General features: G+C 72.2%; 108 protein-coding genes, 3 tRNA genes, 2 pseudogenes and 1 riboswitch (2 of these 114 only partly in view). Of the genes and pseudogenes, 53 read left to right on the top strand and 60 right to left on the bottom strand.

Annotation, left to right across the window (positions count from 1 at the left end; all coding sequences use genetic code 11):
• Together eif1A and VEL82_06525 are read right to left on the bottom strand one after the other, a co-directional pair.
• Positions 1-294 carry the 5' portion of a translation initiation factor eIF-1A gene (gene eif1A, locus VEL82_06530; protein ID HXW67510.1) on the bottom strand. 135 nt of this gene lie to the left of the window's left edge, so 294 of the gene's 429 nt are visible here — the first part of the coding sequence; the start codon lies at positions 292-294; the stop codon falls past the left edge of the window.
• Positions 295-319: 25 nt separating this feature from the next.
• Positions 320-1,171, bottom strand: coding sequence for an amidohydrolase family protein (locus VEL82_06525; protein ID HXW67509.1), 852 nt, complete (start codon positions 1,169-1,171; stop codon positions 320-322).
• 107 nt (positions 1,172-1,278) lie between these two features.
• Between VEL82_06525 and VEL82_06520 the strand changes: the two genes are divergently transcribed.
• Positions 1,279-1,920: a PH domain-containing protein gene (locus tag VEL82_06520; GenBank protein ID HXW67508.1), complete on the top strand. Its 642-nt coding sequence runs from the start codon at positions 1,279-1,281 to the stop codon at positions 1,918-1,920.
• A 42-nt stretch (positions 1,921-1,962) separates the two neighbouring features.
• On the top strand, positions 1,963-3,264 hold the full coding sequence (locus tag VEL82_06515) for an FAD-dependent oxidoreductase (protein HXW67507.1): 1,302 nt from the start codon (positions 1,963-1,965) through the stop codon (positions 3,262-3,264).
• 3 nt (positions 3,265-3,267) lie between these two features.
• Here VEL82_06515 and VEL82_06510 read toward each other — a convergent pair whose 3' ends face one another.
• The 3 genes from VEL82_06510 to VEL82_06500 are packed head-to-tail and all read right to left on the bottom strand — an operon-like array spanning position 3,268 to position 6,189.
• Positions 3,268-4,248 carry an electron transfer flavoprotein subunit alpha/FixB family protein gene (locus tag VEL82_06510; GenBank protein ID HXW67506.1) on the bottom strand — a complete coding sequence of 327 codons (981 nt, stop codon included), beginning with the start codon at positions 4,246-4,248 and terminating at the stop codon, positions 3,268-3,270.
• Positions 4,245-5,027 (bottom strand): electron transfer flavoprotein subunit beta/FixA family protein, encoded by a 783-nt coding sequence (locus tag VEL82_06505; GenBank protein ID HXW67505.1) that lies wholly within the window; start codon positions 5,025-5,027, stop codon positions 4,245-4,247. The genes VEL82_06510 and VEL82_06505 overlap by 4 nt, the downstream gene beginning before the upstream one ends.
• Positions 5,028-5,040: 13 nt before the next feature.
• Positions 5,041-6,189 (bottom strand): acyl-CoA dehydrogenase family protein, encoded by a 1,149-nt coding sequence (locus tag VEL82_06500; protein HXW67504.1) that lies wholly within the window; start codon positions 6,187-6,189, stop codon positions 5,041-5,043.
• Between the two features lie 59 nt (positions 6,190-6,248).
• Between VEL82_06500 and larB the strand changes: the two genes are divergently transcribed.
• From larB to VEL82_06485, 3 genes are read left to right on the top strand one after another with little or no spacing between them, the layout of a single operon-like run.
• Complete coding sequence (larB, locus tag VEL82_06495) at positions 6,249-7,028, top strand: nickel pincer cofactor biosynthesis protein LarB (GenBank protein HXW67503.1); 780 nt, start codon at positions 6,249-6,251, stop codon at positions 7,026-7,028.
• Between the two features lie 2 nt (positions 7,029-7,030).
• The gene (locus VEL82_06490; GenBank protein HXW67502.1) at positions 7,031-7,666 is read left to right on the top strand and encodes a class I SAM-dependent methyltransferase; all 636 of its coding nucleotides are present in this window, start codon (positions 7,031-7,033) and stop codon (positions 7,664-7,666) included.
• 57 nt (positions 7,667-7,723) lie between these two features.
• The gene (locus tag VEL82_06485) at positions 7,724-8,623 is read left to right on the top strand and encodes a hypothetical protein (protein HXW67501.1); all 900 of its coding nucleotides are present in this window, start codon (positions 7,724-7,726) and stop codon (positions 8,621-8,623) included.
• A gap of 19 nt (positions 8,624-8,642) precedes the next feature.
• On the opposite strand, the gene VEL82_06480 is transcribed toward VEL82_06485, so the two are convergent.
• From VEL82_06480 to VEL82_06470, 3 genes are all read right to left on the bottom strand, one after another.
• Positions 8,643-9,572 carry a hypothetical protein gene (locus VEL82_06480; GenBank protein HXW67500.1) on the bottom strand — a complete coding sequence of 310 codons (930 nt, stop codon included), beginning with the start codon at positions 9,570-9,572 and terminating at the stop codon, positions 8,643-8,645.
• A gap of 127 nt (positions 9,573-9,699) precedes the next feature.
• The gene (locus VEL82_06475) at positions 9,700-10,620 is read right to left on the bottom strand and encodes a hypothetical protein (protein ID HXW67499.1); all 921 of its coding nucleotides are present in this window, start codon (positions 10,618-10,620) and stop codon (positions 9,700-9,702) included.
• Entirely contained in the window at positions 10,617-11,786 is a 1,170-nt protein-coding gene (locus VEL82_06470) for a hypothetical protein (GenBank protein ID HXW67498.1), read from the bottom strand. The genes VEL82_06475 and VEL82_06470 overlap by 4 nt, the downstream gene beginning before the upstream one ends.
• 115 nt (positions 11,787-11,901) lie before the next feature.
• Between VEL82_06470 and pyrF the strand changes: the two genes are divergently transcribed.
• Positions 11,902-12,744, top strand: coding sequence for an orotidine-5'-phosphate decarboxylase (gene pyrF / locus VEL82_06465; protein ID HXW67497.1), 843 nt, complete (start codon positions 11,902-11,904; stop codon positions 12,742-12,744).
• Here pyrF and VEL82_06460 read toward each other — a convergent pair.
• Together VEL82_06460 and pdxS are read right to left on the bottom strand one after the other, a co-directional pair.
• Entirely contained in the window at positions 12,710-13,843 is a 1,134-nt protein-coding gene (locus VEL82_06460) for a glycosyltransferase family 4 protein (GenBank protein ID HXW67496.1), read from the bottom strand. The two genes, pyrF and VEL82_06460, sit on opposite strands and share 35 nt — an antisense overlap.
• A gap of 67 nt (positions 13,844-13,910) precedes the next feature.
• The gene (gene pdxS, locus VEL82_06455) at positions 13,911-14,837 is read right to left on the bottom strand and encodes a pyridoxal 5'-phosphate synthase lyase subunit PdxS (GenBank protein ID HXW67495.1); all 927 of its coding nucleotides are present in this window, start codon (positions 14,835-14,837) and stop codon (positions 13,911-13,913) included.
• Between the two features lie 98 nt (positions 14,838-14,935).
• Positions 14,936-15,044: riboswitch (TPP riboswitch) on the top strand.
• Between the two features lie 98 nt (positions 15,045-15,142).
• On the opposite strand from pdxS, the gene VEL82_06450 reads away from it, so the two are divergent.
• The 3 genes from VEL82_06450 to VEL82_06440 are packed head-to-tail and all read left to right on the top strand — an operon-like array spanning position 15,143 to position 18,826.
• The gene (locus tag VEL82_06450) at positions 15,143-16,246 is read left to right on the top strand and encodes a thiamine ABC transporter substrate-binding protein (GenBank protein HXW67494.1); all 1,104 of its coding nucleotides are present in this window, start codon (positions 15,143-15,145) and stop codon (positions 16,244-16,246) included.
• Positions 16,243-17,862 carry a hypothetical protein gene (locus VEL82_06445; GenBank protein ID HXW67493.1) on the top strand — a complete coding sequence of 540 codons (1,620 nt, stop codon included), beginning with the start codon at positions 16,243-16,245 and terminating at the stop codon, positions 17,860-17,862. The genes VEL82_06450 and VEL82_06445 overlap by 4 nt, the downstream gene beginning before the upstream one ends.
• Entirely contained in the window at positions 17,849-18,826 is a 978-nt protein-coding gene (locus VEL82_06440; GenBank protein ID HXW67492.1) for an ABC transporter ATP-binding protein, read from the top strand. Before VEL82_06445 ends, VEL82_06440 begins: the two co-directional genes overlap by 14 nt.
• On the opposite strand, the gene VEL82_06435 is transcribed toward VEL82_06440, so the two are convergent.
• Positions 18,823-19,119, bottom strand: coding sequence for a hypothetical protein (locus VEL82_06435; GenBank protein ID HXW67491.1), 297 nt, complete (start codon positions 19,117-19,119; stop codon positions 18,823-18,825). The two genes, VEL82_06440 and VEL82_06435, sit on opposite strands and share 4 nt — an antisense overlap.
• 76 nt (positions 19,120-19,195) lie before the next feature.
• On the opposite strand from VEL82_06435, the gene VEL82_06430 reads away from it, so the two are divergent.
• Genes VEL82_06430 through acnA form a run of 3 tightly spaced genes read left to right on the top strand, consistent with a single transcriptional unit; the run spans position 19,196 to position 22,657 of the window.
• Positions 19,196-19,654 (top strand): winged helix-turn-helix domain-containing protein, encoded by a 459-nt coding sequence (locus VEL82_06430; protein HXW67490.1) that lies wholly within the window; start codon positions 19,196-19,198, stop codon positions 19,652-19,654.
• Positions 19,651-19,935 carry a hypothetical protein gene (locus tag VEL82_06425; GenBank protein HXW67489.1) on the top strand — a complete coding sequence of 95 codons (285 nt, stop codon included), beginning with the start codon at positions 19,651-19,653 and terminating at the stop codon, positions 19,933-19,935. The genes VEL82_06430 and VEL82_06425 overlap by 4 nt, the downstream gene beginning before the upstream one ends.
• A 46-nt stretch (positions 19,936-19,981) precedes the next feature.
• Positions 19,982-22,657: an aconitate hydratase AcnA gene (gene acnA / locus VEL82_06420; protein ID HXW67488.1), complete on the top strand. Its 2,676-nt coding sequence runs from the start codon at positions 19,982-19,984 to the stop codon at positions 22,655-22,657.
• A gap of 409 nt (positions 22,658-23,066) precedes the next feature.
• Here the strand turns inward: acnA and VEL82_06415 are convergent.
• Positions 23,067-23,465: pseudogene (locus VEL82_06415) on the bottom strand (class I SAM-dependent methyltransferase).
• A gap of 142 nt (positions 23,466-23,607) precedes the next feature.
• On the opposite strand from VEL82_06415, the gene VEL82_06410 reads away from it, so the two are divergent.
• Positions 23,608-24,990 carry a glycosyltransferase family 4 protein gene (locus tag VEL82_06410; GenBank protein ID HXW67487.1) on the top strand — a complete coding sequence of 461 codons (1,383 nt, stop codon included), beginning with the start codon at positions 23,608-23,610 and terminating at the stop codon, positions 24,988-24,990.
• Here the strand turns inward: VEL82_06410 and VEL82_06405 are convergent.
• From VEL82_06405 to VEL82_06390, 4 genes are all read right to left on the bottom strand, one after another.
• Complete coding sequence (locus tag VEL82_06405) at positions 24,969-25,316, bottom strand: dual specificity protein phosphatase (GenBank protein ID HXW67486.1); 348 nt, start codon at positions 25,314-25,316, stop codon at positions 24,969-24,971. The two genes, VEL82_06410 and VEL82_06405, sit on opposite strands and share 22 nt — an antisense overlap.
• Before the next feature lie 103 nt (positions 25,317-25,419).
• Positions 25,420-26,376, bottom strand: a complete 957-nt coding sequence (locus VEL82_06400) for a winged helix-turn-helix transcriptional regulator (GenBank protein ID HXW67485.1) — start codon at positions 26,374-26,376, stop codon at positions 25,420-25,422.
• A gap of 446 nt (positions 26,377-26,822) precedes the next feature.
• Positions 26,823-28,100: an alpha/beta hydrolase-fold protein gene (locus tag VEL82_06395; GenBank protein ID HXW67484.1), complete on the bottom strand. Its 1,278-nt coding sequence runs from the start codon at positions 28,098-28,100 to the stop codon at positions 26,823-26,825.
• Positions 28,101-28,425: 325 nt separating this feature from the next.
• Positions 28,426-28,531, bottom strand: a tRNA-Arg gene (locus VEL82_06390).
• A 134-nt stretch (positions 28,532-28,665) separates the two neighbouring features.
• Here VEL82_06390 and gatD point away from each other — a divergent pair.
• From gatD to VEL82_06370, 4 genes are all read left to right on the top strand, one after another.
• Positions 28,666-29,985 carry a Glu-tRNA(Gln) amidotransferase subunit GatD gene (gene gatD, locus VEL82_06385; GenBank protein ID HXW67483.1) on the top strand — a complete coding sequence of 440 codons (1,320 nt, stop codon included), beginning with the start codon at positions 28,666-28,668 and terminating at the stop codon, positions 29,983-29,985.
• A complete protein-coding gene (gene gatE / locus VEL82_06380) occupies positions 29,982-31,850 on the top strand; it encodes a Glu-tRNA(Gln) amidotransferase subunit GatE (protein HXW67482.1) in 1,869 nt (622 codons plus the stop codon). The genes gatD and gatE overlap by 4 nt, the downstream gene beginning before the upstream one ends.
• Positions 31,851-31,897: 47 nt before the next feature.
• Positions 31,898-32,575, top strand: coding sequence for a phosphoglycolate phosphatase (locus tag VEL82_06375; protein HXW67481.1), 678 nt, complete (start codon positions 31,898-31,900; stop codon positions 32,573-32,575).
• 78 nt (positions 32,576-32,653) lie between these two features.
• Positions 32,654-32,818, top strand: coding sequence for a hypothetical protein (locus VEL82_06370; protein HXW67480.1), 165 nt, complete (start codon positions 32,654-32,656; stop codon positions 32,816-32,818).
• Here the strand turns inward: VEL82_06370 and VEL82_06365 are convergent.
• A complete protein-coding gene (locus VEL82_06365) occupies positions 32,812-33,129 on the bottom strand; it encodes a hypothetical protein (protein HXW67479.1) in 318 nt (105 codons plus the stop codon). The two genes, VEL82_06370 and VEL82_06365, sit on opposite strands and share 7 nt — an antisense overlap.
• Before the next feature lie 292 nt (positions 33,130-33,421).
• Here VEL82_06365 and VEL82_06360 point away from each other — a divergent pair, with 292 nt between their 5' ends.
• Positions 33,422-33,862: a hypothetical protein gene (locus tag VEL82_06360; protein HXW67478.1), complete on the top strand. Its 441-nt coding sequence runs from the start codon at positions 33,422-33,424 to the stop codon at positions 33,860-33,862.
• Between the two features lie 13 nt (positions 33,863-33,875).
• On the opposite strand, the gene VEL82_06355 is transcribed toward VEL82_06360, so the two are convergent.
• Genes VEL82_06355 through ftsZ form a run of 5 tightly spaced genes read right to left on the bottom strand, consistent with a single transcriptional unit; the run spans position 33,876 to position 37,029 of the window.
• Positions 33,876-34,172 carry a hypothetical protein gene (locus VEL82_06355; protein ID HXW67477.1) on the bottom strand — a complete coding sequence of 99 codons (297 nt, stop codon included), beginning with the start codon at positions 34,170-34,172 and terminating at the stop codon, positions 33,876-33,878.
• A complete protein-coding gene (locus tag VEL82_06350) occupies positions 34,169-34,636 on the bottom strand; it encodes a 50S ribosomal protein L11 (GenBank protein HXW67476.1) in 468 nt (155 codons plus the stop codon). Before VEL82_06350 ends, VEL82_06355 begins: the two co-directional genes overlap by 4 nt.
• A complete protein-coding gene (locus VEL82_06345; protein HXW67475.1) occupies positions 34,626-35,624 on the bottom strand; it encodes a transcription elongation factor Spt5 in 999 nt (332 codons plus the stop codon). Before VEL82_06345 ends, VEL82_06350 begins: the two co-directional genes overlap by 11 nt.
• A 25-nt stretch (positions 35,625-35,649) precedes the next feature.
• The gene (locus VEL82_06340) at positions 35,650-35,895 is read right to left on the bottom strand and encodes a protein translocase SEC61 complex subunit gamma (GenBank protein HXW67474.1); all 246 of its coding nucleotides are present in this window, start codon (positions 35,893-35,895) and stop codon (positions 35,650-35,652) included.
• Positions 35,896-35,904: 9 nt separating this feature from the next.
• Positions 35,905-37,029: a cell division protein FtsZ gene (ftsZ, locus tag VEL82_06335; protein HXW67473.1), complete on the bottom strand. Its 1,125-nt coding sequence runs from the start codon at positions 37,027-37,029 to the stop codon at positions 35,905-35,907.
• Positions 37,030-37,100: 71 nt separating this feature from the next.
• On the opposite strand from ftsZ, the gene VEL82_06330 reads away from it, so the two are divergent.
• Positions 37,101-37,841 carry a 6-hydroxymethylpterin diphosphokinase MptE-like protein gene (locus tag VEL82_06330; protein HXW67472.1) on the top strand — a complete coding sequence of 247 codons (741 nt, stop codon included), beginning with the start codon at positions 37,101-37,103 and terminating at the stop codon, positions 37,839-37,841.
• Here VEL82_06330 and VEL82_06325 read toward each other — a convergent pair.
• Positions 37,808-39,634, bottom strand: coding sequence for a hypothetical protein (locus tag VEL82_06325; protein ID HXW67471.1), 1,827 nt, complete (start codon positions 39,632-39,634; stop codon positions 37,808-37,810). The two genes, VEL82_06330 and VEL82_06325, sit on opposite strands and share 34 nt — an antisense overlap.
• Positions 39,635-39,764: 130 nt before the next feature.
• On the opposite strand from VEL82_06325, the gene VEL82_06320 reads away from it, so the two are divergent.
• On the top strand, positions 39,765-40,106 hold the full coding sequence (locus VEL82_06320) for a hypothetical protein (GenBank protein HXW67470.1): 342 nt from the start codon (positions 39,765-39,767) through the stop codon (positions 40,104-40,106).
• A gap of 19 nt (positions 40,107-40,125) precedes the next feature.
• Here VEL82_06320 and VEL82_06315 read toward each other — a convergent pair whose 3' ends face one another.
• Positions 40,126-40,671: a hypothetical protein gene (locus VEL82_06315; GenBank protein ID HXW67469.1), complete on the bottom strand. Its 546-nt coding sequence runs from the start codon at positions 40,669-40,671 to the stop codon at positions 40,126-40,128.
• 62 nt (positions 40,672-40,733) lie between these two features.
• Between VEL82_06315 and VEL82_06310 the strand changes: the two genes are divergently transcribed.
• Positions 40,734-41,144 (top strand): secondary thiamine-phosphate synthase enzyme YjbQ, encoded by a 411-nt coding sequence (locus VEL82_06310; protein ID HXW67468.1) that lies wholly within the window; start codon positions 40,734-40,736, stop codon positions 41,142-41,144.
• Between the two features lie 4 nt (positions 41,145-41,148).
• Here the strand turns inward: VEL82_06310 and VEL82_06305 are convergent, their stop codons facing one another.
• The 4 genes from VEL82_06305 to VEL82_06290 all read right to left on the bottom strand — a co-directional run bounded on the left by VEL82_06305 (position 41,149) and on the right by VEL82_06290 (position 47,838).
• Positions 41,149-42,255 carry an isocitrate/isopropylmalate dehydrogenase family protein gene (locus tag VEL82_06305; protein HXW67467.1) on the bottom strand — a complete coding sequence of 369 codons (1,107 nt, stop codon included), beginning with the start codon at positions 42,253-42,255 and terminating at the stop codon, positions 41,149-41,151.
• Between the two features lie 49 nt (positions 42,256-42,304).
• The gene (locus VEL82_06300; protein HXW67466.1) at positions 42,305-43,216 is read right to left on the bottom strand and encodes a mechanosensitive ion channel family protein; all 912 of its coding nucleotides are present in this window, start codon (positions 43,214-43,216) and stop codon (positions 42,305-42,307) included.
• 1,173 nt (positions 43,217-44,389) lie between these two features.
• Positions 44,390-46,681: a DEAD/DEAH box helicase gene (locus VEL82_06295; protein ID HXW67465.1), complete on the bottom strand. Its 2,292-nt coding sequence runs from the start codon at positions 46,679-46,681 to the stop codon at positions 44,390-44,392.
• 20 nt (positions 46,682-46,701) lie between these two features.
• Positions 46,702-47,838 carry an acyl-CoA dehydrogenase family protein gene (locus tag VEL82_06290; protein ID HXW67464.1) on the bottom strand — a complete coding sequence of 379 codons (1,137 nt, stop codon included), beginning with the start codon at positions 47,836-47,838 and terminating at the stop codon, positions 46,702-46,704.
• Positions 47,839-47,907: 69 nt separating this feature from the next.
• Between VEL82_06290 and rqcH the strand changes: the two genes are divergently transcribed.
• Positions 47,908-49,806, top strand: a complete 1,899-nt coding sequence (rqcH, locus tag VEL82_06285; GenBank protein ID HXW67463.1) for a ribosome rescue protein RqcH — start codon at positions 47,908-47,910, stop codon at positions 49,804-49,806.
• A gap of 53 nt (positions 49,807-49,859) precedes the next feature.
• Here the strand turns inward: rqcH and VEL82_06280 are convergent.
• The 7 genes and pseudogenes from VEL82_06280 to VEL82_06250 all read right to left on the bottom strand — a co-directional run bounded on the left by VEL82_06280 (position 49,860) and on the right by VEL82_06250 (position 54,717).
• A pseudogene (locus VEL82_06280) lies at positions 49,860-50,366 on the bottom strand (HVO_0476 family zinc finger protein).
• A gap of 109 nt (positions 50,367-50,475) precedes the next feature.
• Entirely contained in the window at positions 50,476-51,339 is an 864-nt protein-coding gene (locus tag VEL82_06275) for a glycosyltransferase family A protein (protein ID HXW67462.1), read from the bottom strand.
• A gap of 44 nt (positions 51,340-51,383) precedes the next feature.
• Entirely contained in the window at positions 51,384-52,265 is an 882-nt protein-coding gene (locus VEL82_06270) for a glycosyltransferase (GenBank protein HXW67461.1), read from the bottom strand.
• Between the two features lie 95 nt (positions 52,266-52,360).
• A tRNA-Pro gene (locus VEL82_06265) sits at positions 52,361-52,469 on the bottom strand.
• A 10-nt stretch (positions 52,470-52,479) separates the two neighbouring features.
• Positions 52,480-52,908, bottom strand: coding sequence for a UPF0179 family protein (locus VEL82_06260; GenBank protein ID HXW67460.1), 429 nt, complete (start codon positions 52,906-52,908; stop codon positions 52,480-52,482).
• Positions 52,908-53,945 (bottom strand): NAD(P)-dependent glycerol-1-phosphate dehydrogenase, encoded by a 1,038-nt coding sequence (locus VEL82_06255; GenBank protein HXW67459.1) that lies wholly within the window; start codon positions 53,943-53,945, stop codon positions 52,908-52,910. Before VEL82_06255 ends, VEL82_06260 begins: the two co-directional genes overlap by 1 nt.
• Positions 53,946-54,087: 142 nt before the next feature.
• Complete coding sequence (locus tag VEL82_06250; GenBank protein HXW67458.1) at positions 54,088-54,717, bottom strand: radical SAM protein; 630 nt, start codon at positions 54,715-54,717, stop codon at positions 54,088-54,090.
• Between the two features lie 115 nt (positions 54,718-54,832).
• Here VEL82_06250 and VEL82_06245 point away from each other — a divergent pair, with 115 nt between their 5' ends.
• Positions 54,833-57,727, top strand: coding sequence for a class I tRNA ligase family protein (locus VEL82_06245; GenBank protein ID HXW67457.1), 2,895 nt, complete (start codon positions 54,833-54,835; stop codon positions 57,725-57,727).
• On the opposite strand, the gene dcd is transcribed toward VEL82_06245, so the two are convergent.
• Genes dcd through VEL82_06230 form a run of 3 tightly spaced genes read right to left on the bottom strand, consistent with a single transcriptional unit; the run spans position 57,724 to position 59,610 of the window.
• Positions 57,724-58,281, bottom strand: coding sequence for a dCTP deaminase (gene dcd / locus VEL82_06240; GenBank protein ID HXW67456.1), 558 nt, complete (start codon positions 58,279-58,281; stop codon positions 57,724-57,726). The two genes, VEL82_06245 and dcd, sit on opposite strands and share 4 nt — an antisense overlap.
• 33 nt (positions 58,282-58,314) lie before the next feature.
• On the bottom strand, positions 58,315-59,181 hold the full coding sequence (gene amrB, locus VEL82_06235) for an AmmeMemoRadiSam system protein B (GenBank protein ID HXW67455.1): 867 nt from the start codon (positions 59,179-59,181) through the stop codon (positions 58,315-58,317).
• 6 nt (positions 59,182-59,187) lie between these two features.
• Positions 59,188-59,610 carry an HIT domain-containing protein gene (locus VEL82_06230; protein ID HXW67454.1) on the bottom strand — a complete coding sequence of 141 codons (423 nt, stop codon included), beginning with the start codon at positions 59,608-59,610 and terminating at the stop codon, positions 59,188-59,190.
• Between the two features lie 89 nt (positions 59,611-59,699).
• Between VEL82_06230 and VEL82_06225 the strand changes: the two genes are divergently transcribed.
• Positions 59,700-62,018, top strand: coding sequence for a protease pro-enzyme activation domain-containing protein (locus VEL82_06225; GenBank protein ID HXW67453.1), 2,319 nt, complete (start codon positions 59,700-59,702; stop codon positions 62,016-62,018).
• Positions 62,019-62,058: 40 nt separating this feature from the next.
• Here VEL82_06225 and VEL82_06220 read toward each other — a convergent pair whose 3' ends face one another.
• Genes VEL82_06220 through smc form a run of 3 tightly spaced genes read right to left on the bottom strand, consistent with a single transcriptional unit; the run spans position 62,059 to position 67,289 of the window.
• Positions 62,059-62,712 carry an SMC-Scp complex subunit ScpB gene (locus VEL82_06220; GenBank protein HXW67452.1) on the bottom strand — a complete coding sequence of 218 codons (654 nt, stop codon included), beginning with the start codon at positions 62,710-62,712 and terminating at the stop codon, positions 62,059-62,061.
• A gap of 3 nt (positions 62,713-62,715) precedes the next feature.
• Entirely contained in the window at positions 62,716-63,666 is a 951-nt protein-coding gene (locus tag VEL82_06215) for a hypothetical protein (GenBank protein HXW67451.1), read from the bottom strand.
• Positions 63,663-67,289, bottom strand: coding sequence for a chromosome segregation protein SMC (gene smc / locus VEL82_06210; protein ID HXW67450.1), 3,627 nt, complete (start codon positions 67,287-67,289; stop codon positions 63,663-63,665). The genes VEL82_06215 and smc overlap by 4 nt, the downstream gene beginning before the upstream one ends.
• A 319-nt stretch (positions 67,290-67,608) precedes the next feature.
• On the opposite strand from smc, the gene VEL82_06205 reads away from it, so the two are divergent.
• The 6 genes from VEL82_06205 to VEL82_06180 all read left to right on the top strand — a co-directional run bounded on the left by VEL82_06205 (position 67,609) and on the right by VEL82_06180 (position 71,868).
• The gene (locus VEL82_06205) at positions 67,609-67,893 is read left to right on the top strand and encodes a hypothetical protein (protein HXW67449.1); all 285 of its coding nucleotides are present in this window, start codon (positions 67,609-67,611) and stop codon (positions 67,891-67,893) included.
• Between the two features lie 161 nt (positions 67,894-68,054).
• Positions 68,055-68,597 (top strand): nitroreductase family protein, encoded by a 543-nt coding sequence (locus tag VEL82_06200; protein HXW67448.1) that lies wholly within the window; start codon positions 68,055-68,057, stop codon positions 68,595-68,597.
• A gap of 6 nt (positions 68,598-68,603) precedes the next feature.
• Positions 68,604-69,176 (top strand): non-canonical purine NTP pyrophosphatase, encoded by a 573-nt coding sequence (locus tag VEL82_06195; GenBank protein HXW67447.1) that lies wholly within the window; start codon positions 68,604-68,606, stop codon positions 69,174-69,176.
• Positions 69,177-69,199: 23 nt separating this feature from the next.
• Positions 69,200-70,351: an aminotransferase class I/II-fold pyridoxal phosphate-dependent enzyme gene (locus VEL82_06190; GenBank protein HXW67446.1), complete on the top strand. Its 1,152-nt coding sequence runs from the start codon at positions 69,200-69,202 to the stop codon at positions 70,349-70,351.
• Positions 70,352-70,405: 54 nt separating this feature from the next.
• The gene (locus VEL82_06185) at positions 70,406-71,065 is read left to right on the top strand and encodes a cyclase family protein (protein HXW67445.1); all 660 of its coding nucleotides are present in this window, start codon (positions 70,406-70,408) and stop codon (positions 71,063-71,065) included.
• Entirely contained in the window at positions 71,062-71,868 is an 807-nt protein-coding gene (locus tag VEL82_06180) for an SDR family oxidoreductase (GenBank protein ID HXW67444.1), read from the top strand. The genes VEL82_06185 and VEL82_06180 overlap by 4 nt, the downstream gene beginning before the upstream one ends.
• 5 nt (positions 71,869-71,873) lie before the next feature.
• Here the strand turns inward: VEL82_06180 and VEL82_06175 are convergent, their stop codons facing one another.
• A complete protein-coding gene (locus tag VEL82_06175; protein HXW67443.1) occupies positions 71,874-72,230 on the bottom strand; it encodes a cupin domain-containing protein in 357 nt (118 codons plus the stop codon).
• A gap of 56 nt (positions 72,231-72,286) precedes the next feature.
• Positions 72,287-73,423, bottom strand: a complete 1,137-nt coding sequence (locus VEL82_06170) for a PLP-dependent aspartate aminotransferase family protein (protein HXW67442.1) — start codon at positions 73,421-73,423, stop codon at positions 72,287-72,289.
• Positions 73,424-73,602: 179 nt separating this feature from the next.
• Here VEL82_06170 and VEL82_06165 point away from each other — a divergent pair, with 179 nt between their 5' ends.
• The gene (locus VEL82_06165) at positions 73,603-75,273 is read left to right on the top strand and encodes an amino acid permease (GenBank protein ID HXW67441.1); all 1,671 of its coding nucleotides are present in this window, start codon (positions 73,603-73,605) and stop codon (positions 75,271-75,273) included.
• A gap of 48 nt (positions 75,274-75,321) precedes the next feature.
• On the top strand, positions 75,322-76,362 hold the full coding sequence (locus VEL82_06160; GenBank protein ID HXW67440.1) for a hypothetical protein: 1,041 nt from the start codon (positions 75,322-75,324) through the stop codon (positions 76,360-76,362).
• 1 nt (position 76,363) lies between these two features.
• Here VEL82_06160 and VEL82_06155 read toward each other — a convergent pair whose 3' ends face one another.
• Together VEL82_06155 and thsB are read right to left on the bottom strand one after the other, a co-directional pair.
• The gene (locus tag VEL82_06155) at positions 76,364-77,320 is read right to left on the bottom strand and encodes a metallophosphoesterase (GenBank protein HXW67439.1); all 957 of its coding nucleotides are present in this window, start codon (positions 77,318-77,320) and stop codon (positions 76,364-76,366) included.
• Between the two features lie 126 nt (positions 77,321-77,446).
• Complete coding sequence (thsB, locus tag VEL82_06150; GenBank protein ID HXW67438.1) at positions 77,447-79,114, bottom strand: thermosome subunit beta; 1,668 nt, start codon at positions 79,112-79,114, stop codon at positions 77,447-77,449.
• 205 nt (positions 79,115-79,319) lie between these two features.
• Here thsB and VEL82_06145 point away from each other — a divergent pair, with 205 nt between their 5' ends.
• Both VEL82_06145 and VEL82_06140 read left to right on the top strand, forming a co-directional pair.
• Positions 79,320-79,643: a hypothetical protein gene (locus VEL82_06145; protein ID HXW67437.1), complete on the top strand. Its 324-nt coding sequence runs from the start codon at positions 79,320-79,322 to the stop codon at positions 79,641-79,643.
• Between the two features lie 90 nt (positions 79,644-79,733).
• A complete protein-coding gene (locus VEL82_06140) occupies positions 79,734-81,035 on the top strand; it encodes an MFS transporter (protein ID HXW67436.1) in 1,302 nt (433 codons plus the stop codon).
• Here the strand turns inward: VEL82_06140 and uppS are convergent.
• Together uppS and VEL82_06130 are read right to left on the bottom strand one after the other, a co-directional pair.
• Positions 80,968-81,780, bottom strand: a complete 813-nt coding sequence (gene uppS, locus VEL82_06135; protein ID HXW67435.1) for a polyprenyl diphosphate synthase — start codon at positions 81,778-81,780, stop codon at positions 80,968-80,970. The genes VEL82_06140 and uppS overlap by 68 nt on opposite strands.
• 64 nt (positions 81,781-81,844) lie before the next feature.
• Positions 81,845-81,951, bottom strand: a tRNA-Asp gene (locus tag VEL82_06130).
• Positions 81,952-82,132: 181 nt separating this feature from the next.
• Here VEL82_06130 and VEL82_06125 point away from each other — a divergent pair.
• Complete coding sequence (locus tag VEL82_06125; protein ID HXW67434.1) at positions 82,133-82,285, top strand: hypothetical protein; 153 nt, start codon at positions 82,133-82,135, stop codon at positions 82,283-82,285.
• On the opposite strand, the gene mtnA is transcribed toward VEL82_06125, so the two are convergent.
• From mtnA to gcvPA, 5 genes are read right to left on the bottom strand one after another with little or no spacing between them, the layout of a single operon-like run.
• Positions 82,282-83,286, bottom strand: a complete 1,005-nt coding sequence (gene mtnA / locus VEL82_06120; GenBank protein ID HXW67433.1) for an S-methyl-5-thioribose-1-phosphate isomerase — start codon at positions 83,284-83,286, stop codon at positions 82,282-82,284. The two genes, VEL82_06125 and mtnA, sit on opposite strands and share 4 nt — an antisense overlap.
• A gap of 7 nt (positions 83,287-83,293) precedes the next feature.
• Positions 83,294-84,316, bottom strand: coding sequence for an ATP-dependent 6-phosphofructokinase (locus tag VEL82_06115; GenBank protein HXW67432.1), 1,023 nt, complete (start codon positions 84,314-84,316; stop codon positions 83,294-83,296).
• The gene (locus tag VEL82_06110; protein ID HXW67431.1) at positions 84,313-85,419 is read right to left on the bottom strand and encodes an aminopeptidase P family protein; all 1,107 of its coding nucleotides are present in this window, start codon (positions 85,417-85,419) and stop codon (positions 84,313-84,315) included. Before VEL82_06110 ends, VEL82_06115 begins: the two co-directional genes overlap by 4 nt.
• Positions 85,416-86,903, bottom strand: coding sequence for an aminomethyl-transferring glycine dehydrogenase subunit GcvPB (gcvPB, locus tag VEL82_06105; protein ID HXW67430.1), 1,488 nt, complete (start codon positions 86,901-86,903; stop codon positions 85,416-85,418). Before gcvPB ends, VEL82_06110 begins: the two co-directional genes overlap by 4 nt.
• Positions 86,900-88,279, bottom strand: coding sequence for an aminomethyl-transferring glycine dehydrogenase subunit GcvPA (gene gcvPA, locus VEL82_06100; protein HXW67429.1), 1,380 nt, complete (start codon positions 88,277-88,279; stop codon positions 86,900-86,902). Before gcvPA ends, gcvPB begins: the two co-directional genes overlap by 4 nt.
• A 113-nt stretch (positions 88,280-88,392) precedes the next feature.
• On the opposite strand from gcvPA, the gene VEL82_06095 reads away from it, so the two are divergent.
• Both VEL82_06095 and VEL82_06090 read left to right on the top strand, forming a co-directional pair.
• The gene (locus tag VEL82_06095; protein ID HXW67428.1) at positions 88,393-89,502 is read left to right on the top strand and encodes a GTPase; all 1,110 of its coding nucleotides are present in this window, start codon (positions 88,393-88,395) and stop codon (positions 89,500-89,502) included.
• Positions 89,503-89,586: 84 nt separating this feature from the next.
• Positions 89,587-90,108, top strand: a complete 522-nt coding sequence (locus VEL82_06090) for a hypothetical protein (protein HXW67427.1) — start codon at positions 89,587-89,589, stop codon at positions 90,106-90,108.
• Between the two features lie 15 nt (positions 90,109-90,123).
• On the opposite strand, the gene VEL82_06085 is transcribed toward VEL82_06090, so the two are convergent.
• Positions 90,124-91,356 carry an MBL fold metallo-hydrolase gene (locus VEL82_06085; GenBank protein ID HXW67426.1) on the bottom strand — a complete coding sequence of 411 codons (1,233 nt, stop codon included), beginning with the start codon at positions 91,354-91,356 and terminating at the stop codon, positions 90,124-90,126.
• 80 nt (positions 91,357-91,436) lie between these two features.
• Here VEL82_06085 and VEL82_06080 point away from each other — a divergent pair, with 80 nt between their 5' ends.
• The 3 genes from VEL82_06080 to VEL82_06070 are packed head-to-tail and all read left to right on the top strand — an operon-like array spanning position 91,437 to position 93,632.
• Positions 91,437-92,246, top strand: coding sequence for an inositol monophosphatase family protein (locus VEL82_06080; GenBank protein HXW67425.1), 810 nt, complete (start codon positions 91,437-91,439; stop codon positions 92,244-92,246).
• On the top strand, positions 92,243-93,121 hold the full coding sequence (locus tag VEL82_06075) for an NAD(+)/NADH kinase (GenBank protein HXW67424.1): 879 nt from the start codon (positions 92,243-92,245) through the stop codon (positions 93,119-93,121). Before VEL82_06080 ends, VEL82_06075 begins: the two co-directional genes overlap by 4 nt.
• The gene (locus tag VEL82_06070; GenBank protein ID HXW67423.1) at positions 93,096-93,632 is read left to right on the top strand and encodes a Mov34/MPN/PAD-1 family protein; all 537 of its coding nucleotides are present in this window, start codon (positions 93,096-93,098) and stop codon (positions 93,630-93,632) included. Before VEL82_06075 ends, VEL82_06070 begins: the two co-directional genes overlap by 26 nt.
• 3 nt (positions 93,633-93,635) lie before the next feature.
• Here VEL82_06070 and VEL82_06065 read toward each other — a convergent pair whose 3' ends face one another.
• Together VEL82_06065 and VEL82_06060 are read right to left on the bottom strand one after the other, a co-directional pair.
• The gene (locus VEL82_06065) at positions 93,636-95,228 is read right to left on the bottom strand and encodes a radical SAM protein (GenBank protein HXW67422.1); all 1,593 of its coding nucleotides are present in this window, start codon (positions 95,226-95,228) and stop codon (positions 93,636-93,638) included.
• Between the two features lie 91 nt (positions 95,229-95,319).
• A complete protein-coding gene (locus tag VEL82_06060; protein HXW67421.1) occupies positions 95,320-95,592 on the bottom strand; it encodes a hypothetical protein in 273 nt (90 codons plus the stop codon).
• Between the two features lie 160 nt (positions 95,593-95,752).
• On the opposite strand from VEL82_06060, the gene VEL82_06055 reads away from it, so the two are divergent.
• A complete protein-coding gene (locus tag VEL82_06055) occupies positions 95,753-96,331 on the top strand; it encodes a CBS domain-containing protein (protein ID HXW67420.1) in 579 nt (192 codons plus the stop codon).
• On the opposite strand, the gene VEL82_06050 is transcribed toward VEL82_06055, so the two are convergent.
• Complete coding sequence (locus VEL82_06050; protein HXW67419.1) at positions 96,328-97,290, bottom strand: P1 family peptidase; 963 nt, start codon at positions 97,288-97,290, stop codon at positions 96,328-96,330. The two genes, VEL82_06055 and VEL82_06050, sit on opposite strands and share 4 nt — an antisense overlap.
• 99 nt (positions 97,291-97,389) lie before the next feature.
• Here VEL82_06050 and VEL82_06045 point away from each other — a divergent pair, with 99 nt between their 5' ends.
• Both VEL82_06045 and VEL82_06040 read left to right on the top strand, forming a co-directional pair.
• Entirely contained in the window at positions 97,390-97,977 is a 588-nt protein-coding gene (locus VEL82_06045) for a hypothetical protein (GenBank protein HXW67418.1), read from the top strand.
• 123 nt (positions 97,978-98,100) lie between these two features.
• A complete protein-coding gene (locus tag VEL82_06040; GenBank protein ID HXW67417.1) occupies positions 98,101-99,534 on the top strand; it encodes an MFS transporter in 1,434 nt (477 codons plus the stop codon).
• Here VEL82_06040 and VEL82_06035 read toward each other — a convergent pair.
• Positions 99,509-99,988, bottom strand: coding sequence for a hypothetical protein (locus VEL82_06035; GenBank protein ID HXW67416.1), 480 nt, complete (start codon positions 99,986-99,988; stop codon positions 99,509-99,511). The two genes, VEL82_06040 and VEL82_06035, sit on opposite strands and share 26 nt — an antisense overlap.
• A gap of 43 nt (positions 99,989-100,031) precedes the next feature.
• On the opposite strand from VEL82_06035, the gene truD reads away from it, so the two are divergent.
• From truD to infB, 6 genes are read left to right on the top strand one after another with little or no spacing between them, the layout of a single operon-like run.
• The gene (gene truD / locus VEL82_06030; GenBank protein HXW67415.1) at positions 100,032-101,384 is read left to right on the top strand and encodes a tRNA pseudouridine(13) synthase TruD; all 1,353 of its coding nucleotides are present in this window, start codon (positions 100,032-100,034) and stop codon (positions 101,382-101,384) included.
• Positions 101,385-101,432: 48 nt separating this feature from the next.
• Positions 101,433-102,350, top strand: a complete 918-nt coding sequence (locus tag VEL82_06025; GenBank protein ID HXW67414.1) for a hypothetical protein — start codon at positions 101,433-101,435, stop codon at positions 102,348-102,350.
• Positions 102,337-103,062, top strand: coding sequence for an ATPase domain-containing protein (locus VEL82_06020; protein HXW67413.1), 726 nt, complete (start codon positions 102,337-102,339; stop codon positions 103,060-103,062). The genes VEL82_06025 and VEL82_06020 overlap by 14 nt, the downstream gene beginning before the upstream one ends.
• Before the next feature lie 54 nt (positions 103,063-103,116).
• Entirely contained in the window at positions 103,117-104,247 is a 1,131-nt protein-coding gene (locus tag VEL82_06015; GenBank protein HXW67412.1) for a DNA polymerase IV, read from the top strand.
• Positions 104,248-104,272: 25 nt separating this feature from the next.
• Positions 104,273-105,298 carry a DUF4931 domain-containing protein gene (locus VEL82_06010; GenBank protein ID HXW67411.1) on the top strand — a complete coding sequence of 342 codons (1,026 nt, stop codon included), beginning with the start codon at positions 104,273-104,275 and terminating at the stop codon, positions 105,296-105,298.
• Positions 105,299-105,322: 24 nt separating this feature from the next.
• Complete coding sequence (gene infB / locus VEL82_06005; protein ID HXW67410.1) at positions 105,323-107,083, top strand: translation initiation factor IF-2; 1,761 nt, start codon at positions 105,323-105,325, stop codon at positions 107,081-107,083.
• Between the two features lie 13 nt (positions 107,084-107,096).
• On the opposite strand, the gene VEL82_06000 is transcribed toward infB, so the two are convergent.
• Positions 107,097-107,753: a hypothetical protein gene (locus tag VEL82_06000; GenBank protein ID HXW67409.1), complete on the bottom strand. Its 657-nt coding sequence runs from the start codon at positions 107,751-107,753 to the stop codon at positions 107,097-107,099.
• 194 nt (positions 107,754-107,947) lie between these two features.
• On the opposite strand from VEL82_06000, the gene VEL82_05995 reads away from it, so the two are divergent.
• A complete protein-coding gene (locus VEL82_05995; GenBank protein HXW67408.1) occupies positions 107,948-108,862 on the top strand; it encodes a transcription initiation factor IIB family protein in 915 nt (304 codons plus the stop codon).
• On the opposite strand, the gene VEL82_05990 is transcribed toward VEL82_05995, so the two are convergent.
• A complete protein-coding gene (locus VEL82_05990; GenBank protein HXW67407.1) occupies positions 108,852-109,076 on the bottom strand; it encodes a transcriptional regulator in 225 nt (74 codons plus the stop codon). The two genes, VEL82_05995 and VEL82_05990, sit on opposite strands and share 11 nt — an antisense overlap.
• Positions 109,077-109,277: 201 nt before the next feature.
• On the opposite strand from VEL82_05990, the gene VEL82_05985 reads away from it, so the two are divergent.
• Positions 109,278-110,414: an acetoin utilization protein AcuC gene (locus VEL82_05985; GenBank protein ID HXW67406.1), complete on the top strand. Its 1,137-nt coding sequence runs from the start codon at positions 109,278-109,280 to the stop codon at positions 110,412-110,414.
• A 14-nt stretch (positions 110,415-110,428) separates the two neighbouring features.
• On the opposite strand, the gene VEL82_05980 is transcribed toward VEL82_05985, so the two are convergent.
• Positions 110,429-111,571, bottom strand: a complete 1,143-nt coding sequence (locus VEL82_05980; protein ID HXW67405.1) for a YkgJ family cysteine cluster protein — start codon at positions 111,569-111,571, stop codon at positions 110,429-110,431.
• Between VEL82_05980 and VEL82_05975 the strand changes: the two genes are divergently transcribed.
• Together VEL82_05975 and VEL82_05970 are read left to right on the top strand one after the other, a co-directional pair.
• Positions 111,546-111,983: a CBS domain-containing protein gene (locus tag VEL82_05975; GenBank protein ID HXW67404.1), complete on the top strand. Its 438-nt coding sequence runs from the start codon at positions 111,546-111,548 to the stop codon at positions 111,981-111,983. The two genes, VEL82_05980 and VEL82_05975, sit on opposite strands and share 26 nt — an antisense overlap.
• 76 nt (positions 111,984-112,059) lie before the next feature.
• A protein-coding gene (locus VEL82_05970) for an MFS transporter (GenBank protein ID HXW67403.1) crosses the window boundary here: on the top strand, positions 112,060-112,180 show its 5' portion. It continues 1,331 nt past the right edge of the window; only the first 121 of its 1,452 coding nucleotides appear in the window; its start codon is at positions 112,060-112,062; its stop codon lies off the right edge, out of view.

Raw genomic sequence — 112,180 nt, 5'->3', positions numbered from 1 at the left:
GAAGCCCCAGGGCCGCACGACCAACAGGTCGCCCTCGCGGATCCACATCTTCTTCTTCATCTTCCCGGTGATGCGCCCCATCCGCGAGACCGAGTCCTCGCACATCACGCGGATGCGCGCCGCGCCCAGGAGCTGGCTCGCGATCCCGAAGCACTCGCCGCGGTTGCGCCGGGGCAGCGGGAGCCGGCCGACCTCCTCCCCGCCCTCCACGACCTCGACGGTCGTGGGGACCTCCTCGGTCGGGGTCGCCGGGGCCGGCTCGGCCCCGGACTCCTCCTTCGGCTCGTCGGGCACGACGGCACCATCGAGGCGCAGTATTTCAGTTGGCAGGCGCACGAGGAAAGACGCGTCGCGGATTCTCCTCGAGGATCCGCTGCTTCGCGTCCTGCGGAAGCGGCAGCGCGCGGAACGCGGCGAGGTTCGCCCCGATGTCCCGCACCCCGGGCCCCGGCCAGTCCGTGCCGAACAGGACCTTCTCGGAGAGCTGGGCCAGCCGCGGGAAGTAGTCGAGCAGGCGGGCGGGTGGGATTCCCGACACCTCGAGCCAGACGTTCGGGAAGCGACGGGCGAGGAAGGCGGCGGTCTCCATCCAGATCGGCCGTCCGCCGTGCGCGAGGACGATCGTGAGGTCGGGAAAGTCGATCGCGACGTCCTCGACGAGGAGCGGGTCGCCGTACCGGTTGCGGGCCCGGGGGAAGACGCTGGTGCCGGTGTGGACGATGATCGGCAGCCGGGCGCGCTCGCACGCCGCGTAGAGCGCCCGCAGGCCCGGCCGCTCGCCGTCGGTGTACGCGTTCGGCCGGAACAGCTGGTGGGGCGGGTGCAGCTTGATCCCCCGGAGGCCGAGGGTCCCGGCGAGACGGGCGATCTCTCGCTCCGGATCCGGATGGTCCGGGCGGATCCCGCCTACCGCGATCAGGCGCCCGGGATCCGCCCGACAGTACTCCGCGACGAAGTCGTTCGTCTTCTCGGTGTACCCGATCACCTCCGGCGCCACGTAGTTCACGAGGACCGCGCGCTCGACGCCCGATCGATCGAGGTACTCGAGGAACGCGGACGGTTCGCGCAGCAGGCGCTGGGTGGCCTCGTCCGAATGCGCGAGCAGGCGCACCGCGTCCGCCCGCATCTCCCAGAGCGGGTTGACGTGGACGTGGCAGTCGGTCACGCCCATCGCGACCTCCTCACCGTCCGTCCCGTATAAGGCTCGAGGCGGAACGCGGGAGGGCCCCGCGGGCGCGGACGAGGGTTTATCATTCGGTGGAGCCCCCTCCACGGGCGATGGCGGCCGCCTCCAATCGCGCCGTGCCGAAGCTGCTCAAGGCAACGTACCTCGCGAACCAGGAGTACCTGCTCGCGGAAACGCGGGCGACCAAGCTGTTCTACTTCCCCGGCCCGATCCTCTGGATCCTGATCACCGGCGTCCTCACGATCCTGACCGCCGCCGACCGTTTCGGATGGGGCCTCCAGCTCTCGGTCTGGAACACGGCGATCTCCACCCTTGCCACGTGGACCCACCAGAGCCTGTCGTCCTTCCAGCTCTACGCGATGATCTTCTTCGCCTTCCTCGTCCTGATCGGACTATTGTTCATCGCGGTCCGCTACCTGCGCTGGGTCCGCACGGTCTATGCCGTCACCAGCCGGCGGGTGATCGTGCAGCGGGGGATCCTCGCGAAGGACTTCGACGAGATCCCCGTGACCCAGGTCCGCGGAGTCGATGTCCACCAGACCTTCGGGGAGCGGGTGCTCGGCTACGGCAGCGTCCGGGTGAGCAGCGAGGGCGGTCAGCGCCTCGGCAACGAGGATTGGAAGGGTATCCCGAAGCCGTTCCGATTCCAGAAGCTGATCGAGAACGCGACGGTCGGCGCGAGCGCCCCGACACCGACCGCGCCCGGTCCCTGGACGGGCGGCGCAGGCCGGTAGTCGCGCGCAGCGTTAAATCGGCCCCCGCACGTCGGGCCGAGGATGCCCGACGACTTCGACGCGATCGTCGTCGGCGCCGGCATGGCCGGCAGCGCGGCCGCGATCCGGCTCGCGCAGGGGGGGGCCAACGTCCTGTTGCTCGAGCGGGGCGCGGACCCGGGTTCAAAGAACCTGTCCGGTGGGGTCCTCTGGGGGCACGACCTCGATCGCATCCTGCCGAACTGGTGGCACGAGATGCCGGTCGAGCGCCACATCGTGCGCAAGCGCTTCGGCTTCCTCACCCCGGAGAGCGCGGTCTCCTTCGATTTCGAGGATGCCGCCTGGCGGCGCGAGCCGTTCGTCGCCCACAGCGTGCTGCGTGCGCGCACGGACGCCTGGCTGGTGTCGCGGGCCGAGGCCGCCGGTGCGACCGTCGTCCCGTCGGTCCCGGTCGAGCGCCTCCACTGGGAGGGTGCCCGGGTCCACGGCATCGTGCAGGGCGGCGAGACGATGACCGCCCCGGTGACGATCGTCGCCGACGGCGCGAACTCCCGGGTTTCGCTCGGCACGCCGATCCGGCCGCAGCCGCGGCTGAGCGGGGAGGCCACGGAGCTCGGCATCAAGGAGGTCTACCGCCTCGATCCCGCGACGATCGAGGAGAGGTTCGGCGTCGGCCCGGGCGAGGGTCACGCCGAAGAGTGGGTGACCGGAATCTTCCCTCCGGGGGTGATGGGCGGCGGCTTTGTCTACACCAACGCCGACACGCTCTCGGTCGGCCTGATCCTGAACCTCCAGTCGCTGTTCGGCAAGGGCGTGTACTCGCACGACCTGATGGAGCAGTTCAAGCTCCACCCGACGATCGCCGCGCGGCTGAAGGGGGCGGAGCTCGTCGAGTACGGGGCGAAGCTGATCAGCTCGGGCTGGGCGAGCCGTCCGGCCGCCTTCCACGGCGACGGCTGGATGATCGCGGGCGACGCTGCCGGGTTCGTCTTCTCGAACGGGATCGTGATCCAGGGCATGAACTACGCCGTGCGAACCGGCCTGGAGGCCGCGGAGACGGCGCTCGCGGCGAAGCGGGCCGGCACCTCGGACGCGAGCGCGCTGGCCGAGTACGACCGGCGCCTGGAGGCGGCGGGGATCCTCGGCGACTTCCGCGATTTCGCGGGCCTCGACCGGGTCAAGTGGAATCCGCGCTTCTACACGGCGTACCCGCGGTTCGCCGCCGAGCTCTTCCGTGCGATGATGACCGAGACCGGCGGACCGAAGCGCCACGCCCGCGAGCTGCTGGGCCGCGCGCGCCGGGCCGCGGGTCTCGGCCGAACGACCGTGGCCCGCGACGCGCTCGATCTCGTCCGGGAGCTGTAGGCGCTATCCGAGGCCCCGCACCCGCCGGACCTCGGCCGTGAGGGCCGGCACGATCTGGAACAGGTCGCCCGCGATCCCGTAGTCGGCGACGCGGAAGATCGGCGCCGAGGCGTCGTTGTTGATCGCGACGATGACGCGGGAGCTCACCATCCCGACCAGATGCTGGATCGCGCCCGAGATGCCGACCGCGATGTACAGCTGCGGCGAGACCGAGCGTCCGGTCTGGCCGACCTGGAAGGAGCTCGGGCGCCAGCCCGCGTCGGTCACGGCGCGGGACGCGCCGACCGCGGCTCCGAGCGCGGCGGCGAGCTCCTCGACCAGCCGGAAGCTCTGCGGATCCTTCAACCCCCGACCCCCCGAGACGACGATCGCGGCGTCGGTGAGGCTCGGCCCGGCTCCGGCGGCGACCGCGTCGATTCCGGTCCGCTGGCCCGAGGACGGCAGGGCCCTTCCGTCCGCCGCCAGCACCTCGACCGTGCCGGCTACCGGGGCGTCGGCCGGTAGCGGAAATGCGTGCGGTCGCAGCGCGACCACCTGCCGCGCGCCTTCGAGCCGGCGGGTCTCCGTGGCTCGACCGCCGAAGACCGGGCGGCGGACCCGGAGGCCCCCGTCGACCGCAGCGACCTCGGTGACGCCGGTCGCGGCCGCGGCGTCCCAGGCCGCCGCCAGGCGCCCGGCGAGGTCGCGGCCGAACGTCGTGCCCCCGAGCACGACCACCGAGGCGCCGGCCTGCTCGGCCCCGAGCTTCGCCGCACGCGCCACGACCGCGGGCGCGGCCGCCTCCAAGGCTCCGTCGTCGCGCAGGAGCGTGCGCCCGATCCCGAGGCGCGCGAACTCTTCGGCCGCGGGCCGGCTCGCGGCCCCGCCGAGGAATCCGACCGCGCTACCTCCGCCGAGCGCGCGGGCGACGCCGACCGCTTCCCGGCTCGCTCCCACGAGGTGACCGGACTGGACCTCGCCGACGACCAGCACGTGCCGGCTCACGGGAAGACCTTCGCCTCCTCCCGCAGGATCTTCACCAGACGCTGCGCGGCCTCCTCGGGGGTCGCGTACTCGATCATCCGCGCCCCGGTGCGCGGCGCCGGCAGCTCGAACGTCTCGGCCACGCTCCGCGGCGCGTCCCCGGTCGGGGACCCCGCCGCCACCCGGGCGATCGGTGCCTTGCGCGAGCGCAGGATCGCCGGCAGCTTCGCCGTCCGGGGGTCGTTCCAGGCCTGCTGGAGCGCGATCACGCAGGGGGGAGGGCACTCCCAGCGCTCGAGGCCCGCCTCGCTCGCGCGCTGGAACCGGAATCGGGCGCTTGCGGCGTCCCAGCGCAGGTCGATCACGTAGCCGAAGTCCGGCTCCCCGAGCCACTCCCCGAGCGCGCCCGAGAACAGGCCGCTCTCGTCATCACCCGCCTGCTTCCCGCAGAGGACGAGAGCATGGGGAATGGTTCGCAGCGCCGGGGCGATCGCCCGCGCCGCGGCGATCGGTTCCGAGCCGACCTCGGCCGGCGCCTCCACCCAGGTGGCGAGATCGCAACCGAGCGCGATCGCCGCCCGCAGGACCTCCTCGGCCCGCGGGGCCGGTCCGACCGAGACCGCGTGGACCTTCGAGCCCGGGAGGGACTCCTTCAGCAGCAGGGCCTGCTCGACCGCCGACTCGTCGTAGCCGGCCAGGACGAACTTCACGCCCTCGGGATCGAGGCCCGTCCCGTTCGCGCTGGCCCGCAGCCGGGTGTCCGGCTCCGGGACCGGCTTGACGCAGACGACGATCTCCACGCGCGCCCCCGTCTCAGGCGTACTGCCGCAGGAGTTCTCGGGCGATCACGGTGCGCTGGATCTCGTTGGCGCCCTCGTAGATCTGGGTGAGCTTGGCGTCGCGCAGGAGCTTCTCGACCGGGTACTCCTTCATGTAGCCGTAGCCCCCGAAGGTCTGGATCGCCTCGTCCGCCACGTCGAGGGCGGCGTCGGAGGCGAAGCACTTCGCGATCGAGGACTCGAGGGTCCCCTTGCCGCCGCGGTCGATCGTCCAGGCCGCGTGCCAGGTGAGGAGTCGCGCGGCATGCACGGCCTGGGCCATGTTCGCGAGCTTGATCTGGATCGCCTGGTGCTCGGCGATCGGCTTGCCGAAGGTCTGGCGCTTGAGCGAGTAACCGGCGGCGTGGTCGAGGGCGGCCTGCGCGATCCCGGTAGCGAGCGCGCCGATCGGCGTGCGCGTCTGGTCGAGCGTGCGCATCGCGAGGGAAAACCCCTCGCCCTCCGCCCCCAGCCGGTTCGCGGCCGGCACCCGGGCATCCTCGAAGCGGACGGTGCTCGTCGACGATGCGCGGTGCCCCATCTTCTCCTCGTCCTTGCCGGGCAGGACGCCGGCCGTCGCGCGCGGGACCACGAACGCGGTGATTCCGCGGTGCTGGCGCTCGGGGTCGACCGTGGCGAACACCGTGTAGAGCGAGGCGTGCGGGGCGTTCGTGATGAAGCACTTCTCGCCCGAGAGAACGTAGTCCTCGCCGTCGCGACGCGCCCGGGTCTTGAGGCCGCCCGCGTCGCTCCCGCCGCTCGGCTCGGTCAGGCAGAACGACGCGAGCTGGTATTGGGCACAGAACGGGCGAAGGAAGCGCTCCTTCTGCTCCGCCGTGCCGCCGAGCAGGATCGGCTCGAGGGCGAGGCAGTTCGCGATGATCGAGGTCGTCATGCCGCCGCAGGCGTAGGCGAGCTCTTCGACGATCAGGCACTGGTCGAGCACCCCGAGGCCGCTGCCGCCGAAATCGGCCGGGACGTTGAGGTTCATCAGGCCGAGGTCGAACGCCTTGCGGTAGATCTCCTCGGGGAAGCGCCCGGCCCGGTCGCACTCCGCCGCGTGCGGCGCCATCTCGGTGCGCGCGAACTTGCGGGCGGCGTCGCGCAAGCTCTCCTGCTCCGGTGTCAGGGAGAAATCCGGCATCGACGCGGGGCGCGCGTGCCACGGGGACGCGCTATATCACGGCTTGGGTCGTCCGAGCCGTGACGACGTCCCACCGGCGAGGGCGCGAGCGCTTGCGCGCGCCGGAGCTGCGCGTGGCCCACTACGCCCGTCTCGACCGGCATCGCGGCCGGCGGATCGGCGTCCCCGAGGTGATCCTCGCCGAGGGCAAGGCGGTACCGCACCTGATCGGGATCGTGCGGGCCCTCCACGCGGACGGCCACGGCGCCCTCATCTCCCGACCGTCCGCGCGGCAGCGGACCGCCCTCGCGGCCGAACGCCGACGCGGACTGCCGCTGCGGCTCGTCGCGGACGGTCGGCTCGCGATCCTCGACGGCCCGCTCGGCGTGGAGTACGAACCGGGCACCGTGGCCGTGGTGACGGCCGGCACGAGCGACGTCGCGCTCGCCGAGGAGTCCCGCGCGCTGCTCGAGGCGCTCGGGCTGCGGGTCGTGCACGCCTACGACGTCGGGGTCGCGGGGGTGCACCGGCTGATCCGGGCGCTCCGGGAGCTCGAGCGCTCGCGCCCGGGCATCTACCTCGTCTTCGCCGGCCGGGAGGGCGCGCTTCCGACCGTGCTCGCCGGCCTCGTCCGGGCCCCGGTCGTCGGGGTTCCGACCTCCTCGGGGTACGGCCGGGGGGGCCGCGGGGAGGCCGCGCTCGGGGCGATGCTCCAGTCCTGCGCCCCCATCGCGGTGGTCAACATCGACGCCGCGGTCCCGGCCGCGCTGTTCGCGGCCCAGGGTTTCGCCCGGTCGCCCCGTTCCGCCGGGCCAGTTCGCCGATCCGGGGGACGAGCGTGGACGCGCCGGACCGGCTAGGCGTGCCGTCGCGCGCCCGTCGGCGCGAGATCTCGGAGCGGTACTACCGGGACGACCCCGGGCGATTTCTGGGGCCCCCGAGCGCGTTCGCGGCGTGGTCGCGAGCGTTCCTCGATCCCCTCCCCCGCCCGGTCCGCCTCCTCGAGCTCGGATGCGGGCCCGGCCGGGATGCCCGGGCGCTCGCGGGCCCGAGGGTGTTCGTCCGCGCGATCGACCACGCGCCGACCGCGATCGCCCGCGCCCGCGCGCAGCCGGACCCGCCGCCGACGCTTGTCCTCGAGGAGGCCGAGGCGCTCGACGTCCTTCGTTCGTCTCCCGCCGGGTCGCTCGATGCGGTCTACGCCCACGCCCTCTACATGTTCCTGGGCGACGAGGAGGTCGAGGCGATGGTGCGCGAGATCGCCCGCTCCCTGCGCGTCGGCGGCGTGCACCTGTTCTCGGTGCGCTCCACGGCCAGCCCGCTCGCCCGGCAGGGGATCGAGCTCGCCCCCGACGTGCGGCTGCGGGCCGACCGGGAGGAGGCCGTCCGCTTCTACCGGGCATCGACGCTGGGGCGGATCACCGACGGACTCGAGCGCGTACGCGCCGAGGAGCGCACGGACGAGTGCGCCTGGTACGTCTGCGACCGACGGCCCTAGACCGCGGTCCCGGAGGGACCGAAAGCATTTTTCGGGCCATCGCGCCCTGCTGAGACCGTGCCCCCCCGCCCCGTGCTCTCCGACTCGGACGAACAGACCGAGCGCGACTCGCGCGCGCAGCTGCGAGCGATCGACCGGCGGCTGACGGGCCTCGACGAGCAGCGTCGCACGCTGATCGCCGAGATGCGCAAGCTCTCCGGGGAGCAGAAGGCGCTCTACGACCAGCGCCAGGCACCGGCCGCCGAGGTCGAGCGCCTCTACCAGGAGCACGGAACGCTCGGGGGGCGGATCGCCGAGCTGCGGGCCGAGCGGGAGCGCGCACGCAAGGCCGTCGAGGCGGCGGTCGTCGCGCTCCGAGAGCTCCGTCTCACCTTCGCCCCGGGCGAGCGGGTGCGGCCCGAGCAGATCCGACGCGAGATCGCCCAGCTCGAGCTTCGCCAGCAGACGCAGGCCCTCTCGGTCGAGGACGAGAACGCGCTCATCGCGCACGTGCGCCAGCGCGCCCAGGAGCTCAAGGCCGCCGAGGCCCGAACGAAGCTCGTCGCGGAGCACGAGCGCCAGCGACAGGAGGCCGAGGCCCGCGTGGCCGCGGCGCGCGCCGAGGTCGAGCGGATCACGCTCGCCGGCACGAAGGCCCGCGCGGAGCGCGACGCGAAGATGGCCGAGATCCGCGCGAAGCTGGTCGACGCCGGGGCGCTGGTCGCCCGCCTGCGCGCGAAGGGCAAGGAGCGCTCGGAGGTCATGGGAAAGGTCGACGCGATCTCGCGGGAGATGATCGGCCTCGAGCGGGACGGTCGTCGCCTGCTCGGCGAGATTCGCGCCCGCCGCGAGGAGGCCCGCAAGACGGTGCGCGCCTACGCGCCCCGCCGTGCCAGCGCGTCCAGTCTCGCGGAGTCCGCGGCCGAGGCCCACCTGCAGGAGCTGCTCAAGCGCGGCAAGGTGACGCTCGGCGGCTAGGCGCCGGACCGCCGCCCGGTCACGACGGCGGGAGGATGTCGACCACCGTCACGATGAAGATCAGCGTCTGGCCGGCGACTTCGCTGTTGTAGTCCTCGGTGTAGGTGCCCGTCGCCGTGCTGACCTGGCTGACGATGAAGCCGGTCGAGCCGCAGACGCCCGCGCCCGAGACATGACCGGCGACCAGGCCGGCCTGGCTCGGCGAGAGCTGGTTCGTCAGCGAGATCGTGGAGGTCGAGATGTTCGTGACGAGCACCGGCCAACCCTGCGGCCGCGTCGTCATCCCGAGCGACGGGAGGTTCTCGTAGACGATCGAGGTCGCATTGGTGCTCAGGATCAGGTCGGTCCAGCCGTACGTCGGGTCCGGGAACTCGATGCCGCTCTCGGGCGAGACGTTCGGCACCTGGGCCGAGAACTCGCTGTCCGTCAGGCTGACGACGACCGGGATCGTGTAGGAGATCGGCCGCGGGACGAAGCAGGAGGCGTTCACGTAGCTGTAGCCGAGCGACGGAGGGACCGTCACGTAGTGCGTTCGGTTGCCGGGCAACCCGAGCAGACCCATCCAGAAGCCCGGTACGACGGAGCCGAACGTCAGGTTCCCGACGGTGTAACCGCCCGACGGCGTGGAGGCGCCGACGTAGACGCCGAGCGGAGTGAAGTTCGTGGGCAGGGGGCCCCGCGGGTGGAACAGCAGCGACTTCGGCCAGCTCGCGTTGTTGGTCGCCACGGAGTAGAGCGACGTGTCGAAGACCCGGCCGACCTGGGCCCCGGATCCGAAGACGCCGATGTAGTTCACGGTCACATTGTCGCCCTCCTGCACGGTCAGGGCCGACGCCGGCGCGCCGACGTGGGTACGGTAGTAGACGTATCCGGCGCCCGCGGCCCCCGCGACGATCGTGATCACCACGAGCGCGATGACCAGGGCCCGGTTCGGGTGCGGTTCCGCCATCGTCCTAGGAACGTTCGGCGAGGGGGGTCAGCTCGTCGCTGGTCTCGTCACGGAATCGGAGAGACAGGTGTTCCTCATTCCCCCGGGTCTCCGAGCCGGGGCAGTATATATAGGCTAGTCGCGGGGGCTAGGCGCGGCGCAGCTTTCCGACGATCGGCTCCTCGACGGCGCCCTCCTCTTCGAGGCGGTTGAGCACGCTCTCGGCCCGCGTGCCGACGACGCCCTGGGACTCGAGGCGGCTCAGCACCTCTTTGAGGTCCGCGTAGCCGTCGATCGAGACGTCGGCGACCTCGTCGAGCAGGGTCAGGAACACCGCCTCCTCGGCGCGCTCGGCCGCCGTCGGCGGGGCGGACGGAGCGGCCGGTGGTGGCGCCCGCGTCACGCGCACGCCGCTCGCCTCCTCCGCCGCGGCCGAGATCGGGCCGGTCGCGCCGGCGACCCGGCGCACCGCGGCCACGAGCTCGCGACGGAACGCGGCACGATCGACGCTCGGGTAGCGGTGGAGCGCTTCGCGTCCCGCGCGGATCCAGGCGCCGGGAACGCCCGGGGTCCGCAGGGCGTCGTCGGCTTCGAGCGGCTGATGCTCGAGCCGCTCGATCAGATCGAGGCGATCGAGCGTCTGGCGAACGACATCGGCGAGCAGGGCGCGCTCGTCGGCCTCGGCGACCGATCGGATCCCTTCCGCCCGCACCGACACGTACGCGACGCCATCGCGGCCCCGGAAGAGGTGCACCTTTCCGACGACGATCGCGAGGCGGCGCTCCCGGGCCGCCCGGAGCTGGGCCATCGCCCGCGGCTGGAAGGCGCCCGCGGTCACCGCGACGGCGCCGGTCGGGTCCATGAGCCGGGCCCTCCAGAACGTCGGCGGGTCGTCGCGCCCGACCGGCTCGGCAGGCGTGAGCTCACCGGCGAGGATCACCCGATTCATCCGCGCGCCGAACGGGCTGAGCACGTAGCCGGTCGCTCGGTCGCCCGTGCCCCGTTCCTCCTCGAGCGAGCTCTCGAGCTCGCGGGCGGTCACCCGCCAGGCGGGCTCGCGCAGCGTCATCGGGCTCCCGTACCGAGGCGGGCCGACAGCTCGTTCGCGGCCGCGTCCAGGTCGATATCGACCGGTTCGATCGTCTCGGGGTCGAGTGTGATGCCGAAATCGTCCTTGCGGCCGGCGCCCCGCACCCTCAAGCGCCGGCCGAGGAGCGTCTCGAGCAGCTGTTCTTCGAGCACGCTCGGGTCGGGGAGCTCGCGCAGTCGCGCGCGCGCCTCGGCAAGGCTGACGCCCCACAGCGCTTCGGTCTCCGCGCGTCCCGCGTTCACGGTCAGGGCCCCCGTGCCGTCGTCCAGCACGATCCGCGCCCGCAGGTCGGCCTGACCGTCGACCTGGCCGTGCACCCGGCAGATTCCGCCCGTGACGCTGCGCCGGCAGGTCGGGCAGCGGTAGACGAGCCCGCTCGGGGGAAGCAGCCCGACGACGATCCCTTCCGCGGTGACCGACGGTCCCCCGCCGTCGTCCTCGATCGATGCGATCGCCTGCGGGGCCGCACGGAGGATCTCCGCCGGCGGCGGGAGGTCGCCGGCCGGGATGCGCGTGACGCTGGCCCGCTCGTCCAGGACCAGCCGCGGCTGGCCCCGGAACGTGCCAACGTAGCCGCCGAGGACCCTGACGGTCTCCCCATCGGCGAGTCCGAAGTCGCTCCAGGAGGAGAAGGCGAGCGCGCCGGAGCGGTCCGCGAGCAGCCCCTCATGGACGACCCGTCGCTCCTCGCCGACGGAGACCGTGCGCGCGGTGACCCGCACGACGCGCACCTCGACCCGGAAGCCTTCTTCGTTCGCCGAGAGCGCGCGCAACTTCCGAACGGGAAGCTCTTCGCCGGTCAGCCGGGGCAGCTCGGCCTCGCTCGCGGGTGCGATCCGGGTGCGCCAGCCGAACGTGAGCTCCGGTCGGCCGCGGAACGCGCGGACCTCGGCCCCCACGGCCCGCAGCACGGTACCGCGCTCGACGCCCTCGCGCGGCGGGTCCCACCAGGTGAAGCGAACGCTCGCGGTCCCGTCGCTCAGCAGGCCGGAGAGCAGCGGCCGGCGGCTCCCATCCGACCGTCGCGTGACCTCCCGCCGTTCGAGAGCGACCACGCGCGCGACGACCTCGACGCTGTCGGCCGGCGGCGTTAGGTCCCTCAGTCGGACCTCGACCGAGGGCGGGGTGGTCTCCGAAGGTGACATATGAACGGTCCGGGGGCTCGCCAACCGTTCGCGCGATAAAAGCGCCGTTGCGAGTCCGGGCGCTGAAGCGTGCCGACGGGAACTTATTTGGGCCTCGGTCCCTGACCCGGGCCCGGTGGCGGAGAAGTTCCTCCAGCGGATGGACCGCGTGTTGCGCGCGCGCGACTCGCTCGTCTGCGTCGGCCTGGACCCCGATCCCGCGCAGATGCCGAAGCCCTTGCGTCGGCTTACCGCCGTGCGCCAGCTCGACCGGTTCCTTGACGGGATCGTCGCGGCGACCTACCCGCACGCGGCCGCCTACAAGATGCAGATGGGTTTCTACCTGCGCTACGGGCCGAAGGGGTTCGCCTCGCTGGATCGGATCGCGAGGAAGATCGGGGCGAGCCGCCTGCGGATCCTCGACCTGAAGGCGAACGACATCCCGAACGTCATGGGCCAGATCCGGACCGGGGCGTTCGAGCAGTTCCGGTTCGACGCGGTCACGGTGACGCCGTGGCTCGGATGGGACTCGATCCAGCCGTTCCTCGAGGACCCGGTCCACGGGGTCTTCCTCGTCGCGCACTCCTCGAACGCCGGCGCCCCGGACTTCCAGGAGATCCCGACGCCGCGGGGGCCGCTCTGGCTCGCGGTGATCGGCGAGGTACGGCGGCTGGCGCATGCGCACGGCAACGTCGGGGCGGTGCTCGGCGCGACATTTTCGGACGGCTTCCGCGCGGCCCGCTCCGTGCTCGGGAACTCTATCCCGATTCTGGTGCCGGGCGTCGGGACGCAGGGCGGCTCGCTGGCGACCGCCGTGCGCGATGGTGTCGACGCCCACGGGCGAGGGCTGCTGGTCAGCGCCTCGCGGAGCATCATCTACGCATCGTCCGGCTCGGACTGGAAGCGCGCCGCCGGCGCCGAGGCGGAACGATTGAAGGTCCAGATCAACCAGCTGCGCGCAGGCTTGCGTACAGGCTGAGCAGGCGGCCGGCGACGGTCGGTAGACCGTAGCGCTCCTCCGCCCGGCGCCGGCCGGCGGCCCCCATCGCGCGCGCGAGCGCGGGATCGTCCAGGAGGACGCGGATCTTGCTCGCGAGGTCGTCGGAGAGCAGCGGCTCGGCGAGCAGGCCCTCGCGGCCGGGCTCGATCACCTCCCGCACGCCGGGCATGTCGGTGGTGACGACGGGGAGGCCGGCGGCCATCGCCTCGGCGACCGCGAGGCCGAAGCCCTCGAGCCGGTTCTGGGAGGGGAAGACGAAGACGTCGGCGAGAGCGAGGTAGCGCGGGAGGTCGTCGTCCGTCACGGCCGCGCAGAATCGGACCCGGTCGGCGACGCGTAGGCGCTCGGCGAGCCCGACGAGGCCGGCAAGGCGAGGGCCGGTGCCGATCACGAGGAGCACGACGTCGTCCGGCAAGCGGGTGAGCGCCTGCAGGATGACGTCGACCCCCTTGTGGGGCACCAGGCGTCCCGTGAAGGCGAGGACGCGCTTTCCCTCCAGGTTAAGGTCCCTGCGCAGCGCGCTCGCATCGATGCCGGGCCGGAACCACTCGAGGTCCACGACCGATGGGATCACCTCGAGGGGTCGGCCCCGCAGGACCGCCGAGGTGACCCCGTAGCTGCGGGTGTGGACGATGATCCGGTCCACCGCCCGCAGGGTCGGCGGCAGGAACACGCGCTCGTACAGGCTCGAGAGCAGGCGGCCGGGGATGCCGGCGAGGAAGAGGTCACAGTGGTAGGTGAGGCAGACCGGCACCTTGCGCCGCGCGAGCGGCCGCGTCGCGAAGAACGAGGTCAACGGCGGCGGATAGTGCAGGTGCACGACGTCCGCGGGTGCGTCGCGCAGGGCGCCGATTTCCCCGACATCGAACGGCGTGTTCAGTGCCACGCCAAGCGTGCGCGTGCGCACGACCCGGTAGCCCTCCATCGTCTCCTCGGCCGCCAGCGAGGGCCGGTAGCGCGACGTTACGATCGTCACGTCGTGGCCCTCCCGGGCGAACTCGCGCGCGAGACTGCGCACGTGCGACTCCACGCCGCCGGCGTGCGGATGGAAGAATGGGGAGACCTGGACGATCCGCACTAACGTCCTCCCTCCGGCCGCTCGGCGATCCTCGCGGGCGCCCGGACGGGCGGCCTCGGGCGCGGGCTCACGCCTCGGTCGCCGGTCGGCGACGGAGGGTGACCTCCGACTCGCGCGTCTGGAGGAGATCGGACGGCGAGATCGTCGCGATCTCGATGCCCTTCATCGGCTCGCCGAGGCCGCTCGAGACCCGCGCGACGACGTCGGGGCGGTCGTACTGCATCGACGCCTCTACGATCGCTCGCGCGACCTTCATCGGGTGCTGCGCCTTGAAGATCCCGCTCCCGACGAAGATCCCATCGACGCCCAGGAGGCGGCACAGTGCCGCATCGGCCGGGGTCGCGATGCCGCCGGCCGCGAAGTTGACGACGGGCACACGCCCGAGGCTCCGGACCTCGCCGAGGACCTTCTCGCTGACGCGCTCGCGCCGGGCCCAGGCGCCGAGCTCCTTCTTCGGCAGCTTGACCACCTCGGCGACCTCCCCGGAGATCTGGCGGATGTGGCGCACGGCCTCCACGACGTTGCCGGTGCCCGCCTCGCCCTTCGTGCGGATCATCGCGGCCCCCTCGTCGATCCGGCGCAGGGCCTCGCCGAGGTTGCGAGCGCCGCAGACGAACGGGACGCGGAACGCGCGCTTGTCCACGTGGTGGAACGGGTCCGCGGGCGTGAGGACCTCCGACTCGTCGATCATGTCGACGGCGAGCGCCTCGAGCACGCGGGCCTCCGCCGTGTGCCCGATCCGGCACTTCGCCATCACCGGGATCGAGACCCGCTCGCGGATCTCGCGGATCTTCACGGGGTCGGCCATGCGGGCGACCCCGCCGGCCGCGCGGATGTCGGCGGGCACCCGCTCGAGCGCCATCACCGCGACCGCCCCGGCCTCCTCCGCGATCGCCGCCTGGTCGGCGGTCGTGACGTCCATGATGACGCCCCCCTGCTGCATCCGCGCGAAACCGCGCTTGACGAGCTCGGTGCCGAAGCGGAGCTTCTCCATCGGGTCGGCCATGAGAACGGTACGCGCGGGGGAGCACCGTTGCGCCCTTAAGCGGAGCGGCCCGCGGGACAAACGTTATCGCGCCGGGCCCTCTTCGCGGTCGGGTAAGGGGGAGCTGGTCACCGGCTGAGAGGACGGGGTGCGCCCCGTCGACCCCAGGAACCTGATCGGGGTAATGCCCGCGAAGGGAACGCGATGCAGGGAGTAGAGCGTCTCAGCGCTGACCCGCGGAGGGCGTGAGCCGCGCGGAGGGCAGGGCGGGGGTCCGCCGGAGGCTGCGGAGACCCGGGCGACTCGGGCGCGCGGTGGTGGCGATCGCGATCGCCCTCCTCGTGGCCGTCACCGGCTTCGGGCTCGTCGAGTACGCGAGCCAGCTCGGCCCTGCCGGCGAGCCCACGCTCGTCGTCTACACCTATCCGAGCCTGTTCGGCGGCATCAACTGCGGCGCTCCCGCGTTCGCCACCGTTTTCGGCGCGTTCGAGGCGACCCACCACGTCCGCATCGAGGTCGAGTGCCCCGCGGGCACCCTGCTCGAGACGCTGCTAGCGCAGGCCGGGGCGCCGGGCGCCGATCTCGTCATCGGGCTCGACGAGCTGACGACCCCGGTCGCCGAGGCCGACCACCTCCTCGTGCCATACCGACCGCCGGCGCTCGCGGACGTGCCCGCACCGCTCGTTAGCGAGCTGAGCGCGGACGACGCGGCGGTCCCCTACGAGTACGGCTACCTCGCGATCGACTACAACGCTTCGTTCGCGGCGAGCACCCAGGGCGCGGTGGCGCACGCGACCTTCTCCGACTTCACCGCGAACGCGAGCTGGGCTCGCGGGCTCCTGACGGAGGACCCCGAGTACGACATCACCGGCGAGGAGTTCCTCGCCTGGCAGATCGAGTTCTACGAGGCGGTCCTCCACCAGAACTGGACGAGCTTCTGGCGGAGCGTCTGGGCGGAAGGACTGCCCGCCCCGGCGCCGAGCTGGGGGGCTGCCTTCGGCGAGTTCTCCGCGCCGAGCGGCAACCCGCCGATGGTGGTCAGCTACTCCACCGACCCGGCCTACGCCGCCGCCTCCGGTGAGTCGGGCGAGTTCAACTCGACGGTCTCCTGGTGGAACGGGACCGCCTACGGCTGGCGGACGATCTACGGCATCGGCATCGTGAACGGCAGCCGACAGATCGCGCTCGACGAATCGTTCGAGAACTGGTTCCTGGGCGGGGCCGTCCAGTCCGAGATCCCCGAGAACGAGTGGGAGTATCCCGCGAACGCAACGATCCCGCTGCCCGCGGTCTTCGACGCGGCGATCGACCCGGCGACGATCGATCCGCTGAACGCCGACGTCAGCTCCGCCGAGCTCGCCGCCGACCTGCCCGGCTGGATCGCGACGTGGCTCGGGCTCGCCCCGGGGACCGGATGAGACGCCTCGGGACCGAGTCGGCCCTGCTGGTACCCGTCCTCGCGTTCGTCGCCCTGTTCGCGCTCGTCCCGGTCGCCCTGCTGTTCGGGGAGGCGTTGGTGCGCACCGGGAGCGCGGGCGCGCTCGGGATCCTCGCGAACCCGGCGAACGTCCGGGCGGTCGACAACTCGGTCGAGCAGGGCGGGCTCTCCGCCGGGTTCGCGATCGCGCTCGGGTACCCGGCGGGCGTCTTCCTCGCCCGCTACCGTTGGCCCGGCCGATCGCTCGTCCGCTCCTTCCTGCTCGTGCCATTCCTCCTCCCCAGCCTCGTCGTCGTGCTCGGTGTCGAGGACCTGTTCGGTCGCTCGGGGATCCTCGCGGGCTGGCTCCCCGCTCTGGCGGTGCTGGGGAGCGGTCTGCCGGCGATCGTCGTCGCGAACCTGCTGTTCAACGTCCCGATCGTGGTGCTGCTCACCGCGGCCGCGACCGAGGGCAGCTCCGCCGATCTCGAGGAGACGGTCGCGACGCTGGGCGGCTCCCCCGGGCGCGCCTACCGCGACGTGTGGGCCGCCCCGTCCTGGGTCGGGGCGGCGGCCGGGGGCCTGCTCACCTTCTTGTTCTCGGCCCTCTCGTTCGCGCCTCCGCTCCTCCTGTGCGGTCCGGGGTGCTACACGGTGGAGGCGCAGGTCTGGTTCCTCGACACCTTCGGGCTCGCGCCCACGGCCGCCGGCGTGCTCTCCGTCGCGCTCGTCGCCCTGTTCGCGGTGCCGACCGCGGCCTACCTCATCGTCCTCGGGCGTCTGCGCGCGCCGCGGACGACCCGCACGGTGCGCGCGCGTCCGGTCGACTGGCGCCGGCCCGGCTCCATCGCCCTCGCGGCCGAGACCGCGCTGATGCTGGGCGCGTCGGTGGGCCTTCTAGGGGCCGTGCTGTTCCGAGCGATCGTGCCCGGCGGCCCGTCGGCGCCCGGGGCGGCGCTCGCCGAGCTCTTCGCGCCCGCCACCAGCGCGCGGCTCGGGATCTCGGCGACGGGCGCGATCCTCAACACGCTGTTCTTCGCGAGCGTCGCGGCCGGCATCGCGCTCGTCCTCGGAATCACGACCGGCTTCGCCATCGCCCGCCGCGCCGGGCGCGCGCGGGCGGTCGGGATGCTACTATTCCTGCCGCTGTTGATCTCGCCGATCGTACTCGCCTTCGCTCTCGCCGACTTCTGGCGGCCGCTCCTCGGCGGTGAGTCGACCGTCTGGGCGCTCGTGATCGTAAGCCAGGCGATCCTCGCTCTGCCGCTCGCGCTCCAGAGCCTGGAGATCCCGCTGTCGGGCCTCTCGTCCGAGCCGCGCGACGCCGCTCGCGTCCTCGGCGCGTCCCCGTGGGGCGCGTTCGTCGATGCCGATCTGCCGCGCGTGCGGGCCGGCCTCGTCACGGCGACCCTGTTCGCCTTCGCCCTCGGCCTAGGGGAGTTCACCGCGACCTACTTCCTCGTCACCCCGAGCTTCACGACGCTCCCGGTCGCGCTCTACGATCTCGCGAACACCCGGCTCGTCGCGCTGGCCGACGCGGCGGCCGGACTCCTGCTCCTGCTCAGCCTCGGGGTCTTCGCGCTCATCGCCTTCGGAGGCCGGCGTGTCGAGCTCTAGAGCGGGCCTCGAGGTGCGGGGGCTGTCGGCCGCCTGGGAGAGGACCCCCGTCCTTCGATCGATCTCGCTGACGGTAGCCCCCGGCGAGTACTTCGTGCTGCTCGGCCCGAACGGCAGCGGCAAGACGACCCTCCTACGGTGCCTCGCGGGCCTCGAGCGGCCCCGCGCCGGCTCCGTCATCCTCGATGGGGCCGATCTGACCGACCGCCCCGCTCACCGGCGCGGGATCGGGCTCATGTTCCAGGACCCCGCCCTCTTCGCCCACCGGAGCGTCCTCGAGAACATCGCCTATGCGCCGCTGCTCCAGCGGCGGACCCGCGCGGAGGTCGACGAGGAGGTGGCCCGCCTCGTCGCGCTATTGCGCCTCGACGGGCTGGAGGACCGAGACCCCACGACCCTCTCGGGCGGCGAGCGGCAGCGGGTCGCGCTCGCCCGCACGCTCGCCGCCCGCCCGCGTCTCGTGCTGCTGGACGAGCCGTTCGCATCGATCGACCCCGAGCTCAAGGCGGAGCTGCGGGGAGAGTTCCGCCGCGTGCTAGGCGGCCTGGGCACCGCCGCGATCCACGTGACGCACGACCGCGAGGAGGGGCTGTTCCTGGGCGACCGCGTTGGGCTGCTGTTCGCGGGGGAGCTCGAGGCGGTCGGGACGCCCTCCGAGGTCTACGACCGCCCCGCCACCCCCCGGGCCGCCCGGTTCCTCGGCTACAACCTATGGCCCGACGTCGCCGGCGAGGTCGCCGTCGACCCGCGCGACGTGCGCCTCGCGCCCGACGGGCCCGGCCCCGCGTTCACCGTGCTCGCGGTCGGCAGCGTCGGCCGCGAGAGCGTCGCGCTGCTCGCGGACGAAGCAGGTCATCGGCTCGAGGCCCGATGGACCGGGCCGATCGGCCGGATCGCGGTCGGCCAGCGCCAGCACGCCCGGTGGGATCGGTCGATGCCGCTCCCGCCCGGTCCGTCGGACTAGCGGCTCGGGCGCTCCGGCAGCAGGGTCCCGGGGAGGACCGTCGGGAACGGAGCGCGCGCCCAGAGCGCGGTCTCGAGGTCGGGCGGGAGCCGGAACGGAGAGACCGGCCGGCCGGGGCCGGCGGCGCCGGCCGGATGGAAAGGATAATGGCCGCGCTCCCCTCGCGCGGCGACGTAGAGGGGGAAGCGTTCGGCGCCCGCGCTAGGATCCGTGTCGACCGAGTCGGGCAGGGCGCCGCCACGTGGCCCGAGGTCCGGGGAGGGCGCCTCGGTCAGCGGCTCGAGTTCGTTCATCGTCCGTCGCCTCGGCAGCGCCACCGCCGCGGGGTCTCATCGACCTCCGCTCGATTCTCAGGGGTGATTCCCAGGCATGGGAAACGCGCGAGACCCTACGCCCGCGCCGCCCCCCTCGGGAATGCCGGAGGCGGGAGGTGTCGCGCCGGCCGGTGGCGAAGGGACGAGCCCGCCGCCGACGGATCGACGCGAGCGCATCCTTGAAGCGCTCGGCGACCGGTGGTCCCGGGAGATCCTGCTGATGCTGAACGACGCTCCGCACTCGGCCCTCGAGATCCAGGCGTCGAACCGGATCCCCCAGAGCACGCTCTACCGCAAGCTCCACGACCTCAGCGAGATCGGTCTCGTGGGCGTCCAGCGCAGCTCGATCTCCGCGGACGGTAAGCGCGTGGAGCTGTACCGCAGCCGCCTCGAGGAGCTCAAGGTCGAGATGCGCGGCGGCCGACTGCGGATCGAGGTGCGCTTCCGGGACCTCGCGGGGGAGCGGCTCAAAGAGATGTGGCACACGGTGCGCACGGAGGCGGGGCGGCCATGACCTACGGCGACGCGAGTCTCGCCTACGCGCTGTGGATCGTCATCATCGCGCTGGGCGCCGCCGTCGCCCTCTACGCGTTCCGGGCGGCCCGCTCGAGCCACTCGTCGAGCCTCCTGCTCCTCGGTGTCGGCTTCGTCCTGATCTCGGTCGCCGCGGGCGGGGTGTGGATGGGCGCCTACTCGATCGGGGACGATCCGATCCTGGCTGACGTCGGGGCCTGCGTCGCCATGGCGGCCGGCTTCGGCGCGGTGCTGGCGAGCCTCTGGATCCGCACCGCCTGACCGCCGAGCCCAAAGAGCCCAAGAACCCTCGCTCTCTGCGACCGGCATGAGCGTGCCGGATCCGCTCGGCCTCTACCAGGCGATGCCGCTCGCCGGCGAGACGCTGAGCGTCGTCCGACCCGAGCGACTGAAGGGGATCGATCCGTCCCGCTATGCGCGTATCCCTCGGACGGTCCGGGTGGTCCTCGAGAACGTCCTGCGCCACCACGATCCGTCGCGCAGCGACCTCGGCGCGGTGCTGGCCGTCGCGAACGGCGAGCGCCTCGGCGCCGATCGGGAGCTCGCGTACTACCCGGAGCGGATCCTGCTGCAGGACTTCACCGGGGTGCCGGTCCTGGTCGACCTGTCGGTCCTGCGCGACGCGGCCGTCGCGCGCGGGCTGCCGGCCGACCGAGTGAACCCGGTCGTGCCTGTGGACCTGATCGTCGACCACTCGGTCCAGGTCGACAGCTTCGGGAGCCCGGGCTCGCTGCGCATCAATCTCGACCGGGAGTACGATCGCAACGGCGAGCGCTACCGGTTCCTGCGCTGGGCCCGGGATGCCTACCGCAACGAGCGCATCGTGCCCCCGGGCAACGGGATCTGCCACCAGGTCAACCTCGAGTACCTTGCCAGCGTCATCTCGCGACGCGCGGTCGACGGCGGTGCGGTCGCCTTCCCGGACACCGTGATCGGCACCGATTCGCACACGACGATGGTCAACGGCGCCTCCGTGCTCGGCTGGGGCGTCGGGGGCATCGAGGCCGAGGCCGTGATGCTCGGCGAGCCATACTTCCTGCCCCGGCCGGCGACGGTCGGCGTCGAGCTCACCGGAGCGCTCCCGCGCGGCGCGACCGCGACCGACCTCGTGCTCACGGTGACCCGGCGCCTGCGCGAGCACGGCGTCGTCGACCGGTTCGTCGAGTTCTTCGGCCCGGGCGTGCCGCTGCTCTCGGTGCCGGACCGGGCCACGATCTCCAACATGTGCCCGGAGTACGGTGCGACGGCGGCCCTGTTCCCGATCGACGACGCGACGATCGCCTACCTGCGGGGTACCGGGCGCGATCCGGCGCTCGTGGCCCGCGTCGAGGCCTACGCCCGGGCGACCGGGCTCTGGGGCACACCGGCGCCCGGTTCGATCGACTACGACGAGGAGCTGCGCATCGATCTCGAGGACATCGTCCCGACGATCGCCGGTCCGCGCAACCCGGACGAGAGCGTGGCGCTGGCCGACGCCCCGGAGGCGTTCCGTCGCTCGCGGGACGCCTACCGACAGGGGCGGTCGCCGCCGGCGGCCCCACCCACGGTGAGCCCGACGATCGACGACGGCGCCGTGGTGATCGCGGCGATCACGAGCTGCACCAACACCTCCAACCCGGCCGTGATGGTCGGCGCGGGACTGATCGCGCAGCGGGCGCTCGCGCTCGGGCTCTCGGTCCCCCCGCACGTGAAAACCTCGCTCGCGCCGGGCTCCAAGGTCGTCACGGCCTACCTGGAGCGCGCGGGGCTGCTCGAGCCGCTCCAGCGCCTCGGCTTCGCGATCGTCGGCTACGGCTGCACCACGTGCATCGGCAACTCCGGGCCGCTGATCGCCGCCGTGTCGCAGCAGGTCCGCGAGCGCGACCTCTACGTCGCCGCAGTGCTCAGCGGCAACCGCAACTTCGACGCCCGGATCAACATCGACACGCGCGCGGCCTACCTCGCCTCGCCGATGCTCGTGGTCGCCTACGCGCTCGCCGGGCGGATGGAGGTGAACCTGACGAGCGAGCCGCTGGGTCGCGCGCGCGACGGCCGCGAGGTCTACTTGCGCGACCTCTGGCCCGCGCCCGAGGAGGTCCGCCGGCTCGTCGAGGCGAGCCTCGCGCCCGCGATGTTCACCGAGAAGTACCGCGCGATCGAGGTCGGGGACGCGCACTGGGAGGGGCTCGAGGTCCCGGCGGGCCTCGCCTACCCCTGGTCCGCGGACTCGACGTACCTCGCCCGCGCTCCCTACCTCGACCTATCGCCCCCCTGGCTCCCGCGCGACGGCGCGCTGGTGGCGGAGGCGCGCGCGCTGCTCGCCCTCGGCGACCGGGTCTCGACCGACCACATCTCGCCGGCCGGCGAGATCCCCGAGCGCACGCCGGCCGGCCAGTGGCTGATCGCCCATGGCGTGCCGGTGGCGGAGTTCAACACGTACGGCACGCGGCGCGGCCACCACGAGGTGATGATCCGGGGGACGTTCGCGAACGTCCGCCTGCGCAACGAGCTCGTCGCGCCGAAGGAGGGCGGGTTCACCGTCCACCTGCCCGACGCCGCCCTGCTCAGCGTGTTCGAGGCCGCCGAGCGCTACCGCGCCGAGGGCGTGCCGCTCATCGTGCTCGCGGGCAAGAGCTACGGCCAGGGCAGCTCGCGCGACTGGGCGGCGAAGGGTCCGCGGCTGCTCGGGATCGGAGCGGTGATCGCGGAGAGCTTCGAGCGGATCCACCGGTCCAACCTGATCGAGATGGGCGTCCTCCCGATCACCTTCGCGCCGGGCGCGGGATGGAAGGCGCTCGGTCTCACCGGCCGCGAGCGCTTCTCGCTGCGGCTGCCCGGCGGCGTCCTCGCCCCCGGGGCGCCGGTCGAGGTGACGGGCCGGGCCGACGGCGGCGCCCCGATCGTCTTCCGCGCCCGGGTCGAGCTGCACTCGGCGACCGAGGTCGACTACTACTCGGCCGGCGGGGTGCTGCCGTTCGTGATGGACCACCGGTTCGCGCGCTGAGCGGTGCCCGTGGGGCCGCCGTCGCCCGAGCGAGGGGGGCGGCGCGTGCCGTCCGGCGGTCCCAGCGCGCGAGCGCCTCGACCCGGTGGACGGTCACGGTCCGGTCGCCGACGCGCGAACGCGCCTCGGCGATCGCGCGGGCGAGGGCCCGGGGCGGGACGCTGCGGAGATGGCGCTGACCGCGCTTCGCGAGCCGGTCCAAGCGGGAGGCGAGGGTGGTCGTGACGTCCCGTTCGTCGACCACGTCGAGCGCGTCCGGTGGGAATCGCTCGAGGAACCGTCGCTCCCGCGCCGGCAGGTCGGCGCGGCCTGGGGCGGGATAGCCCTGGGCGGCCAGGAGCTCGCCAAGCAGCTTTCGGATCCCCGGCTCCGCGCGGCGAGGATCGCGCCGGCGGCGGGGAGCGACGATGGCGAACGTCCCGCGACGGCTGACCCGGGCCGCCTCCCGGAGCACGGCGCCCGGGCGCTCCAGCAGATGCAGGACGTGGACGAGCAGCGTCGCATCGAACGTTCGATCGGAAAACGGCAGGCGGTAGCCGCTCGCGCGCGCGATGCGCTCGAGGCCCTTCGCCCGCGCCCGGGCGAGCATCCCGCGCGAGAGGTCGACGCCGGTCACCGCGAAGCCGCGCGCGATCAGGGGGAGCGCGATCCGCCCCGTCCCCACGCCGATCTCGAGGAGGGAGTCGATCCCGGCCGCCCGCAGGCGCTCGCTCACCCGGTCGAGGGCGGCCGGCGGAAGCGGGTCGCGGGTCTCGTCGTACACCCCCGAGATCTCGTCGAACGAAGCGGCGACCTCGGAATCGTTCATGCGATCGCCAGGTCGGCCGGACTATTTTCGCCCCCGGTGCCGACCTCGCCCCGCCGGACGGACCAAAGTATATGGTGGGCCGCGCGCAGGGGGGGCGCGGCGGCCGACGGACCCAGGACCGCCGGCGCGGCCGGAGGGACCCGTGATCCGGCTCTGCATCAACACCCAGACGCCTCCGATCCATCCGCTCCCCGGCGCTCCCCATCGGCCCGGGGTGCGCTGGCGCGAGGGCCGGGACTACGCGCCGAACGTCGGGGGCGTGGTGCCGATGATGCGCGCCCTGCTCAAGGCGACCGTCGGCGATTTCGTCGCGCGTTCGCCGCGCTGGATCGCGCTCGGCGCTCCCGAGCTCCCCCGCGAGGTCGCGACGGACGAGGGCTACGTCGTCGAGACCTACCGGCTCGACGCCACGACGCTCGCGGCGTACGGCCGCTTCAAGGAGTCGGTCTGGCACTCGTTCCACAGCCCGTTCACCTACCGCTTCTCGATGGGCGACTACCGCGAGTTCGTCGAGTACAGCTACCGGACCGCGGACTGCCTGCTCCGCCACGCGACCGATTACGACCTGTTCTACATCCACGACTTCCAGCAGCTGCTCGTCGGCGGCCTGGTCGGTTCCGCAGCTCCCGCGCTCCTGCGCTGGCACATCCCGGTGGACCTGAAGGGCTACCCCGAACCGGTCCGCCGCTTCTTCATCAAGGCGATGGAGGGCTTCGACGGCATCGTCGTGAGCACCCGCTCCGGCCTCGAGGAGCTGATCCGGGCCGGCTTCCACGGCCGGGCCTTCCAGCAGTACCCCTACCTCGACCCCGCCACCCAGCGGCCCGCCTCCCACGCGGCCGTCCACGAGCTGCGCGAGCGCTTCTCGATCGGGCCGGACGCGCCGATCGTGCTCTCGGTATCGCGGCTCGATCCCGTGAAGCGACAGGACCTGCTCGTCGACGCCTTCGCCAGCGTGCGCCGCCGCCACCCGGACGCGGTCCTGCTCCTCGTCGGTGGCGGCAGCTTCTCGACCCGCACGCTCACCGGCTCGGGGGCGCGCTCGAAGGCCGACGACTGGGGCGAGCGACTGCGCGAGCGGGTCGCGGCGCGCCGCCTCTCCGACGCCGTCGTCTTCGCGGGCGGCCTCTCGGAGGCTGACGTCCAGACCGCCTACTCCGCGGCGTCGGTCTTCGTGCACCCCGCGCCCTGGGAGGGATTCGGCCTGGTGGTGGTCGAGGCCTGGTGCCACCGTCTGCCCGTCCTCGTCAGCACGGGCGCCGGCGTCGCCGAGCTCGTCGACGACGAGGTGAACGGCTTTGCGGTCCCGCCGGGCTCGGCGGCGTCGCTCGCGCGCCGCATCGTTCAACTGCTCGACCGGCCCGAGGCCGCGCGACGCATGGGGGAGATCGGGAGCCTGACGGCCCGACGCTGCTTCGTCGAGCGCGCGGTCCCTCGCCTGCGGGAGATCTTCGAGCGGACGATCCAGGTCTACGAGTACACGGGGCTGCGCTCGCGCGGTCGCTACGGCTCGGCGCTGCGCTGAGCATCGGGCGACGGCTCGCCGTCCGCGCCGTCCACCCGGAGGAGCTCCGGCGCGAAGCGGACCTGCGGCCGCGCTTGCCGGATCACCGCGTAGGCCTCGGAAAGGGCGAGGCCCTCGCATCGGAGGAGGTAGAGCGCGGCGACCGCGGGCGATCGCTCCACGCCCGAGGCGCAGTGGACCAGCACCGGCCGTCCCTCTCGCCGGCCGGCGGCGATCGCCTCGACCGCGGCCCCGGCCTCGATCGGGTTCGGCCGCCACTTCCCGACCAGGGAGGCGGTGAACGCCCGGAACTGTCGGCAACCGCCAGGGCAGGGGGACTCGAGCACGGAGATCCGAACCCCGTCGAAATCGAGGTCGCTTCCGAGCCCGCCGACCCAGAGCCCGGGCCAGACCTCGGTGCGATCGACGCCGGGATCCGCCGTCGTGGTCCTATCCCGATCGGGCCGCCCGTCCGCTGAGTCGCTCGTCGAACCAGCCCGGGTAGCTGCGAGAGCCCAGCGCGAAGGTGCGGCGCACTCCGGTGACGCCGGGCAGACCGAGCACGCGGCGCACGGAGCGTTCGAGCGACGCGGGCGCTTCCGCCGGCAACAGCCCGGCGAGCGGAGCCGGGCTCCCGGGCGGGACGCCGAGCCCGTCCGGGGCGACCGGCATCCAGGACGCTTCGGCCCGCGCGATCGCGGCCGCGACCGGCGCGCGGCTCGGCGCGTCGGCGATGCCGATCGACAGGAGCGCGAGCGGCAGCTCCTCGCTCGCACTGTTCGCGGTCCACCAGCAGGCCCGCGAGTCGAGGAGCTGACGGAAGCGCCGGGCGGTCGTCTTCAGACCGAGGCCGGCCGCCCGCGCGACCCCCGCGAGGGTCGCGTCGGGTCGCGCGCGGAGCGCTCCCAACAGCTTCCAATCGAGCGAGGTGAGCGCTCGATCGCACGGAGGCACCCAGTACGCGCTCGGACCCCGGATCGGCGCGCCGGCGGCGAGCCGACGCAGGAGGGCGACGCGACGGGCGCTCGACGCCTCGCTCTCCGTGACGAAGTAGGCCCGCAGCTTGCGGTCCTCCTCGTCGAGCAGGTCGCGCGCGAAGGTGACGGCGTCCACGAGCGCGAGCTCGTCGAAGAGCCGCGCGGCCTCCTCCGGGCCATGGATCGGGATCTCGACGTACGCGAGGGACCCTCCGAAGAGCGACGGATTAAGCCAGACCTCGCGGCCGCGCAAGTACCCCCGGTCCTTCAGCGCCTTGAGGCGAGCGCGCACCCCGGCTTCGCTGAGCCCGACCCGTTCCGCGATCTCGCGCGCGGAGACCCGTGGGTCGAGGACGCGCCGCGAACCCCAGAACCGCACGAGCCCGTCGCCCGAGAGGAACCGATAGATGCGAAGATCGATCTCGTCCACGTCGCGACCGCGTCCGGGACGCTTCGCGGGACGAAAATACCTGTCGATTGCCGACCCCAGCGCTCTCGCGATTCGCCCGCGCGCGGCCGCGAGCGGGCGCCGGTGGTGCGATGCGAACGGCTCGTGGCTCGAATCCGGTGAGATCGGGCGTCGGCGGGCCCCCCTCGCCGGGCCTCGAACGCCTCCGGGGTTGGAATACGCATCTTCTGGCGACGGGAACCTCGCCCGGCCCGGGAATGCCCGACGGCGGACCTTTGGGGAGGTGACGGTCGAGCAGGCCCCCGGCATCGATCCACGAGCCGACCCTGGGGCGGACTCGACGTGCCGGTGTCGGGTCCAGGTTCCGACCGTGGGATCTCCCCCGGCGTCGCCGGGTCATGTGGCTCGCAACCGGATCGGGCCCGTCACCGGGCCGCCCGAATGCGGAGAAGTCCAGCTGGGCGCCGTCAGCTCGCCGAGCGCTGGTCGGAGAGCACCCAACGCAGACCGTCCACCAGGGTCTGCCGGCAGCAATACAGATCGTGGGCGCCGCAGAATTCCTGGGAGAGCAGCGGGTACCCCCGCATCCTCAGAACGTCCCGCAAGTGTCGAATCGCGGCCAGGTGCCCGACCCGGTTCTCGACATCTGACTGGTATTCGCAGCGTCCCCCATCGAGATAGATTCTCAGCGGGAGTCGGGGGTGTCGCATGAGCTCCCTCACCAGCCACTCCGGTTCGTCAACGCCTTTGGGGCTCCACCCAAAGGCCCCGGTCTGGGCGAGAACTCGCTGGAACAGATTCGGCTTCTGGACGGTCCAGTACAACGCGGCCAGGCCTCCGTAGCTGAGCCCCGCGAGGACGGTGTTCCGGGGTCTCGGGGTGTAGCCGATGGTCGTCCGAATCCACGGCAGGAGCTCTCGGGCCAGAAAGCGACCGAACGGGGCGTAGCCGGGCAGCTCTCGATCCCGGACCGCGAGATCGATCGAGTCGACGAATACGGCCACGACCGGTGGAATCTGCCCCGTGGCGATGAGATTGTCCAGGATCGTGGGCGTGGGAGACGCCGAGGTGTACCCAAAGCCATCGAAGAAGACGACCAGGGGCGTGCGGGAGGAGAGCCGCCGTGCCGTCGCCGGGGTGTAGATCCAGACCCGGCGCGAGTTGCGAAGATTCCGACTCCGAAAGCGATGGAGTACGAGTCGACCCTTCGGCACGTTCGGCTGCTCTTCGAGCTCCCGATGACGGGGGGCCCCGGGCAGCTCCAGAACCGAGACGGTCACGCCGAACAGGGGGTTCGATGGACATTCCGGATCGATCGATCGTGTCCAGGTCGACGGATTCAGTGGGTCCAACTTGGCGCGCCGTCGCAATAGACGAAGCGTCTCCCGCATGTCGGTGGGAAGGGTCCTCGGGGGATTCACGACGAATCGGTACCCGCCGAAACACGCGTTCTTCGTCTTGAACGTCCGAAACCAGACATGAGTTCCGGGAAGACGTTCGAGGCCGCCCACGTTCCCGTACCCCAGCTGGGGACACACGAGCGCGACCGCCCGGGTGTTGGGAACTCCGTGCCAGACGTAGGTGACCCACGAGTGCGACCGATCTCGAGGGATCGCCTCGATCAGCGGCGTTCCCGAAGCGGCCCACCGGGTCCAGCAGCGTCGTTCCGCCGACGGCCCGGAGCGATGGACCGAACGAAGAAGGTCACGAAGAGCAGGACTGGAAGGGTCCGTGCTGGCAATCATCCGAGGGCGAGGTACGGGACGGGAACGGCCGCATGAATCTGTGGACGCGTCCGCCCGATCGAGCCGGAACTCGCGGGCCACGGATGCGAAGGCGTAGCGGGTAACTCCCTACCCGAGCGAGCGCCTCGATCGATCCCGGAACGGCCCTCGAGCAGACGAGCTTCCTCCGAGCTCGGCGGGACGCGATCGAAATGCCCGTGGTCGAGTCCTCCGCCGGCGGTTCTGGCAAGAGGCCTGCCCACAGCCCGTAGGGCGACTTCGGACACGTCCCGAGCCAGGGGACGCTCGGCTCCGGCAGACGGCCTGTCGGCTCAGGACGGAAACCCGCCCGTGCTGGGATTCGAACCCAGGTCTGAGGCTCCGCAGGCCTCTAGGATAATCCAGTGCAGCGAGCGGGAAGCGGTCCCAGCTCGTAGCTACCCCACACGGGCATCCAGGTCTCTTGCCCTGTCCGCGTGCCGCGAGCAGGGTCCGGTATAAAAGCGCGGAGCCGGTCGGCGTGCGCTCTCGAGCGCGACTTAATAGTGCACACGCCTCCCCGGCCCGCCGAGGACCCACGGGAGCCATGAGCGAGCGGGCGGACTCGGACCCGTGGGAAGAGCTGCGAGCGCTGCCGATGGGCGAGCGCATCGAGCTCACCGACGCCCGGGGAAAGCGCTGGATCGGAACGGTCGTTCCTCGCCACGAGATGTCGGGCGAGCGGATCCTGCCGCTCAAGCTCGCGTCCGGCTACAACGTCGGCGTTCGGGTCGAGCGGGGCTCGCGATTCCGCCGGCTGCGGGCGGCGGACGCGCCGGCGATGCGCGGACCGGCGCCGGTCGCTCCGACGGGCTCGACGGTCCGGGACGGCCCGAGCGTTTCGCTGCTGACCACCGGCGGCACGATCGCCTCGCGCATCGATTACGAGACCGGCGGGGTCCGCCCGGTGCGCGACGAGTCGGAGATCCTGTCGTTCTACCCGGAGTTGCGGCAGGGCGGGCGGGTCCGGATCGTTCCGGTCCTCGACCGATTGAGCGAGGACATCGTTCCGGCCGACTGGCTGCGGCTCGCCGAGCGGGTGGCGGCGGAGTTCCGGGACGGCGCGCGCGGTGTGGTGATCGCGCACGGCACCGACACGCTCTCGTTCACGGCCGCGGCGCTCGGGTTCCTGCTCGCCGACCTTCCCGGTCCCGTCGTGGTGGTGGGCGCGCAGCGGTCCCCCGACCGCCCTTCCTCGGACGGCCCGTCCAACCTGGCGGCCGCGGTGCGTGTGGCCCGCGACGGCGGCTTCGGCGAGGTCGTCGTGGTGATGCACGCGGGCTCGAGCGACGAGCGATTCGCGATCCACCGCGCGAGCGACGTACGCAAGATGCATTCGAGCCGGCGCGACGCGTTCGAGAGCCGCAACGCCACGCCCCTGGGCGCGCTCGACGCCCGCGGACTGCACTGGGACCGGGCGCCGAGGGCGGCCGCGACGGGCCCAGCTCGGGTCGACGGACCGCTGGACGATCGGGGGGGCCTTCTCTGGTCCTACCCGGGCCTATCGCCCGAGCGCGCGGCCGCGTTCGCCGCAGGGCTCCGCGGCGTGATCCTCTCCGGTACCGGCCTCGGTCACGTCGGCGCCGCCCACCTGCCCTGGATCCGCGAGGCGATCGGGCGCGGGAGCGTGGTGGCGATGACCACGCAGTGCCTCGCGGGCAACGTCGACCCGTTCGTCTACGCGACCGGCCGCGAGCTCCAGCGCGCCGGGGTGCTCTACCTCGGCGACCTCATGCCCGAGACCGCGTACGCGAAGCTCCTCTGGGCGCTCGGTCACGCGACGGACCCGCGGGCGGTCGAGGCGCTGATGCTCTCGGACGTCGCCGGCGAGTTCCGCTGGCGGCATCCGGCCGAGGCGCGACCGTGAGGGCCGGCCTCGAAGTTCACCAGCAGCTCGATGTCGGCAAGCTGTTCTGCTCGTGCCCGAGCGAGCTCTCCGAGGAGGTCCGCGGCGTGTTCGTGCGCCGGCTGCGTCCGGCCCGCGGGGAGGAGACCCGCGTGGACGCGGCGACCGAGTTCCAGGCGGCGCGGGGTCTCGCCTATCGCTACGAGGTCTCGCCGGCGAGCTGCCTGGTCGAGATGGACGAGGAGCCGCCCCATCCCCTGAACCCGGCCGCGCTCGACGTCGCCCTGACGCTCGCGCTCCTGCTCGACGCCCGTCCGGTGGACGAGATCGAGGTGATGCGCAAGATCGTGGTGGACGGCTCGAACACGAGCGGCTTCCAGCGGACCGCGCTCGTCGCCGTCGACGGGCGGCTCGAGGTCGGCGGCCGCTCGGTGTCGATCCTCTCGATCTGCCTCGAGGAGGACGCCGCCCGCAAGGTCAAGGAGTCGGCGACCGAGGTCACGTACCGACTCGATCGCCTCGGGATACCGCTCGTCGAGATCGCGACGGGACCCGAGATCGGGAGCGGTGCCCAGGCGCGAGAGGTCGCGGAAGAGCTGGGGGCGCTGCTGCGCTCGACCCGTCGTACGCGCCGCGGGATCGGATCGATCCGCGAGGACCTCAACGTCTCCGCGGAGGGAGGCCAGCGCATCGAGATCAAGGGGGTCCAGGAACTACGGAAGATCCAGGAGTACGTCGAGCGGGAGGTCGCCCGCCAGGAGACCCTGCTCGCGGTGCGGGACGAGCTGCGGCGACGCTCGGCTCGCGCCCCGGCCTCTGAGGTGGCTGACGTGAGCGAGCGGATCCGAGCGCCGACGACCGGCCCGCTATCGGCCCCCGCCCGCCGGGGCGGTCCCGTCCTCGCCCTGCGGCTCCCCGGCTTCGCGGGTCTCCTCGCGGCCCCCGGACGCAGCGAGGAACGGCTGGGCCGCGAGCTCGCCGACCAGGCCCGAGCGGCGGGTCTCAAAGGGCTGCTCCACTCGGACGAGCTGCCCGGCTACGGGCTCGACGAGGCGACCGTGGCGAGCCTGCGGGAGTCGCTCGGCCTCGGGCGCGACGACGCCTTCGTCCTGGTCGCGGATCCGCAGCGGTCCCGAGCGGAGGAGGCGCTCCGCCGCGTTGCCGCCCGAGCGGCGGCGGCGCTCGAGGGCATCCCCGGGGAGACCCGGGACCCGCTGCCCGACGGGCGGACCCGCTACTCGCGGCCGTTGCCCGGACGCGATCGGATGTACCCCGAGACCGACATCGCACCGATCGCGGTCACGGCCGAGCACCTCGCTCGCCTCGGCGAGGCGCTCCCCGAACGGCCCGGCGCGCTGCGCGAGCGGCTCGCGCGCGAGACACGGCTCGCCCCCGAGGTCGTCCGCCAGCTCGTGGCCGGGGACCACATAGCAGCCCTGGAGGAGCTGGTCGGAAAGGGACATACCCCGGCCCTGGTCGCGCGCTTGCTGATCCAGGACCTCCCCGCGGTCCCCCGCGAGGAGGGCGCGGCAGAGTTCGAGCCGGGCGTCCGCGTCCTCGGCGAGATCCTCGCGGGCGCGCGCGACGGTCGGTTCGCCAAGGAAGGGATCCCCCGGGTGCTCGCGGAGCTGGCGCGCGGGGCCCCGAGCGTTGAGGCGGCCGTCACGCGGGCCGGGCTCGCGGGCTTCAGCGCCGAGGACCTCGCGGCGCTGATCGACCGGGTGGTGGCGACGAACGCCTCCCTCGTGCACGACCGCGGGCGCGACGCGTTCTCCCCCCTCATGGGCGACGTGATGCGGGAGGTGCGCGGTCGCCGCGACGGCCAAGAGGTCGCCCAGGTGCTCCGGCTCGCGATCGATCGCGCCGTCGGGGAACCCGCTCCGTGAACCTCCCGCGCGAACGCGGGCGCCGCCCGAGCCGACTCCGTGCCGTGGTGACCGACGTCGACGGCACCCTGACCGACCCGGAGCGTCGCCTCGACCCCGGGGCGATCCGCTGGGTGCGTCGCCTGGAGCGAGCGGGGATCCCGGTCGTGCTCGCGACGGGAAACGTGCTGCCGATCGCGCTCGCGCTCCACCGCTCGCTCGGCCTCTCGGGTCCGATCGTGGCGGAGAACGGCGGGATCCTCTTCCGCCGGGAGGCCGGGCACGAGCGCGTGGAGCGCCTCGCCGACCGCCGGCCGGCGCTCGCCGCGTTCCGCGCCCTGCGGGCGGCCGGGCTGCCGGTCCGGCGCCTGTTCACGGATCGCTGGCGGGAGAGCGAAGTGGCGATCGAACCGACCGTGCCGGTCGCGCGCATCCGCCGGGCGCTCGGGCGCCGGGGGGTGCGCGTCGAGTCGACCGGCTACGCGATCCACCTGATGCAGCGGGGCACGGGGAAGCGGATCGCGCTCGAGCGGGCGCTCGCGCCGCTCGGCCTATCGCTCGCGGACTGCGTCGTACTCGGCGACGGGGACAACGACGTCGAGATGCTGCGGGCCGCGGGATTCGGAGTGAGCTTCGCTTCGGCGAGCGCGCGGGCGCGCCGGGCCGCCCGGTACGTGACGAAGGCGACGTTCGCGGACGGCTTCGTCGAAGGGCTTAAGGCCAGCACCGTGTTGGCACGGCCGTAGTTCCTCACCGGGAGGGAACTGAGCGTGCTCGTCGGCCAGTGTGCGCGATGCGGAGCCCCCGCCTCGCTGGGATGCACCGTGTGCGGACGCACGTTTTGCCGCGCGTGCCTCGACAGCGAGGAGCGGATGTGCTCGGACTGCCAGACGGGCCAGCGCAACGCGAAGAGCCCGGTGGCCGCCCGGGTGCCGCCGTCCCGGCGCCTGTCGGCCCGCGCGCACGCCCGCGTCGGCCGCGTTCAGTAGTCGGTGCCCGGCAGCACGAGGCGCCCCTTCGGGGTCGCTCGCGCGACGAACAGGAGGCCGACGCCGATCCCGCCTGTCAGGATCCCGAAGCCCACGGCCGCCCAGGCGTACGTCCCGAGGGTCGGGCCGAACCAGATGCCGGCGACGATCGTGCCGCTCGCGGCGGCCAACATGTGGAGGGTGACGTTGAGGAAGACGCCCAGGCCCCAGCCGAGGAAGATCAGGAGCCCGGAGGCGACGAAGCAGCCGGCGCGATCGTCTCCCCCATAGTCGGTCGGCGGCACCGCCGGAGTCTCCTGAAGGTCGACCACGGCGGGGTCTCTACCCGGGGGGTATAGGCTTTTCCCCGCATCCGTGAGACGCCGCGCCCGGGGACGGTCCGGCCGAGGAGCGGGCGGAGGGAAGCCCGACTCGAGCCCTTCGCCCAGAGCCCCCGTTGGTCCCCCGCCCCTCCCCGCGGCGCGGACCCCCGGCGCCGCCGGGCACCGGAGCGGCGCCTTATACCCGGTGAGGTTCGCGTTCTCGGCTGTGGGGTCAGCCTCCGCCCGCGCCACGCGAGCGGGAACCGCAGCACGCTGCCGATGACCCCTGGGAGGCAGGAACGTGGTCGAGCCTACCGCCGGTCGCACGAAGCGAACCGCCGACCGACCCCCCGATCTCTCGCTGCCGGAGGATCTGGGTCGCCGGCTCGCGCCGTGGATCGACGTGCGGGAGGTCGGCGCGGAAGGTCTCTGGATGTGGCTGGGCACCGTGCTCGCACTGTTGCCCGCGCCGGGCGATCCGACGCACCCGGGGTCGGATCGGGACGCGGACCGGTGGCGCTCGCTCGCCCGGGACCTCGTGGACTGCGCGCGCGAGCGGGCGCGTCTCACGGTCATGGCCGAGCGATACTTCAACGACAACCGGCTGCTCACGCTCCGCGTCAAGGCGCTGGAGGCGTCGCTGCGGACCGCCGCCCGGGCGGGCGCCGCCATCGCGCCTCCGTCCGACGAGGAGGCGGACGAGGCGGCCGCGCGCTACCTGCCGGCGCGCCGGGGGCGCTGAGGCGGGCGGCCGCCTAGCCGAAGCCCGCGATCGCCTTCGGGTCCTTCGCGCCCGGGCGGAGCGGCGGCTTGCGCAGCTCCTTGGGGCACTCGACCAGGCGCACCAGCGGAGCGGACTGGACCACGTAGGCGGGGAGACCGGTGTTGGGGTCGTTGCCGGCCCGCAGGATGTTCATGATCTCGAGACGGATCTCGACGATCGATCCGTCCTTGAGCTTCAGGCGCAGCTTGCCGTCCCCCCCGACGGTCTCGTAGTCGACGATCTCGGCGTTCGCGAGGTCCGGCGGCTGCCCCGGCGCGCCGGCCATCATCGGGCGCCCCGGGCGGCGACGCGGGTCTTCAGCAGCGTGCGCGGGTCCTCGCCCCCGACCGTGAGACCGAGCGAGACGCACGTGCCGATGACCTGGTTCATCCGCTCCTCGATCGACCGGCCGAACAGGTCGTCCCCCTTCGCGTCCGCGATCCGCTGCACCGCGGCGAGGCTGACGTCGCCGATCACCTCGCCCTTGGGCTTGCCCGAGCCCTTCTCCTTGCCGGCCTCCTTGAGCAGCAGCGCCGCGACCGGCGGCCGGCCGACGACGAGCGTGAAGGCGCGGGTCCCCGGGTCGACGCGGATGACCACCGGCACCCGCATGCCGGCGAACTGGCGGGTCTCCTCGTTGATCTTCGCGACGACCTGGCCCACGTTGACCCCGAGCGGCCCGAGGGCGCTGCCGAGCGTCGCGCCGGCCGCCGCCTTGCCGCCCTCGACCAGGACGCTCACCTCAACCGCCACTCTTGCCGCCTCCCTTTTCGAGCATCCGGACGTGGTCGCCGCGGACCGTGACGGGGATCGGCACGACGGCCTCGATCAGCTCCACCGTGATCTCCTCCTTGGTCTGGTCGATCTTCTTGACGCGGGCCTTCTCGCCCTTGAACGGCCCGCTAATGAGCTCGACGATGGCCCCCTCGACGAACCCTTCGACCGTGATCTTGGGCACGAGGAGCGGCTCGACCTCCTTCAGGGTCGTCTCGCCCTCGACGAGGCCGCGCGCCTTGCGGATCCCCTTGAGCATCTCCCGGACGCCCTCGAAGCTCATCCCCTCGGCGAAGACGTAGCCGCGCAGGGCGCTCGGCACGAGCAGCGCGAAGACGACGTCCGGCTTGTCGTCGTTCCGCGCGAAGAGCGTGTCGGCGACCTCGCGCTCGTACCCGCGGGAGGTCTTGATCGCGAGCACCGCCTGGCGGGCCACCGACGCGAGCGTGAGGCGGACGGGCGTGCCGCCGTCCGGGTCGGCGACGGAAAGGCGGACCTCGACCCGGTCCCCGTAACGCACGCCGACCGGCGCGGTGATCTCGAACGAGAGGGGGACGCCGGTGCCGGCCGCGATCGCGACGGGCGACGTCACCTTGCGGGCGAACAGCTCCACGCTCGTCTTCTTGCCGGGCGGCGTCCAGCGCACGGGCCACTCCGCGCCCTCGCCGGGGTAGGTGGAGGTGTACGCGACCTCGATCCCGAGCGGGACGGTGAGGGACTCGCCGGCACGGCTGGAGAGCACGGCCGAGAGCGTCGTCACGGTGCCGGCCGTGACCTCCCGCGCCGTGTCGTCCGCCGCCTTGAGGGAAAGGAAGCTCGTCACCTCGGGTTTCGGAGGGGTTGGGACGCTCGCCGCGGGCGGTGCCGGTGCGGGCGCGCTCACCGCGGGGACCGGCTTGGGCGGCGCGTCCGTCGGCCCACCGGAGAGTAGGCCGATGCCGTCGTCGTCGTCCGAAGGGTCGGTCATGGGGTCCGTGGGGCCGGCGGCGAACCTAGAGCCCCGAGAATACGTTTACCCACAGCCAGGGGCCGACCTGGGAGAAGAAGATGTAGAGCGCGAAGCCCGTGAGGCCGATCAGCACCGCGCCGAGCCAGGTCACCTCCAGGACCTTGACGTACTCCTCGGAGGTCGGCCGGCGGGCCATGCGCAGGATCCGCCCGTAGCGGCCGTGCCCGAAGGTGCGCAGTCGCCCGTCGAACGACTCCTGCGCGCGCCGCGCCCGATCGAGGAAGGCCATGGGGGTTCCCTACCGCACGACGTCGAGGTCCGGCCCGGAGGGCCTCACCGGTCCCTTCCCCGACGAGGTCGTGCCGAAAATCTGGGGGGATTTAACACCGGTCACCACCAGCATCACCCGGATCGTGCTCTGCATCGTGGGATCGACGGCCGCACCCCAGATAATCCGTGCGGTGGGGCTGATCGCCTTCTGGACGACCTCCGCGGCCTTCTGCGCCTCGCTCACGGTCATGTCGGGCCCGCCGGTGACGTTGATCAGCGCGCCGGTCGCGCCGGCGATGTCGACGTGGAGGAGCGGGGAGTTGATCGCCTCGAGCACCGCGTCCTCGGCGCGGTTGTCGCTCTCGGACTCGCCGATGCCGATCAGGGCGACCCCGCCGCCCTTCATGATCGTGCGCAGGTCGTTGAAGTCGAGGTTGACGAGCCCCGGCCGCGTGATGATCTCGGTGATCCCCCGGATCGCGCGCGCGAGGACGGAGTCGGCGACCTTGAACGCCGTCTGGATCGGGAGGCGCGGCACGAGCTCCAGGAGCCGGTCGTTCGGGATCGTGATCACGGTGTCGATCGTCGAGCGCAGGCGCTCGAGCCCCCACATCGCGTTCTCGGCGCGCACGAGGCCCTCCGAGGCGAACGGGAGCGTGCAGACCGCGATCGTCAGCGGGTTGCCGCCGTTCGCGTCCTTGGCGGCCTGCGCGACGACCGGGGCCGAGCCGGTCCCCGTACCGCCGCCGAGCCCGAGGGTGATGAACACCATGTCGGAGTTCTGCAGCGCCTTCTTGATCTCCTCCTCCGCCTCCCGCGCCGCCTGCTCGCCGACCTGCGGCAGCGCCCCGGCGCCGAGGCCGCGCGTGAGGCGCCGGCCGAGCAGGATCTTCTTCGGCGCGTGGATCGTGAGCAGGTGCTGGGCGTCGGTGTTGCAGGCGACCATGTCCGCGCCCGCGAGGCCCTCCTCGGCGAGCCGGTTGATCGTGTTGCAGCCGCCACCGCCGCACCCGACGACCTTGATGTTCGTCTTCAGCGACGCCAGCACCGCCTCGAGCTCGGCGTCGTCGCTCGACGGGGGCGGAGGGGCCTCGGAGGCGCGCCTCGAGTCTCCGGGCAGGTGGGACAGGATCTCCTGAGCGAGCGGTCGCATCACGGCGGTAACCCTATCGGCCGATGAGCAGGGGCTCCATTATAAAGCGTCCGCCGGACTTTCGGCGCAAAGTGGAGTACGCGCGCTGGGCGCCGCAGTACGAGCGCCTCCGGCAGGCGTTCGGCTTCCCGCTGGATGCCGAGGAGCGGGCGGCCGAGCGCCTCGTCGACCTGTTGCCGGCCGCGGCCCGCGCCGAGCCGCTCGAGCGCGTCGCCCGGCGCCTGCGCGGGCGGGAGGTCGTCGTCGTCGGCCTCGCCCCGGGTGCGGGGCCGCCGCCGCTGTGGCGGCTGCCCGCGGACGCGGCGGGGCCGGTGGTGGTGGCCGCCGACGGCGCCGCGGCGACCTGCCTCGATGCCGGGCTCGTGCCGTCCGTGATCGCGTCCGACCTGGACGGGCCGGTCGCCGCCGAGGTGGCGGCCAACCGGCGGGGCAGCCTCGTGGTCGTGCACGCGCACGGCGACAACCGGCCCGCCCTGGAGCAGTGGGTCCCCCAGTTCCCCGGCGAGCTCGCCGGCAGCTGGTCGGGGCCGCCGCGCGCCGGTCTGTTCGACGTCGGCGGATTCACGGACGGGGACCGGGCCGCCTACCTCGCCGAGCACGTGGGGGCCCGGCGAGTCCTGCTCTGGGGCTTCGACTTCGGCTCCGTCGAGGAGCCGGATCCGGCTGCGCGCCGGCGCAAGCTCGCGAAGCTCGATTGGGCCCGTCGGATCCTCGCGGACCTCGCGGCCGAGAGCCCCGTCCCGATCGACGCCTGGGCCCGGGACGGCTCGATCGCGCGCTACGCCGACAGCGCGCTCGCGTCGACGAGATAGACGTCGTTTGCTCCGCTCTCGTAGAGCGGGACGAACGGCATCCCGCCCAGCCAGGCGATCGCCGCGGCGCTCAGCGGAAGCGCCGCGGAGCTCGGATCGAGGGCGACGCCGCCGTACATGACCGAATCGACGGCGACCAGGTCGATCGGGTGGTGGACGTAGGGGGCCCCCGACGACAGCAGCTCGGCCCGCGCGTTCGACCAGTTCGATCCCGTGAAGAGCGCGGGCGTCGAGTCCCACGTGGCGGGGTTCCCGTCGAAGCCGAAGATCATCGAGCTGAGCCGGTGGTCGCTCGCGACGACGGAGGTCGGCGGCTCCGCGATCCCGATCCAGGACCAGATGCCGGCGTCCGCGTGGGTCAATCCCTCCTCGAACCCGCCGAGGTCGGACTGCGGTGGGTACACGATCGCGGCGTTGGCGCCCAGGATCGCGACCAGCCCGATCGCCCCGGCGACGAACGCCCGGCGGCCGGCGCGGTCGCCGAGCCGGGCGAGCAATCGGGCCGCCCCGACGGCGATGAGGAGCCCGAGGGGCAGGAAGAGGTACTCCGCATGGCGCGACGGAGGGATCGCGGCCGCCAGGCTGCTGCCCGCGGTCCCGAAGACCACGCCCGCGCCCAGCGTCGCGATCGCGCTGAGCGCGATCGTGCCGAGCCAGGTCAGGCCGAGGGGCCCCAGGCGGGCGGTCCGCGTCGCGCGCCGGGTCCCGGTCGTGAACACGACGAGCGCGAGGAGCGGGGAGAACCACAGGATCGCCGCGGCGCTCGTCGTCTGGGTGGTGCCCGGGATCGGGACCACGAGCAGGGCCGCGATCCCGCCGAAGACGCCGACCGCGATCAGCAGGGCGTCGCGCAGGACGCTAGGGTCGCTGGGCCGGCGGACCCAGGCCCGCGTCGGGCGGAAGCGCGCGCGGCGCCATCGCAGGAGCAGCCCGAGGAGGACGAGCGCGCTCAGCGCGCCCGCTTCGAGGAGCGCGAACACGACGGCGACCGCGGGCGGATGCGGAAAGATCGGATCGATCACCTTCGCGACGAACTCGACGGTGCCGAAGCACCAGAACGCGAACGTGGCGGTCGCGAGCGCGCCGAGGTAGACGAACTCGCGCGTTGGGAACCGGCGGCTCCACAGGGCCGGTCGCCACAGTTCCAGGAGGACGAGACCGCCGAGCGCCCCGACCGCGAAGAAATACGTCGACAGGTGGTGGGTGACGATGAGAGCGCCCGAGACCAGGGCGAGCGGCAGGTACCAGCGGACATCCCGACGCGTCTCGAGGAAGATCCACATCGCCGCGACGGCGAGGAAGTCGCCGAGCGCGAGCGGGGCCGGGTGCGCGATCGAGAACAGGCGCGGCATCGCGAGGGAAGCGACCGCCGCCGCCAGCAGCGCGACCCCGTCGTGCGGGTAGAGCCGGCGGAACAGCAGGAAGAGCGGGAGTACCGACAGCACCGCGACCACCGGCACGATCGTGGTCAGCGCCGTGAACGGGCTCAGGCCGAGGGCGCCGGACCCCGCGCCGCTGAGCACGAAGATGCCGGGGAAGTCGGGGTAGGCGGTCCCCCAGCCCCCGTAGGCGGCCCCGGTCGGCACGTGACCGCTCGCGACGAGCGCCGCGGTGAGCCCGTAGTACTCGCCGGTGTCGGAGCCGAACAGGGCATAGGACAGGAACGGCTCCAGCGCGAGAAAGACGAGGATCAGCGCGAGTCCGGCGAGCAGCAGAGCGGTCTCGGGGCGCAGCGCGGGTTCGGCGCGCGGGCCCTCGCCCGTCGCCTCCGCGCCCCGGCCGGCGCCGTTCATCGGCCCGTCCGGAGCGGCGGTCCGACCTATACCTGTCGCTCCAGCGTCGCCGGCGGCGACCGGCGACCGCTCTCGGCGACCATACTCATAAATAGGGGGGCTTGGTGCGCCCGCTTCGAGGCGCCGAGCGATGCCGTCGTCCCGCCGTCAGAAGACGAAGGCGAAGGCCCGGCCCGCCCGGCCCCAGCCGGCGGCGAAGCGACCGGCCCATCGGCCCGCCCCGGCGCGCGCCCCGGTGAGGCCCCGCCCGGCCCCGAAGGCCCCGAGCGCGCCCAAGGCGACCGCGGAGACCCCGACGCCCGCGCGCCCGCTCGGCCGCGTGCACGTCCTGTCCCTGTCGTTCGTCCGCGATGGCGACGAGTTCATGGCCCGGCTCGAGACCGACGGCGGCCAGATCACCGAGCTCAAGAACCGATCGCTGGACCAGCTGCTGACGCTGGTCGCGAGCGAGCTCGAAGACCTGCTCGAGTGAATCGCGTGGTCGGCGCGGCCTAGCGGCCGGTCGACAGGAGCCCCTCAGCGACCTGGTAGGTGAATTGGCGCCGGCCCACCGTGAGCTCGACCGCCTCGACCGGTTCGGAGGCGAGGAAGCTCGGCGGGAATCGTCGCCGCACGGCGACGCGCAGGTTCTCCAGCGGCGGGAACTCCCGGCGCCGCCCGGTCCACTCGACGACGGTCACGGCGGACGCCGAAACCTCGATCGTCCGCGGCGCCGGCGACAGCGTCACGTACAGGCCCGCGAGCGCGAGGCCCGCGGCGATCGCGCTGAAGTAGAGCAGCCCGGTCGCCGCGGTCGCGCTGGAGCCGCCCGGCGCGATCCGGTCGAGGCCCACGAAGAACAGGTACAGCGCGACGAGCGCGAGCAGGTAGATCGTCGCGATCCGGATCGCCCGCTGTCGACCCGCCCGGTTCCGCCGAATCTCCGCGCCCGGTGCCGGCACGGTGGCCTCGGAGGCCACGACCCCGGGACCGGGCGCGCCCGCTGCCTCGGCGACACCGCGGCTGCGGGGGATGCGGACGGCGCGGGGGCTCGCCACGATCGCCTCGGCCGTCGAGGGTCGTCCTGCGACCTTAAACCTGTCCTCGGAGTCTTCGGCGCGTGCCGAGCCGGACCGAGTACCTGGTCCTGCATACGCGGGCGCCCCGCGAGTTCGTCAACATCACCGAACGCGTTCGCGCGATCGTGCGCTCGAGCGGCATCGACGACGGCCTCGTGCTCGTTTCGTCGATGCACATCACCGCCGCCGTGTACGTGAACGACGCCGAGTCCGGCCTGCTGAAGGACATCGCAGCCTGGGCGGACCGGCTCGCGCCCCCCGGCGACTACGAGCACCACCGGACGGGCGAGTCGAACGGCAACGCGCACTTGGAGAACCTACTGCTCGGCCACCAGGTCGTTCTGCCGGTGACCCGTGGCGATCTCGATCTCGGGCCGTGGGAGCAGGTCTACTACGCCGAGTTCGACGGCGAGCGCCCCAAGCGCGTGATCGTGAAGGTCGTCGGCGACTAGGGCCTCAGGAGTCGAGCTGGCCGTCCGCGCCCGCCGCGACCGCCGCCGGGCGCGGGAGCGGCGCGTCGAGGTCGACCTCGGGGACCTTGCGGGCGATCTCGGCGGCCATCGCCGAGCACGACGACGGCGGGACCGGTCGTAGCGTGTAGCCGGGAAGCGCGAGGTCGTAGGTGACGACCTTCTTCTCGGCGATCGTCTCCCAGACCGCGCGGAAGACCCGGTCGGCGGCCTCGCTCTCGCCCACATGCCGCAGCAGCAGCTCGACGCACAGGATCTCCGCGACCGGGTCGGCCTTGTCGAGGCCCGCGTACTTCGGTGCCGAGCCGTGGACCGGCTCGAAGACCGCGAGCTCGTCGCCGTAGAGGGCGCCCGGCGCCACGCCGAGCCCGCCGGCGAGGCCGGCGGTCAGGTCGCTGAGGATGTCGCCGAAGAGGTTCGTCGTGACCAGCACGTCGTAGTCCTCGGGCTTCTTGGCGAGCTGCATGCACATGTTGTCGATCAGGCGCTCGTCGGACTGGATGTCCGGGTACTTCACCGCCAGCTCGCGGAACGCGGTCTGGAAGAGCGCCCCGGTCGTCTTCATGATGTTCGCCTTGTGGACCGCGGTCACGCGCTTGCGCCGTTGGCGACGCGCGAGCTCGAACGCGAACTTGATGATCCGGTCGGACGCCTTGCGCGTGATGATGTTGACCGTCTCGGCCGCGTTGTGGTCGCGGTCGACCCAGTGCTCGACGCCGGAGTACAGTCCCTCCGTCGCCTCGCGCACGACGATGAGATCGGTCTCGGGAAAGCGGGTGCCCTCACCCGCGATGGCGCGCGCGGGTCGGACCGACGCGAACAGGTCGAGCTGCTGGCGCAGCGCGACGTTCACCGAGCGGAACCCGCTGCCGATCGGTGTCGTGATCGGCCCCTTGAGCGCGAGGCGGTTCTTGCGGATCGAGTCGAGGACCGCGTCGGGCAACGGGTTGCCCGTCCGCTTGATCGCCTTCTCGCCCGCCTCGACGACCTCCCAGTCGAAGCCGACCCCGGTCGACTCCGCGACCTTCAGGGCGGCCGCCGTGACCTCGGGACCGATCCCGTCGCCCGGGATGAGCGTGACCCGGTAGGGCATGCTTTCGGGCGGCCCGAGCGGCGAACGAACTTAAAGCCGCGTCGGGCCGCTAGGCCGGCGGGCCGGCCGACGGCAGCCGGGCGAGCACGGCACGCATCACGCGGTCGCGCACGAGCCCATCGTCCTGGATGCGGGAGGCGACGAGGATCACCCCGTCCCAGCTGGCCACCGAGATGTCGGTCACCTCGAGCTTGGGCGGAAGGCGCCCCGCGTCGTCGGGGAAAGCAGCAAGCACGTCGGCGAGCGCGGCCTCGACGCGGTGGACGTCGACCGCGAGCGGGAACGTCATGCGGACCCGGTGCACGCGGGGCACATCCGGCCGGGGGAGGACGGTGAGCGCGCTCAGGACGACCGAGTTCGGCACCTTGGCGACGCCGCCGGTGTCGAGGCGCAGGACCGTGTAGATGAGCTCGATGTCCTCGACGGTCCCGGCGTAGGCGGGGTAGACGAGCTCGTGCGGGTAGCTCGGCGCGAACGCCCCGTAGCTCGAGGAGATGATCCCGACCCGGTCGCCCGGGCGGAACGGGCTCGCCACGACGAGCAGGAGGCCCGCGAAGACGTTGGACAGGACCGTCTGGGCCGCGAGGCCGAGGACGATCCCGGCGAAGGCGCTCCCGAGGAAGATCGACTCGATCGAGACCCCGGCGAGGTGGGCGAGCGCGAAGACTGCGGCGATGCCGATGAGGATGTTGAAGAAGAGTCGGACCGCCGCGCCGTGCGCGAGCTGGCCCTGTTGTCGCATGACCGCATTCGCGGCGCCCGTGAACGCTTTCGCGACCGCGTAGGCGAGCAGGACGATCGCTCCCGCCTCGAGCAGGAGGATCTGCAGCCCTGTCAGCCGGTGGAGCAGCGTCGCATTGAAGACGCTGAAGAGCAGGTAGATCCCCGTCGCGAGCAGGACGACGAGCAATAGGTTGCGGAAGAGGAGGCGGAGCGGCCGGCTCTCTTGCGGCGCGGCCATCGCTCGTGTCAGCGGGGGATTCGCATAGCGCTTTTGCGGCTGAACGGTGCGATTATTAGAATTCTTATATTCGTGAGTTATACAGCCACCGGATGCTGCCGGTCGCGCATGCCGAGGTACTCGCCCGGGACTGGCTGCCGCCCGTAGTGCTCGGCCGGGAGCGGGCGGTCGCCGAGCTGCTGCGCCGCCTCGATCCGCCGAGCCCGCGGGCCCCCCCGCCGTGGGTGGTGGCGGCGGTCGGCGAGCGCGGGTCGGGCACCAGCGCCTGCGCCCGGCGTGCGGCCCGGGAGCTCGCGGAACGCCTCCGGGCGTCCGGGGGACCGCGCGCCCCGCGCTATCTCGCGCTGCGGGTCGCGGGCGCCCGGGGCACGCACGGGGTCGCGAGCGCGCTCCTCACGGCCCTCGACGAGGGCTTCGACGGCCGCGGCTTTCCCGTGGCGGAGATCCTGGCCGGCTTCCTGCGACGGCTGCGGCGCGAGGGGCGGCCCACGGTCATCGTGCTCGACGACCTCTACTCCGGCGGGCCCGAGCTCGGGCCCATCCTGCGCGCCTTCGGCGAACCCGACCGCTTCCTCCCCGAGGGAGAATCCGGACTGCCGCCGCTGTGGACCGTCCTCGCGGGCAGTCCGTCCGCGCTCGCCCAGGCCGAGCGGGCGCTATCCGGTCGCTGGAGGATCGCCCCGTTCGTCGCGCTGTCACCGTATACGACGCAGGAGCTCCGGGCGATCGTCGACGACCGGGCCGAGCGGGCCCTCGGGCGAGAACCTCCGGTCGAGCTCGTGGGACGACTCGTCCACCGGGCGGTCGAGGAGGGAGGCGGCGCGGTCCGCGCGATCGATCTTCTGCGGCGGGCGCTTCTGGGACCGTCTCCTACCCTGCGTCCCCGCGCGCCGGCCGGTCGGCGGCGCCTGCTCTCGATCTCGATCGAATCGAGCGTCGTGCGGGCGATCGAGGACGCAGCTCGGGGGGCCGAGGCCGTCGTCGGCGACGTGCGCCGGCTCGAGGCGCGCTACGCGCGGGCGCTCGGGCTCTCGCCGCTGCCGCCCACGACGCTCTGGCGGCGTATCGTTCGGCTCGAGCAGGCCGGCTACGTCCGGCGGGAGGTCCGCACGGGGGGCCTGGGGGGGACCCGCTCGCTCGTGCGGGTGATGACCCCGATCGACGAGTGGGTCGTCAGCCCGAATCCTCGGGGAATTCCTCGAGCGGGCGCACCGTGGGACGTGCCGCCGGTGGGCGGCGCGCCGGCGCCGGGACCGCCGCTGGCGGCGCCGACGGCCCGGGACGCCGAAGCTGGCTGAGCACCATCTCCGCCAGATGGGCCGAGCGCAGCGCGTGCTCGATGCGGTCGAACGGGGCCCGGTGCAGTGCCTCGCGGTCGGGGTAGCCCGCGCGGAAGAGCTGGCGCGCGCGCACGCGGCCGACGCCCTTCAGCCGGACCAGGTCGAGCAGCTCCTCGGTCGCGCCGTAGCGGATCCGCAGCGACAGGTCGTCGATCGGCCGCGCGAGCCGGCGCTGGAAGCGGCTCGCGAGCCGCCCGAGGCCGAACGCCAGCCACTCGGCGTCCTCGACCTTCGAACGGAGGTCGCCGGCGCCGATGCCGAAGCGCTCGGTGATCTCGACGATCGGGACCTCGTTGACCCACGCCTCCAGTACGCTCGCGGTCTTCAGGGTCGCGAGGTAGCTCTCGAGGTCGAGCTCGAGCGGCGGCTCCTCCGGCTTGACGAGCAGTTCCTCCGCCTCGTCGGTGTAACGCCCGAGCAGCTCCGGCTCCTCGGCCGTCCGCAGGAAGAGCGGAGGGAGGTCGGGCGTGGCGGCGATCGCCGAGAGGAGCGCGAAGGCGCCGACCCCCAGCGGGGCGCGCTCGAGCACCTGGCGCAGGACGAGCGCGCTCAGCGGGTCGAGGTACAGCTCGCTCGTGAGCGCCCCGAACGGGGTGGCCCGGAGTTCGGACCCGCGCACGAGGAAGTCGTTCTCCTCCAAGAAGCGCCGCACGGTCGCGACGGTGCCCTCTAGCTCGTCCAGCGGCCGGCAGTAGCCGTAGAACGTCGAGGCGAAGAACGATTCGAGCTCGGCCTCGTCCCGGACGGCGCCGCTCGCGACGAGGGCGAGCACGTGCATCCGCAGTGCCGGCTCGGCGGCGAGTCGGCTCTCGACCGCCTCGGGGGGGGCGGAGAGGTAGCGGTCGAGGAGGCGGTCCTCGTCCTCGGGCGTCCGGGCGAGGAGCAGCGCCTCCCCGTACGCGTCGAAGCGGGGCCGCCCGGCGCGGCCGAGCATCTGGTGGACCTCGGTCGCGGGGATCGGGGCCTGCATGCCGAGGCGGTCGTCGTAGCGGGTCGTGTCGCGCACGATGACCCGGCGCGCTGGCAGGTTGATGCCGGCGGCGAGCGTCGGCGTCGCGGTGAGGACCTTCAGCACCCGGTCCCGGAACGCGCGCTCGACCGCGCGGCGCTCCGGATTCGTGAGCGAGGCGTTGTGGTAGGCGACCCCGTGGGGCATGAGCGCGGCGAGTCGGCGCATGCCCTCCGTCTCTTCGTCGCTCGACTCGCCGAGCTCCTCGACGGCCGCGCGGGCCCGCGCGCGCTCCTCGGGCGCGAGCCGGGAGCGGACGGTCGGAACGAGCGCCTCCGCCAGCTGCTCGCTCGCGCGACGGGTGCTGACGAAGACGAGCGCCTGCCCGCCCTCGGCCAGGATCGAGCCCACCAGCCGGGGGACCGCCTCGCCGCTCCCCGGTATCTCGCGCGTCGATAGGTCGGTGAAGGTGATCCGGCCGTCGTGGTAGACGCCGAGCTTCAGCGGCACCGGTCGGAAGTCGCTGCCGATGTGCCGCGCGCGCAGCCACGCCGCGACCTGCTCGGAGTTGCCGACGGTCGCCGACAGCGCCACGACCTGGAGGTCGGGGTACGCGCGCCGCAGCCGCGTCAGGCCGACCTCGAGCGTCGGGCCGCGCTCGGGGTCGCGCATCAGGTGCACCTCGTCGGCCACGACCACCCCGAGGCGATCGAGCCAGGGACTGCCGCGTCGCAGCAGTCCGTCCGCCTTCTCGCTGGTCGCGACGAGCACGTCGAGCCGTTCGAGCTTCTCCGCCGGCAGGTCGAAGTCGCCGATCGAGAGGCCCACCTTGAGCCCGAGCCGCTCGAAGCGGGCGAGCTCCTCGGCCTTCTCGTGGGCGAGCGCGCGCAGCGGGACGAGGTAGAGGCCGGTGCGCCCGGCACGGGCGGCCCGCAGGAGGGCGAGGTAGGCGACCAGCGACTTCCCGCTCGCGGTCGGGCAGGAAAGGAGCACGCTCTCGCCGGCGAGGACCGATGGCAGCGCCGCGGCCTGCGGCGGATAGAGCGCCCGGACGCCGTCCTCCTCCAGGACCGATCGCACGCCCTCGTCGAGCGCGGCCAGCTCGATCGGCGCCAGGGTCGACGCTCGTCCGCCGGTCTCCGGCGACGGGGCTTCGGGCCGGCGGCGGCGCGCCATGCGCCCAGGAGCCCGGCGCGTTAGTTATCGTTTGGTTCGTCGGGGGGACCGGCGAGCGCGCGCCCGAGGATGAGCTCCTGGATCTCGGTGGTCCCCTCGACGATCGGGAACACCCGCGCGTCGCGATACAGGCGGCCGGCCGGGGCATCGGCCCGGGCACCGCTCGGGCCGGCAATCTCGACGCCGGCCGACGCGATCGACACCGCGGCCCGGGAGGCGACGAGCTTCGCCACCGAGGCGTCGGGTACCGAGGAGGCCCCGGCGTCCGCGCGCTCGGCCGCGAGCGCGACGAGCGCCCGGGCGCCGGAGAGCTCGGCGAAGGCCCGCGCGAGCCGGATCCGCTTCCAGTCGACCGGATCGTCCCGGACCGCGTCGCGCAGCGTCTCGAAGGCGGCCTCGGCGACGCCGAGGGCGCAGCTTGCGATGCCCACGCGGCCGCCGGCGAGCGCGCCGAGGGCGATCCTCAGCCCGGAGCCCTCCGACCCGAGGAGGGCGTCCCCCGGCAGGCGGACCTCGTCGAGCACGAGCTCGGTCGTCTCGCTGCCCCGCAGGCCGAGCTTGTCCAGGCGCTGGGAGACCGAGAAGCCCGGGGTCCCGGGCGCGACGATGAAGGCGGAGATCCCGCGACCCTCGAGCGCGGGATCGTGCGTGGCGAACAGGAGGATCGTGCCGGCGCTCACCGCGTTCGAGGTGAACATCTTCGTGCCGCGCAGCACGAAGTCCCCATCGTCGCGCCGGTACCGGGTCGCGATGTGGGCCGCATCCGAGCCCGCGCCCGGCTCGGTGAGCGCGAATGCGCCGATGCGCTCCCCCCGGGCGAGCGGCCGCAGGTAGCGCTCGCGCTGCGCGTCGGAGCCGTGATCGAGGATCGGCCGCGCGCAGACCGCCAGGTGAACGGAGAGCGTCACCGCGACCGCGGCGCTCGCGCGGGCTAGCTCCTCCAGCACGGCCGCCGTCGCGCGCACGTCGCCCCCCGCGCCGTCCCATCGGCCCGGGATCCCGAGCCCGACGAAGCGCTCCCGGGCCAGGGCGGCGAGCATCCCGTCGGGGATCCGATCGTCCCGATCGATCGCGGCCGCGACCGGGCGGATCTCCCGGTCCGCGAACGCGCGAGCGCGGCTCCGCCAGGCCGTCGCGCCCGTCGCTGCTTCGGCCATCCGATCGGGGGACCCCGCCGAACCCTTAAGGAGTGACGCCGGGTCGGCGGCGCGCGGAGGGAACGGGCGATGGCCGGCGAGCCGACCCCGAAGGACCGGTTCACCTCGCTCGACACGCTCGCGCTCGTCCGCGAGCTCCGGGCGGTCCCGAGGGCCCGGGTCGACAAGGCGTTCGACCTTCCGAGCGGCGGGTGGTCGCTCGCCTTCCGGGTCCCCGGCGAGGGGCGACGGGAGCTCGAGCTCGTGCCCGGTCGCTTCGCGGCGCTCCTCGATGACGCGCCCGAGCACCGCGACGAGCTCTCGCCGCTGGCGCGCGAGATGCGTCGCCTCCTCTCGGGAGCGTCGCTCCGCTCGGTCGCGGATCCGGCCGGCGAGCGCTACCTCGAGGTCACCCTCGGCCGGACCGACGAGCCGGATCCGTACGTGCTCGCGCTCGAGATGTTCGGCAAGGGGAACCTGATCGTCGCGCGCGGCGGGCGGATCGCGGCCGTCGCCGAGACCCGACGCTGGGCCCACCGCCAGCTCCGGGTGGGCAGCGAGTACTCTCGCCCGCCGACGCGCCTCGACCCGTGGAAGCTCGCGGTCCGCGAGCTCGACGGTGAGCTCGCCCGATCGCGGACGGACCTCGCGAGCACGCTGGCCGCGCGCCTCTCCCTCGGAGGGCCGGTCGCCGAGGAGGTGATCGCGCGCGCCGGCGCGGTGGGCTCGGAGGCGGCGTCGGCCCGAGCCGCCGCGCTGGCGCCCGGGATCCACGCGGCCCTCGCCCGGCTCATCGACGAGGTCGGGGACCGGCCGCGTGGCTTCCTCTACACTCGGGACGGTAGCGCCGTGGACGCGACCCCGTACGCCTCGCAGCGCTGGTCCGGGACCCCGGGCATCGAGGTCGTCGAGCGGCCGACCTTCTCGGCCGCCGCGCACGAGTTCTTCTCGTCGCTCGTCGTCGCGCCACCCTCGCCGGCGGAAGCGGAGGCGGCGCGTCGGCGGCGCGAGCTCGACCGACTCCTCGAGCAGCAGTCGGCCGCGGTCACCACCCTGGGCGAAGGGGTCCGCGGTCTCCAGGAGATGGCCAACGCCGTCCTGGCGCACTATCCGCAGGCCGAGGCGGCGCTGGAGCGGGCTCGCCTCGACCGGCACGAGGGCCGGATCGTCGAAGCGATCCTCGGCGGGCGCGCCGTACCCCTCCGCGCGGATGCCACGCCCCGCGAGTCGGCGCGCGAGCTGTTCGAGGAGGCCAAGCGGCTCCAGGCGAAACTCGCCGGCGCGCAGGCCGCGCTCGCGGAGACGGAGGCGAGGCGCGCCGCGCCGCCGGGGGTGGCCCGGCCCCCGGCCCGCTCCACGGTGTCGCCCCGGGCCGGCCGCGCCCACTGGTTCGAGCGGTTCCGCTGGTTCCTGAGCTCGGAGGGGACGGTCGTCGTCGCGGGCCGGGACGCCGCCTCGAACGACGCGCTCGTCCGACGGCACCTCAAGGACGGCGACCGGTATGTGCATGCCGACCTCCACGGCGCCGCGAGCGTCGTCGTGAAGCACCCGGCGGCGGCCGGGGCGACGGTGGGGGAGGCGACGCTGCAGGAGGCCGGACAGTTCGCGGTCGTCTTTTCGAAGGCGTGGCGGGCGGGTCTCGCCTCGGCCTCGGCCTTCTGGGTCGAGCCCGACCAGGTGTCGAAGACCGCAGCGAGCGGCGAGTTCGTGGCGCGGGGCGCCTGGGTGATCTCGGGAACGAAGCACCCGTTGCGGGACCTGCCCCTCGAGATCGGGATCGGGACGATCGACTACGACGGCGAGGAGCTCTGGTCGGCCGCCCCGCCGGCGGCGCTGCGGGCCCGGGGACGCCTGCGTGTCGTGCTGGTTCCGGGCGAGGAGCGGGAGCGCGAGCCGACGGAGGTCGCGCTCGCGCGCGAGCTCGGACTGACGCGTCCCCGGCTCCAGGCGCTCCTACCGGCGGGGGGCCTGTCGGTCCGGCGCACGTAGGCCCGACCTACCTCCTCCGCCCGGAAGCGATCGCCGAGGCGCTTCCAGGTGTGGCCGTTTGCGCGCAGCGCCACGATGGCGTGCGGCCGGTCGTCCACGGAGAGGGCATCGCCGATCCCGAGGAGCGTCCCGTGAGGAAGGGCCAGCGACGCGGAGCGCGTGCGACGTCCCTCGACGATCGAGACGGCCACGACCGTACCGCGATCGCGCACCGCCCAGATCGTTCGCAGCTCGGCGGCGCGCGCCGAGCGGACGGAACGGCCATCGGGGCCGTCCAACCGCCGCACCGTCAGCGGGTCTCCCGCGACGGGCACGGTCGCGCCCACCGTCAGCCGAGCGAGTCGGGGCAGCGGCAGCCGGGACCGTTCGCTCACCGCGCCGTCCGACACGATCAGCTCCACGTCGGCGCGCTCGGCCGGGGCCGACGCGAACGGGTGGGTCAATCGGCAGTTCCGGCAACGCGCGATCCCTCGGACCCGGCCCCGTCGCGGTGCCGAGGTCCGGTCGACCCGGAGGATCCGGTGCGGGGTCGGACGGCCGCAGTTGGGGCACTCGAGCATCGCCGCCTCGACGCGCAGGTCCGACGCGCGCTCCTCGGAAGCGCTCGTCTCGGAGGGCGGCACGAACTCCCACGACGCCGGCGGGGCCTTGAGCGTTCCCGCCGCCGGGCTAGCGGGTGCGGGGCCAACCGGGCGTGGCCACGGCCCGCGCGACATCTGCCGAGGTCTCCCCGAGCCCATCGTCGAGGAATCGAGCGTCCCGGCCGGACGCGGCGAGCGAGACGTACCCCACCGCGCTGAGCGCGAGCCCGGCCAGGAATCGAGGCGTCGTCCGCCGGGTCATCGCCAGGTAGCGGACGAACTCGGCGTACCGGTAGCCGAGGAGACCGAACTTCTTGGCGGCTCGGATCGACACACGACCGCGCTGCCACCAGGGGCGCGTGGCGCCATGCCCAGCGTGGCGCTCCTTGAGGTCGACGGCAATGGCGTCCACGGGGAACCGCCGGAAGTGCAGGCCGGCGCGGTAGGCCTTCAGGATCAGCCCGAGCTCCTCGGCGACCTGGCTCGGCGGATAGCCGCCGAGCCGCTCGAGCGTCGCCCGGCGCCAAACAAAGAACCGGGTCGACGACGGGTTCGCGTCGGACAGCCCGATCGCGTTCAGGACCTCGGCCGTCGGGGTCCGCTCGAGCGCCGCGACCGCGCTGCGAAGGACCGACGGCGCGTAGCGGTTGTCGGCGTCGAGCTGCGAGACGATGATCGGCGCGCTCGTGAGCGCGACCGCTCGGTTCCGACCTTCCCCCCGATTGCACGGCTCGGACCGGACGTGGACGCGCGGATCGTTCCCGATCGCGCGTCGGATCTCGTCCAGCGTGCCGTCGGTGGAGGCGGCGTCCGCGATCGCGAGCTCGCCACCGGCGTCGAGCTCGGGCATGAGGCTCGCGAGGCTCGCCCCGATCGTCGGCGCGTTGTTGCGCACGGTGAGCGTGAGCGCGAAGCGGGGTCGCTCCCCCACCGGCGGGGTCGGCGCGGCCATCGCCCCCTCGGAGCGGGGGCCCGCTTTATTCCGTTGTCGGCCCGTCAGTGGAACCGATTGAAGCGGAAGAGCAGGTAGCGGGCGAGCCCCGGAGACAGGCGGGCGAGCCGCGCGAGGCGGCGCAACGGCGGCTGGCCCTCCCCCTCGGCGAGGAACGTCCGGGCCGCCGCCCGGGGCGCGCGGTCGTGCTCGAGGGCCGACAGGAAGCGGAACTCGGAGCGGCGCCGGAGGTGGAGCGCCGCGATCGGGGATCCGTCGGGAACGCCACGCTGGCGCGCGTAGGCCAGCATCGCCTCCTCCGCCTGGGCCCAGCGGTCGTACAGGGCGGAGTGCCGCGCCCGGAACTCCCGTTCGCTCGTCCGGTGCGAGCGCGAGATGTTCCCGGCGTGGTAGCGCCACCGGGTCAGCGAGCGGTCGAGGACCTCGATCCCGTTCGGCGCATCGACGTCGGCGAGGAGCAGCCAGACCTCGTCCGCCTGCCATCCCGCCGCCCGGAGGAGCGACGTCCGCGCAGTGGCCCAGGCGCGGCGCAGGGCGAGATTCGACGAGAGGGCCCAGCGGCCGCCCGACGGCGTGCCCGCTCGCAGGAACCGGTCGTGCTCGTCGACGATGTCGTAGCCGTGATTGAGCAGGACGAGGTCTCGGCGGGCCGCGAAGCGGTCGCGAACGACGCCGACCTTCTCCGGCTTCCAGGTGTCGTCGTCATCGAGCAGCGCCACCACGTCCCCCCGGGCCGCCTCGACGCCGTCCGCGTGCTTGCCGCCGGTGGAGCTCGCGGACGTGCGGACGTCGCGGTAGCGCCCCTCCCAGGGGCCGAGGGGGGCATCGTACGGGCGCACCACGACGATCTCGTCGGCGCCCGCCGCCGCCGCGGAGGCGACCGCGGCCTCCAGCAGCGGCCGCCGGGCCGGATCGTGCGCGATCACGACGGCGCTGACGGTCAGCGAGATACCTGCCTCCCCGGCGTCGCCCGAGCGCCCGACGGAGTTAACGGGCGCGCCGGCGCGCGGGTCCGGCCGCCTGGGGCTGCCCGAATTTGAATCGGGGTCCCGGGCTCCCAAAGCCCGAAGGATGGACCAGTAGAGCGGACGGAGGTTCGGGCCTCGCGTCCGTAGCTACCCCACAGCCCCACAGCGGGACCTAGACCGCTTCCACCCGTTTGAGGGTTCGGCCGATCCGGCACTCCGCTGGCTCGGGCTCGACGCGCTCGATGCGGAAGCGCTGCTTCGACGGCAGCGTCGGACCCGCGCAGTCCCACCAGTTCGGGCAGTCGAGGCGCCGGCACGGGTAGCGCGCCGCCTCGACGGAGCTCCCGACGACCGCGCTCCGGCTCTCGACGAGCAGCGCCCGCGGGACCGCTCGAACCTCGACCACGTGGGCCGGCGACTCCTGCAGCGCGCAGGGGTGGGTCACGGCCCGGACCTTCGACACCGCGTAGCGACGTCCGACGTCGAGCGTCAGGCACGCGTGCCGGTACGGGCAGGTGCGGCAGACCGGGCCGCCCCCCTGGTAGACGAACTCGAAGCCCTCGCGCGCTTCCCCGACCGCGAGCAGCGTGATGTCCGGCATCAACCGATCACCCCGGTCCGCGTCGCGAGCCGCTCGGCGGCCTCGCGGGTGAGGCCGTTGTCGCCCAGGATCGTGTAGCGCTCGGGGCGCAGCGTGTGCGCGAGGACGAGCGCTTTGACCACCTCGTCGGCCGACACGCCGAGCTGGTCCGCGGTGATCGGCGCGCCGACGCTTCGGAGCGCGGACTGCACGCGCTGCCAGTCGCCGCCGTGCAGGTACATCATCATGATCGCACCGACCCCGCACTGCTCGCCGTGCAGGCTCGGATGCTGGGCGACGCGGTCGAGCGCGTGGCTGAACAGGTGCTCGCTACCGGAGCAGGGGCGCGACGAGCCCGCGACGCTCATGGCGATCCCCGCGACGATCATCGGACGGATCGCGATCCAGACCGACTCCTCGAGCCCGGGCTTGATCGAACTCGCGTGGTCCATGATCTCGCGGGCCGCGTACTCGCTGAGCGTCGCCGCCGTGCTCGAGAACTCCTCGCCCTTGAGCCGCACCGCGAGATGCCAGTCGAGCACCGCGGTGACGTTCGAGATCACGTCCGCGCAGCCGGAAGCGAGCAGGCGGAACGGCGCCCGGACGATCACCTCGGTGTCAGCGATGATCCCGATCGGCACCGCCGCCTCGATGCTCGTCGTCCGCTCGCTGCCGTGGAGCGTCGCGCGCGGCGAGGAGATGCCGTCGTGCGCGGCCGACGTGGGGAGGCTCACGAACGGGATCCGGAGCCGGTAGGCCACGACCTTGGTGATGTCGATCTTGCTGCCGCCGCCCGCGGCGATCAGGAACCGGGCGCCTTTCGCGCGCACCTCGGCGGCAACCCGGTCGACCTCCGCCTCGGTCGCCTCACCCGCGAGGACCGCCTCGGCCCGGAAGCCGTCGGCGCGCAGGATCTCGACGGCCCGGTTCCCCGCGAGCAGCGCGGTGGTCGAGCCGGTCACGACGGCGCCCGTGTCCGCGAAGTCGAACTGGTGGCAGGCGGCCCCCAGCTCGTTGAGCACTCCGTGGCCCGCGAGCACGATCCGCGGGAAGACCATGCCGCGGGCCTTGCCGAACGGCGAGTCCGCGCCGACCGCCGCCGCTCGGGCCGCCGACGGTTCGACCGACATGGACCAAGACGCCGCACGGGGGGAGCGGCCTCATTAGCCTATGCGTGGGCGTGCCGGCGGGCCGACCGGACTACCGTCCCGGGACATCCCCCCAGAGCACCTTGTGCTCCTGGAGCATCACCCGCGCGTCGAGCCGGTCCGCGAGCACCCAGTCGGCGAGCCGGCCGGCATCCGTGCCCCACACCGGCTGGAAGACGACCTGCGCCGCGCACGGCCGGGATCGGAGGACGCGGCGCGCGTAGAGGTAGTCCCGGCGGTCCGCGACCACGAACTTCAGCACGTCGCCCGGGCGCAGGAGCGGGAGGTTCGCCCATCGGTTGTGGGCCTCCATCCGGGACGCGGGGCACTTCACGTCCACGCTGAGCACGACCCGAGGGATGGCGAGGTACGGTCGTACGTCCAGCGAGCCTCCGGTCTCGATCACGGTGGTGAGGCCCTGGCTCGAAAGGGCGCGCACGAGCTCGACCGACGCCGTCTGGAGCAGCGGCTCCCCGCCGGTCAGGCACACGTAGCGGGTGCGATGGCCCGCGATCTCGCGTAGCAGCGACGGGATCGAGCGCTCGTGGCCCGGCCCAAACGAGTAGGTGGTGTCGCACCAGCTGCAACGCAGGTTGCAGCGAGCGGTCCGCACGAACGAGGTGCGCACCCCGGTGAGCGGACCCTCGCCCTGGATCGAGTGGAAGACCTCGATGATTCGCACGTCGACCCTCGGCTCCACCGTTCCCGCGGCGGACGTTTACGCTTTCGCGTGCGAGGCCGACCGCCGCCCCGGCGCTCGGTCCTGCTCAAATAGAGAGGACGTGTCGAACCGCCGGATGGAGGGCCGCCGGCCCCAGCACTGGCAGCGCATCTGGGCCGACGCGGGCCTCGCGACCGGCCAGCGCGCCCCCAACCGGGAGAAGTTCTTCGCGCTCGTCGCCTACCCGGGTTCGAGCGGTTTCTTCCACCTCGGACACCTTCGGGGCTACGCGTACGTCGACGCGCTCCACCGCTACCATCGTGCACGCGGGCGCGCGGTGCTGCTCCCGTTCGGCGTCCACGCCTCGGGCCTCCCGGCGGTCACGTGGGCCCACCGAGTTCAGGACCGGGACCCGGCGACGATCGCGCAGCTTTCGGAGCGAGGACTCACCGATGGCGAGATCGCAGGCCTCGCCGATCCCGCGGCCGCGGTCCGCTTCCTCTCCGACGAGTACCGGCGCGTGCTCCGCCGGATGGGGGTGCTGTTCGACGAGGCCACGTTCGTCACGACGATCGACGAAGACTACGCGGCGTTCGTCCGCTGGCAGATGCGCCGGTTGCGCGAGCGCGGCGCGTTCGCGCAGGGCTCGTACTATGCCTCGGTGTGTCCGGTATGCGGGCCGGTGGCGGTCGATCCGTCCGAGACGGACCTCTCGAGCGGCGGCGACGCCGAGACCCTGCGTTTCGTCACCGTGCCGTTCCGGCTCGCCGACGGGCGCGAGCTGCTCGCCGCCACGCTCCGACCCGAGACGGTCTACGGCGTCACGAACCTATGGCTCGCGCCCGAGGAGGAGCTCGTCGTCTGGCACCGTGGCGACCACGAGTACGTGCTGGCTCGGCCCGGCGCCGAGCGGCTGGTCGAGCAGCACGGCGGGCACGTCGGACACACCGTCGCGGCCCGCGAGGTCCTCGGTCGTACGGTCCGAGTTCCGTTCGTGGAGCGCGATGTGCCGATCCTCGAGAGCCCGCTCGTAGATCCCGCGGTCGGGACCGGCGTCGTGATGAGCGTGCCGGCCCACTCGCCCGCGGACGCGGCCGCGCTAGTGTCGCTGGCGCCGAGCGCGCGCGCCGGGCTGCTCCCCCCACCGGTCCTCATCGCGGTCGCCGGCGACGCGGCCTTCACGGCCTCCGAACAGCGCCTGCTCGAGGGTCCGGGCACGCCGGCCGAGCGGGCGCTCCGCGCGACGGGCGCGACGGGCCTTTCGGATGCCGCCGCCCTCGCCGAGGCCACGGAGCGGCTCTACCGCCTCGAGCACGCGCGCGGACGGATGACGGTGGCCCCCCTCGCCGGGGTCCCCGTGCGCGACGCCCGCGATCGCGTCAGCCGGGAGCTCGCGGCGCTGGGCCGCTCCTTCGAGCTCCAGGAGTTCTCGAAGCCCGTGATCTGCCGCAACGGGCATGCGGTCATCATCCGACGGGTCTCGGACCAGTGGTTCCTCCGCTACAGCGACCCGGGCTGGAAGGCGGCGACGCGAGCGAGCCTCGAGCGGCTGACCACGGTGCCCACGGAGTACGCGCGCGAGCTGCCCGGGATCCTGGACTGGTTCCAGGACCGGCCGTGCGCTCGCAAGGGGCCGTGGCTCGGAACGCCGCTCCCCTTCGACCCCGCGTGGGTGGTCGAGCCGATCGCGGACTCGACCTTCTACATGGCCTACTTCGTGGTGCGCCGCTTCGTGAGCGCCGGCCGTCTCACGCCGGCCCAGCTCACCGACGCGTTCTTCGACGAGATCTTCCTCGGCCTCGGTACGGGCGAGCCGACGGTCCCGGCGGAGCTGCGCGCCGAGGTGCGCGCGGAGTTCGGCTACTGGTACCCGCTCGACATCAACCTCGGCGGCAAGGAGCACAAGAGCGTGCACTTCCCCGTCTTTTTGTTCACGCACGCCAAGCTGCTCCCCCCCGAGCTCGGACCCCGCGGCATCTTCGTCAACGGCTGGATCACCGGCGCCTCCGGGACCAAGCTGTCCAAGAAGGGAATGTCCGGGACGGGGACGCCGATCCCGCCGATCGACGACGCGCTCGAGCGTTGGGGCCCGGACGCCCTGCGCCTGTACTACATCACCGTCGCCGCCGGTCCCTCCGATGTCGAGTGGGACGCCGAGGACGTCGAGGCGGCCGCCGGCCGCCTGGCCGACGTGGAGCGCCTCGTGCGGGAGTCACGGGGCGACGGCCGGGGACCTCCCGATCTCGACGCGTGGCTCTCGTCGGTCCTCCACCGGATCGTGGCGCGCGTCCGCGTGTCGCTGGACGCGGCGGATCTGCGGACCGCCGCCGAGGAGGCGTTCGTGGCGCTGCCGGCCGCGCTCCGGCGGTACTACGCGCGGGGAGGGAGCGCGGGCGCGATGACCGACCGGGTCGGCAGGACCTGGATCGGGCTCCTCGCTCCGTTCGCCCCGCATCTCGCCGAGGAGCTCGGCGACGGCCGCTTCGGCGGCCTCGTGGCCGTCGAGCCGTTCCCCTCGGCGGACGATTTCGCGCCCTCTCCGACGGCCGAGGCCAGTGAGGCCCTCGTGGAGCGGACCGAGGACGACCTGCGCGCCGTGCTGCGCGCGGGCGGCGAGCGGGGCTCGGCGGCCCCCGGTGAGGTCGTCTTCTTCGTCGCCGCACCGTGGAAGTCGACCGTCGAGGCATGGATGCGGGAGGACCTGGCCCGCGGCGCCAGCCCGAGCGTGCGCTCGGTGATGGAGCGGGCGAAGGGACATCCCGAGCTCGCCGCCCGTCTCGCCCAGATCCCGCGTTATGTCGAGCGGGTCGCGCCCGGGCTTCGCTCCGAACCGGCGCCGGGGGCGTCGGTGGAGGAGCTCGAGGTGCTTCGCCGGGCCGAGGGATACCTCGCGCACCGCTTCGGCTTCCGCGCGGTGACGATCGTGGCGGAGGACGAGGGCGAGGCGCTCGACCCGCTCGGGCGGCGGGACCGAGCGCGACCGGCGCGGCCCGCCTTCTACCTCGTGGGACGCCCGCCGCGCGGGGACTAGGGCGACCGCCGCGCCCGGCGCGGGAAGTTGAGGTACATCCGCGACGGCGTCGGGTGCGCCGACACCGCCCGGTACTTCGCCGAACGCTTGCCGGAGTAGCTGTGCTGGACGCGTCCGGAGATCTCGAAGTAGATCAACTGGCCGATCGGCATGCCGGCGTAGATGCGGACGGGCACCTTCACGCTCATCTCGAGCGTCCAGTAGTTGCAGAACCCCTCGTCGCCCTTGCCCGCCGTGGAGTGGATGTCGAGCCCGAGGCGCCCCACGCTCGACTTTCCCTCGAGGAACGGCACGAAGCCGTGGGTCTCGGTGTACTCCTCGGTGACCCCGAGGTAGAGCTGGCCGGGAACGAGGACGACCCCGTCCTTCGGGATACGGAACTCGCGGACCGGGTTCGGTCGCCGCGCGTCCAGGGCCCCCGACTCGTAGACCGCGAGGTACGGCCCGAGGTGAACGTCGTAGGAGTTCGTCCCGAGCGAGCCGGCCCGGAACGGGCGGATCACGATGCGACCCCGGCGCATCTCCTCGCGGATCTTCACGTCGGAGAGGATCATGTGGGCCGGGCCGGCGGCCGCGAGTCGGACGCGCTATTTAACCGACGGCGACCGGGGGCGGGCGGACTCGAGGGCGACGGCGGCGTACCCGACCACCTCGCGCATCGGCTGCGCTTCGCCCGAATGCCCCCAGCGCAACAGGCGCGCCTCGAGCGGTTCGTCCGCGAGCGCGGCGAGCAGCACGGTCGTCGGTGCGATGCCGCACATGGAGATGTCGTTGCGCTCGACCGTGTCGTAGAGGAGCCGAGGGTCCCGCGCGAGGATCGCGTCGATCGCGAGGCGATCCAGGCGCTCGGCGGTCCGTGCCGGCACGTAGTGCGAGAGGTCCGTCGAGGCGAGGACGAGGACGTCCCGTCCGTCGATCGCGTCGCGGAGGACGCGGGCGGTCTCCAGGAGGTCGTCGAAGGGAGCGAAGCGCACCTGCAGCGCCACGAAGCGGGGTTGCGGCAGCACGTACTCGAGGAACGGGAGCTGGACCTCGATCGAGTGCTCGCGCGCGTGGGCGCGCTCGTCGATCCGCAGCGGCGGTCGATCGAGCGCCCGCACCAGATCGTGGTCGGACGCCGTCGGTCCGAGCGGCGTCAACCAGTCCCGATTCGAAAGGCACGGCCCGGCGCCGAGGCGGTAGTGGTCGACCCCGAGCACGAGCACCGTGGCCGGGGGCCGCTGCGCCGCGACGAGCGAGTAGGCGAGGGCCGCGATCGCTCCGGAGAACTCGTACCCCGCGTGGGGGACCACCGCCGCCCGCAGCGTGCGGCCCGGGGCCCGCTGACGGGGGGGGAGCGCTCCCGGTCCGCGGGGGTCGAGGAAGCAGGTCTCGACGGCGCGCGCGAGCTCGGCCCCGTCGGCTGGGTAGAACTGGCCGGCGACCGCCGGGGCCCGGACGGGGGAGGGACTCATGGGGGCTCAGGGGCGAGACAGCTCCGCGACGACTTGGCCCGCCTCGTCCTCGCGGATGCGATGACGCTGGGTGGGGTGGAAGGGATTCGCCTCCCCATAGCGCGGGATGACGTGGAAGTGGAGGTGGAACACGATCTGGCCGGCCCGGGCGCCGGCGTTCATCGCCACGTTGTAGTCGGCGGTGAGCCGCTCGGCCCGTCGGCACATGACCGAGAGCGTGCGCACGAGCGCCGCCTGGTCCTCCGGCGCGTAGTCGGTGAGCCGGGGGGCGTGGCGCTTCGGCACGACGAGCAGATGGCCCCGCGTGAACGGGAACAGGTCGAGGAAGGCGACGGTCGCCTCGTCCTCGTAGACCTTGTACGCCGGCGCGCGACCTTCGACGATCGCGCAGAACACGCAGTTCGGGTCGCGCCCGTCGGCCGGGACCATCTCGGTCGGGACCTCGAGGCGGGATAAAGGGGTTGGCGGAGTGCCGCGCGGCGGTCGGTATCATTAGGGGCACCGGGTGTAACGACATCGTGCGTCTGCCCCTCGCGCCCGTCGTGCTGGCGCTCGCGGTCGTCGTGGCACTTTCTCCCACCAGCTTGGCGTCGACCGTCGGGCGAGCGTCGTCACCGGACCCGACCGCGACGAACGGGTTCACCACCGACGCGGTCGCCGTTCCGCCGTCCGTCCAAGCCCGCAGCATGGCGGCCAGCGAGCCGCTCGAGATCACCGTCGCACTCGCCTACCCGGATCCCGCCGGCCTCGATGCCTTCCTGCGTTCCGTCGAGGATCCCGCGTCGAGCGCGTACCGACAGTTCCTGTCCCATGCGGAGTTCGAAGCGCGGTTCGCCCCGTCGCCGAGTGCCGCCGCGTCGGTGGCGGCCACGCTCGCCGGAGCCGGTGCCGCCCAGGTCCGCGTAGCGCCGGACGGTCTGTCCGTGAGCGCGACGTTGAGCGTCGCGGAGGTCGACGCGCTGTTCGGCGTCCGCATGGTCGAGTTCCCCTCCGAGGGCGGCCCGGTGTACACAGCGGTCGGCACCCCGCAGCTGCCGACCGGGCTGCGCGGGCTCGTCTCGGGGATCGATGGGCTCACCAACGCGCCCGACGCACGGACGACCGATAACCTCGCGATCCGGTCCGGGGGGCCGGTCGGACGGCTCGGCGACGGGCTGTTCGCCCACGACAACGACACGGGGTTCAACTTCTTCGTCGGCTCCGACTTCACCAACGCCTTCGGGGCGGACGAGCTGCTGCCCGGCAACGTTTCGAGCATCGCCAACGCCACGTTCCCGACGGGGCTCGCCATCGCCACGCTGCTCGCGAGCGGTTACAACCAGACCGACAATGTCAACACGCCGCCGTGGGACCCGAACGTCGTCGAGACGTACTTCAACGCGACCCTCGCTCCCGCCTGGCTGCCGGTCTCTCGGGCCGCGCCGCTCGTCGGGGTGCCCGTCACCGTCGGCGGGGTGACGCCGCCGCTACCCGGACCGTTCGGCACGATCAACGACACGACCGATGACTCGATCGAGAACGCGCTCGACCTCGAGATGGCCGGCAGCCTCGCGCCGGGGGCGGGGCTCTACAACTTCTATTTCGCCGGCAGCCTGCTGGCCTCGGCCGAGACCGACGCCGACGTCGCGTCGTTCTTCGACCAGGACCTTGCGAGCGCGCTCGCCTACGACTACGGCTCGCAGGTGCTCGGCGCGATCAGCTGCTCGTTCGGGATCGCGGACCTCAACGACACGCTCTGGGACCAGGAGCTCGAGGAGGCGGCAGCGATGGGGGTCACGGTGATCGCGGCCAGCGGCGATCAGGGCAACGCGCCGAACCAGCTGACGATGCGCAGCGCCGGACCCTGGCCGCTGTGGCCCGCCTCCGCGGCGTTCAACCTCTCGGGCTCGGTCGCGGTCGGCGGCGTCTCCCTCGACCTCGGCGGTGCCCCGGCGGGCTGGATCAACGAGACGTCGCTGACGATCGAGTACGACGCGAACGCCTCGGGCATCGTCGCCCTCGACACCTGGTGGGACACGACCGGGGGGCCCGGGACCTACGCCGGCACGGAGGGGGGGATCAGCACGGTCTACCCCGAGCCGGACTGGCAGTTCCACTCCGCGGCGCAGTGGCCGATCGCCAATGCGACCGTCAAGCAAGGCGTCGGCACCCTGAACCGGGCCGAGCCGGACATCGCGTTCCCGGGGAACTCGACGATCGCCTTCGTCTACGCCGATGCCGAAGGGAACGTCTACTACGAGGTGCTCGAAGGGACGAGCATCGCCGCCCCCGCGTTCGCGGGCCTGCTTACCGACGAGATCGCGGTCTCGCACCACGCCTTCGGCTTCCTCGACCCCGAGCTCTACCGCATCGGCAGCTACTTCTGGGCCCATCCGGGTCCCTCCGACCCGTACCTCGACGTCGAGAACGGCTCGAACTACTTTTTCTCGGCCGGCCCCGGCTGGGACCCCACGACCGGTTGGGGGGTCCCGCTCGGCCCGTCGCTCTACCGCGTCGACGCGAACGCGACGATCCGCGACTACGTCTACACGGGCCCGACGCCCGGACTTCCCGCGGCGGCCCCCAGCCCGCCGGTCCCGTGGACGGAGCTGTTCCTGATCTTCGGGATCGGGATCACGGTCGCGGTGATCCTCGTGATCGCCCTCGCCCGTCCCGGCCGTCGCGAGCGGTCACCCCCGCCGCCGCCGTTCGGGGCCGCGCCTCCCCCACCGGCGCCGGGAAGCTCGCTCGCGGCCGTGCCACCGCCGCCCGGCTCGTACGCGACGTTCCTGTGCCCGTACTGTGGCACGCCGCGACCGGCCGAGCCGGTGCGCTGTCCGCGGTGCGGCGCGTTCTAGTCCGCACGCCGCCGGGCCGGGGCCGGTGCTCCGCGGCCGATCAGAGCGATGGCTTGGCTTCCGGCGCCGCGAGGGGGGCCTCGGCCGCCGGCGCGCTCGGCGGCGCCGGCGCGAGCGGGGCCGCGTCGGGCGGGGGGGCGGCCGCCGCGCTCGCGTCGGGCGCGCTCGCCTCGGGGGCCGCGACCCCGAGCTTCTGCTCGAGGAATCGGCGGATCTCCTCGGGGCGGGTCGACGCGATGCCGAAGTACTCGGCGAAGCGGCGGGTCGTCGTGAGCTCGAGGGTCGATCCCTTCGGTTCGGTCCGGACGAGGCCGAGGCCCCGCAGGTGCTGGACCTCCTCGTAGGCGACGTCGCCGATCATGCGGACCAGCACGCTCTGGAGGATCGGTTGGTGGTAGGCGATCAGCGTGAGCGCCCGCAGGGTCCGCGGGGCCATCTCGACGGGCGTGACCGCGTGGACCGTCGGGACGAACCGCTCCTCGAGCTGCAGCGCGTAACGATCGCCGACCCGCCGCACCTCGAGCGCCGACTGGCGGTTCGCGTAGGTCTGCTCGAGCGTCCGGATCGCCTTGAGCACGGGCCGGTAGTCCTCGAGGTTCAGCGCGGTCGTGACCTCCTTCACGCTGAGCGGTCGGCCCGCCGCGAAGAGGACCGCCTCGACCTGCAGGACCAGCTCGTCGAGCTTGGAGGGCATGGCCTAGGCCTCCGCGACCGGCGCAGGACGCGCGTCGAGCGACCGCACGAGGAGCACGGGCGACTCGCCGAGCGTGGACTGTCGCAGCTCGATCGAACCCTCCCGGGCGAGGAACAGCGCGGCGAGGAACAGCGCCACGAGCTGCTCGCGGCCGCTGAGCGGGTTCCATAGCTCGAGGAGCGCGAACGCTTCGCCGATCGGGTGGCGCCGCGCGGCCTCCCAGGTGTCGACGAGATCGTGCTCGGGGAGGTCGCCGTGGACAAGGACCTCGGGCGGGGCCTGCTGCTCCTCGCGGAGCCGCTCCCGTAGCTCCTGGACCCGGATCGCATGTCGGGCGTCCGCCTCGGCCTCGCCGAATGCCCGGACGAGCTCGAGCAGGGAGACCGGTCGGGTCTCGGGGTGGCGGACCATCTCCAGCAGCGGCGGCGGCTCGGCGCCGTCGAGGACCGCGGTGGTGACGTCGACCGCCTCGGGCGTCTCGAGGAGCGGCAGATAGCCGTCGTCGGCGGGCCCCTCCGCGTCCGGCCCATCTCCCGGGGCGGGGACGTCCCGGGTCTTCAGCACGACCTCCGACTGCAGGTAGAGGATGCTCCACGCCATGTAGACGAGCCGGCCGGCGATCGCGAAGTTGACGGCCCCGTCCTCGCGCACGCGCTCGAGGTACGACTGGGTGAACTTCACGAGGTCGATCTCCCACGGGTCGAACTCCTCCTCCATGACGAGCTCGAAGAGAAGGGCCATCGCCTTCTGGAACGGGTCGGGGATGACGATGTGGACCCCTTCCTTGAGGTCCCGCACGAGCGTGAGGTAGCGCTCGAGAAGGACGCCCGTGTCCTCGGCCTCTCCGAGCAGGGAGCGGTGGAAGACGAGGTAGCGCAGCACCTTCTCGGCGGCGTCGCGTGGCACCGCGTTCGGCGCCGCGAGCTCGCTCGCCTCCGGTCCGCTGATCGTCATCGCGCCTCCAGCGCGGGGGGTGCGGCTTCGGCCCCCCGGGCGCCCTCGCGGCTCTCGACGTCGTGGATGTCGTCCAGGTGGATGCCGACGACCCGGGAACAGCCGTCCCCGTGCATCGTCACGCCGTAGAGGTGGCTCGCGAACTTGAGCGTGACCTTGCGCAGGGAGATGACGACGAACTGCGCGCGCTCGGCGTTGTGGCGCAGCAGCCGACCGACGTACTCGGCGTTGAGCCCGTCCAGCGACATGTCGACTTCGTCGAACACGTAGAGCGGGCTCGGATCGTAGCGCTGCAGCGAGAAGATGAAGGCGAGGCTCGCGAGCGACTTTTCACCACCGCTCAACTGCTCAAGGCGGGCGACGGTCTTGCCGACCGGGCGGGCCTTGATCAGCAGGCCGCCGGCGAGCGGGTCGTCCGGGTTTTCGAGCGCGATCTCGCCCTCGCCGCCGGCGCTCAGCTCCCCGTAGATCTCCCGGAAATTGCCGTTGACCTGGACGACGACCTGCTGGATTTTCTCCCGCTTCTTCTTCTCGATCTCGTTGACGAGCGCGACGAGCTCGTCCTTCTCGCTCGTGAGGCGGGTCGACTCGCCCGTGAACTCGTCGAGGCGGGTCTTCTCCCCGTCGTACTCCTCGACGGCCCTCAGATTGACGTCGCCCATCGTGCCCAGCTGCTGCTCGAGGGCCGTGATCTTCCGCTTGAGCTCCTCGATGCTTATCGGCTTCTCGTCGGGCTCGGGCTCGGGGAACTGGTGGAGGGCCTCCTCGAGCTCGTGGAACTTGGACTCGGCCACGGCGAGACGCGTCTCCTCCTGCGTGAGCAGCGCGCGCCGAGTGTCGAGGTTCGCCCCGGTCTCGCCGAGCTTGCGCGTGACCTCGAGGCGCTGCTCCTCCAGCCCGCGCTTCGTCTCGGTCTGCGCCTTCTGCGACTCGGTTTGCTTGGATTCCACCGACTTGAGGGCGTCGAGCGCGGCCTTGGCGTCGTGGACCGCTTTCTCGGTCTTGGTGATCTCCTTGCGCTTCGCCGCGATCGCGTCGAGGGCCGCCTTCCCCTCGGTGCGTCGTGCCGCGAGGCCGCTGACGAGCGCCGCAAGGGAGGCCCGCGCGGCCTCGAGCTCCCCGTTCACCCGGACCCGCTCTTCGCTGGTCTTCTGGGCCGCCTCCTGCAGGCCCCGCAGCCGGGCGCCGAGCGCTTCGGGCAGCTGGCCGAGGTAGGCTTCCTGAGCCTTGGCGATCGATTCCTTGAGCGTGGCGATCTCGGCGGCCAGGGAACGGACCGTCTCCTCCGCCGCCTCGAACGCGGCGCCGGCCCGCTTCTCCTCTCCCGTCGCCGAGGCGATCAGCTCCTGGGCGCTCTTCAGGCGCCCCCGGGCGGTGGCGATGTCCTTGTCGAGGATCTTCTGGGTCGACTCGCGCGACTGGTCGCGGATCGATCGCGTCGCGAGCTCCTCGCTGACCGTGCGGATCCGCTCGCTGACCTGGGTCAGCTGATCGCGGGCGGCGGTCTCCGCGCTGCCCTTCTCCCGCAACTCGTCGCCGAGTCGCTTCAGCTCGATCGCACTGTCCGCTCCACGACCCTGGGCGGTCGGATCCAGGTAGCCGCCGCTGATGGCGCCCGTCGCTTCGATCAGGTCTCCCTGGAGGGTGACGAGCCGGACCCCGCCCATCTCCGAGCGGGCGCTCGCCAGGTCGTTCATGACGACGGTCTCGCCGAAGACGTACCAGAACGCCGGGCGCAGCGCCTCGTCGAACTTCACGAGGTCGATGGCGAAACCGGCCGCGCCCGTGCTCCGCACGGTGACGAGGGACTTGCCGTGCGGCCGGCCGGCGAGCATCTTGTTGAGCGGTAGGAACGTCGCCCGGCCCCGCTTCTCTTCCCGCAGGAGCCGGATGCACTCCTCGGCGACCCGGTCCGTCTCGACGACCAGCGCCTGGAAGCGGCTGCCGCCGGCGACCTGCAGCGCGGTCTTGAGCTTCGGATCGAACGCGGCGAGCTCCTCGACCGTGCCGCGGATGCCCTCGATCTTGCCGAGGTTACGCTGCGATAGCAGGTAGTCGACCGCGGCGAGGGCGTTCGGTCGGGCACCGCCCTCCGTACGGGCCTTCAGCCGGGCGTCGAGGGCGAGGTAGCGGCGGTTGAGCTCGCCGACCTCGCGCGCGAGGCGTTCGGCCTCGGCAATGAGCTGCTTGTCCTGATTCTTGAGCGAGAACAGCTCCTTCTGGAGATCCCCGGTCGACGGCCCCGCCGCCTTCGGACCCCCGGCCTCGCGGAGGCGAAGCTCGAGGTCCTTGACCTCGACCCCGCGTTCGCGGCTGTCGTCCTCGGCCTGCGCGAGCGTTCGCTCCGCGGCCTCCCGCGACGCCTTCGCGGCCTCTCGGTCCTGGACCGCCTGTTGCCAGCCCTTCTGCTTGAGGTCGTGCTGGCGCTGGAGATCGAGCTGCTGGCGCCGGGCCGCCGCAAGACGATCGTTCGACTTCCCCGTGCCGCCCGTCGCGGTCCGGATCCCTTCGGTGTGGGCCTCCGCGTCCTTCGCGAGTGTTGCGAGCCGCTCGGCGAGCTCCCGTTGTCGCTCTTCGAGCGCGACGCGGTGGGTGTCGTCCTGGGCGAGCGAGCCGTCGAGCTCCTTCGACTGCTGACTCATCGCCCCGAGCTCCTCGCGCAGATGGGAGAGACTCTGGTCGAGCCGCGCGAACGCCATGCGCTTGTCGTCGAGCTCGGCCTTGAACTTCACCGCGGCCGCGCCGCCGGCCTCCGCGATCTCTCGGTCGACCGCCTCGACCTGGCGCGCGAGCTCCTCCTGGTGAGCCGAAAGCTCCGTACGCGCCGCGTCGAGCCGGCCGATCTCCGAGCGCACCGACTCCACCTGCTTGCGGCAGGTCGCGAGCTCCTGCTCCGCCATGCGGTGGCCGGCGCGGGCGAGACGCGCCTCGCTTCTCCGCTTCTCGTCCTGGAGCTGCTTGTACTGGATCGCCTGCAGGCGCTGGCTCTCGAGCGCGGCGAGATGGCTCTTGATCTCACCGAGCAGGGTCTGAATGCGGGCGAGGTTCTGGTCGAGGTTCGCGCGCTTCGTGGCGGCCCGATCGAGCTCCTCGTCGTACTGGCTGATGCCCGCCAGCCGTTCGAGCAGTCCGCGTCGGGGCACCGGACCCATCGTAACGATCTTGTTGACGTCGCCCTGCTGGACGAGGTTGTAGCCGTCGCCCGACAGGCGTGCGTGGGCGAGCAGGCCGTCGATCTCGGTCTGGGTCGTCCGCTTGCCGTTGACGTAGAAGTACGAGTAGTAGCCGTCCGGGTCGCTGGGGGCGAGCTTGACGTACCGGGTGATCTCGACCTCCGCGGCCTCGTTTGGCAGCAGCTTGTCCGAGTTGTCGAAGACGAGCGACACCTCGCACTCGGTGGCCGCCTTCTTCGACGATCCGCCATTGAAGAACAGGTGGGTCAGCCGCTCGGCGCGCAGCGCCTTGGAGCTCGTCGGCCCTAGGACGAACAGGATGGCGTCGGAGATGTTCGACTTGCCCATCCCGTTGGGCCCGGCTACCCCGGTGAACCCGGGCTGGAAGGGGATCTCGGTCGCGCCCGCGAACGACTTGAAGTTCCTAAGTTTCAGCCGCTTGAGATACATCGAGCGTTCCTCGTAGGATGGCCTCGATCCCCAGTCCCGTCGCCGATTCGTGCCCGTTTGTCAGACACTCGTCAGCAGCGCGTCCCGAGTCCTGTCCGCCGGTATTTAACCGCATGGTTCGACCGGCGGTCGTGGCCTCGGACTGTCCCGTCAGGCCCCGTCCCGGAGGGACTCGCCGGGCTACGAGCGAGTTCGCCTTCGACCCCACCGCCGGTGGGGGCCCAGAAGGCCTCGCGACTGCAAGCGGACCATCCACGAGCTTCTCCGCACAGCGAGTCCGGGCCCAACTCTCATGAAGTTCGTTCGCGGTCCGACTGCGGTGGCAGCGTCCGACGATCGGCAGCGGTCCGACCTCCAGCGCGTGGGGATCGTCGGCCTGTTCATCATAGGAGAGGGCGCGGTCGCCTTTCTGGTGCTGAACAGCGGGGGACCCGCGGATCTGGTCGAGTTCAAGCTCGGGGTCTACCTGAACGCCGCCCTCGTCGTGACGCTCGTGGGCGGCCTGTTGCTTCTCAGACGGGCCGAGCGTCACCGCGAACGGATTCGGGGGCGCTGGGCGGAGACGTCTAACCCGACGGGGAGCGGCTCGTCGCGCTCGTGGTAGGATCGAGTCTCGGAACGGGCGACGGGTCGACCTCGACCGTCTCGAGCCACAAACCCTTTTATCAAGGTCCGCACTCGGAAGTACGAATGCGCCACCTCATGACGGAGGGGTAGGCCCCCGCGGCTTTCCTCGCCCGACTGTTTCTCGCTCGATCGCTCCCCATGGACGTCATCGACGCGATCCGCTCCTACCGCCCATGCGTCCAGTTCCAGTCGCGGCCGGTCCCGCCCGAGAAGCTGAAGTCAGTGCTCGGCGCCGCCCGGCTGGCGCCGAGCCAACACAATCTGCAGCCCTGGCGCTTCGTGGTCGTCCAGGATGACGAGCGCAAGCGCCTCCTGGCCCAAGCATCGAACCGGGGCCGGTTGATCGCGGAGGCCCCGGCGGTCATCGTCGCGTTCGCGGTGGAAGAGGACATCCCCGTGACGATCGGGGGGTACATCTCGGCCTACCCGCTCGATGTCGCGGTCGCGATCGACCACCTGCAGCTTGCCGCGACCTCCGAGGGCCTGGGCACGCGCTGGCTGATCGAGTTCAACGAGGAGAAGGTGCGATCGGTGCTCGGCGTGCCCGAGGGGATCCATCCGATCGCGATCGTCCCGATCGGCTACCCCGCGGACGCGAACGGCTCGTCGGTCCCGGCGGACGACGACGGCCGAAAGAGCCCGGACGAGATCATCGCCTACGACGACTATCCGTGGCGCTAGCGCGGCGTGACCGACGTCAGCTTCGTCAGCACGAACCCGGGTAAGCTGCGCGAGGTCCGCGCGGTGCTGCGGCCCTACGGCGTCCGCGTCCGCTGGGAGCGGCGCGCGCTGCCCGAGCCTCAGGCCGACAGCCTGGCCGAGGTCGTGCGGGCCAAGCTCGAGGCGGTCGGTAATCTCCCGGGCTACGTTCTCGTGGAGGACTCCGGCCTTTTCGTACCCTCGCTCCATGGATTTCCGGGCGTTTACTCGGCGCACTTCCTGAAGGTCTGGAAGTTCGGACCCCTGCTCGAGCTGCTCGAGATCCGCCCCCGCGCCGCGTTCTTCCGGACGGTCGCCGGACTCCGGTACGGCCGGCAGCACTGGCTGTTCACCGGCGAGGTGCACGGCTCGATCGCCCACAAGGCTGCAGGCACCGGTGGGTTCGGCTACGACCCGATCTTCGTCCCCTCGGGATGGACCCGGACGTTCGCGCAGGCGCCTCCCGCCGAAAAGAACGCGATCTCGCACCGGGCCCGCGCCATGCGCGAGGTCGGCGAGCACCTGCGACGCCGCGGGGGCGGTCGACCCCGACGGGCTTAACCCGCACCGCCCCTGTGCGGGCCGTGCGGGTCGACGAGATCTCCGAGTCGCCGATCCTCGCCCTCATCGACCAGATCTTCCAGATGCGCCAGGCGGGCGCCACGATCCTCGGCCTGCACATCGGGGAGCCGGACTTCGACACTCCGGCGGGCATCCGTGACGCGGCGTATCGCGCGATGAACGAGGGCCTGACGCACTACACCTCGGCCCAGGGAATGCCGGACCTGCGTGCCGCCATCGCGGATCGGCTGTCGCGCCGGCACAGCCTTCGCGCCGGAGCGGACGACGTGGTCATCCTGCCAGCGAAGTTCGCGATCTTCGCGACGCTCCTCTCGTGCGTTGAACCCGGGGACGAGGTGCTCCTGCCCGATCCGACGTACCTGTTCGAGCAGCCGATTGAACTTGCGGGGGCCCGCCCCCGCTACGCGCCGCTGGGCGAGGACTTCTCGATCGATGCGCCGGGGCTGCGGCGGGCCGTCACTCCCCGGACCCGCCTGCTGGTCCTGGTCTCGCCGGCGAACCCGACGGGTCGCGTGCTCCGCCGCTCAGAGATCGATGCCGCGCTCGCGATCGCCCGGGAACACCGACTCACCGTCGTGAGCGACGAGACCTACGAGTCGCTCGTCTACGAGGGCACGCACGTCAGCCCCGCGTCGATCGCGCCGGACGACATACCCGTCGTGACGATCGGGAGCTTCTCGAAGGCGTTCGCCATGACCGGCTGGCGGGTCGGCTATGCCGTCGCCCCCCCAGAAATCCGCCGCCGGCTCGTCCGGGTGATCGAGCACGCGCTGACCTGCGTGCCGCCGTTCCTCCAGCGGGCGTGCCTCTGGGCGCTCGAAAATGCAGGTCCGGACGAGGCACGGTTCCGTGAGGAATTCCGCGCGCGACGCGACCACCTCGTGCGCCGGCTCGCGTCGGTCGAGGGACTGGCGACGGTCCGGCCGGAGGGGGCGTTCTATGTGTTCCCGCGCTACGACCTCGCCCGGCCGTCGGTCGAGTTCTGCGCGAGCCTGCTCGAGGAGGAGCGGCTCGCGGTCGTCCCCGGCATCGCCTTCGGCCCCTCCGGGGAGCGGCACGTTCGCATCTCCTATACCTCGCCGATCGCGGCGCTCGACGACGGGGTCGACCGACTCGACCGGTTCCTGCGGCGCCATCGAGGCCGCTCGGGATAGCGCCCCGTCGGGCGCCGACGACCCGTTTTGTACCCGGTGGCGCTCGCCCGCCCGATGTCGGCGCCCCGACGTGTGCACGACCTGACCGCGTTGCTCCAGACCCACATGCCGGTCTGGCCGTCCTCCCCGCTCCCGGTCTTCGAGCCCGTGGGGATCGTCGCCCGCGACGGCTACTCGATCGAGCGGGTGAGCTGCCTCACGCACACCGGAACGCATCTGGACGCCCCGTCGCATTTCCTCGAGAACGGCGCAACGGTCGATGCCATCCCCGCGGACCGCCTCGTCGGGACCGCGGTCGTGCTGGACGTCCGATCCGAGATCGAGGGATCTCTGATCCCGGCGAAGGCCTTGGCGCGGCACTGGCCGAGCGCCGGGCGGCCGGACATCGCGCTCCTACGGACCGACTGGAGCCGGGAGCGCGCCCCGACGCGGCGCTACCTCTACGAGTTCCCCGGCATCGACCCGGCGGGGGCCGAGTGGCTGGCCGGCCAGGGCCTCCGCGGCGTCGGCACGGACACACTGGGCATCGACCCGTACTCGAACTCCAAGTTCGAGGCGCACAAGGTGCTGCTCGGCCGCGGGATCTGGATCCTCGAAGCGCTCGACCATCTCGCCGAGCTACGGGAGGGGGCCCAGTACACGCTCGTCGCCGGCCCGCTCAAGATCGCCGGCGGCAGCGGCGCGATGGCCCGCGTCTTCGCGATCGAGGGGTGAGCCCGTTCGTGCCGTCGGGCTCGGGCCTCGCGGACGCGCGAGTGCTCGTCACCGCGTCGAGCCAGGGGATCGGCTACGCGGCGGCCGAGGCGTTTCTGCAGGAGGGGGCCCGGGTCGTCGTGAACTCGTCGAACGAGGAGCGCCTCGCCCGTGCCGTCGAGCGTCTGCGCGCCCACGGACCGGTCCACGGCGTCGCGGCCGACCTCGCGGCGCACGCGGGGATCGACCGGCTGGTCGACGAAGCGGTCGGTCATCTCGGCGGACTCGACACGCTCGTCTACGTGACCGGCTCGCCGCGCCCCGGCACGTTCCTCGAGCAGGGCTACGAGGACTGGGCCCGGGCCGCGAGCCTTCTGGTCGTCAGTCCGGCGTACCTCGCGCGTCGCGTCGCGCAGACGATGCTCGCCCAGCCGACCGGCGGGCGCATGGTGTTCCTGACCTCGTTCGCGATCCGCGAGCCGGTCGGAAACCTCGCGCTCTCGAGCGTCTGTCGGGTCGCCGTCGCCGGCCTCGTGCGCACCCTCGCCCGAGAGCTCGGGCCCCGCGGCATCCGGGTGAACGGCATCCTCCCGGGCTACATCCGCACCTCCCGCATCGACGAGGTCTTCGAGGACGCGGCGCGCCGGCGCGGGGTCGCGCCCGAGTCGGTCGCCCGGGAGATCGAGGCCGAGATCCCGATGCGGCGCATCGGGACTCCGGCGGAGCTCGCCCGGGTGATCGTCTTCCTCGGGAGCGAACGGTCGAGCTACGTCAACGGCGCGATGGTCCCCGTCGACGGGGGCATCCTGCGATCGATCGGCTGACCGGTTCACTCCCGCTGGGGGCGCTGCGCCTCGTGCAGGAGCTCCTCGCGCCGCGGCGTGAACACGTCGAGCACGACCGTGCGCCCGCCCGGCTCTGCCGTGAGCTCGTGCGGGACGTTCCCCGGTACGGTGTAGGACGAGCCCACCCGCAGCCGCCAGACCTCGTCCCCGACGCGGAACTCCCCGCCGCCCTCGAGCACGGTCCCGCTCTGGGTGTGGGGGTGCGTGTGGCTCGGGAAGTGGGCGCCCGGACTGATCCGGTACAGCACCATCATCACATCGGGGGCGTGCGCGAGGATCCGACGATGGACCCCGGGCAGCACCTCGTGCCAGGCATCGGGGGCATCTTCCCACAGCGGCATGCGCCGCCCGACGCGGGTGCCGTATTTGTGGCTGGCGCAGCGCGGCGCCCGTCCGGCTAGCCGAGCGCGCGCCGGAGATCGTCGACGAGGTCGTTCCCGTCCTCGATGCCGACGCTGAAGCGCAGGAGCCCCTCGCGGATCCCCTGTCGCTCCCGCAGCTCCTTCGGCACCGAGCGGTGGGTCATGAGCGCGGGCACGTTGACGAGCGACTCGACGCCGCCGAGGCTCTCGGCGAGAGTGAAGAGCCGGAACCGGCGCACGACCCGACGCACCTCGGGGAGGCCGCCGCGCAGCTCGGCCGAGACCATGCCGCCGTAGTCGTCCATCTGGCGCCGGGCGATCGCGTGTCCGGGGTGCTCGGGCAGGCCGGGATAGAGCGTGGTGCGGACACGCGGGTGGGAGGCGAGGAACCGGGCCACCCGACGCGCATTCGCGCAGTGGGCGCGGACCCGCAGGCCCATCGTGTGGATGCCCCGCAAGACCAGGAAGCAGTCGAGCGGGCTCGGGATGCCGCCCTGGGTGTTCTGGAACCATCGATACTTCTCGAGCCAGCGCCGCGAACGAAAGACGAGCGCGCCGCCGATGAGGTCACTGTGGCCGCCGAGATACTTGGTCGTGGAGTGGACGACGACGTCGGCTCCGAGGCCGAGCGGTCGCTGCAGCACGGGGGAGGCGAAGGTGTTGTCCACGGCGACCCGGGTCCGGGCCCGTCGGGCGAGACCGATCGCGCCGCGGAGATCGGTCACCTTGAGCAGCGGATTCGTGGGGGTCTCCAGGTACAACAGGTCCGTCGGCGCGGTCCCGAGCGCGCGCCGCACGTTGGCCAGATCCGTGGTATCGATGAGCTCGACGTCGACGCCGTGGGTCCGGGCGATCTGGAGCAGGCGCCAGGTGCCCGCGTACAGATCGTCGCCGGCGACGATCCGGCTCCCTTTCGGGTAGGCCATGAGGAGCGTCGAGGTCGCCGCCAACCCCGAGCCGAACGCGAGCGCCCCCGCGCCCCCCTCAAGCCGCCCGAGCACCCGCTCCAGCGCCGCGCGGGTCGGGTTGCCGGTGCGGGAGTAAACGTACCCCTTCGCCTCGCCGGGCGAGCGCTGGGCGAACGTCGATGTCAGGTAGACCGGGACGTTCACCGCCCCGGTCAGCGGATCGGGTCCCTGGCCGTCGTGGAGCAGTCGCGTGTCCCAGCGCATGTCCGGTGCGTCGGCGTAGGCGCCCTCCCCTTTCAAGCGTTCGATGCGACGCTCGTCAGCGGCCGGAATGGCGCCCCCTCGGCCGGCCCTGCGCTCGCAGATGAGGTTAATAGGTGCCGCGATTGGGCGTGCTAGGCCGTAGCGCGGAGCGCGCCGGGCCGGGACGGGGGTAAGGGGGCGTGTCGCCCAGCGTGGGAGCGGAGTCGGCGGGGACCGTAGTGAATCTGCCGGCGGCCGAGTCGGTCCGGCGCGACGTCAGCTCGAAGGACCTCTACGTGCGACAGTCCTCGGGCCTCGTCCGGACCGTCAGCGCGCGAACGGCTCTGCTCGCGAACCTCGTCGGCATGGGCATCATCGTCAACTTCTTCTGGATCACGGAGGCGTCCGCGTTCTACCCGAACGCGAACCTCATCACAACGGTGGCGATCGGCGTCGTGATCAACGTCGCCGTGGGCTACGTCTACTGGATGCTGGCGAGCGCGATGCCGCGCTCGGGTGGGGACTACATCTTCGTCGGTCGGATATTCCATCCGTCCGTGGGACTCGGCGTCAACCTGCTCTTCTCGGTGGTCTTCATCACGTGGGCCGGCCTGTTCGCCTACTTTACCGCCTTCTACGCCGTGCCGACCATGCTCGCGGCGTACACGCTCGCGGGCGGTGGCGCGGGAGCGCTGAACGCCGCCACGACCTTCCTCGGGACGGCGTCGAACGGGTGGCTGACGAACAACGTGTTCTGGGTGGGGCTGCTCGTGCTCCTTCTCGTGATCGCGGTGAGCTTCCTCCCGACCAAGTGGATCTTCCGGGTCTCGGTCGGCCTGTTCGTCGGGTCGGCAGCGGTCTTCGTCCTGATGATCGGCATCCTGCTCGCGACGCCCCAGTCGGTGTTCGCCGCCGATTACAACGCCAATCCGCTCTACGGGATGAGCTACCAGTCGCTGGTCCAGAACGTTCCGATCACGACCACGGGCACGTTCTTCGGGGTCGTCTACACGATGTTGAGTTTCATCGGCTACGCGAACAGCTCCTACTACGGAGGGGAGATCCGAGGCAACCCGACGCGGGCGCAGGGGCTGGCGATCTTCGGCGCGCCGCTCCTCTTCGCCGCGCTCATCGCGGGACTGTACGCCGCCAGCTACTACAGCATGGGCCGCGGCTTCCTCATCGGGCTCAGCTCGCAGTACTTCACGGTCGGCGGCACGGCCTGGCCGGGCCCGCTGTACCTCGCCGCGTACATCGTACACGACCCATTGCTCGCGGCGTTCCTGTCGTTCGGCCTCGTCCTGACGTTCTTCGGCTTCTCGCTGATCTACTTCGTGTTACCGACCCGCAACCTGTTCGCCTGGTCGTTCGACCGGGTCCTGCCGTCGTTCTTCACCCGGGTCACGCGCAACGGCGTGCCGTGGGTCGCCGTCCTCACGCTCGCGGTCGGCGCGTTCCTCGCGCTGGTGATCCAGACGTTCTACCCGACCTACTTCGACTACGCCACGCTCGGCTACTCGAACTTCGGGTTCTGGTTCGCCATCGGGATCGTCTGCCTCGCGGGCGCGCTCTTCCCGTTCATCCGCAAGAGCATGTACGCCCAGGCGCCGGCGATCGTGCGCGCGCGAGTCGGCCCGGTCCCCGTGCTGACGATCGTCGGCGTCGCCGCGTTCGCCTCGTCCTGGTTCGTCAGCTACGCGTCCTCGACCGGGAACTACCTCGGGATCACCAGCGGCTACAGTGTCAACGACCTGTTGTTCCTTCCGATCGTGTTCGTGATCGGGATCGTGCTCTACTTCGTCTCCTACGCCATCCAGCGGGCGCGGGGAGTGCCGGTCGACCTCATCAGCAAGGAGTTACCTCCGGACTGAGTCGGTCCACGGGCCCCGTTAAGGGGCCTCGCCGTCTCGGACGCGTTCGTGGGCGAGCTCGTCAGCCTGGTGATCGACCCGCTGCGCGGGGAACGCGTCTCGCTCGAGCTGCCCCTGACGAGCCGCACGTCGCCGGAAGCGGCGCGGGCCGAAGTGGGCCTGCCCGACTGGGTCGACGTCGCGGACCCGATCGTCGCCCGCGCCGTGATGCTCCTTGGCGCGGCCCGCCGCGCCGACCCCCCCGTGTCGCTCGCGGTGCTGGGCGGCGCCGCCCATCGGCTGCGGTGCCCGTCCAGCCAGCGCTCGGAGCTCGGGCTGCGACGAGCGCTCCATGACCTTGATCTCGCGTGTCTGCACAAGGAGCTGCGCGCCGTGCGTCGGCTCCTGGAGACGGCGCACGAGCGCGAGGGCAGCGCCCTGCGGATCTTCGAGACGTCGGGCGACCGGATCTTCAACTCGCTGAGCGAGGGCCGCCGACTGCGCTACCACATGGTCCTCGGCCAGGACGGGCCGAACGTGGCCGTGGGAAGCGTGGACCTCCTGGCCGACGAGTTCCGGTTCTGCCATCGGATCGACCTTCGGGACGACGTCCGGCGCGCGCCCGAGCAGCACGGGACCCTCACGCCCGCGCTGCTCCTGCTCGCCAAGTTGCAGTACATCCAGCGCGTCCCCGACACGGCGAGGGGTCCGGTCGCCGACCGCTTTTTAGAGCCGTTCGGGCGACACGAGATCCTCATCGGTCCCGAGGCGAAGGACGTGCGGGACGTGCTCGCCCTGCTGCTCGATCATCCGATCGACGAGTCGGCCGACGGGATCTCCCCGCGCCGGATCGACGAGCTCCTGCGCAAGGACTTCGGGTTCTGGAGGACCGTATCGCTGAACGCGGGGCTCCTCCTCCGCTCTCCGCTGCTCGCGGCATTGCCCGAGGTCGAGCGGGCAAAAGCCCGGGCCCAGGTGGACGACCTCGTCCGCCGGCTGGGGGGAATCGTGCCGAAGCGTCGGCTCGGGCTCCTCGGGGGGCCGTGGTGGGAGGAGGTCGACGCACTGCCGGCCGTCGACGGCACGGCGACCGTTTCGACGGGACCGTGAGCTAGCCGCTGGTCAGCACCGCCGAACGCACCCCACCCTCGCCGAGATCGACCACGGCGCCGAGCAGGGCCCCCTCCGTGTAGGCGCTCCCGCAGTTCATCGACAGCGTGCGCCCGAAGCGGGTCGTGCCGCGCGACTCGTGGATGTGACCGTGGAGGCCGAGCAGGGGCTGGTGCCGCTCGAGCGCGGCGCGCACGGCAGTGCTCCCGACGTGGACGAACTCGGGATCGCCGCCGGGGGACATCACCTTCGTGAGCGAGGCGTCCAGCTTCGGGGCGAGGTCGAGCGGGGCGCCGAACGGCGGCACGTGTGCGTTGAGGACCGCGTTGGCCGGGTCCTCGAGCTTCGCCCAGCCGTCGTCGAGCTGCCGGGCGATCGCCTCCTCGGGCAGCTCCCGGTGGGTCGCCCAGGGCGTGGGATTGCTGTAGGGGAGGGTCAGCATCTCGTGTCGCTCGTCCAGGCGGAGGATCTCGAGGTCCGTCAGCTCCGCGACCGGGTCGTCCTCGATCACGCGCTCCATCGGCGTGAGGTCGTCATTGCCGAGCCCGAGCAACAGACGGGCCCCGCTGCCCGCGAGTCGCGGCCGCGCCCAGTCGAGCCATCGTCCGAGTTCCTCGCAGGCCCGCCGGACGAACACCGCGTCCAGCGCGCCGGGCCGGGCCTCGAGCTCCGCCCACTCCGCGCGCGTCGTTCGGAACGGCACCGTCGCCGCGTCGCGGAGCCCGGCTTCCAGCCGCTCGAGCTCCGTGTCGTTCGCCGCGGAGCGGCGCACCCCCTCCACGCGCGCGGTCCACCCGTCCGGGCCCGAGAAGATCGGGGTCAGCGTCTTCGCGGCGATGTCGCCGCCGACCAGTAGGACGTCGGCGCGGTAGACCTTGGCCGCGTTGACGAACTTGCGCCAGCAGACGCCCGAGCCGTGCAGGTCGGCGACGAAGAACACCCGGGTCGGACGCGCCACCGCTCGGCTCCGCGGGCCCGGGAGGTCGGCCGGCGCAAAAGGTTAGCCGGAAAACGGACGCAGAACGCTCCCGGGGGAAACCCTCGGGAGCGGAGGAACGGGTTCGCGCGGTTCGCGGAAGCGGGCTCAGTCCTCGCCGAAGTCGCCGCCGCCCATGCCACCCATGCCGCCCATGCCGCCACCGCCGGGGCCGCCCGGGCCGCCGGAGGGAGGGGGCGAGGACTTGGACGCGATGACGTCGTCGATCCGCAGGATCATGACCGCCGCGTCGGTGGCGCTCTCGATCGCCTGGCGTCCGACCCGGATCGGCTCCAGGACGTGGAGCGCCGCCATGTCGTCGACCTTGCCGGACTGGACGTTGACGCCCGCGTTCGTGTGACCGCTCTTGTGGGCCTTGCGCAGCTCGATCACGATGTCGATCGGGTCGAGCCCGGCGTTCTCCGCGAGCGTGCGCGGGATGGTCTCGAGCGCCTCCGAGAAGCTCTCGAACGCGAGCTGCTCGCGGCCCCCGATCTTCGCCGCCTCGTCGCGCAGGTGGAGCGCGAGCTCCGCCGCCGTCGCGCCGCCGCCGATGACGTACCGCCCGTCCTCGACCGCGACCGCGACCACGTTGAGCGCGTCATCGAGCGAGCGCTCGATCTCGTCCAGCACGTGCTCCGTGCCGCCGCGGATGAGGATCGAGACGGCCTTGGCCTTCTTCGCTCCCGTGACGAACGTGAGCGAATCCTCGCCGATCTTGCGCTCCTCGACGAGCGCGGCGGCGCCGAGGTCCGAGGCGGTCAGCTCGCTGACCTTCGAGACGATGTTCGCCCCGGTCGCCTTGGCGAGCTTCTCCATGTCGGACTTCTTGACGCGGCGGACCGCGAAGATCCCCTCCTTCGCGAGGTAGTGCTGGGCGAGGTCGTCGATCCCCTTCTGGCAGAGCACGACGTTCGCTCCCGCCTTCTTCACGGTCTCGACCATGCGGTGCAGCATGTTCTCCTCCTCCTGGAGGAACGCGTTCAGCTGGCTCGGGTCGTTGATCTCGATCTTGGCGTCGATCTCGGTCTTCTTGATCTCGAGCGCGGCATCGAGCAGCGCGATCTTCGGGTTCTCGACGCGTGGGGGCATACCCGCGTGGACCTTCTCCTTGTCCACGATGACGCCCTCGATCAGGGACGTGTCGGAGATCTGGCCGCCCTGCTTCTTGATCAACTGGATGTTGTCGAGATCGACATAGTGGCCGTCGCCCTTCTTCTCGGCGACCGCGCTCACCGCCTTGACCGCGATCTCGCCGAGAGACTCGCGGTTGAACGAGACCGACTTCGAGGCCATCGAGGTGACCGCGATCCGCCGGAGCGTGTCGAGGTCGTTGGTGCCGACCGGCTGGCTGACCTGGTTGAGGATCTCGAGCGCCTTGCGCGAGGCGAGGCGGTAGCCTTGCGAGATGATCGTGGGGTGGATGTTCTGTTCGACGAGGGACTCGGCGCGCTTCAGCAGCTCACCGGCGAGAACGACGGCCGTGGTCGTCCCGTCCCCGGCCTCCTGGTCCTGGGTCTTGGCCACTTCGACCAGCATCTTCGCGGCGGGATGCTCGACGTCCATCTCCTTGAGGATCGTGACCCCGTCGTTCGTGACGACGACGTCGCCCATCGAGTCGACCAGCATCTTGTCCAGTCCGCGCGGGCCGAGCGTCGAGCGCACGGCATCGGCGATCGCCTTCGCGGCCTGGATGTTGTTCGTGAGCGCTCCGCGCCCCTTCTCCCGCTTCGTTCCCTCTCGCAGCACCAGAATCGGCGTGTTCCCTGCCATCATGTTCTCACCACCGAAGTTCCACTCGGTGGTCAGGTTCGGTAGAAAAGCCCTTCTATTTAATGAATTCGTAGGCCCCTATCGGCGGTGCGGGCGGTGGCTCCGCCGGGCCCTCGACGGCGCGCGGTCGGGCTAGGGCGCTCCTCCCTCGCTGCCGAGGCCCTCACGAAAGCATCATCTCACCGCTCGGGGCTGGGGGACGGGTCCGATGAGCGCCGAGCTGTCGGAAGAGTTCGACGCCGACGTCGCGCAGGACGAGATCCTCGCCGGCGGCGGCCACTATTCGCTGGGGACCGTGCCGGGCACGACCTGGAAGGCGCTCGTCCTCATCGGCGCCGTCGTCACCATCTTCGGACTGCTCTTCGAGCTCATGATCCACGGGTACGTCTATCCGCTGCCGGACTACCTACCGACGCCGCTCGGCATGACGCTGGTGCTCGCGGTCCCCGTGGCGGGACTGTTGACGCTCATCGCCGGACTCGCGCTTGCGGCCCGCGCTCGTCGCGAGCCACCGCTCGAGCCGATCGTCTAGCCGCGCCGGGCCGGCGCGGGTCCGCCTACCGGGAGCGCGGTCGCCGGGGTTATCCTCGGGGAGCCGTGGCCCTCCCCGGCACCGGGGACCATGGTGGGGTCGACCTACGCTCGGCTGTTGCGGAACGCGAACTTCCTCCGGATCTTCTCCGCGGGCATCGGATCGTACGCCGGCACCTCGATCGCCGCCGTCTGCCTGGTCTGGCTCGTCGCGGCCGATACCGGGTCCGCGCTGGACGTGGGATTCCTCGGGGTCGCCGCGCTGGTGCCGGCGATCCTGGTGAGCACGCTCGGAGGGACGCTCGTCGACCGCTTTGACCGACGCCGTCTGATGGTCATTTCCGACGTCGTGCGCGCGCTCGCGCTCGGCGCGGTCGCCGCCGTCCTCTGGACGCGTGGCTTCGACCTGGCCACCGTGCTGGCGGCGAGCGCGGTCGTGGGAGGCTTCACCGTGATCTTCAACCCGGCCGAGCAGGCGCTCGTGCCCGCGATCGTGTCCGAATCCGAGGTGGCCGACGCGAACGGGCTGGTGGGATCCAGTCGCTCCGCGTTCCAGTTCGTCGGCGCGGCCGTGGCCGGGGTGCTGATCGTCACGGTCGGACCGGTGACGGGCGTCGCCGTGAACGCGGCGACGTTCGCGATCTCGGCCGCGCTGATCTCGGGGATGCTAACGCCCCGATTCGTCCCGGACCCGGCCCGCCCCGGCTATCTCGCCGACCTGCGCGGCGGCTTCGCTTGGCTCTGGAAGGCCCAGGGCTTCTTCCAGCTGACGATGTCGGCGATGGTGTTCAATTTCTGCAGCACCGTGGTCGGGACCTTCCTCGTGTTCTACGTCACGGAGGTGCTGCACGCCTCCGCGCTCGTTTTCGCCGCGCTCCAGGCGGCCCAGGTGGCGGGTCTCTCCCTGGGATCGCTGCTGGTGGGCCGGCTCGGCGCGGTCCGCTACGCGGGCAAGGCGTGGGTCGTTCCGTACGGGATCGTCTCGGGAGTGCTCGCGCTCGCGCTGCCCCTGTGGCCGTTCGCGCCGGCGGCGATCGGCGTGATGTTCGTCCTCGGTGCGCTGGGCGGCTTCGCCGGGACCGCCTGGCTCACCGCGGCGCAGCTCCTCGTGCCGGCCGAGATGCAGGGTCGCTACTACGGCATCGACGGCCTGGGCAGCTACGCGATCCTGCCCGCCGCGGAAGTCGGCGGTGCCCTCCTCATCGGAGCGTTCGGCACGTCGCGGACGTACCTCATCGCCGCGATCGTCTGGGTGATCGCGGGCGCCGCGTTCCTGTTCGCGCGGGCGCTCTGGGATCTCGCCGTGCCGCCCGGTCGTCTCGGGCTCACTCCCCATAGCGACGGCGACGCAGCTGAAACGCCCGGATCGCGCGGAGGAACTCCAGGCGCGTGAGGCCGGGCCAGAGCACGTCCGAGAAGTACAGCTCGCTGTAGGCGGACTGCCAGAGCAGGAAGTTCGAGATCCTCTCCTCCCCGCTGGTCCGGAAGATGAGATCGGGGTCTGGCAGGTCTCGCGTGTAGAGGTGGCGGGAAACGGCCGTCGAGTCGATCCGCTCCGGGTCGAGCGCCCCGTCGCGAACCTCCCTCGCGATCGCCCGGATCGCCTCGACGATCTCGTCACGGCCGCCGTAGGCCAGCGCGACGTTGTACTGGTAGGCGTCGTAACGCTCGGTCGCCCGCTCCGCGATGCCGATCGCCTCCTGCACGCGTGCCGGGAGCGCCGCGCGGTCGCCGATCACCCGGACCCGGATCTGGTGGCGGTGCACGCGCTCGTCCACCGCAATGTCCCGCAGGGCCCGGTCGAACAGGTCCATCAGTCCCTCGACCTCCTCCGGCGACCGGGAGAGGTTCTCGGTGGAGAGGGCGTAGACGGTCAGGATCCGGATCTGGAGCTCGAGGCACCAGTTGAGCAGCTGCTCGAGGGTGTCGCGGCCCGCGGCGTGGCCGTCCTTGATGCCGAGGCCGTGGGCGCCCGCGAAGCGCCGGTTGCCGTCCATGATGATCGCGAGATGGTTCGGCACCGGCGCGGCCCGCACGAGCTCGAGCAGCCGGCGCTCCTGCAGGTCGCGCAGCGTGTCGCCCACGATGTGCGAGAGATACGGCGATGACGACCGGCGGGGCGTCGAGCCTTCGGCCACGACCGGCCTAGGCCCGAGCGGGCATAAGGGGTCCATGCCGCGGCGCGCCCCGCGCGCGGGGAGGCGCCCTGGTCGGGAGTTCCGGGTCCGGGGGCGCGCGACCCCCGGATCCTTCGAACCCGAGTCGCAGGCTCGACAGACCTACATCCTAGACCGCTAGACTACCAGGGCAGCCTCGCGGGCCTAACCGTTCGCTGCTATGAAACTTGCCGCCCGCGCGGGCGCACGCGCGCGCGCCGCGCGCGTGCGCAGCGCGAGGGCGCGAGCGCGGCGCCGACCCGTCCTGCGAGTGGAGGCCTCGGCTTATCTATCGAGGGCGCGAACGTCAACGCGAGGAAGCGAGGTCGGATCCATGACCGCGATGATGAGCTGGTTCCTGACGGTGCTCGGGGTGCTCGCGCTCGTCGTCGTCCTCAATCACCTGGGGGTCGACGTGAGCGCCGCGATCGGTTCCCTGGTCCGCAGCGGCGAGCATCTGCTGGGCCACCCGCTCGCCACGAGCTAGGCGCGCGACGCGCGGCGAGCCCGCGCGCGCAGCGCGCCGGCGAGACGGGCCGGACGCACGACCCCGTCCGGCGTGACGAACGCCGTGACGTAGCGCGCCGGCGTCACGTCGAAGGCGGGATTTCGGGCGTGGCTGCGGGCCGGTGCCGTCGCACGGCCGGTCAACGTCAGCACCTCGTGCTCGGCCCGCTCCTCCACCGGGATCGCCGCGCCGGTGGCCCGAGCGACGTCGAACGTGCTCCACGGCGCCGCGACGTAGAACGGCACCCGGTTCTCGTGGGCGACCACCGCCTTCTCGTACGTCCCGATCTTGTTCGCGAAGTCGCCGTTCCGCGCGATCCGGTCCGCGCCCACGAGGATCGCGTCGACCTGGCCCGTCCGCAGGAAGTGGCCCGCCGCGTTGTCGGCGATCACCGCGTGCGGGATGCGCTCGCGGGCGAGCTCCCAGGCGGTCAGGCGCGAGCCCTGAAGGAGCGGCCGCGTCTCGTCCACCCAGACGAACAGGTGGGCGCCCCGGTCCCGGGCGACGCGGATCGGGGCGAGCGCAGTGCCCCACTCGACCGTCGCGAGCGCGCCCGCGTTGCAGTGCGTGAGCACCCGCTCGGCGGAGCGCAGGAGGGGCGCGCCGGCGGTGCCGATGCGGTGGCACTCTTCGACGATCCGGGCGCGGTAGTCATCGGCGGCGCGGACCACGTCCTCGCCGGCGACCCAGGCCCGCCGCACGGTCTCGATGCCGACGAACAGGTCCACCGCGGTCGGCCGTGTTGCTCGGAGAAGGGCCGCCGCTCGATCGGGTGAAAAGCGACCTTCCCGCTGACCGAGTACCATCCCGTACGCCGCGGCGACGCCGATCGACGGCGCCCCGCGCACCGCGAGCGTCCGGATCGCCTCGGCGGTCTGCCGCAGCGTGCGAAGGTGCCGGACGACCGTCCGGCCGGGCAGCGCGCGCTGATCGAGGATGGACAGGGTTCCGCGAGCGTACCAGAGCGCCCGGACCGGCATGAGCGGGCTAGCCTTCGAAGGTGTGGAGGAGATCGAGCCAATCCGGCGTCACGAGCTTCGGGGCGCCGACCGCCTCGGCGAACGGGATCCCCACGATCGCGCCGCCCCGCAGTACCGCGACCTCGCCGAAGCGCCCGGCCAAGGCGAGGTCGACCGCCCCGGCGCCCAGGCGCGTCGCGAGGAGGCGGTCGAACAGCTCCGGCGCCCCGCCTCGCTGGATGTGTCCGATCTGGGCGCTGCGCGACTCGACGCCCGTCCGCTGCTGGATCCTCCGGGCGAGCTCGGCCCCGACCTCCCGCTCGCCCAGGAGCTCGTGCCCGAACTCGTCCGCCGCTCCCGCCGAGCCCTTGCGCGGGCCGAGGTCGATCCCCTCGCTGGCGACGACGAGCGCGTGGCCCCGGGCGGCGAGGGCGCGCCGAACCCGATCGAGGAGCGCCTCCTCATCGTAGGGCTCCTCGGGCACGAGCGTCGCGTCCGCTCCGCCCGCGAGCCCCGTCGCGAGCGCGACCCAGCCGGCGTGACGGCCCATCACCTCGAGCACGATCGCGCGGTGGTGGCTCTCCGCCGTATCCCGCAGGCGCTCGAGGGCGTCGACCGCCACCGCGACGGCCGAGTGGAAGCCGAACGTCCAGTCGGTGCCGGCGACGTCGTTGTCCATCGTCTTCGGCACCCCCACGACCTGGCCGCCTCGGCGAGCGAGCTCGCGCGCGGCCGAGAGCGTGTCGTCGCCCCCGATCGCGACGAGCGTGTCGACGCGGTGCCGGGCGAGGGTCGCCACGACCTTCTCCGCGTCGGCCTCCTTGGCGAACGGGTTCGTGCGGGAGCTCCCCAGGATCGTCCCCCCGCGCGCCAGGATTCCGGCGACGACTTCCGGCGGCAGGGGCCGCACGAGGTCGTCCCGCACGCCCTTCCAGCCGTCCGAGAATCCGAGGGTCTCGTGCCCGGAGCGCGCGGCGCGCCGGACGACCGCGCGGATCGCCGCGTTGAGGCCGGGGCAGTCCCCGCCCCCCGTGAGGACCCCGAACCTCACGCCGCGACCTCGACGTACTCCCGCGGAGTCGTCGTGAGGAACTCGTAGCCGCTCTTCGTGACGACGATGTCGTCCTCGATCCGCACGCCGCCCCGTCCGACGAGGTAGATCCCCGGTTCGACGGTGAACGCCATGCCCACCTCGAGGGAGTCCTGGGCGTTCGGCCCGTAGCTCCAGCCGTCGTGGACGGCGAGCCCGATCGAGTGTCCCAGGCCGTGCGTGAACCGGCCCTTCCAGGGCGACGCGTCGATCACCTTCTGCGCGGCCGCGTGGACGTCCTTCGCCGCGACCCCCGGTCGGATCACGCCGAGGGCGGCCTGCTGGGCTCGCTCGACGGTCTCGTGGACGCGCTTGAGCTCGTCGTCGCGACGACCGAAGTGGAACGAGCGCGTGATGTCGCTCGCGTAGCGGTGGAACCAAGCGCCGAAGTCGCAGACGATCGAGTCGCCCGCCTGGAGCTTCGTCTCGCCGGGCGAGTAGTGCGGCTCGGCGCTGTGGGCCCCGAAGCCGACGATCGTGGAGAACGAAGCGCCGCGCGCTCCGTAGCGGTTCATCCGGTACTCCATCTCGGCCGCCAGCTCGACCTCGCTCATGCCGGCCTTGAGGAGGGACGGGATCTCGCGGCCGACCTTCGAGCCGATCTCGGCCGCGCGGCGCAGCAGCTGGAGCTCGTTCGGGTCCTTCGTCACCCGCGCGATGCGGATCGCGTTCGAGGTGTCGACCCACTTCGCATCCGGGAACACGTCATCGAACTTGAGGAACCATTCGTGGGTGAGCTCGCGAAAGTTGAGGCCGATCGAGCGGGCGTTCCCGAGCAGCTTGCGGACCTCGCGAGCGGTCTCCTCCCGCGGCGCGACGTGCACCTTCACGTGCGGGTCCCGCTTCGCCGCCTCGAACGCGGTGTCGGCCTCGAGCGGGGCGGTGACGATCGCGAGCTCGCCGTCCGGGTAGGCGATCGCCGCGGACGCCTCGAAGAGCCCGGAAGGAACGTCGAAGACGTAGAAGAAGGTCTGATCGAGATGCGGCTCGGTGGCGTTCGCGAGCACGATGGCGTCCGGCGCGGGATCGAGGTGGGAGAAGATCTTCTGGACGCGGGGCTTCATCGGGCCGAGCCTACCGACGGCGCCCCTTCAACCTTTGGGGCGGTCTCGCGCAGGTCCTTCCAGGAGAGGCGCGGTTCGCGCGCCGCGCGGACCTCGTCGATCCGGCCGACCGAGAGCGAGCGAGGGGCCGCGTGGAGGTTCTCGTCGGAATCCGCGAGCGAGCGCTCGATCGCCGCCACGTAGCCGTCGAGCTCGCGCTTCGACTCGGTCTCGGGGAGCTCGATCATCAGCGCCTCGTCGACGATCGTCGGGAAGTAGACGGTCGGGGCGTGGACCCCCTCGTCGAGCAGGCGCTTGGCGAGATCGAGCGTGCGCAGGCCCCGCGCCCGGAGCGGCGTGCCCGAGAGCAGGAACTCGTGCTTGACGAGCGTGCGGAACGGACGGGGCAGGCTGCGGCCGAGGCGGGCGCCGAGATAGTTCGAGTTCAGGACGGCGCGGCGGGCGACGTGCTTCAGGCCCTCCTCGCCGTGAGTCAGCGCGAAGGCGTAGGCCCGCAGGTCGAGCCCGAAGTTGCCGTAGGCGGCCTTGATCTTGCCGATCGACTTCGGACGGTCGTAGTCGAGGCGGAACCGCCGCCCCTCCTTCACCACGCGTGGCACCGGGAGGTACGGCCCGAACGTCTCTCCCGCCGCGAGGACCCCGGCGCCGGGACCCCCGCCCCCGTGCGGGGTCGCGAACGTCTTGTGGAGGTTCAGGTGCGCGACGTCGAAGCCCATGCGACCGGGGTGCGTGATCCCGAGGATCGCGTTGAGGTTCGCGCCGTCGTAGTAGAGGGTGCCGCCCGCCCCGTGAACGATCTCGGCGATCTCGAGGATGTCGCTCTCAAAGAGGCCGGCCGTGTTCGGGTTCGTGAGCATGAAGCAGGCCGTCCGGTCGCCAACGGCGGAGCGCAGTGCCGTGAGATCGACGCAGCCTTCCGTCGACGGGAGCTCGCGGGTCGTGAAGCCCGCCATCATCGCCGAGGCGGGGTTCGTGCCGTGCGCCGTGTCCGGTAACAGGACCTCCGTGCGTTGCGCGAGGGTGCCCTGGTCGCGGAAGTAGGCCCGGACCATGAGGAGGGCGGCCCACTCGCCGTGCGCGCCCGCGGCCGCCTGCAGCGAGACCTCGGGGAGGCCCGTGACCTTGGCGAGGAGACGTTCGAGCCGCCAGAGGATCTCGAGCGCGCCCTGGGTCGTCGCCTCCGGCTGGTACGGATGGAGGTCCGCCGCCCCCGCACGTCGCGCAAGCAGTTCGGAGACCTTCGGATTGTACTTCATCGTGCAGGAGCCGAGCGCATAGGGCGACGTGTCGATCCCGAAGTTCATCTGGGACAGGCGGGTGTAGTGGCGCACGACTTCGAGCTCGGAGAGCTCGGGCCACCGGACCGCCTCCTTGCGGCGAAGTCGCTCGGGGACCCCGGGGATCGGCGCCGGCGCTGCCGCCTCCGACTCCGGTACGAGGTCCCAGACATTTGGCTCGTCCCAGCGGGCCTGACGGAAGCTCATGGCCCCTGCCGCGCCGTCGCCGCGCTGCGCGCGGAGCGGACGTACTTCTGGATCTCGCGATCGCCCACGGCCTCCGAGACCCCGACGAGCACCCGCGCCGGGCTCGGGCTCGCACCCGGGCGGGGGTCGGCGAGGGAGTGCCCCCCCAGGATCTTCTTGCGTCGCAGGCGCTCGAGGAACTCGGCGGCGTCGACGTGGGCGAGCTCGATCGAGAACTCGCCGAGGTACGGCGCGTCGAACCGGGGCGACTGGATTCCGTCCACCCCGGCGAGGCCGCTCGAAAGGGTCCGTGCCTTCTCGGCGAGCGAGGCCTGGAGGGCGGCAAGCCCTCGCGGGCCGACCACCGTGGCGTAGACGACGAACGCGAGCGCCATCAGCGACTGGTTCGTGCAGATGTTCGAGGTGGCCCGAGAGCGCCGGATGTGCTGCTCCCGAGTCTGTAGCGTGAGAGCGAAGGCCGGCCGGCCCGCGACGTCCCGGGTCGCGCCGACAATCCGGCCGGGCGCGAGCCGCACGAGCTCTCGGCGGCAGGCGAACAGCCCGAGGAGCGGGCCGCCGAACGATGGCGGGATCCCGAAGCCCTGGCCTTCGCCGACGACCACGTCCGCGCCGTAGCGGCCGGGCGGCTCGAGTACGCTGAGCGAGAGGGGATCCGCGGCGACGACGAGCGGGATCGACCCCAGGATCGCCTTCAGGTCCGCGATCCCTTCGTCCAAGTGGCCGAAGCCGTTCGGCACGTCCGCCAGCATGCCGAAGACTTCCCCGCCCGCGACCGCCCGTCGCACGGCGTCGAGGTCGATGCGGCCGGTCCGACCGTCGAACGGGACCTCCTCCAGCGAGAGGTTCGGGCCGCTCGCGTAGTTGGCGAGGACGCTCTTCTCCTCCCAGGGAAGGCTCGCGGGGACGAGGAACCGGCGTCCCTCGTGCGCCCGGCGGCAGAGCAGGAGCGCCTCGCCCTCCGCCGTGGCACCGTCGTAGAGCGACGCGTTGGCGACGTCGAGCCCGGTCAGCTCGACCCAGAGGCTCTGGAACTCGAAGAGGGCCCGGAGCATCCCCTGGCTGGCCTCAGGCTGGTAGGGCGTGTAGGACGTGTAGAACTCACTGCGCGAGACGATCGCGTCGACCGCGGCCGGCGAGTATCGCGGGGCGATCCGGCCTCCGAGAAAGCTCGCGAACTTAGCGAGCGGCTTGTTGCGATCGAGCAGGCGGTCGATCTCGCGAACGACCTCGCGCTCCTCGTGCCCTGGACCGACGCCGAGCCGTCCGACGCGCGCCTTCTTGGGCACATCGGCGAAGAGCTCGTCGACGGACGAGATCCCGAGCGCCGACAGGAGGGCCGCCTCCTCGCCGGGCTCGTCGCGGATCCAGCGAGGCACGCCTCTCCCCGGAGGTCGGCCGAGTCGGCCGTGCCATAAATCGCTTCGGACTCTCGCGGCCGTGGGACAAAGGTAATCGCCGCTACCGCGTGCCCGACCGAGGCGGGCGGACCATGGGTACCAGCCGTGTTCGTCCGGCGCGCCGAGCGCCCGCGCGAGCGCCCGCGTCGGTCGGGATCCTCGACACCGCCTTCCATCGCGCCTCGCTCGCCACCCCCCACGGGGAGACCAAGGCGGCGCGGGACCGGCTCCGTGCGCGGCTGAAGATCGTCCGCAGCGCCGCGACCATCGTACGGCACCTGCGCCTGGAGACCCGGCGGCTGTCGCCCCCCCGGCTGACCGAGTTCGAGCAGACGCTGGTCGACGAGACGCTCGGACGGGGGGTGCTGGCGCGATCGGTCACGCGCCTTCGGCGCGCCGAGGAACGGATCCGCGGGCTCGCCCGCGAGGCCGAGCGCGGGATCGCCCGGGCCTCCGGACCCGAGGAGCTCGGGGAGCGTGTCCGCGCCTTCTACGGCCGCGTCTCGAGCTTCGTCCGCGAGGTCGACCCGGATCTTGCCCGGGCGAGGGAGATCACCGCGTTCCTGCGCCGTCGTCCCCAGCTCGAGCCCGGCGCGCCCACGCTCGTGGTGGCCGGCTTCCCGAACGTCGGCAAGTCCTCGCTGGTCGCGCGGCTCTCGAGCGCCCGTCCGAAGATCGCGGACTACCCCTTCACGACACTGTCGATCGCGGTCGGTCACGCGGACCTGGGCTTCGACCGACTCCAGGTGCTCGACACGCCGGGGGTGCTGGGGCGCACGGATCGGGCGAATCCGGCCGAGCGCGAGGCCTCGACCGCGGTCCACCGCGCCGCCACGGTCGTGCTGTTCGTGATCGATCCGACCGGCCGCTCGGGCTACAGCGTCGCCGAGCAGGAGGCGTTGCTCGAGCGGTGGCGGGAAGAGCTTCCCAGGACCCCGATCATCGCGGTCGAGACCAAGTCCGACCTCGCGACGCAGGAGACCGGTCGGCTCCGGGTCTCGGCCGTAACTGGCGCGGGCATCGACGCCCTCTGGGCTACACTGCGTCCGCAGCTGCGGCCGAGGGGGGAGTTGCCGCCGGTGCAGGAGGAGCTCGTGGAGACTCCCGAGGCGATCGACAATTCGGGGGTCTCCCGCGGCGCCGACCGTGCGGATGGCGCCGACGCACCGCCCGCCCGCCGGAGTCCTCGTAAGCGCCGGTAGACGCCCGCCCACCGCAGGAGTGGAGGGCGGGCGTTCCGCCGGCGCGGAAGAAGCTAAACTCGGGCAGGGCCATAGCGAAGTGCGATGGGCGGGTCGGTGGCGCTCCGACTGGCGGGCGGGAGCGGGCTCGTCACGGCGGGACTGGCCGCGGCCGTCCGATCGGTCTACGTCACGGTGGTCTCGAGCGGTTCGTCCACCGCTGGGAATCTCGGCCCCCCCGTTACGCTCCAGTTCGTCGGTCTCGCCTTCGACCTCGGCTGGCTCCTCGCGGCGGTCTGCCTGATGACGGCGGGCGCTGTCCTGGTCTACCTCGCGGGGCGCGCGGAGGGCCGCCGCCTCGGCGCTGCTCCGGCGCGGAGGGAGGTCGCGCGCCACGACGATTCGCTCGTCTACCTCCTGGTGGCCGCGGTCCTCTTCCTCTGGTCGTTCAGCTGGGCGCTGGCGTCGGTCGGGCTCGCCGCCGGCACGGGGGTCGTGGTCAGCCCCTGGGGCCTCCTCGGCACCGCGGCGGTCGCCGCGGGGGGAGCGGCAGCGCTGTTTCGCGCGGGCCGCGGGGGACGCGTCGCGGCGGCGCACCGCGTCCGCGTCGCGTCACGGGCGGCGTAGCGGGCGCCCCGGCGCTCAGAGCGAGAACGACTTCCCGTTCTCGGGCAGGAGGACGTTGACAGAGCTCGGAAGGGCGTCGCGCAGCGCCTCGCGGTGGTCCCCGTGCATCAGGACGACGGTGTGGGCCCGGCTCTCCCGCGCGAGCCGCACGAGATCGGAGTGGCCGGCGTGGGCCGAGAAGTCGAACTTCTCGACCTGGCACGCGGGGTGGATCGTCGTGTCATCGATCGTGAGGGTCCCCTCGTCGAGCAGTTGGCGACCGTTCGAGCCTTCGACCTGGAAGCCGGTCAGGAAGATCGAGCTGTTCGCATCGCGGTACAGCTCGCCGACATAGTAGAGCACCGGACCGCCGTCGAGCATTCCGCCGGTCGTCACGATCACGTCGGCCTCGCGTAGCGCCTTGCGACGCTCGCCCGGGTGCTCGACGACGTGGACCCCCTCCAGCGCGCGACGGAAGCGCCGGGCGTCGGCGAGGTACTCCGGCGCGCTGAGGTAGATCTCGTTGACCGCCCGCGCCATGCCATCGAGGTACGTCTCGAAGCCGGACGATGCGAGCGCCATCAGCACCTCCTGCGCGCGCCCCACGGCGAAGGCCGGGACGATCACCTTGCCGCCGCGCTCAACCGTCTCGGCGACCTGGTCGCGGAAGCGGCGCTCGGTCTCCTTCCGGTCCGGGTGCTCGCGACCGGCGTAGGTCGACTCCATCACCAGGATGTCGCATTCCACCGGCTCGGCCCCGCCCACGAGGTGCGTGGGGATCGTCTGAAGGTCGCCCGTGAAGAGCACGTCCTTCGCACCCCGGTAGAGCATCATCGAGGCGCCGGGGATGTGCCCGGCCGGTGTGAGCTCTACCTCGATGCCGTGGTGGCGGAAGGTTCCCCGCCGGTCGACCGCCGTGAAGCGGCCGTGCAGCGCGTGGATGTCCTGCGGGGTGTACGGGGCGAGGTACCCCTCGAGCCGGGCGACCTTCAGCGCGTCCCGGGTGAGGAGGTCCGCGACGGCGATCGTGACCGGGGTCGCCACGATCCGCGCGCGCGGCAGCCGGCTGAGCACCGGAGTCATGCCGGAGTGGTCGAGGTGCGCGTGCGACAGGAACGCCACGTCGACGCTCGTCGGCGCCGGCCGCGGGTACGACGGCGGGTCGGTCGGCGTCATGCCGTAGTCGAACAGCAGGGTTCGGCCCTGATCGCGCACGACCAGGCCGAGGGAGCCGATCTCGGAGGCCCCTCCGAGGAACTGGAGGTCCATCGCGTCCGCGTACGGTGGGGCGACATAACGTAATCCGCCCGCCGAGAAGGCGTCATAACCGCGACCCACGTCCCGGCCGCGTGGCCGGGCGCGACCCCCGCGACCTCGAGGTCCTCTACCGGGCGAGCGTCCGGGTGCACGAGATCGTCCGGGACGCCCAGAGCTCTCCGCACCGGGCCGACGTCGTCGCGATCGGCGCCTCGGGCACCCCGACCGAAGAGCTCGACCACCTGGCCGAGACGGAGATCCTTCGCGTCCTCGACGCCGAGGGGGTCGACTGGAACCTGCTGTCCGAGGAGATAGGGCGCGTGGAGCGGGGCGGCGCGCGGACGCTCGTCGTCGACCCGATCGACGGCACCCACAACGCGTTGCGCAACCGTCCGTTCTACGCCGTCTGCCTCGCCCTCGGCCACGACCACCTGGCCGGGATCGAGGCCGGCCTCGTCCGGGATCTTCACCACGGGACGACCTGGTGGGCGGCCGAAGGGACCGGCGCGTTCCGCGATGGCCGTCCGATCCGCGTGCGCGCCTGGGACGCCCGGACCGAGACCGTCTTCCTCAATCTCGGCTCCAACGCGACCGAGCGATCGCTCCGGCTCGCCGGCAAGGCACGGCGGGTGCGGTCGCTCGGCTGCGCTTCGCAGGAGATCCTCATGGTGGCGCAGGGCAGCGCCGACGGCTACTTCTTCGAGAACCGAACGGAGGAGCGCAACCTGCGCGCGACCGACCTCGCCGCGGCCTACCGCATCCTGTTGGAGGCCGGCGGGGGGATCGCGGACGCGACCGGGCACAGCCTCGAGCCGTTCCCGCTCGGCCTGGAGCGCCGCACGAGCGTGCTGGCCTGGGGCGACCCCGCCTTCCGAAGGACGCTGGAGGCGAACTACCTGTGAGGATCGGCCTCACGGCGCATCCGGAGAAACCGCACGCCCTCGCCCTGGCCGAGCGGGTGGTCGAGCTCGTCGGAGACCGGGCGGAGCTCGTGCTCAGCGACGAGATCCCGGCGGTCGCGCCGCGCCGGCCGCACGCCCCGCTCTCGCGCCTCGGGGCGGACGTCGTCGTCGCGATCGGTGGCGACGGGACGTTCCTGCACGCGCTGCGGCGCACCGAGGTGCCGCTGCTGCCGATCAACGCCGGAACGGTCGGAGTCCTCGCCGAGGTCGAGGCCCGCCGCCCGAAGGAGATCGACTTTGCCGTCGAGCGGCTGCTCCGGGGCCTGTACTTCCTGGAGGAGCGCATGAAGCTCGCGGCCCAGATCGGCACGAAGATGCTACCGGACGCCACCAACGAGTTCGTCGTGCACTCGGCGGCGGTCGCGAAGATGGGGTGGTTCGAGCTCGCGTTCGACGGCCACGTCGCCGGGCGGCTGCGGGCCGACGGGCTGATCGTGGCGAGCCCGACCGGCTCTACCGGCTACGCGCTGAGCTCGCGCGGGCCGATCGTCGACAGCGCGGTCGACGCCATCCTGTTGATCGCGATCGCCCCGTTCCGCACCGACCCGCGCGCGGTCGTGCTCGAGCCGTTACGTTCGGTGCGACTGCGGCCGGTCGAGGAGGGCCCGGGGGCGATCGTCGTCGCCGACGGCGACGATGAGTTCCCGGTCACCCCGACGCAGCCGGTGACGATCTACCGCTCCCCCCGGCGCGCGGTTCTGGTGCGATTCGGCTCGCAGTTCTTCCACCGGCTCCAGGGCAAGCGGATCCTTCCCTGGTCCGAGGAGTTCGCCGAGGAGGGCCCGGCCCTTGCCGATCTTCCGCCCCCACCGTAGGCGGCCGGAGGGCGGCGCGCGCCTCGGCGACACGCCCACCACCATCACCCGCGCGGCGCTCGATAGCGCGCTCGCGAGCGCGCGCTCGGCCTACCCGAACGAGTTCGGGGGGGTGCTACGCGCCGACCCGCCGGGGGTGATCAGCGAGCTGCTGCTGCTGCCCGGCACCGTCGCCGGGCGTCGGCACGCGAACTTCCAGCTCTGGATGCTGCACGCGGACCTGTCGGTCGCCGGGACCGTGCACTCCCATCCGTCCGGCGCGCTCCACCCCTCGGACGCCGACCTGCGGCTCTTCCGCAGCTGGGGCCAGCGCCATCTGATCCTCGGCGCCCCGTACTCCCTCGGCGCCTGGCGCGCCTACGACGGCAACGGCCAGGAAACGCATCTTTCGGTGGTGGAGACGCGCGGAGGAGCGCCCGTGCCCGAGCCGAGCGTCTATCGGCAACGGCCGCGCCCGCCCGGCCCGCCGTCCTCCGCGAAGGAGGCGGCGTTCCCGGAGGACGAGGCGTAGCGACTACTCGCGCACCGGGATCGTCGGGACCGGGAGGCGATCCGGGTACCGGTTCGGGTCGACGATGTCGCGGCCCTGCTTCGGCGACGGGCTGTAGAGCCCGTGCATCTTCGTGATCCCCTCGAGGAAGTTGATGAACAGGCGGAAGGACGCGCGGTAGAGCCGCGTGTGGTTGCCTTCCCAGTCGAAGAAGTCGTTGAGCAGCCCGCGCGACTGCCGCAGCCCGTGCGTGAGGGCGCGCTTCAACAGCTCCTCCTGGAGCGGCGAGAGACGGTCCCGGCGGAACCAGTCGCGGGACTTGAGGTGCCCGAGCGGCACGAAGAACATCGGAACGAGGATCGCCTTGAAGTCCCACAGGTCGTCGATCAGGTCGATCGTCCGCGCGACGTCGTCCTCCGTCTCCTGCGGCAGGCCGACGATGAACGTGCAGGCGGGATAGACGTGGTTGTCGTTCATCAGTCCCGCCGCCTGGACGACGAGCTCGGGCCACTGCGACGCCTTGAACGGCGCGACCTTGCCCGGCATCGCGGCGGTGATCATCCGCGGCGAGCCGGTCTCGACGCCGACCTCGACCCCCCACCAGGTCTGCTTGTCGTCGACGAGGACCTCGGCGCACCTCGACAGGAGCTTGGGCTTCGTCATGAGGGAGGCGACCGCGACGTGGCTCCAGCCGACCTGCTCGTAGTAGCGCTTGGCGAGCCGGAGCAGGGGGATCAGCTTGTCCTCGTGCGGCATTACGTTCGGGCTGCCGTAGAAGTAGACGTCGTCCGAGTGCAGCAGGCCCTTGCGGATCCCGAGCCGGGCGTTGACCCTCAGCTCCTCCTCGATCTTCTCGAGGGGGTACCAGCGCGTCGGTCGCGTCGTGACGGAGCAGAACGAGCAGCCGCGGCAGCAGCCCCGGCCGATCTCGATGAGCCCGTTGACGCTCGGGAAGCGGATCGAGGAGATCTGCTCGACCTTGGGCGCCTCCTTCGCGCTGAGGACGACGTGCGGCGGCAGGAACTCGTCGCGCAGTGCCTTCGCGACGATCTCCTTGACGAAGATGTCGCTCTCGCCCTCGACGACCGCGTCGACCCCGCCGAACGAGTCGAGGAACTCCTGGATCCACGGCAGCTTCATCCGGGTGGCGGGCGAAAGCTGCCAGGCGCACGGTCCGCCCGCGATGATCTTGAGACCCTGCTTGCGCGCCTCGACGACCGCGGGCTGGGTCAGCATCCGCTTGAAATTGACGCAGTTCAGCGGCTCCTTCTTCATCACGCCGCCGAACGTAGAGCTCGGCGGGTTGAGGCCGAAGTAGTCGTGGCCTGAGATCAGGAGGACCTTCGCCTCCCCCGGCATGTACTTGTCGAGGTGGCCCGGGTGCACGATGCGGGCATCGAAGCCACCGTCCATCAGGGCCGCCTCGATCTTCCGCATCCCGTACGGCGCCTGCCGCGGGAAGCCGTGCTCGTCGACGGGCATCGGAGGGTAGAACATCCGGGCGTAAACCGACTCGGGCAGGAGGTAGGCCGGGGTCGTGGTCCCGAAGCCGAGGAACTCCTTGCCGTGGTGGTTGCTCATCATCGTCCAGTCGCACGTGATCACGACCTCGGGCATGGAACCTCCCCGACCTGGACGGTCAGAATCGCAGCGAGCACGAATGCCCCCTTTTTATCGGTTGCGAAGCGCCGGAAGCGACAGATCCGGCTCACTCGAAGTCCGCGTCGTCATCGTCCCGGGGCAGGATGCCGTCGAACTGGTCGGCGCCCTCCTCGGGCGCGTCGGTCCCCTCGCCGGTCTCCCGGAACGCGGGGTCCCGCTGCAGCAGATGGACCCGGACGCAGTCGCGGTGGGCCGGGCTGCCGTTCCAGGAGCTGGTCTCGGCCGGGTTGCCGAGCGGCTCCTTGCACAGCGTGCAGACCTCGGGCGGCGGGCTGATCCACGAGATCTGCCGGGACGGCGCGTTCATGGTCTCGCCCACCGGGAAGCGGTCCGGGAACTTGTACCCTTCGGGGAATTTCAGCGCCGGGAACGAGGGAGGCGGCGCGGCGAGTTATCCGACCGCCTCCGGGAAAGGATATCGGCGGACCGCGGTACGGCCGAGCGGCCCCCGTCGGTCCGGTCGGACCTGGGGCGATGCCATGGACGAACTCACCGAGGTCCGCAAACGCCGCACGGCCCTCGGGGTCTCGCTGGGTGAGCTTTCGCGGGCCGTCGGGCGCAGCACCGCGACCCTTTCGCGCATCGAGCGGGGCCAGATCCGACCCTCCTACGAGCTCGTACAGCGGATCCTCGCCTATCTCGAGATGCACGAAGGGACGCGGACGCCGCGACTGACCGTCGCGGACATCATGAACCGCGAGCTCGTGACGATCGATTCCACCGCCACCCTCGCGACGGCCGCGCACCGTCTCGAGAGCGGGGCGTTCTCCCAGTTACCCGTCGTCGAGGAGGGGCGGGTCGTCGGCTCGGTGAGCGAGGCGGGACTCCTGCGAGCCCTCGCGCTGCCCGGGGCGAAGCGGACCCGGGTGGGCGACATCCTCGAGAGCGCCTACCCGGTCGTGGACGAGGCGTTCCCGGCCGAGCTCCTCCCCGGACTCTTCGGACGGTACCCGGCGGTCCTCGTCGCCCGTCGTGGTGAGCCGATCGGCATCGCCACGAAGACCGACCTGATCCGCGGGCTTCGAGGGACACCGCTGCGTCGCCGCGCGACCGGCTAACGACGGGCGGAGCGGTTCGCGGCCCGGATCGCATCGAGCAGCGCTGCGACGGCGAGCTCCGACGCCGCCGTGCCCAGGCGGTCCGCGAGCTCCCCGGGCCGCTCCTCCCTCGGCGAACGCCGCACGACGCCCGTCGACGCCACGAACACCGCGTCCCCGTCCGTCGAGCTGTGGAACGGGTGGATTGCGGAGGCGAGGCCCGCATGCGCCATCGCAGCGATCCGTTGCAGCGCCGCTCGGCCGACGGATAACTCCACTGCGACGAGCGCGAGGGTCGTGCCGGTCGGTCGATCCCGACCGCGGGCGCGCTCGATCGGCGGCTGGATCTCTCCTCGCGGACCGCGCGCGCCGGCCAGCCAGCGGCCGTTGGACGGATCGCGCACGGCGCCGACCGGGTTGGCGGCGACCAGCGCGCCCACGGCACCGAGCCGACCTATCCGCCGCGCGGCCGAGCCGATCCCGCCGAGCATCGCGCGCGCCCGTCCGAGGTACTTTCCCACGGTCGCCCCCGCGCCCGCGCCGACTCGGCCGCACGCCACGGGCGCCCGGCCGGCGCGGCGAGCTGCCTCGTAGCCGAGGGGCAGATAGTCCGGGACCGGGCCCGAACGACGGGGCAGGTCGAACAGGGCCGCCCCCGAGATCGGGATCACGGGGTTCGGGTTCCCGAAAGCGCTCTGGCCCCCACCGGTCTCGGCGATACGCACCCGTACACCGCGCGCGGCGTCCAGGCCGAAGAGACTGCCGCCGGCGAAGAAGACCGCCCAGCGTCGGCCGAAGGTGGCGTCGAGGCCCAGAGAGGCGATGTCGAAGGTGGCCGACGCTCCCCCGCGCACATCGACCACGACGGGTGCGGGAGGCACGAACAGTGTCACCGTGACGCCGCTCGTGCCGTCGGGTGTCTCGACCTGGCCGACGCGCAGCCCGCGGACCAGCGTCATCGTCGCAGGAGAGGAGCGCACGCATCAGGGAGGCGCTCCAACCGAAAAGGGGTGCTCCCATGTCACCGAACGGGCGATCGGGCGCGGAGGTTATCTGTGAGGTCTCTTCGACCCGCCGCGATGCCGCGCGCCAAGTCGAAACCCCCGCCGGAGCCGGAGCCCGACCCTCCGAAGGGGTTCCGGATCGTCCGGGACCTCCCGGTCGGGCGGCATCCGCTCCTCGCCGCGTTCCCCGGTCTCGAAGCGCTGCCGATCGCTCGCCGCCTCGAGCCGGACCCCGCGAGGCGCGAGCGCATGTTCGAGGACACGTGCATCGAGGTGGTCGACGCCGACATGTGGATGTACGTCGCGCCGTGGGACCTGCCGCCCCAGTTCAAAGGGCGCTGGCGGCCGGTCGTCGCGCCGGGCTCCGATTGCATCGTCGTCGGCCAGAGTCACCTCCGCGACAGCCCCGCGCTCGTGCTGTTCATGGACATCTACCACGAGCTCTGCCACGTGCGGCAGCGTCGCGGCGGCGCGAACCTGTGGGAGCCCGGCGTCCGCTACGTGGACCGCTGGACGGAGATCGAGGCGTACCGGCTCGTGGTGGACGAAGCGCGCGAGCTCGGCGTGTCGGATCGATTCCTGCGCGACTACCTCAAGGTCGAGTGGATCTCGGCGGCCGAGCACCGGGTGTTGCTCGGGACGCTCGGGGTGCCGGCGAAGTAGGTCGTCGAACGCGCCCGCTCGCCCGGTCGGCGCACGGACCGCGCCCGGGTTCGCGAGGAACGCCGCCTTTATCCCTCGGACCCCGGCAATCCCCTGCCACCCCGAGGTTCTCGGCGTCCGCGCATGGACATCAAGGCGCATGTCCCGATCCGGCCGTCGACGAGCGACCTGTGGTTCCTGGCCTACCTGCCGCTCGCGATCTCCGACGGGATCGCGACCCCGCTGATCCCCCTCCTCGCGCTCCAGAAGTTCTCGGCGAGCGCGTTCGCGGTGACGATCATCATCGCGGCCTCCGCGATGAGCCAGGTACCGTTCACGATCCTGTGGGGGAACCTGTCCGACCGGGTCGCGCACCGCAAGTACTTCCTCGTGGCGTCGTTCCTCGCGACCGGTGTCAGCATCATCGCGATCGCCCTCGCCCGCGACATCCTCACCTACTTCTGGCTGAACATCGCGGAGGGCCTCGCGTCGGCGGCGAGCGCCCCGATCGGGACGATGCTCCTGCTCGAGACCCGCCACAAGCGCTGGTGGCCGACCGACATCGGCTTCTTCGGTCTGATCTCGGGCCTCGGGTCGACGGCGGGCCTCGCGCTCGGCTTCGTCTGGCTCTTCGTGATCGGGGTCAACGAGAACGTCATCGCGGCGATGACGGCGCTGCTGCTGCTCTCGGGCGCGCTCGCCCTGCTGTCCGCGGGCATCGCCTGGGCCTGGATCGAGGAGCCGAACGATCGCATCGAGCGTCGCAGCGTTTCCGACCTCATCCATCTCCATCCGGGAGTGACCGAACGCGTGCGACAGATCCGCACCCGCGTCGTCGGCATCATCGACCTGACCCGCTCGAGCGCGCAGAAGCTCCCGGGCAAGGAGTACCTCTTCCTCGCCGCGCTCGGGGTGATGAGCGCGGGCTTCGACATCTTCTACGGCCCGTTCCCGGTCTTCCTCTGGCGCAACGCTCACTTCACCGACGCCGGCGTCTTCATCGTCTACCTGGGCGCGGCGGTCGCCTCGACGGCGCTGTTCTTCCACTCGGGCCGGGCGGTCGACACGCACTCTCCCAAGCGGATCTTCCTCGGCTCGCTGGCCGGGCGCGTCGGGCTGATGCTGCTGTTCCTGTGGGGTCCGCTCTACGTCCTCTTCGGGCTCGGCAGTCCGGCGCTCCTCGGCTGGCTCACGCTGCTCAACGGGCTGCTCGGCGTCACCTGGGCGTTCATCAGCACGGCGAGCACGCTGTTCCTCGTGCGGCTCGTGGGCCGCTCGGCGCGCGGTCGGGCGCTCGGCCTTTATAGCGCGGTGGCGGGCGCCGGCGGCCTCATCGGGACCCTGCTCGGGGGCTGGCTGTACGCGACCTGGGGGGTCCACCTCACCTACTCGCTCGCCGCGCTCATCGTGATCGTCGGCGGCCTGATGCTCGCGCCGATCCCGTTCCACCTGTTCCGACTGCCCCACAGCGCGGGCCACCGGCACCCGACGCTCGCGCGCAGCACGCGGGCGGCCGTCCCCGCGCCGCCCCGCCGATGGGACGGCGCGGAGCTCACGCGAAGAACGTCTCCCAAGTGAGCGTGCGGATCACGTAGCCGAGCGCGAGGTTCGCGAAGAACGGCTCGAGCTCGCTCGGATAGCCCTCGAGCCGGCAGGAGCGGAAGCCGAGCTGCACGGTCGCGACGGACTCGTTCCCGCGCAGGATGCCGAAGCGGCCGGTGAGGCGCTCGTTGATGGTGAGGTGCACCCCGTTGTAGTCAACCGTCATCGGGCCGAGCGGCTGGGAGACCGTGCGCCAGCGCTGGTCGCCCACCTGGATCCGGATCTCGTCGTTCTTGCGCAGGTAGGTGACCGTCGAGTGGACCTCGGCCGGGCGGCCGGGCAGGAACGTGTGGTACTCGGTGGAGAACAGCGCCGCCACGGCGGCGCCGACACCCTGCTGCTCCGACTGGACGGGCCGGCACTCCCAGAGCGCGTCCCCGACCTTGATCTCGATGACGTTCCTCAGCACGCGGGCCGTTGCGAGGATCATCCGCCGCCTTCGACGGCGTCCTGCACCGCCCCTTGACTAATTAATGTCGGCCGCGCTCGCGCGCGCTGTGGCGGAGGGCGCCTGGCGGCCCCCCGAGCGGGAAGAACGGCTCGGTCTCGGCTTCTACGCTACCGACACTCCCGGCGTCGTCGGGGCGCTGAAGGCGTCGGCCGAGGCGTTCCGGGTCACGGAGATCTCGAGCCATCCGCTGCCGGACCCCGAGGGCAGCTACGTCGTCCTCACGCTCGCCAGCCGGGACTGGGAGCAACACGAGCTCGCGGAGGCGGTGGCCCGCCGCCTCCACCTCGCGCCGGGCTCGGTCCACTGGTCCGGCACGAAGGACCGGCGCGCGGTCTCCCAGCGGCTGTTCTCCTATCGAGGCCCACCCCCCGAGACCGATTTCGGGCTGCGCGATGTCGAGCTCCGGGGCTGGTACCGGGCACGCGACGGCCTCGTGCTCGGGCACCACTACGGGAACGCGTTCGACATCGTCGTCTCCGAGCTCGCTCGGGGGACCGAGGCGGCCCTCGAGTCGTTTCGGCGCACCGAACGGAGCCTGCGGGAGGGCCCGGGATTCCCGAACTTTTTCGGGCCCCAGCGCTTTGGAGAGGTGCGGCCGGTCACCCACGAGGTCGGGCGCTGGATCGTTCGGGGAGATCTGGCGCGCGCGGTCGACGTCTATCTGGCGGAGCGCCCGGTGGAGGGCGAGCCCGGCCCGGGCGACGCGGCCCGCGTGGCGTTCGCCGAGCACCACGATCCGGCCCGTGCGCTCCGAGAGTTCCCGGCGACCTACCGGTTCGAGCATCGCCTGCTCGAGCACCTCGCGCGGGGGCATTCCCCCGAGCGCGCCCTGCGCGCGCTCTCGCGGGATCTGCGGACGCTCTTCGTGCATGCCTATCAGTCGTGGATCTTCAATCGGTGGCTCTCTGACCGCCGGGCCGGCGGCCTGCCGCTCGACGGACCCGTCGAGGGCGACCGGATCCTCCGGATCGGCCGCGATGGCACGATCCGGGGAAACGATTCCGTGCCCGTCGAGGCGGATAACCGGGCCGAGTGCGCCGAACTCGTCCGCCGGGGGGGCGCGCGGGTCGGTGGCCCGATCGTCGGCTTCGACTCGCCGCCATCCGTGGGGGAGGCGGGTCGCCTGCTCGAACGGATCCTCGCGGAGGAGGGGATCGAGCGCGCGCAGTTCGCGGTCCGGGCGGCGCCCGAGCTCGCCAGTCGGGGGACGTACCGACCGATCGTCGTGCCGGCGCCGCCGATGGGACTCGCGGGAGAGGAGGGGGCGGTGCGGTTCCGCTTCGCCCTGCCGAAGGGCGCCTACGCGACCGTGCTGCTGCGCGAGTACCTCAAGGACGGGGCGCGCCGGACGTCGTCGGCCGCGGGTGCAGGATAGCCTACTAATACTCAACCGCGGGCTCGAGCCGCGTCGATCCCGGCCTCCATGGCGACCGATTCTCCTCGACCGTTCGTGATCCCGGTGCGCTCCTCGCGCCCGTTCCGTCCTCCCGAGCTGAGCGGGGGCGTCGCGCGCGTGCCGACCGGGGTGCCCGACTTCGACTACCTGACCGGCGGGCTGCCCGCCGGGTCGGTCGTCCTCCTGTTCGGAACCGCCGGCGCGGGCCACCAGGAGTTCGCGCTCACCTCGGCCGTCCACCTCATGCTGCGCTGGGACGACCCGCGGCTCCACCGCTTCTTCCTCGGCCAGGCGAAGGGCCCGTTCTCCTACCCCCAGTCGGTGATCTATCTCAGCACGAGCCGATCGCGCGAGCAGATGATCGGCGAGATGCGGGGCGCCTTCGACGGCGTCTACTCTACCGTGCTCGACCGTCACCTCATCTTCGGCGACCTCTCGAGCGCCTACTTTGCCGACACGGTCGTGCCGGCCTCGTGGTCGAGCGTGCCCCGGCCGCTGCTCGCCGCCACGACCGCGCCCGCGCCCCCCACCGAGGGACCGCTGCGGGCGCTCGCCGACGCGATCGACGGCATCGAGGGGAACCAGCTCGTCATCCTCGACTCCCTCACCGACCTGTTGGTCCGGCGCGGGGTCGAGTCATCGGACGTGCTCGCGCTCCTCAAGGGGCTGCGGCGGAGGGCCAAGGAGTGGGGCGGCCTCGTCTACGTGGTGCTGTCCGAGGGGGTGGCCCCGGCACCGGTCGAACAGGCGGTGCTCGACTCGGTCGACGGCGTGCTGCACTTCAGCTGGCTCGCCAGCGCGACCTCGAGCCACCGGCAGCGCGCGATGCTGATCGAGAAGTTCATGCCGGTGCTCGCCCGCCTGCCGGTCGAGCACCAGGGCCGGTTCGTGATCCAGGTGAACTCGAAGAGCGGGTTGGTGACGACGCAGTATGAGCGGGTCTGAGTCGGCGCGTCCGCGGGTGCCGACCGGCATCGGCGGGCTGGACGAGATGCTCGGCGGAGGGTTCCCCAAGGGCCACGTGGTGCTGGTCACCGGACTCCCCGGCACGGGCAAGACCTGCTTTGGCCTGCAGTTCCTCCTGGCCGGCGCGCGGGCCGGGGAGAAGGGCGTCTTTCTCTCCCTCGAAGAGGATATCCCGCAGCTGCTCGAAACCGCACGGCAGTTCCGCTGGCCGGTGGACGCCGCGGTCGACGCGGGGACCCTCAAGGTCGTCCGGCTCGACCCGCGCGAGACGCGCCAGAGCCTCCACCGCGTGCAGGGGGAGCTCGGCGAGGAGCTCGCGAAGCTCGGCGCGCAACGGCTGGTCGTCGACTCGGTCTCGCTGCTCAACATGCTGAGCGACGACGAGCCGAACCGACGCGCGACGCTCTTCGCGCTCGCCGGTGCCTGCCGCAAGGCCGGTGCGACCGCGGTCCTCACGGCGGAGGCGGACCCGCGTCACCCCGAGGTGAGCCGGGACGGGCTCAGTGAGTACGTCTCGGACGGCGTCCTCGTCCTCGGCTACAGCAGCGGCGCCGACGGCCACCGCATCGGCCTGTCGCTGCGGATCCTCAAGATGCGCCGGACGGCGCATGCGCGCACGGTGCAGCCCTACGCGATCGGCCCGGGGGGGATCGCCGTTGACGCGAAGGCGGTCGACTTCGGCGCCCCGTAGCCCGGGGGGGCGCAAGCGGCAAGCCCTCATCGGCCTCTCGGGCCGCGCCGTGCCATGCACTGGACACTGTACGTCGACCTCGATGCCTACTACGTCGCCTGCGAGAGCCGGGACCGGCCCGAGCTCCTCGGTCAACCGGTGATCGTCGGGCCGTCCCCGGCCGCCGCGCCGACGCGGGGGGTCGTCCTCTCGGCGAGCTACGAAGCGCGGGCCTTCGGCGTCCACAGCGCCCAGCCCGTGGCGCAAGCGGCCCGGCTCTGCCCGAACGCGATCTGGGTACCGGCCGACTTCGCCAAGTACGGCCGCGTCGCCGAGGAGGTCCGGACGCTCCTCCGACGCTTCTCGCCCGAGGTGCTGCCGCTGAGCATCGACGAGGCGGCCGTCCGCCTCGACGTGGCAGATGCCGAGACGGCCCGCTGCCTCGCGCTGACGATCCAGCGGGCCCTCGCCGACGAGCTCCACCTGCCAGCCTCGATCGGCGTCGCGACGAGCCGTGTGGTCGCCAAGATCGCCAGCGATCGCGCGAAACCGGGCGGGATCCAGGTGGTGCGGGCGGGCGAGGAGGCGCGCTACCTCGCCCCGCTGCCGGTCCGCGCTATCCCCGGCGTCGGGCCGAAGACCGAGGCCCGCCTGCGAGCGGCCGGAGTGACGACGATCGGCGAGCTAGCGTCCCGGCGCCCCTCCGAGCTGCGATCGAGCGCCGGCGGCTTCGCACGCGACCTCGTATTGCTCGCCCGGGGCGAGGCGACCGATCCCACGGAGGTGGATTCCGGGCCGCGGTCGCGCTCCACCGACCGCACGTTCGCTCGGGACGCCACGACCTGGAGCGAGCTCGCCGACGCCCTGCGGCCGCTCGCGGTCGACCTCGCATCAAGCCTCGAGAGCGAAGGGCTTCGCTACGCGACGGTCGGGGTCGCGTTCCGCTGGGCGGATTTCCAGCGATCCCAGCGCAGCCGGTCCCTCGGCGCCGCCCACGAGGGTCCCGAGCCGCTCGTCGCGGCATCGCTGCGCCTCGGACGGGAGCTGTGGGCGTCGGAGCAGGCCCGGAGGGGCCGCTCGGTCCGCACCGTCTCGGTGCGAACCGAGCACCTGTCGGAGCGAACGCAGCGCCAAGCGTCGCTCGACCACTTCGCGCCCGCGAACGAACGGTCGCCCGGGGCCGATCCCGGGGCGCGGGCTCAATAGACCCGGCCTCCTCCGCTCGACCGCGATGTCGGAGCTGCGACGGGACCCGTTCACGGGTCGCTGGACGATCATCGCCGAGGGCCGTGGCGCCCGACCCAACGAGCACTCGGCCCCGGCCCCCGTCCAGATCGACGATCTGGACTGCCCGTTCTGTGAGGGGCACGAGGCCCGGACTCCGCCCGAGCTCGCTGCCCTGCGACCGACAGGCTCCCGGCCCGACGGGCCCGGCTGGTCCATCCGAGTGATCCCGAACAAGTTTCCGACGGTCGACCTGAGCCCCGCGCGCCCTCTGAGCCGGGCGCCGTTTCAGCGGGCTGCCGCTCGCGGGGTCCACGAAGTGGTGATCGAGAGCCCCCGCCACGCGCCGGGGATGCCGTACCTGGATGCCGCGGCGCGTCGGTCGCTCTTCCGGATGTACCGCGAGCGCCTGCGCCTGCTCGAGTCGCGCTCGGACATCGCCGGCGCGGTCCTGTTCGAGAACTGGGGGCCGGAGTCCGGCGGGACGCTCTGGCACCCGCACGCCCAGCTGGTGGCGACCGAGCAGCGCCCGCGGCGGCTCGAGGAGGAGGCGGCCCGGTTCGGCCCGGGCTCCTCGGGAGGCGGGGACGACTGCCCCCTGGAGGCGACCACGCGCGCGGAGCGGACCGAGGCTCGCCGCGTGATCGTCGAAGACGAGCACTTCACCACGGTCGCTCCCTTCGGCTCGGAGCACCCCTACGAGATGCGCATCGTCCCGCGGGTCCACCGGCCGTCGTTGGCCCAGGCGACCGAGGCGGAGGTCGACGCGCTCGCCGAGCGGTTGCCCGCGCTCCTGCGCGCGCTCGACGCGGTCGTGCCGGGAGCCTCGTTCAACTGGTGCGCGCACGGCCTGCCCGAGCGCCTCGGCGCGCCGTTCCACTGGCACATCGAGGTGGTCCCCCGGCTGGTCCGGCCGGACGGCTTCGAGCTCGCCGGGGAGCTGCCGGTGAACCCGGTCTCCCCCGAGACGGCGGCAGAACGGCTCGCCGCGAGCCTGGCGTCGACCGCCGGATCGGGCGCGCACAAATCCTAAACGCTCGCCGCCGGTCGTGCGAGCGTGTCGGAGCTGCGCGAGCCGATCGTCTCACTGCTGGGGCACGTCGACCACGGCAAGACGACCCTGCTCGACCGGATCGCCGGGAGCGTGCGCGCCTCGAAGGAGGCCGGCGGGATCACCCAGCACATCGGTGCGATCGAGGTCCCGGGGGCGACGGTGCGCCGCCTCTGCGAGGGGATCCTGCGTACCGAGCAGCTGTCGGTCCCCGGCCTACTGTTCGTCGACACGCCGGGCCACCGCTCGTTCGAGACCCTGCGTCGCCGCGGCGGCGCGCTCGCCGACCTCGCGATCCTGGTGATCGATGTGCGCGAAGGCGTGATGCCCCAGACCCGCGAGTCGATCCAGATCCTGCGCCACGAGAAGACGCCGTTCGCGATCGCGCTGACCAAGATCGACCTGCTCAGCGGTTGGCGCAAGCCGGCGGGGCCGGTGCACCTCACCGAGCAGATCGCGAAGTCGCCGGAGTTCTCGAAGACGCTCGACCAGCGGCTCTACGCGATCGCCGAGCAGCTCGACCAGCTCGGCTTCTCGGGCGAGCGGTACGATCGGGTGAGCGACTTCACGCGCAACGTGGGGCTCGTGCCGGTCTCGGCCAAGACCGGCGTCGGCGTCCCGGAGCTGATCGCGCTCCTCGTGGGTCTCTCCCAGCGGTTCCTGAAGGAAGAGCTCGCGCTCGTCACGGGAGGCGGGGAGGCGACCATCCTGGAGCGGAGCGACCAGAAGGGCGTCGGCCCCGTCGGCAACGTGATCGTCTACAAGGGGCGCCTCGCGGTCGGCGACGAGATCGTCGTCACCGGCCGCAGCGAGCCGTTCTCGACCCGGGTGCGGGGGATCTACCGGCCGGTGCCCCTCAAGCCGGGCACCGCCTCCAAGCAGGTGAAGTTGCGCTCGCTCGAGGAGGTCGTGGCCGCCGCCGGGGTCTACCTCGCCGCGCCGGGAGTCGAGGACGCGATGCCCGGTGGCCTATTGAAGGTCGTCCGCAGCGAGGAGGACGCCGCGGCGGCCCGCTCCGAGCTCGCGCAGGAGGCCCAGCCGGTGGCGGAGCTGGCGGAGAGCGGGGTCGCGCTCTGCGCGGACGCGCTCGGCGGACTCGAGGCCCTCGCCTTCGAGTGCCGGGAGAACAAGATCCCGGTCCACGAGGCGTCGGTGGGTCCGGTGTCGCGCCCCACGATCATGCGCGTCGCGGACGTCAAGGACCCGTCGCATCGGGCGGTCCTCGCCTTCAACGTCGCGGTCCTTCCTGACGCCCAGCCGGAGGGAGAGGCCGGCGCGGTCCGCGTCTTCCGCAGCGACGTGATGTACCGCCTGATCGACGAGTACAGCCGCTGGCGCGACGAGCGGCTGCGGGAGCTCCGGGCACAGCGCCGGCTCGAGCTCGCGCATCCGGCGAAGATCGAGATCCTCGCCGGCTTCATCTTCCGGGCGTCGAAGCCGGCGATCGTCGGGATCCGCGTCGTCGGGGGCACGATCCGTCCGGGCGTGCGCCTCATGAAGCCGGACGGCACGGAGATCGGCGTCCTCAAGGCGCTGCAGAAGGACGGTGATTCGGTACCCCAGGCCGAGGAGAACGCCGAGCTGGCCGCGTCGATCGACGGCGCCGTGGTCGGCCGCAACGTGCGCGAGGGCGATCAGCTGCTGGTCTCGATACCGGAGTCGGTGGCCCGCGTGCTGCGGGGTCAGGAGCTCACGCCCCGCGAGTCGGAGATCCTCGAGGAGGTCGCGCGGATCCACCGCCCGGCCCACCCGTTCTGGGGTCAGTAGGACCGCTCGCGCCTCAGCGATCGATCTCCGGGGCGTCGTCCAGTTCCCCCGGACCCGCATCGAGATCGTCGTCCAGACCGTCGTCGAGGATGCCCGCGTCCGGCGGCGGGACGGGCGGACGGCCGCCACCGTAGACACCGCCGCGCAGGAAGAGCCCGAGGAACAGCGCGAGCGCGCCGATGCCGAGCAGGAACAGGGAGCCGAGGAGCAGGACGAGCAGGGTCCAGGCCGGACCGGACGAGCCGGTCGCCGGATAGGACTCCACCAGGGTGGCGTTGAAGATCGCGACGGTCGCGTTCGGGTTGTAGACCTTGAGGAGCCAGGGGTTGGTCACCGCCCCGGTGTAGGTCCACCCGCCGGTCGTGCTCCACCAGACGGCCTGCGCCGGTCCGCTCGGGCACAGCGTCGCGTTTCCGGGCGAGCAGGGCGCCCCGACGTAGATCGCGACCTGCAAGGACTGGTTCGCCGACCAGCTGAAGACGACGGAGGCTGAGGAGACGAGCGCGCTCGAGATCACCTGGACGCTCAGCTGGTGCGCCCCCAGATCCGGAACGCTGACGTGCTGGAGCGTGGATCCGGAGGGCCCCGGCGTGATGCTGAACGCCGCCACGAGGACCCCGATCCCCACGACCGTGATGGCAATGCCGGTGACGAGGAGCCAAGTACGCACGGAACCGCGGGAGACGGAAGTCGAGGAAAAGGCTTGGCTCGCTCAGGCGGCCCCGCGGACCCCGTTCCCCCACCGGGGCCGAGGAGGGGTCAGACGTATTAGGTGTGATGCATCCTAGAGTAACCGTGACAAGGTCTGTCACGCCCGCGGAAACGGCGGCCGGCGGCAGCCCGCCGGCGAGCCCGGCCTGCCCCATGTGCGGCAGCGCTCACCGGATCCAGGACCCCGTCCGGGCCGAGACCCACTGCGCGGAGTGCGGCCTGGTCTTCGACTCGAACGCGCTGGTGGCCACTGCCCCCCCCACCCCCGAGATCGGGGGCACGGAGGGGAGCGGACGCGGCATCGGTCCGTTCGTGGCCCCTGGGAACTCCAAGCGCGCGCTCGGCTCCACGCTGTCGATCGCACGGGACGGCCAGGGCCGTCGCCTCGACTGGCACCGACGCTACGAGTTCCAGCACCTCAAGCGCGTCATGCAGCGACAGACCGCCCGCACGCCGGACGGGCCCGCGGATCGCTCTCCCGCGCGCAACGAGATCGGGCTTGCGTCCGAACGGCTCGGGCTTCCGCCGGTCGTCCGAGCCGAAGCCGAGCAGATCTACCGCGAGTCCCGCCGCCAGGGCCTCTTCCGGGGCCGCAGTCTGCCCGCGAGCGTCGGCGCTGCGGTGTACACGGCGTGCCGCCGATTCTCCGTTCCCCGGACCCTCGGCGAGGTCGCGGAGGCGGTGAGCGCGAAGCGCTCGGAGGTCGGACGGACGTTCAAGGTCATCCAGCGGGGCATCGGCCTGATCGTCCCGTCGGTCGGAACGAAGGCGTTCCTGCAGCGCTATGCCGAGGAGCTCGCGCTCTCGCCGCGGGTCCGCTCGGCGGTCGAGTCGATGCTGGACGAGACCCGGGACGATCCCGAGCTCTCGGGCCTGTCGCCCCACGGGCTCGTCGCCGCGCTGATCTATCTGGCGGCCGACCAGAACACCGAGCACCGCTCCCGCGCCGAGGTCGCTCGTGTCAGCGCGGTGACCGAGGTCACCCTGCGTTCCACGAGCCGCCTGCTCGAAAAGGTCTGGGGCGCGCGCGGGACGGCGCGGCCGAACGACGACCCGGCTAGCGGGTGAGGTAGTAACCCGCTGCCTTCTCCCGGACCTTCCGCCGGGCGAAGCCCTTCCCCTGCAGCTCCTGGAGCGCGTTCAGGACCATGGTCTTGGGCAGGCGCACGCTCTGGGTGATCCGCTCGGCGGTGCCCATCTTCTCTTCCGAGATCGTCCCCATCTCCTTCATCGCCTTGTAGACCTTGACCGCGTTGGCGGAGACCTCGTCCTCGATCGCCATGCCGATGCCCGGCCCCCCGACCGCTCCCGCCAGTTAACGGTGGCGCCGGGGACGGCAGCGGACTATTATCCCGCCCGACGTTGTCGCGCCGGGAGGGACCGTCGCGCGCGGTCGGCGGACACGCGGCCGGTGCGCGGGCCTCGCGGACCGCGCGCGCGCGGCCCCTGATCGGGAGGCACGCTGACCGAACCGGCCCTGACGGTGGTCTGGGATCCCCGTTTCCGACACTACGACCTCGGCCCCGACCACCCGTTCAGCGAGCGCAGTCGCGCGCTCGCGGTCGACCTCCTCGAGACGACGCTCGCCGAGCGTGCCGCGCCGCCGGTCGATTGGATGCGGGCGGTCTCGCCCGCCTCGCGCGAGGTCCTCGAGCGGTTCCACGACGCCGCGTACCTCGATTTCGTGGAGCGAGCGAGCGGAGAGGAGACAACGGTCGCGCTCGATGCCGGCGACACGCCGTCGTTCCCGGGTTGCTACGAGGAGGCGGGTCGGATCGTCAGCGGCGCGGAACGGGCCCTCGACTGGGTGCTGCATCACGATCGCCCCGCGTTCCACCCGGCCGGCGGACTCCACCACGCGCATCCCGAGCGCGCGAGCGGATTCTGCATCTTCAACGACGTGGCCGTCGCGATCGCGACCGCCGTCGCCGCCGGTCGCCGGGTCGCCTACCTCGACATCGATGCCCATCACGGCGACGGCGTGATGTACGGCTTCTATGCCTCGGGTCGTGTCCTCGACATCGACTTCCACCAGGACGGCCGCACGCTGTTCCCCGGGACCGGCTTCCCCCGGGAGTCCGGGACCGGCGACGGCGCCGGCCTCAAGGCGAACCTCCCGCTCGCGCCGCTTTCGGGCGACGAGGCGCTCCTGCCGCTCTTCCACCGGGTGGTGCCCCCGCTCCTGCGATCGTTCCGTCCGGAGGTGATCGTGCTCCAGCACGGCGTGGACGGCCACCTCGGCGACGCGCTCGCTCACCTGCAGTACTCCCCGGACGCCTATGCCGAGATCGACGCCAGCACGATCGAGCTCGCGCGCGAGCTCTGCCAGGGCCGCCTCCTCGTCACCGGAGGCGGAGGCTATCGGCCGGACGCGGTGGCCCGGGTGCTCGCGCGGGCCGGGCTGTTGCTCGCGGACGCGAAGCCGCCCGCGGGCACCGATCCGGTGCCGCCGGCCTGGCGGGATCGGTACCGGGCCGAGATCGGGGCGTCGCCGCCTCGCACGTGGGCCGATCCGGAGGAGCCGTCGCCGTCGCGCTGGCGACCGGAGCACACCGTGAAGCTCGTAGCCGAGCTGGAGTCGTCGCTCGGCGTGCACTTCCCGCCGCCGGACGACCCGTAGGCGTGAGCCCCCCGCTAGAGCCGGTCGCCCCAGGTCGGCCGGTCGAGCAGCTCGAGGTCGCTCGCGCGGATGCCGTCGGCGATGTCGTCGGCCGTGAGCGGACCGGGGTCCCCCCGCCGCCCGCGCGCCCGCACGTCCGCCCGGGCGAGCACGAGCGCGCCGATCGCCCGAAGGTCTTCGGCCACCCATTCTTCGACGCTTCCGTCACCGGCCTGCGCGGCCGCGAGCAGTGCCGTCCCGAACAGCGCGTCCCGCTCGAGCCAGTAGCGGAGGTACGCCTCGAGGAGCTCCCGGCCCGTGGCGTGGAGCGGCGGCGGCCGATCCGGGGCCGGGATCACACCGAGCGAGCGCTCGATGCCGCCGGCCGCTCGCAGCTCCAGCAGCTCCCAACCGCCGAGCGCCGCGGCGATCGCGACCGGACCGGGCCGCCCGTCGAAGAAGAGGGGCAGTCCCTCGAGCCCTTCGTCGGCCGGAGGTGGCTCGGGGACCGGAAAGTTCCCTGCTTCCGGCCAGGGCAGCCGACCGCGCAGTCGCGCGCGCACCTCCTGTTCGTCCGTCCAACGGCCGTCGCGCACGAGGGTTCGGACGATCCGTCGATGGTCGCGCGCGCCGACGCGGAGCCGGTCGGGGCGGGCCCACGCCGCCCGGGCCCGGGCGGCCGCGAGCTCTTCCGCGAGCCCGACCGGCTCGTCGCGCGACTGCGACGTCCGATACGCCAGCAAGCCCGTGAGGTCCAGACCGGGACAGCCGAGGACCACCGTCGCTTGCAAGCGGAGCCCCACGTGCACGGTGATCGGGAACTCGCGGCACGCGCTCGGCCGTGCGGAATGAACCGCGCACCGGAGCTCCCGAAGGAACTGGCACGCACCGCCGAGCGGGCGCGCGGCGAGGAACCCATCCGCGGGGCTGCCCCGGAACTCGGCCTCCGGCGCGATCGCCAGGAGCTGAGGACGCTCCCGCGCTTCGATGCGAGGGCTCGCGTAACAGCAGAGACCGCAATCGGGCCGGCAGTCGAAGCGGAAGCCGCGCAGCAGCGCGGTATCGATCGGCAGCTCCGGTAGCTCGCGCGACGTAGGGCTCCTCGACCGCCGACGCGCCGACCGTATTAATGTCGGGGACCTCCCGCGTGCGATGGTGCAGGTCGCCAAGGACATCATGGACCCGTCGGTGCTCACGGTCGACGTCGACGCCGACGCGCTGGCGTGCGCGCGTTCGATGGTCGAGCGCCACAAGGGCTACGCCGTGCTCGTGCGCGCCGGCGCGATCGCCGGGATCGTCACCGAGTGGGACTTCCTCGCGAAGATCGTCGCCCCGGGGCTCGATGCCGCGCAGACGCCCGTCCGCGCGATCATGACCGCGTCGGTCGACTCCTGCGCACCGGAGACCCCCACCGACGAGGTGATCGCCACGATGGCCGAGCGCGGCATCCGCCGGATGGTCGTGCGGGCCGGGGACCGGGTGCTCGGGGTCATCACCTCGCGCAATGTCCTCCAGATGTTCCGCGAGTACGTGGACCGGCTCTCCAGCGAGATCGCGTCGTATCAGTCGCAGGCCTCTCCGCTCGGCTGAGCGAGATCAGGGTGTCGCGCTCGCCGTCGCCCGCACCGGCCCACCCCGGGCCGGCCCGCGGGCGCCGAGGTCCCCGATGAAGTACAAGTGGGTGGTCCTCTCCAACACGACGCTCGCCACGCTGATGGCGGCGATCGACACCAACATCGTGCTGATCTCGCTGCCCACGATCGGCCGGCAGTTGCCGGGCACCAGCG

It is taken from the genome of Thermoplasmata archaeon, from assembly GCA_035622275.1.
In the GTDB taxonomy this organism is placed as follows: Archaea; Thermoplasmatota; Thermoplasmata; order Lutacidiplasmatales; family UBA184; genus Lutacidiplasma.
The sequence above is the reverse complement of the archived record's forward strand: the minus strand, read 5'-3'. Positions and strand labels throughout refer to the sequence as shown.

Excerpts from the sequence above, each read along its gene's own strand:
- ftsZ (HXW67473.1), bottom strand. The coding sequence starts at position 37,029 with ATGCGACCGCTCGCTCAGGAGATCCTGTCCCACCTGCCCGGAGACTCG.
- VEL82_05995 (HXW67408.1), top strand. The coding sequence starts at position 107,948 with ATGTGCGGCAGCGCTCACCGGATCCAGGACCCCGTCCGGGCCGAGACC.
- VEL82_06055 (HXW67420.1), top strand. The coding sequence starts at position 95,753 with ATGGACGAACTCACCGAGGTCCGCAAACGCCGCACGGCCCTCGGGGTC.
- VEL82_06445 (HXW67493.1), top strand. The coding sequence starts at position 16,243 with ATGAGACGCCTCGGGACCGAGTCGGCCCTGCTGGTACCCGTCCTCGCG.
- VEL82_06010 (HXW67411.1), top strand. The coding sequence starts at position 104,273 with ATGTCGGAGCTGCGACGGGACCCGTTCACGGGTCGCTGGACGATCATC.
- VEL82_06125 (HXW67434.1), top strand. The coding sequence starts at position 82,133 with ATGACCGCGATGATGAGCTGGTTCCTGACGGTGCTCGGGGTGCTCGCG.
- VEL82_06500 (HXW67504.1), bottom strand. The coding sequence starts at position 6,189 with ATGCCGGATTTCTCCCTGACACCGGAGCAGGAGAGCTTGCGCGACGCC.
- VEL82_06430 (HXW67490.1), top strand. The coding sequence starts at position 19,196 with ATGGGAAACGCGCGAGACCCTACGCCCGCGCCGCCCCCCTCGGGAATG.
- VEL82_06305 (HXW67467.1), bottom strand. The coding sequence starts at position 42,255 with ATGCCCTACCGGGTCACGCTCATCCCGGGCGACGGGATCGGTCCCGAG.
- VEL82_06515 (HXW67507.1), top strand. The coding sequence starts at position 1,963 with ATGCCCGACGACTTCGACGCGATCGTCGTCGGCGCCGGCATGGCCGGC.
- VEL82_06435 (HXW67491.1), bottom strand. The coding sequence starts at position 19,119 with ATGAACGAACTCGAGCCGCTGACCGAGGCGCCCTCCCCGGACCTCGGG.
- VEL82_06470 (HXW67498.1), bottom strand. The coding sequence starts at position 11,786 with ATGTCACCTTCGGAGACCACCCCGCCCTCGGTCGAGGTCCGACTGAGG.
- VEL82_06175 (HXW67443.1), bottom strand. The coding sequence starts at position 72,230 with ATGCCGCTGTGGGAAGATGCCCCCGATGCCTGGCACGAGGTGCTGCCC.
- VEL82_05980 (HXW67405.1), bottom strand. The coding sequence starts at position 111,571 with ATGATGTCCTTGGCGACCTGCACCATCGCACGCGGGAGGTCCCCGACA.
- VEL82_06220 (HXW67452.1), bottom strand. The coding sequence starts at position 62,712 with ATGCCCTCCAAGCTCGACGAGCTGGTCCTGCAGGTCGAGGCGGTCCTC.
- VEL82_06245 (HXW67457.1), top strand. The coding sequence starts at position 54,833 with ATGGAGGGCCGCCGGCCCCAGCACTGGCAGCGCATCTGGGCCGACGCG.
- VEL82_06525 (HXW67509.1), bottom strand. The coding sequence starts at position 1,171 with ATGGGCGTGACCGACTGCCACGTCCACGTCAACCCGCTCTGGGAGATG.
- VEL82_05990 (HXW67407.1), bottom strand. The coding sequence starts at position 109,076 with ATGGCGATCGAGGACGAGGTCTCCGCCAACGCGGTCAAGGTCTACAAG.
- VEL82_06325 (HXW67471.1), bottom strand. The coding sequence starts at position 39,634 with ATGAACGGCGCCGGCCGGGGCGCGGAGGCGACGGGCGAGGGCCCGCGC.
- VEL82_06475 (HXW67499.1), bottom strand. The coding sequence starts at position 10,620 with ATGACGCTGCGCGAGCCCGCCTGGCGGGTGACCGCCCGCGAGCTCGAG.
- VEL82_06200 (HXW67448.1), top strand. The coding sequence starts at position 68,055 with ATGGACGTCATCGACGCGATCCGCTCCTACCGCCCATGCGTCCAGTTC.
- VEL82_06170 (HXW67442.1), bottom strand. The coding sequence starts at position 73,423 with ATGCGCTGGGACACGCGACTGCTCCACGACGGCCAGGGACCCGATCCG.
- VEL82_05975 (HXW67404.1), top strand. The coding sequence starts at position 111,546 with ATGGTGCAGGTCGCCAAGGACATCATGGACCCGTCGGTGCTCACGGTC.
- VEL82_06095 (HXW67428.1), top strand. The coding sequence starts at position 88,393 with ATGGGTACCAGCCGTGTTCGTCCGGCGCGCCGAGCGCCCGCGCGAGCG.
- mtnA (HXW67433.1), bottom strand. The coding sequence starts at position 83,286 with ATGCCGGTCCGGGCGCTCTGGTACGCTCGCGGAACCCTGTCCATCCTC.
- VEL82_06290 (HXW67464.1), bottom strand. The coding sequence starts at position 47,838 with ATGGCCGAAGCAGCGACGGGCGCGACGGCCTGGCGGAGCCGCGCTCGC.
- VEL82_06395 (HXW67484.1), bottom strand. The coding sequence starts at position 28,100 with ATGATTGCCAGCACGGACCCTTCCAGTCCTGCTCTTCGTGACCTTCTT.
- VEL82_06185 (HXW67445.1), top strand. The coding sequence starts at position 70,406 with ATGTCGGCGCCCCGACGTGTGCACGACCTGACCGCGTTGCTCCAGACC.
- VEL82_06320 (HXW67470.1), top strand. The coding sequence starts at position 39,765 with ATGCCGTCGTCCCGCCGTCAGAAGACGAAGGCGAAGGCCCGGCCCGCC.
- VEL82_06355 (HXW67477.1), bottom strand. The coding sequence starts at position 34,172 with ATGATGGCCGGCGCGCCGGGGCAGCCGCCGGACCTCGCGAACGCCGAG.
- VEL82_06340 (HXW67474.1), bottom strand. The coding sequence starts at position 35,895 with ATGGCCTTCCTCGATCGGGCGCGGCGCGCGCAGGAGTCGTTCGACGGG.
- VEL82_06065 (HXW67422.1), bottom strand. The coding sequence starts at position 95,228 with ATGCCCGAGGTCGTGATCACGTGCGACTGGACGATGATGAGCAACCAC.
- VEL82_06480 (HXW67500.1), bottom strand. The coding sequence starts at position 9,572 with ATGGCGGAACCGCACCCGAACCGGGCCCTGGTCATCGCGCTCGTGGTG.
- truD (HXW67415.1), top strand. The coding sequence starts at position 100,032 with ATGTCGGCCGCGCTCGCGCGCGCTGTGGCGGAGGGCGCCTGGCGGCCC.
- gcvPB (HXW67430.1), bottom strand. The coding sequence starts at position 86,903 with ATGAGCTTCCGTCAGGCCCGCTGGGACGAGCCAAATGTCTGGGACCTC.
- VEL82_06230 (HXW67454.1), bottom strand. The coding sequence starts at position 59,610 with ATGGTCCCGGCCGACGGGCGCGACCCGAACTGCGTGTTCTGCGCGATC.
- smc (HXW67450.1), bottom strand. The coding sequence starts at position 67,289 with ATGTATCTCAAGCGGCTGAAACTTAGGAACTTCAAGTCGTTCGCGGGC.
- VEL82_06255 (HXW67459.1), bottom strand. The coding sequence starts at position 53,945 with ATGGTCTTCCCGCGGATCGTGCTCGCGGGCCACGGAGTGCTCAACGAG.
- VEL82_06020 (HXW67413.1), top strand. The coding sequence starts at position 102,337 with ATGAGCGGGTCTGAGTCGGCGCGTCCGCGGGTGCCGACCGGCATCGGC.
- acnA (HXW67488.1), top strand. The coding sequence starts at position 19,982 with ATGAGCGTGCCGGATCCGCTCGGCCTCTACCAGGCGATGCCGCTCGCC.
- VEL82_06035 (HXW67416.1), bottom strand. The coding sequence starts at position 99,988 with ATGATCCTCGCAACGGCCCGCGTGCTGAGGAACGTCATCGAGATCAAG.
- VEL82_06045 (HXW67418.1), top strand. The coding sequence starts at position 97,390 with ATGCCGCGCGCCAAGTCGAAACCCCCGCCGGAGCCGGAGCCCGACCCT.
- VEL82_06300 (HXW67466.1), bottom strand. The coding sequence starts at position 43,216 with ATGGCCGCGCCGCAAGAGAGCCGGCCGCTCCGCCTCCTCTTCCGCAAC.
- VEL82_06025 (HXW67414.1), top strand. The coding sequence starts at position 101,433 with ATGGCGACCGATTCTCCTCGACCGTTCGTGATCCCGGTGCGCTCCTCG.
- amrB (HXW67455.1), bottom strand. The coding sequence starts at position 59,181 with ATGAGTCCCTCCCCCGTCCGGGCCCCGGCGGTCGCCGGCCAGTTCTAC.
- dcd (HXW67456.1), bottom strand. The coding sequence starts at position 58,281 with ATGATCCTCTCCGACGTGAAGATCCGCGAGGAGATGCGCCGGGGTCGC.
- rqcH (HXW67463.1), top strand. The coding sequence starts at position 47,908 with ATGGCCGGCGAGCCGACCCCGAAGGACCGGTTCACCTCGCTCGACACG.
- VEL82_06145 (HXW67437.1), top strand. The coding sequence starts at position 79,320 with ATGAGCGCCGAGCTGTCGGAAGAGTTCGACGCCGACGTCGCGCAGGAC.
- VEL82_06140 (HXW67436.1), top strand. The coding sequence starts at position 79,734 with ATGGTGGGGTCGACCTACGCTCGGCTGTTGCGGAACGCGAACTTCCTC.
- gatD (HXW67483.1), top strand. The coding sequence starts at position 28,666 with ATGAGCGAGCGGGCGGACTCGGACCCGTGGGAAGAGCTGCGAGCGCTG.
- VEL82_06275 (HXW67462.1), bottom strand. The coding sequence starts at position 51,339 with ATGGCCGCGCCGACCCCGCCGGTGGGGGAGCGACCCCGCTTCGCGCTC.
- VEL82_06295 (HXW67465.1), bottom strand. The coding sequence starts at position 46,681 with ATGGCGCGCCGCCGCCGGCCCGAAGCCCCGTCGCCGGAGACCGGCGGA.
- VEL82_06520 (HXW67508.1), top strand. The coding sequence starts at position 1,279 with ATGGCGGCCGCCTCCAATCGCGCCGTGCCGAAGCTGCTCAAGGCAACG.
- VEL82_06040 (HXW67417.1), top strand. The coding sequence starts at position 98,101 with ATGGACATCAAGGCGCATGTCCCGATCCGGCCGTCGACGAGCGACCTG.
- thsB (HXW67438.1), bottom strand. The coding sequence starts at position 79,114 with ATGATGGCAGGGAACACGCCGATTCTGGTGCTGCGAGAGGGAACGAAG.
- VEL82_06085 (HXW67426.1), bottom strand. The coding sequence starts at position 91,356 with ATGGACCTCCAGTTCCTCGGAGGGGCCTCCGAGATCGGCTCCCTCGGC.
- VEL82_06215 (HXW67451.1), bottom strand. The coding sequence starts at position 63,666 with ATGACGATCAGCGGACCGGAGGCGAGCGAGCTCGCGGCGCCGAACGCG.
- VEL82_06425 (HXW67489.1), top strand. The coding sequence starts at position 19,651 with ATGACCTACGGCGACGCGAGTCTCGCCTACGCGCTGTGGATCGTCATC.
- VEL82_06260 (HXW67460.1), bottom strand. The coding sequence starts at position 52,908 with ATGCCGGACATCACGCTGCTCGCGGTCGGGGAAGCGCGCGAGGGCTTC.
- VEL82_06015 (HXW67412.1), top strand. The coding sequence starts at position 103,117 with ATGCACTGGACACTGTACGTCGACCTCGATGCCTACTACGTCGCCTGC.
- VEL82_06110 (HXW67431.1), bottom strand. The coding sequence starts at position 85,419 with ATGAAGCCCCGCGTCCAGAAGATCTTCTCCCACCTCGATCCCGCGCCG.
- VEL82_06090 (HXW67427.1), top strand. The coding sequence starts at position 89,587 with ATGGGCGGGTCGGTGGCGCTCCGACTGGCGGGCGGGAGCGGGCTCGTC.
- pdxS (HXW67495.1), bottom strand. The coding sequence starts at position 14,837 with ATGGAGAAGCTCCGCTTCGGCACCGAGCTCGTCAAGCGCGGTTTCGCG.
- VEL82_06345 (HXW67475.1), bottom strand. The coding sequence starts at position 35,624 with ATGACCGACCCTTCGGACGACGACGACGGCATCGGCCTACTCTCCGGT.